100 protein-coding genes, 8 pseudogenes and 1 riboswitch (1 of these 109 cut by a window edge) are annotated in these 115343 nt (G+C 71.7%); of the genes and pseudogenes, 38 read left to right on the forward strand and 70 right to left on the reverse strand.

Translation table 11 applies throughout. The annotated features are described in order from the left end of the window. The 5 genes from KGS77_RS03795 to KGS77_RS03815 form a co-directional block, all read right to left on the reverse strand. On the reverse strand, positions 1-690 hold the 5' portion of the coding sequence (locus KGS77_RS03795; RefSeq protein ID WP_242578674.1) for an NUDIX hydrolase. 345 nt of this gene lie to the left of the window's left edge; 690 of the gene's 1035 nt are visible here — the first part of the coding sequence; it begins with the start codon at positions 688-690; its stop codon lies off the left edge, out of view. Positions 691-797: 107 nt separating this feature from the next. After that, a complete protein-coding gene (locus tag KGS77_RS03800) occupies positions 798-1091 on the reverse strand; it encodes a hypothetical protein (protein WP_242578675.1) in 294 nt (97 codons plus the stop codon). Positions 1092-1241: 150 nt separating this feature from the next. Continuing rightward, a complete protein-coding gene (locus KGS77_RS03805) occupies positions 1242-2165 on the reverse strand; it encodes a carbohydrate ABC transporter permease (RefSeq protein ID WP_242578676.1) in 924 nt (307 codons plus the stop codon). Then, a complete protein-coding gene (locus tag KGS77_RS03810) occupies positions 2162-3076 on the reverse strand; it encodes a sugar ABC transporter permease (RefSeq protein WP_242578677.1) in 915 nt (304 codons plus the stop codon). Before KGS77_RS03810 ends, KGS77_RS03805 begins: the two co-directional genes overlap by 4 nt. A 237-nt stretch (positions 3077-3313) precedes the next feature. Continuing rightward, positions 3314-4471, reverse strand: a complete 1158-nt coding sequence (locus tag KGS77_RS03815) for an ABC transporter substrate-binding protein (RefSeq protein WP_242578678.1) — start codon at positions 4469-4471, stop codon at positions 3314-3316. 283 nt (positions 4472-4754) lie between these two features. On the opposite strand from KGS77_RS03815, the gene KGS77_RS03820 reads away from it, so the two are divergent. Beyond that, positions 4755-6839, forward strand: coding sequence for an NPCBM/NEW2 domain-containing protein (locus KGS77_RS03820; RefSeq protein WP_242578679.1), 2085 nt, complete (start codon positions 4755-4757; stop codon positions 6837-6839). Positions 6840-7007: 168 nt separating this feature from the next. Here the strand turns inward: KGS77_RS03820 and KGS77_RS03825 are convergent, their stop codons facing one another. From KGS77_RS03825 to KGS77_RS03845, 5 genes are all read right to left on the reverse strand, one after another. Next, a complete protein-coding gene (locus KGS77_RS03825) occupies positions 7008-7823 on the reverse strand; it encodes an alpha/beta hydrolase (protein WP_242578680.1) in 816 nt (271 codons plus the stop codon). 112 nt (positions 7824-7935) lie between these two features. Next, positions 7936-8364 carry a hypothetical protein gene (locus KGS77_RS03830; RefSeq protein WP_242578681.1) on the reverse strand — a complete coding sequence of 143 codons (429 nt, stop codon included), beginning with the start codon at positions 8362-8364 and terminating at the stop codon, positions 7936-7938. 23 nt (positions 8365-8387) lie between these two features. Next, a complete protein-coding gene (locus KGS77_RS03835; protein WP_242578682.1) occupies positions 8388-8648 on the reverse strand; it encodes a hypothetical protein in 261 nt (86 codons plus the stop codon). After that, positions 8645-9049 (reverse strand): DUF2089 family protein, encoded by a 405-nt coding sequence (locus KGS77_RS03840; protein WP_242578683.1) that lies wholly within the window; start codon positions 9047-9049, stop codon positions 8645-8647. The genes KGS77_RS03835 and KGS77_RS03840 overlap by 4 nt, the downstream gene beginning before the upstream one ends. 390 nt (positions 9050-9439) lie before the next feature. Beyond that, positions 9440-10393, reverse strand: a complete 954-nt coding sequence (locus KGS77_RS03845; RefSeq protein WP_242578684.1) for an ROK family protein — start codon at positions 10391-10393, stop codon at positions 9440-9442. 372 nt (positions 10394-10765) lie between these two features. Between KGS77_RS03845 and KGS77_RS03850 the strand changes: the two genes are divergently transcribed. Next, positions 10766-11806: a LacI family DNA-binding transcriptional regulator gene (locus KGS77_RS03850; protein ID WP_242578685.1), complete on the forward strand. Its 1041-nt coding sequence runs from the start codon at positions 10766-10768 to the stop codon at positions 11804-11806. Between the two features lie 337 nt (positions 11807-12143). On the opposite strand, the gene KGS77_RS03855 is transcribed toward KGS77_RS03850, so the two are convergent. From KGS77_RS03855 to KGS77_RS03875, 5 genes are all read right to left on the reverse strand, one after another. After that, entirely contained in the window at positions 12144-13439 is a 1296-nt protein-coding gene (locus KGS77_RS03855) for an HpcH/HpaI aldolase/citrate lyase family protein (RefSeq protein ID WP_242578686.1), read from the reverse strand. Between the two features lie 321 nt (positions 13440-13760). Continuing rightward, positions 13761-14723: an electron transfer flavoprotein subunit alpha/FixB family protein gene (locus KGS77_RS03860; protein ID WP_242578687.1), complete on the reverse strand. Its 963-nt coding sequence runs from the start codon at positions 14721-14723 to the stop codon at positions 13761-13763. A 66-nt stretch (positions 14724-14789) separates the two neighbouring features. After that, a complete protein-coding gene (locus KGS77_RS03865) occupies positions 14790-15575 on the reverse strand; it encodes an electron transfer flavoprotein subunit beta/FixA family protein (protein WP_242578688.1) in 786 nt (261 codons plus the stop codon). A 212-nt stretch (positions 15576-15787) separates the two neighbouring features. Then, positions 15788-16243 (reverse strand): flavin reductase family protein, encoded by a 456-nt coding sequence (locus KGS77_RS03870; RefSeq protein ID WP_242587279.1) that lies wholly within the window; start codon positions 16241-16243, stop codon positions 15788-15790. A 433-nt stretch (positions 16244-16676) separates the two neighbouring features. After that, positions 16677-17000, reverse strand: coding sequence for a thioredoxin family protein (locus KGS77_RS03875; protein WP_347404577.1), 324 nt, complete (start codon positions 16998-17000; stop codon positions 16677-16679). 428 nt (positions 17001-17428) lie between these two features. Here KGS77_RS03875 and KGS77_RS03880 point away from each other — a divergent pair, with 428 nt between their 5' ends. The 6 genes from KGS77_RS03880 to KGS77_RS03905 all read left to right on the forward strand — a co-directional run bounded on the left by KGS77_RS03880 (position 17429) and on the right by KGS77_RS03905 (position 23159). Continuing rightward, positions 17429-18142: a lysophospholipid acyltransferase family protein gene (locus tag KGS77_RS03880; RefSeq protein ID WP_242578690.1), complete on the forward strand. Its 714-nt coding sequence runs from the start codon at positions 17429-17431 to the stop codon at positions 18140-18142. A gap of 269 nt (positions 18143-18411) precedes the next feature. Continuing rightward, positions 18412-18783 (forward strand): YciI family protein, encoded by a 372-nt coding sequence (locus tag KGS77_RS03885; RefSeq protein ID WP_242578691.1) that lies wholly within the window; start codon positions 18412-18414, stop codon positions 18781-18783. Further along, positions 18780-20000, forward strand: a complete 1221-nt coding sequence (locus tag KGS77_RS03890) for a DUF6596 domain-containing protein (protein ID WP_242578692.1) — start codon at positions 18780-18782, stop codon at positions 19998-20000. The genes KGS77_RS03885 and KGS77_RS03890 overlap by 4 nt, the downstream gene beginning before the upstream one ends. A gap of 762 nt (positions 20001-20762) precedes the next feature. Continuing rightward, complete coding sequence (locus KGS77_RS03895; protein WP_242578693.1) at positions 20763-21092, forward strand: hypothetical protein; 330 nt, start codon at positions 20763-20765, stop codon at positions 21090-21092. A 190-nt stretch (positions 21093-21282) separates the two neighbouring features. Continuing rightward, positions 21283-22056 (forward strand): squalene/phytoene synthase family protein, encoded by a 774-nt coding sequence (locus KGS77_RS03900; protein WP_242578694.1) that lies wholly within the window; start codon positions 21283-21285, stop codon positions 22054-22056. Beyond that, positions 22053-23159, forward strand: coding sequence for a hypothetical protein (locus KGS77_RS03905; protein WP_242578695.1), 1107 nt, complete (start codon positions 22053-22055; stop codon positions 23157-23159). Before KGS77_RS03900 ends, KGS77_RS03905 begins: the two co-directional genes overlap by 4 nt. Here KGS77_RS03905 and KGS77_RS03910 read toward each other — a convergent pair. The 4 genes from KGS77_RS03910 to KGS77_RS03925 form a co-directional block, all read right to left on the reverse strand. Then, complete coding sequence (locus KGS77_RS03910) at positions 23153-23857, reverse strand: phenylalanine--tRNA ligase beta subunit-related protein (RefSeq protein WP_242578696.1); 705 nt, start codon at positions 23855-23857, stop codon at positions 23153-23155. The genes KGS77_RS03905 and KGS77_RS03910 overlap by 7 nt on opposite strands. Positions 23858-24008: 151 nt before the next feature. Then, complete coding sequence (locus tag KGS77_RS03915) at positions 24009-25097, reverse strand: low specificity L-threonine aldolase (protein ID WP_242578697.1); 1089 nt, start codon at positions 25095-25097, stop codon at positions 24009-24011. Next, a complete protein-coding gene (locus tag KGS77_RS03920; RefSeq protein ID WP_242578698.1) occupies positions 25076-25840 on the reverse strand; it encodes an SDR family NAD(P)-dependent oxidoreductase in 765 nt (254 codons plus the stop codon). Before KGS77_RS03920 ends, KGS77_RS03915 begins: the two co-directional genes overlap by 22 nt. A gap of 137 nt (positions 25841-25977) precedes the next feature. Continuing rightward, a complete protein-coding gene (locus KGS77_RS03925) occupies positions 25978-27375 on the reverse strand; it encodes a DUF6421 family protein (protein WP_242578699.1) in 1398 nt (465 codons plus the stop codon). Between the two features lie 414 nt (positions 27376-27789). Here KGS77_RS03925 and KGS77_RS03930 point away from each other — a divergent pair, with 414 nt between their 5' ends. Then, complete coding sequence (locus KGS77_RS03930; protein WP_242578700.1) at positions 27790-28473, forward strand: glycerophosphodiester phosphodiesterase family protein; 684 nt, start codon at positions 27790-27792, stop codon at positions 28471-28473. A gap of 4 nt (positions 28474-28477) precedes the next feature. On the opposite strand, the gene KGS77_RS03935 is transcribed toward KGS77_RS03930, so the two are convergent. Then, positions 28478-29008 carry a GNAT family N-acetyltransferase gene (locus KGS77_RS03935; RefSeq protein ID WP_242578701.1) on the reverse strand — a complete coding sequence of 177 codons (531 nt, stop codon included), beginning with the start codon at positions 29006-29008 and terminating at the stop codon, positions 28478-28480. Between the two features lie 251 nt (positions 29009-29259). Here KGS77_RS03935 and KGS77_RS03940 point away from each other — a divergent pair, with 251 nt between their 5' ends. The 5 genes from KGS77_RS03940 (at position 29260) to KGS77_RS03960 (ending at position 33354) form a co-directional block, all read left to right on the forward strand. Beyond that, on the forward strand, positions 29260-29652 hold the full coding sequence (locus KGS77_RS03940) for a VOC family protein (RefSeq protein WP_242578702.1): 393 nt from the start codon (positions 29260-29262) through the stop codon (positions 29650-29652). A 230-nt stretch (positions 29653-29882) separates the two neighbouring features. Beyond that, positions 29883-30539, forward strand: a complete 657-nt coding sequence (locus KGS77_RS03945; protein ID WP_242578703.1) for a DUF5134 domain-containing protein — start codon at positions 29883-29885, stop codon at positions 30537-30539. Between the two features lie 178 nt (positions 30540-30717). Beyond that, positions 30718-31653, forward strand: coding sequence for a M56 family metallopeptidase (locus KGS77_RS03950; protein WP_242578704.1), 936 nt, complete (start codon positions 30718-30720; stop codon positions 31651-31653). Positions 31654-31745: 92 nt separating this feature from the next. After that, positions 31746-32642, forward strand: coding sequence for a phosphatase PAP2 family protein (locus tag KGS77_RS03955; protein WP_347404432.1), 897 nt, complete (start codon positions 31746-31748; stop codon positions 32640-32642). A 16-nt stretch (positions 32643-32658) separates the two neighbouring features. Beyond that, positions 32659-33354 carry an HAD family hydrolase gene (locus KGS77_RS03960; RefSeq protein WP_242578705.1) on the forward strand — a complete coding sequence of 232 codons (696 nt, stop codon included), beginning with the start codon at positions 32659-32661 and terminating at the stop codon, positions 33352-33354. 55 nt (positions 33355-33409) lie between these two features. Here the strand turns inward: KGS77_RS03960 and KGS77_RS03965 are convergent, their stop codons facing one another. The 6 genes from KGS77_RS03965 to KGS77_RS03990 form a co-directional block, all read right to left on the reverse strand. Continuing rightward, positions 33410-33823, reverse strand: coding sequence for a DUF2795 domain-containing protein (locus tag KGS77_RS03965; RefSeq protein WP_242578706.1), 414 nt, complete (start codon positions 33821-33823; stop codon positions 33410-33412). Between the two features lie 221 nt (positions 33824-34044). Further along, entirely contained in the window at positions 34045-35544 is a 1500-nt protein-coding gene (locus tag KGS77_RS03970; RefSeq protein WP_242578707.1) for a glutamine synthetase family protein, read from the reverse strand. After that, positions 35544-37049, reverse strand: coding sequence for an amino acid permease (locus KGS77_RS03975; protein WP_242578708.1), 1506 nt, complete (start codon positions 37047-37049; stop codon positions 35544-35546). Before KGS77_RS03975 ends, KGS77_RS03970 begins: the two co-directional genes overlap by 1 nt. Before the next feature lie 110 nt (positions 37050-37159). Further along, entirely contained in the window at positions 37160-38200 is a 1041-nt protein-coding gene (locus KGS77_RS03980; protein WP_242578709.1) for a hypothetical protein, read from the reverse strand. 505 nt (positions 38201-38705) lie between these two features. Further along, positions 38706-39119, reverse strand: coding sequence for a nuclear transport factor 2 family protein (locus tag KGS77_RS03985; RefSeq protein WP_242578710.1), 414 nt, complete (start codon positions 39117-39119; stop codon positions 38706-38708). A 169-nt stretch (positions 39120-39288) separates the two neighbouring features. Further along, positions 39289-40695, reverse strand: coding sequence for a peptidase C39 family protein (locus tag KGS77_RS03990; RefSeq protein WP_242578711.1), 1407 nt, complete (start codon positions 40693-40695; stop codon positions 39289-39291). 306 nt (positions 40696-41001) lie between these two features. Between KGS77_RS03990 and KGS77_RS03995 the strand changes: the two genes are divergently transcribed. Then, on the forward strand, positions 41002-41574 hold the full coding sequence (locus KGS77_RS03995) for a hypothetical protein (RefSeq protein ID WP_242587281.1): 573 nt from the start codon (positions 41002-41004) through the stop codon (positions 41572-41574). Between the two features lie 462 nt (positions 41575-42036). Continuing rightward, positions 42037-43962 carry an AAA family ATPase gene (locus tag KGS77_RS04000; RefSeq protein ID WP_242578712.1) on the forward strand — a complete coding sequence of 642 codons (1926 nt, stop codon included), beginning with the start codon at positions 42037-42039 and terminating at the stop codon, positions 43960-43962. A gap of 267 nt (positions 43963-44229) precedes the next feature. Here the strand turns inward: KGS77_RS04000 and KGS77_RS04005 are convergent. The 10 genes and pseudogenes from KGS77_RS04005 to ribD all read right to left on the reverse strand — a co-directional run bounded on the left by KGS77_RS04005 (position 44230) and on the right by ribD (position 53356). Continuing rightward, positions 44230-45365: pseudogene (locus KGS77_RS04005) on the reverse strand (hemolysin family protein). Beyond that, a complete protein-coding gene (locus tag KGS77_RS04010; RefSeq protein ID WP_242578713.1) occupies positions 45362-46756 on the reverse strand; it encodes a hemolysin family protein in 1395 nt (464 codons plus the stop codon). Before KGS77_RS04010 ends, KGS77_RS04005 begins: the two are co-directional and overlap by 4 nt. Before the next feature lie 286 nt (positions 46757-47042). After that, the gene (locus KGS77_RS04015) at positions 47043-47513 is read right to left on the reverse strand and encodes a PH domain-containing protein (RefSeq protein ID WP_242578714.1); all 471 of its coding nucleotides are present in this window, start codon (positions 47511-47513) and stop codon (positions 47043-47045) included. A gap of 56 nt (positions 47514-47569) precedes the next feature. After that, a complete protein-coding gene (gene hisG / locus KGS77_RS04020) occupies positions 47570-48418 on the reverse strand; it encodes an ATP phosphoribosyltransferase (protein WP_242578715.1) in 849 nt (282 codons plus the stop codon). Between the two features lie 131 nt (positions 48419-48549). Continuing rightward, positions 48550-48822 carry a phosphoribosyl-ATP diphosphatase gene (locus tag KGS77_RS04025; RefSeq protein ID WP_242578716.1) on the reverse strand — a complete coding sequence of 91 codons (273 nt, stop codon included), beginning with the start codon at positions 48820-48822 and terminating at the stop codon, positions 48550-48552. A 136-nt stretch (positions 48823-48958) separates the two neighbouring features. After that, complete coding sequence (gene ribH, locus KGS77_RS04030; RefSeq protein ID WP_242578717.1) at positions 48959-49444, reverse strand: 6,7-dimethyl-8-ribityllumazine synthase; 486 nt, start codon at positions 49442-49444, stop codon at positions 48959-48961. A gap of 148 nt (positions 49445-49592) precedes the next feature. Further along, positions 49593-50900 carry a bifunctional 3,4-dihydroxy-2-butanone-4-phosphate synthase/GTP cyclohydrolase II gene (locus tag KGS77_RS04035; protein ID WP_242578718.1) on the reverse strand — a complete coding sequence of 436 codons (1308 nt, stop codon included), beginning with the start codon at positions 50898-50900 and terminating at the stop codon, positions 49593-49595. Then, positions 50897-51553, reverse strand: a complete 657-nt coding sequence (locus KGS77_RS04040; RefSeq protein WP_242578719.1) for a nicotinamide mononucleotide transporter family protein — start codon at positions 51551-51553, stop codon at positions 50897-50899. Before KGS77_RS04040 ends, KGS77_RS04035 begins: the two co-directional genes overlap by 4 nt. Then, positions 51550-52227 carry a riboflavin synthase gene (locus KGS77_RS04045; RefSeq protein ID WP_242578720.1) on the reverse strand — a complete coding sequence of 226 codons (678 nt, stop codon included), beginning with the start codon at positions 52225-52227 and terminating at the stop codon, positions 51550-51552. Before KGS77_RS04045 ends, KGS77_RS04040 begins: the two co-directional genes overlap by 4 nt. A 1-nt stretch (position 52228) precedes the next feature. Continuing rightward, positions 52229-53356 (reverse strand): bifunctional diaminohydroxyphosphoribosylaminopyrimidine deaminase/5-amino-6-(5-phosphoribosylamino)uracil reductase RibD, encoded by a 1128-nt coding sequence (gene ribD, locus KGS77_RS04050; protein ID WP_242578721.1) that lies wholly within the window; start codon positions 53354-53356, stop codon positions 52229-52231. 153 nt (positions 53357-53509) lie between these two features. Further along, positions 53510-53640: riboswitch (FMN riboswitch) on the reverse strand. 157 nt (positions 53641-53797) lie between these two features. Between ribD and KGS77_RS04055 the strand changes: the two genes are divergently transcribed. After that, positions 53798-54664 (forward strand): NAD(P)H-binding protein, encoded by an 867-nt coding sequence (locus KGS77_RS04055; RefSeq protein ID WP_242578722.1) that lies wholly within the window; start codon positions 53798-53800, stop codon positions 54662-54664. A 43-nt stretch (positions 54665-54707) separates the two neighbouring features. On the opposite strand, the gene KGS77_RS04060 is transcribed toward KGS77_RS04055, so the two are convergent. Then, positions 54708-56000 (reverse strand): ROK family transcriptional regulator, encoded by a 1293-nt coding sequence (locus tag KGS77_RS04060; protein WP_242578723.1) that lies wholly within the window; start codon positions 55998-56000, stop codon positions 54708-54710. Positions 56001-56146: 146 nt separating this feature from the next. Here KGS77_RS04060 and KGS77_RS04065 point away from each other — a divergent pair, with 146 nt between their 5' ends. Further along, positions 56147-57409, forward strand: coding sequence for an MFS transporter (locus KGS77_RS04065; RefSeq protein ID WP_242578724.1), 1263 nt, complete (start codon positions 56147-56149; stop codon positions 57407-57409). Between the two features lie 55 nt (positions 57410-57464). On the opposite strand, the gene KGS77_RS04070 is transcribed toward KGS77_RS04065, so the two are convergent. From KGS77_RS04070 to KGS77_RS04080, 3 genes and pseudogenes are all read right to left on the reverse strand, one after another. After that, entirely contained in the window at positions 57465-57953 is a 489-nt protein-coding gene (locus tag KGS77_RS04070) for an acyl-CoA thioesterase (protein WP_242578725.1), read from the reverse strand. Between the two features lie 210 nt (positions 57954-58163). Continuing rightward, positions 58164-59547 (reverse strand): annotated as a pseudogene (locus KGS77_RS04075) (solute carrier family 23 protein). 304 nt (positions 59548-59851) lie between these two features. Continuing rightward, on the reverse strand, positions 59852-60304 hold the full coding sequence (locus tag KGS77_RS04080) for a phospholipase (protein ID WP_242578726.1): 453 nt from the start codon (positions 60302-60304) through the stop codon (positions 59852-59854). A 210-nt stretch (positions 60305-60514) separates the two neighbouring features. Here KGS77_RS04080 and KGS77_RS04085 point away from each other — a divergent pair, with 210 nt between their 5' ends. Then, positions 60515-61324 (forward strand): DUF5995 family protein, encoded by an 810-nt coding sequence (locus KGS77_RS04085; RefSeq protein WP_277994181.1) that lies wholly within the window; start codon positions 60515-60517, stop codon positions 61322-61324. 69 nt (positions 61325-61393) lie between these two features. On the opposite strand, the pseudogene KGS77_RS04090 reads toward KGS77_RS04085, so the two are convergent. Beyond that, a pseudogene (locus tag KGS77_RS04090) lies at positions 61394-63099 on the reverse strand (NAD(P)/FAD-dependent oxidoreductase). A 351-nt stretch (positions 63100-63450) separates the two neighbouring features. Beyond that, positions 63451-64281: a carbon-nitrogen hydrolase family protein gene (locus KGS77_RS04095; RefSeq protein WP_242578727.1), complete on the reverse strand. Its 831-nt coding sequence runs from the start codon at positions 64279-64281 to the stop codon at positions 63451-63453. Positions 64282-64701: 420 nt separating this feature from the next. Here KGS77_RS04095 and KGS77_RS04100 point away from each other — a divergent pair, with 420 nt between their 5' ends. Continuing rightward, on the forward strand, positions 64702-65265 hold the full coding sequence (locus tag KGS77_RS04100) for a hypothetical protein (protein ID WP_347404433.1): 564 nt from the start codon (positions 64702-64704) through the stop codon (positions 65263-65265). On the opposite strand, the gene KGS77_RS34870 is transcribed toward KGS77_RS04100, so the two are convergent. Continuing rightward, the gene (locus KGS77_RS34870) at positions 65234-65935 is read right to left on the reverse strand and encodes a LysR substrate-binding domain-containing protein (RefSeq protein ID WP_347404434.1); all 702 of its coding nucleotides are present in this window, start codon (positions 65933-65935) and stop codon (positions 65234-65236) included. The two genes, KGS77_RS04100 and KGS77_RS34870, sit on opposite strands and share 32 nt — an antisense overlap. A gap of 35 nt (positions 65936-65970) precedes the next feature. Continuing rightward, positions 65971-66261, reverse strand: a complete 291-nt coding sequence (locus KGS77_RS34875) for a LysR family transcriptional regulator (protein WP_347404435.1) — start codon at positions 66259-66261, stop codon at positions 65971-65973. A 54-nt stretch (positions 66262-66315) separates the two neighbouring features. Between KGS77_RS34875 and KGS77_RS04110 the strand changes: the two genes are divergently transcribed. Further along, complete coding sequence (locus KGS77_RS04110; RefSeq protein WP_242578728.1) at positions 66316-67782, forward strand: MFS transporter; 1467 nt, start codon at positions 66316-66318, stop codon at positions 67780-67782. A 33-nt stretch (positions 67783-67815) separates the two neighbouring features. Here the strand turns inward: KGS77_RS04110 and KGS77_RS04115 are convergent, their stop codons facing one another. Together KGS77_RS04115 and KGS77_RS04120 are read right to left on the reverse strand one after the other, a co-directional pair. After that, positions 67816-68274: an Lrp/AsnC family transcriptional regulator gene (locus KGS77_RS04115; protein WP_242578729.1), complete on the reverse strand. Its 459-nt coding sequence runs from the start codon at positions 68272-68274 to the stop codon at positions 67816-67818. Between the two features lie 287 nt (positions 68275-68561). Continuing rightward, positions 68562-69959: an amino acid permease gene (locus tag KGS77_RS04120; RefSeq protein WP_242587284.1), complete on the reverse strand. Its 1398-nt coding sequence runs from the start codon at positions 69957-69959 to the stop codon at positions 68562-68564. 553 nt (positions 69960-70512) lie between these two features. Between KGS77_RS04120 and KGS77_RS04125 the strand changes: the two genes are divergently transcribed. After that, positions 70513-71586 carry a GDSL-type esterase/lipase family protein gene (locus KGS77_RS04125; protein ID WP_242578730.1) on the forward strand — a complete coding sequence of 358 codons (1074 nt, stop codon included), beginning with the start codon at positions 70513-70515 and terminating at the stop codon, positions 71584-71586. Between the two features lie 141 nt (positions 71587-71727). Here KGS77_RS04125 and KGS77_RS04130 read toward each other — a convergent pair whose 3' ends face one another. Next, entirely contained in the window at positions 71728-73167 is a 1440-nt protein-coding gene (locus KGS77_RS04130; protein WP_242578731.1) for a GuaB1 family IMP dehydrogenase-related protein, read from the reverse strand. A 1019-nt stretch (positions 73168-74186) separates the two neighbouring features. Between KGS77_RS04130 and KGS77_RS04135 the strand changes: the two genes are divergently transcribed. Then, the gene (locus tag KGS77_RS04135) at positions 74187-74861 is read left to right on the forward strand and encodes a PP2C family protein-serine/threonine phosphatase (RefSeq protein WP_242578732.1); all 675 of its coding nucleotides are present in this window, start codon (positions 74187-74189) and stop codon (positions 74859-74861) included. Here the strand turns inward: KGS77_RS04135 and KGS77_RS04140 are convergent. After that, a complete protein-coding gene (locus KGS77_RS04140) occupies positions 74848-75225 on the reverse strand; it encodes a VOC family protein (protein ID WP_242578733.1) in 378 nt (125 codons plus the stop codon). The genes KGS77_RS04135 and KGS77_RS04140 overlap by 14 nt on opposite strands. A gap of 201 nt (positions 75226-75426) precedes the next feature. Next, positions 75427-76907, reverse strand: a pseudogene (locus KGS77_RS04145) (ornithine decarboxylase). A 466-nt stretch (positions 76908-77373) separates the two neighbouring features. On the opposite strand from KGS77_RS04145, the pseudogene KGS77_RS04150 reads away from it, so the two are divergent. The 6 genes and pseudogenes from KGS77_RS04150 to KGS77_RS04175 all read left to right on the forward strand — a co-directional run. Beyond that, positions 77374-77934 (forward strand): annotated as a pseudogene (locus tag KGS77_RS04150) (diguanylate cyclase); the annotation flags it as partial. A gap of 97 nt (positions 77935-78031) precedes the next feature. Then, positions 78032-79192 carry an SMP-30/gluconolactonase/LRE family protein gene (locus KGS77_RS04155; RefSeq protein WP_347404436.1) on the forward strand — a complete coding sequence of 387 codons (1161 nt, stop codon included), beginning with the start codon at positions 78032-78034 and terminating at the stop codon, positions 79190-79192. A gap of 186 nt (positions 79193-79378) precedes the next feature. Next, positions 79379-80961 (forward strand): annotated as a pseudogene (locus KGS77_RS04160) (FMN-binding glutamate synthase family protein). A 217-nt stretch (positions 80962-81178) separates the two neighbouring features. Beyond that, positions 81179-82188, forward strand: a pseudogene (locus KGS77_RS04165) (PHP domain-containing protein); the annotation flags it as partial. Positions 82189-82487: 299 nt separating this feature from the next. After that, positions 82488-83444, forward strand: a complete 957-nt coding sequence (locus KGS77_RS04170) for a TIGR03557 family F420-dependent LLM class oxidoreductase (protein ID WP_242578734.1) — start codon at positions 82488-82490, stop codon at positions 83442-83444. A gap of 245 nt (positions 83445-83689) precedes the next feature. Further along, a pseudogene (locus tag KGS77_RS04175) lies at positions 83690-84858 on the forward strand (Vms1/Ankzf1 family peptidyl-tRNA hydrolase). 136 nt (positions 84859-84994) lie between these two features. Here KGS77_RS04175 and KGS77_RS04180 read toward each other — a convergent pair. From KGS77_RS04180 to fmt, 7 genes are all read right to left on the reverse strand, one after another. After that, on the reverse strand, positions 84995-85444 hold the full coding sequence (locus KGS77_RS04180) for a barstar family protein (RefSeq protein WP_242578735.1): 450 nt from the start codon (positions 85442-85444) through the stop codon (positions 84995-84997). After that, on the reverse strand, positions 85441-85887 hold the full coding sequence (locus tag KGS77_RS04185; RefSeq protein ID WP_242578736.1) for a ribonuclease domain-containing protein: 447 nt from the start codon (positions 85885-85887) through the stop codon (positions 85441-85443). Before KGS77_RS04185 ends, KGS77_RS04180 begins: the two co-directional genes overlap by 4 nt. Before the next feature lie 214 nt (positions 85888-86101). Then, a complete protein-coding gene (locus KGS77_RS04190; RefSeq protein WP_242587286.1) occupies positions 86102-87196 on the reverse strand; it encodes a sugar-binding domain-containing protein in 1095 nt (364 codons plus the stop codon). A gap of 265 nt (positions 87197-87461) precedes the next feature. Next, positions 87462-88145, reverse strand: a complete 684-nt coding sequence (gene rpe, locus KGS77_RS04195) for a ribulose-phosphate 3-epimerase (RefSeq protein WP_242578737.1) — start codon at positions 88143-88145, stop codon at positions 87462-87464. A 106-nt stretch (positions 88146-88251) separates the two neighbouring features. Beyond that, on the reverse strand, positions 88252-88815 hold the full coding sequence (locus KGS77_RS04200; protein WP_242578738.1) for a hypothetical protein: 564 nt from the start codon (positions 88813-88815) through the stop codon (positions 88252-88254). A 74-nt stretch (positions 88816-88889) separates the two neighbouring features. Continuing rightward, positions 88890-90323, reverse strand: a complete 1434-nt coding sequence (locus KGS77_RS04205; RefSeq protein ID WP_242578739.1) for a transcription antitermination factor NusB — start codon at positions 90321-90323, stop codon at positions 88890-88892. A 191-nt stretch (positions 90324-90514) separates the two neighbouring features. Beyond that, complete coding sequence (gene fmt / locus KGS77_RS04210) at positions 90515-91447, reverse strand: methionyl-tRNA formyltransferase (protein ID WP_242578740.1); 933 nt, start codon at positions 91445-91447, stop codon at positions 90515-90517. Between the two features lie 244 nt (positions 91448-91691). On the opposite strand from fmt, the gene KGS77_RS04215 reads away from it, so the two are divergent. Further along, complete coding sequence (locus KGS77_RS04215) at positions 91692-92231, forward strand: hypothetical protein (RefSeq protein WP_242578741.1); 540 nt, start codon at positions 91692-91694, stop codon at positions 92229-92231. 181 nt (positions 92232-92412) lie between these two features. Here the strand turns inward: KGS77_RS04215 and KGS77_RS04220 are convergent, their stop codons facing one another. Further along, entirely contained in the window at positions 92413-92988 is a 576-nt protein-coding gene (locus tag KGS77_RS04220) for a TetR/AcrR family transcriptional regulator (RefSeq protein ID WP_242578742.1), read from the reverse strand. A 71-nt stretch (positions 92989-93059) separates the two neighbouring features. On the opposite strand from KGS77_RS04220, the gene KGS77_RS04225 reads away from it, so the two are divergent. After that, a complete protein-coding gene (locus KGS77_RS04225; RefSeq protein ID WP_242578743.1) occupies positions 93060-93650 on the forward strand; it encodes a dihydrofolate reductase family protein in 591 nt (196 codons plus the stop codon). 115 nt (positions 93651-93765) lie between these two features. Here KGS77_RS04225 and KGS77_RS04230 read toward each other — a convergent pair whose 3' ends face one another. Further along, complete coding sequence (locus KGS77_RS04230; protein WP_242578744.1) at positions 93766-95898, reverse strand: primosomal protein N'; 2133 nt, start codon at positions 95896-95898, stop codon at positions 93766-93768. Positions 95899-96217: 319 nt separating this feature from the next. On the opposite strand from KGS77_RS04230, the gene KGS77_RS04235 reads away from it, so the two are divergent. From KGS77_RS04235 to KGS77_RS04255, 5 genes are read left to right on the forward strand one after another with little or no spacing between them, the layout of a single operon-like run. Next, on the forward strand, positions 96218-97084 hold the full coding sequence (locus tag KGS77_RS04235) for a site-specific integrase (RefSeq protein WP_242578745.1): 867 nt from the start codon (positions 96218-96220) through the stop codon (positions 97082-97084). A gap of 9 nt (positions 97085-97093) precedes the next feature. Then, entirely contained in the window at positions 97094-97297 is a 204-nt protein-coding gene (locus tag KGS77_RS34545) for a tyrosine-type recombinase/integrase (protein ID WP_277994182.1), read from the forward strand. Further along, positions 97294-97626, forward strand: coding sequence for a helix-turn-helix transcriptional regulator (locus tag KGS77_RS04245; RefSeq protein ID WP_069816392.1), 333 nt, complete (start codon positions 97294-97296; stop codon positions 97624-97626). Before KGS77_RS34545 ends, KGS77_RS04245 begins: the two co-directional genes overlap by 4 nt. Positions 97627-97630: 4 nt before the next feature. Next, positions 97631-99223: a hypothetical protein gene (locus KGS77_RS04250; RefSeq protein ID WP_242578746.1), complete on the forward strand. Its 1593-nt coding sequence runs from the start codon at positions 97631-97633 to the stop codon at positions 99221-99223. A 42-nt stretch (positions 99224-99265) separates the two neighbouring features. Beyond that, the gene (locus KGS77_RS04255; protein WP_242578747.1) at positions 99266-99817 is read left to right on the forward strand and encodes a YciI family protein; all 552 of its coding nucleotides are present in this window, start codon (positions 99266-99268) and stop codon (positions 99815-99817) included. Between the two features lie 305 nt (positions 99818-100122). Here the strand turns inward: KGS77_RS04255 and KGS77_RS04260 are convergent, their stop codons facing one another. Then, the gene (locus tag KGS77_RS04260; protein WP_242578748.1) at positions 100123-100635 is read right to left on the reverse strand and encodes an SgcJ/EcaC family oxidoreductase; all 513 of its coding nucleotides are present in this window, start codon (positions 100633-100635) and stop codon (positions 100123-100125) included. A 330-nt stretch (positions 100636-100965) separates the two neighbouring features. After that, a complete protein-coding gene (locus KGS77_RS04265; protein ID WP_242578749.1) occupies positions 100966-101355 on the reverse strand; it encodes a hypothetical protein in 390 nt (129 codons plus the stop codon). 470 nt (positions 101356-101825) lie between these two features. On the opposite strand from KGS77_RS04265, the gene KGS77_RS04270 reads away from it, so the two are divergent. Together KGS77_RS04270 and KGS77_RS04275 are read left to right on the forward strand one after the other, a co-directional pair. Beyond that, on the forward strand, positions 101826-102233 hold the full coding sequence (locus KGS77_RS04270) for a YciI family protein (RefSeq protein WP_242578750.1): 408 nt from the start codon (positions 101826-101828) through the stop codon (positions 102231-102233). An 8-nt stretch (positions 102234-102241) separates the two neighbouring features. After that, positions 102242-103378, forward strand: coding sequence for a DUF6596 domain-containing protein (locus KGS77_RS04275; protein ID WP_242587287.1), 1137 nt, complete (start codon positions 102242-102244; stop codon positions 103376-103378). Positions 103379-103691: 313 nt separating this feature from the next. Here the strand turns inward: KGS77_RS04275 and metK are convergent, their stop codons facing one another. The 10 genes from metK to KGS77_RS04325 all read right to left on the reverse strand — a co-directional run bounded on the left by metK (position 103692) and on the right by KGS77_RS04325 (position 115323). Next, a complete protein-coding gene (gene metK, locus KGS77_RS04280) occupies positions 103692-104915 on the reverse strand; it encodes a methionine adenosyltransferase (RefSeq protein WP_242578751.1) in 1224 nt (407 codons plus the stop codon). Between the two features lie 176 nt (positions 104916-105091). After that, positions 105092-106327 (reverse strand): bifunctional phosphopantothenoylcysteine decarboxylase/phosphopantothenate--cysteine ligase CoaBC, encoded by a 1236-nt coding sequence (gene coaBC, locus KGS77_RS04285; protein ID WP_242587288.1) that lies wholly within the window; start codon positions 106325-106327, stop codon positions 105092-105094. A 214-nt stretch (positions 106328-106541) separates the two neighbouring features. Continuing rightward, entirely contained in the window at positions 106542-106814 is a 273-nt protein-coding gene (rpoZ, locus tag KGS77_RS04290; RefSeq protein ID WP_003982715.1) for a DNA-directed RNA polymerase subunit omega, read from the reverse strand. A 59-nt stretch (positions 106815-106873) separates the two neighbouring features. Then, positions 106874-107503, reverse strand: a complete 630-nt coding sequence (gene gmk / locus KGS77_RS04295; protein WP_242578752.1) for a guanylate kinase — start codon at positions 107501-107503, stop codon at positions 106874-106876. A gap of 38 nt (positions 107504-107541) precedes the next feature. Continuing rightward, on the reverse strand, positions 107542-107865 hold the full coding sequence (locus KGS77_RS04300; RefSeq protein WP_242578753.1) for an integration host factor, actinobacterial type: 324 nt from the start codon (positions 107863-107865) through the stop codon (positions 107542-107544). Between the two features lie 192 nt (positions 107866-108057). Further along, entirely contained in the window at positions 108058-108951 is an 894-nt protein-coding gene (pyrF, locus tag KGS77_RS04305) for an orotidine-5'-phosphate decarboxylase (RefSeq protein ID WP_242578754.1), read from the reverse strand. Continuing rightward, the gene (locus tag KGS77_RS04310; RefSeq protein WP_242578755.1) at positions 108948-110093 is read right to left on the reverse strand and encodes a quinone-dependent dihydroorotate dehydrogenase; all 1146 of its coding nucleotides are present in this window, start codon (positions 110091-110093) and stop codon (positions 108948-108950) included. Before KGS77_RS04310 ends, pyrF begins: the two co-directional genes overlap by 4 nt. Positions 110094-110196: 103 nt before the next feature. Continuing rightward, a complete protein-coding gene (gene carB / locus KGS77_RS04315) occupies positions 110197-113508 on the reverse strand; it encodes a carbamoyl-phosphate synthase large subunit (RefSeq protein ID WP_242578756.1) in 3312 nt (1103 codons plus the stop codon). Beyond that, positions 113501-114667 carry a glutamine-hydrolyzing carbamoyl-phosphate synthase small subunit gene (carA, locus tag KGS77_RS04320; protein ID WP_242587289.1) on the reverse strand — a complete coding sequence of 389 codons (1167 nt, stop codon included), beginning with the start codon at positions 114665-114667 and terminating at the stop codon, positions 113501-113503. Before carA ends, carB begins: the two co-directional genes overlap by 8 nt. Next, positions 114667-115323, reverse strand: a complete 657-nt coding sequence (locus tag KGS77_RS04325; RefSeq protein WP_242578757.1) for a hypothetical protein — start codon at positions 115321-115323, stop codon at positions 114667-114669. The genes carA and KGS77_RS04325 overlap by 1 nt, the downstream gene beginning before the upstream one ends. Positions 115324-115343: the final 20 nt, after the last annotated feature.

Here is a 115343-nt window from a genome sequence, read left to right on the forward strand (position 1 = left end):
GATGCCGCCCGGGAACTCCCAGCCCGGCTTGTACGTCGGATCGACCAGGAGCACCCGGTCCTCCTCGTCGAAGAGCAGCACCCCGGCGGCCAGCGTCTCGGCGGTCGGCTCCGGGGTCTGGACGATGTCGCAGGCCCCGGCCCCGTTCCGGACGGCCTCGGCGACCCGCTCGGCGGCCTGACGGGGCGTCAGCCGTGTGGTGTCGATGATGTACGCGTCCTGTTTGATCCAGTCCAGCGCGCTCTGGTACGGCCCGAGCTGCTCCAGGCACCACGAGCGCACCGACTCGCTGCCCTCCACGTCCCCGGGGATCTCCTCGCGTCCGGCTATGCGCTCCCGGAGGATCGTTTCCTCCGTGTGCAGCACCATATGGCGTACGGGGATACGGCGAGCCGCGAGGCCGCCGAAGATCTCGTCGCGGTACTCCTGCCGCAGCAGCGTCATCGGCGTGATCAGCGGGCCCGGCACCTCGGTCAGCAGGGCCAGGGCGGTGTCCACCACGAGCCGGCGCCAGGACGGCAGGTCCTGGTAGTCCTCGACCTCCCCCAGGCGCCTGGCGGGCAGCATGTGCCGCAGTCCGCCGCCGAGCAGTCCGGGGTCGTAGAGCGTACTGCCGGGAAGCAGGTCCAGCAGTTGCCGGGCCGTAGTGGTCTTGCCCGCACCGAACGCGCCGTTCAGCCAGACGATCACGTTTCCCCCTCGTCCCTAGACCCCAGTGAGTTGCCCGCAACACCCTGCCACGGAAACGCCCGGGGCCGGGGCCGGGGATTCCGGAACGGCCGGTACTGGGGGAGCGCCTAGCCGCGCGGGGCCGGGGACGTCGCCTTTTCCACCTTCGGCGCGATCCCGGAAGGTTTGAAAACGCCTTTGTACGCGCTGATGGCGGCGACGGCCGCCACGAGGATGCCGGTCACCACATCCTTACCCGCGAAATCCCCGGCGAAGTAGGCGCTCCCCAGCCCCACCAGCACCGAAATCACCACCTGCACACCGGTTCTCACCGCCCGGCTCCACTGTGGCTGATTGACGATGGCGATGAGCATCGGCGAGGCGAAGCCCAGGATCAGCGCCCACATCTGTGCGTTCGTCACGGGAACTCCCTTCCCCGTAGGGCCCGTAGGAGATGTATCCGGAGAGTGGCCCCGTGCGGGTCCGCCGACAAGCCCGCGCGCACGCAATTCCTCGTGCGCCGGAAAGGTGAGCCGCCGAACGCGGAAGATGCGCACTTCCCCGGCCGTGCCTCAGCCCTTGCCGGCGCCCAGCGTCAGACCGGCGATGAAGTGCCGTTGCAGGAGCAGGAACACCAGGATGGTGGGGAGGGCGACCAGGACCGAGCCGGCCGCCAGCAGGTTGTAGTCGGTGAAGAACTGGCCCCGCAGATTGTTCAGCGCGGAGGTGACCGGGAGTTTGTCACCGTCGGAGATGAAGACCAGGCCCCACAGGAAATCGTTGTACATCCAGGTGAATTGCAAGGTGCCCAGAGCGGCGAGGGCCGGCCGGCACAGCGGCAGGGTGACGCGCCAGTACTGGGTCCATACGCCCGCGCCGTCGACGATGGCTGCTTCGAGGATTTCCCTCGGGAGGGTGCGCATGAAGTTCGCCAGGACGAAGACGCAGAATCCGAGCTGGAAGGCGATCTGTACGGCGATGACGGCCCACAGGGAGTCGTAGAGCGTCATGGAGTCGGACATCCAGTACGGCAGCGGGACCTTGTTGAACAGCACGTACAGCGGGGTGACGATGACCTGCTGGGGCAGCAGGTTCCCCGCCGTGAAGACCATGAGCAGGACCATCGCACCGCGCAGCCGCAGCCGGGCGACGGCGAAAGCCACGAACGACGCCAGGAAGAGCGTGACGAGCACGCCGGGGACGGCGATGAGGAGCGAGTTCAGGAAGTACCTGCTCATCCCGGAATCGAGGAGAGCCTGTTTGTAGTAGGCGAAGGAGAGGTGGCGCGGGAGGGAGAAATAGCCGTATTCGGAGGTCTCCTGGTACGGGCGCAGCGAGGCGTACACCGCGAGCAGGAGGGGCGCGAGGAAGGCCAGCGAGACGACGAGCAGGAACGCCTGTGTGCCGAACCGGCCGCGGCGGCGGGCCCCGACGGGCCGTACGGGGCGCTCCCGCCGCTGCGCGGGGGGCAGGACGATACCGGCGGGCAGGGTCATCGTTTCTCTTCCCCTCTGAGTTCCTGGACGAGGTAGGTCACGATGAAGCCCAGGGAGACCAGGAGCAGTACGACGGCGATGGCCGATCCGAAGCCGATGCGGGCCGCTTCACCGATGATGTTGTCGGTCACCAGGACGGACAGCAGTTCGAGACCGTTGCGGCCCTTGTTGATGGCGTAGACGATGTCGAAGGCGCGCAGCGATTCGATGACGGTGATGACGCCGACGATGATGTTCACCGGGCGCAGGGTCGGCAGCACCACGCGGAAGAAGGTCTGCCGCTCGTTCGCGCCGTCGATGGCCGCGGCTTCTTTGAGGGTGGGATCGACGGATTTCAGGCCGGCCAGGTAAAGAATCATCACATAGCCGGTGTGGCGCCAGCAGGCGGCCAGCAGAACCATCCATATATTGAGGTCCGGATCACCGAGCCAGTCGGTGGGATTCCGCTTGTCCGCCAGTACGGCATTGAGCGCGCCCTGGTCCCGGGAAAGGATGAGCTGGGCGATGAAGCCGACGACGGCGAGGGAGAGCACCACCGGCATGTACAGCGTGGACTGATAGAAACGGCTGAAGCGGACGCCCCGGTCGATGAGAACGGCGAGCAGCAGCCCGAAAGGAGTGGCGATCAGTCCGAGGAAGGCCAGCCACAGCAGGTTGTGCCGGACCGCCGGCCAGAATTGCGGATAGTTCGTGAAGAGGTTCTCGTAATTCTTTCCCCCGGCCCATTGGATGTCGCCGATGCCGTCCCAGGTGGTGAAGGACAGGCCGATGGAGGCGAGTGTCGGCCCCCAGATCAGGGCCAGGTCGAGCAGGATCGGTATGCCCAGCAGTACGCCGAGGACGGCCAGATCGCGGCGGGTGTGGCGCCGCGGGCCGCGCCGCCGGGCACGCCGCGCGAGGGGTGTGGGCACTGCGGTTCTGCCAACTGCGGTCTTCGGTACTGCGGTGTTCGGCACTGCTTCCGGCTCCCCGTGGGTCACGTCGGGCGGGCCGGGAGCGTCGGTCTCCCCGGCCACCTTCGAGCGCGTCGGTCTGGTCCGCTCCCGTGCTTCACTCCGTGGCGAAGATCTGTTTCTTCTGCCGCTCGATGTCGTTCACCAGGCCGTCGATGTCGTCCGGTTTGGTGATGAACTGCTGAATCGCCTGGATCATGACCGTGGAGGCGAAGTCCGGCCGGGTGTCACGGTCCATGAACTGCGATATCTGTTTGGCGCCCGAGACGAGCCGTGCGGCTTTCTTCTGGAGCACGTTGTAGGAGGTGGTGTCGGCGCCGGAGTTGACGGCGACGTTGTTGGGGTCGCTCTTGAGGTAGATCTCCTCCGCCCGGGGGTGGCCAGAAACTTCAACAGGTCCTTGGCGCCACCGACGTCCTTGGCCTTCTTCGACATCAGGAACCCGTCGATGGGCGCCTCGACCGCGTCCTGACCGTGGGCGGGATCGATTTCGGGGAAGGGGAAGAAGTCCAGATCCTCCCGGTCCGCGGCGCTGAACTGCTGGCCCGGGTGGGGCAGCCCGAGAACCGTCATGCCGGCCCGCTTCCTCTGGAGGGTCTGCGCGGCCTCCTGCCACGTACGGCCGTTGGCGCCCTTTTGGTGGTACGGCATCAGCCCGCGCCACAGATCGAAGACCTGCCTGACCTGCGGACTGGTCCAGGATTTCTGACCGCGCATCAGCGCGATGTGGAAGTCGTAGCCGTTGGCCCGCAGATCGAGGTAGTCGAAGGTCCCCATCGCGGGCCAGCCGTCCTTGTCCCCGAACGCGAAGGGCACCAGGCCGTCCTTCTGCATGCGCTTGGCCAGTGCCCGGTATTGATCGAAGGTCTTCGGGACTTCATAGCCCTTGTCTTTAAAGACACTCTTCCGGTGGAAGACTGCCCACGGGTAGTAGTAATAGGGAACGAAGTACTGCTTGCCGTCCTTGCCGGTGGACTGCTTCTTCAGTGCTTCGGAGAACCCCTCGAAGCCCCGCCACAGATCACTGATCTCGGTGAGCAGACCCTTCTGCGCGAAGTACTGCATGCGGTAACCGGCGAACCACATGAAGACGTCGTCCGGGGTGCCCTGGAGGTAACGGTTGATGTTCTCCTGGAAGTTCTCGTGGTTGACGGTGTTGACCTTGACCGTTTTCTTCGACTCCTTCTCGTACGCCTTGAAGGCTTCGGCGAAGGCTTTCTTCGGTACGGCGTCCGAGGCGTTGGAGCCCAGCGTGACACCGCTCGGGCCGCCGCCGCAGGCGGCCAGCAGGGACGGCAGGGCCAGGACCCCGGCGCCGGTCGCCGCACCGCGCAGCAGCGTACGCCGGGACATCCCCCCGGACGTCCGAGGTCCTCTCGGGCCGCCATACGCCGCAGATCCACTGAACGTCGGCTGGACCATGTCCCCTCCTCGTCAGGGATGGAACCAAACAGAAACGAACGCGAGTGGGGGGATCTCACTCCCAATAACCAGCCACGTCAAGGGTTTTGACGGGGAGCCCGCCAACCGTTACCGCTACTCTTCCAACAGACTCCAACAAGCCCTACCGTAAACACTCGCCAGTGACCGGTCCATGACTCCACTGCACCTCTTGTGAGGACGGAGGACGCGACGCATGCGCCCACACACCCCCAGGACCATCCGGCACGGTCGCCGAAGAATCGTCGGAGCGCTGTCCGCGGCGGTCCTGTGTACGGCGGGGCTGACGGCCCTGCCGGCCACGGCCCGCGCGGCCGGCCCGGCGGGTGCCGCGAGCACCGCCGCCGACGCCGACGACGACACCTCTGGAACAGCCGTGGCACCCCGGCTCCCCGACGGACTCGCCAAGACGCCCCCGATGGGTTTCAACAACTGGAACTCCACGTACTGCCGGGCCGAATTCAACGAGGCGATGATCAAAGGCATCGCCGATCTCTTCGTGGAGAAGGGCCTGAAAGCGGCGGGCTATCAGTACGTCAACATCGACGACTGCTGGGCCAGGCCCACCCGTGACGCCCAGGGCAAACTCGTCCCGCACCCCACCCGTTTCCCCAACGGCATCAAGGCCGTCGCGGACTACATCCACTCCAAGGGCCTGAAGTTCGGCCTCTACACCAGTGCGGGCACCAGGACGTGCGATCCGGTCGGCATGCCCGGCGCCCTGGGCCATGAGGCATCCGACGCCCGGCAGTTCGCCGAGTGGGGCGTGGACTACCTCAAATACGACAACTGCAACAACCAGGGTCTGGACGCCAAGAAGCGATACATCACCATGCGCGACGCCCTGAAGGCGACGGGGCGTCCCATCGTCTACAGCATTTGCGAGTGGGGGGAGAACAAGCCCTGGCTGTGGGCGGCGGACGTCGGCCATCTGTGGCGTACGACCGGCGACATCAAGGACAACTGGGCGAGCATGGTCTCGATCCTGAAGAAGAACCTGCCGCTGGCGCCGTACGCGGGCCCCGGGCACTGGAACGACCCGGACATGCTGGAGGTCGGCAACGGCGGCATGAGCGGCACGGAGTACCGCAGCCACTTCTCGATGTGGTCGATGATGGCCGCACCCCTGCTGATCGGCACCGACCTGCGCAAGGCGACGCCCGAGACCTTCGAGATCCTCAACAACCGCGAGGTCATCGCGCTGGACCAGGACCCGCTGGGCAAGCAGGGCACCGTCGTGAAGTCCGAGAACGGCCGCTGGACCGTGGCCAAGCAACTGGCCGGCGGCGACCGGGCGGTGGCGCTGTTCAACGAGACCGACCAGCCGCAGCGCATCACCACGACCGCCAAGGCCGTGGGCCTGCCCAAGGCGCCCGGCTACCGGCTGCGCGACCTGTGGAAGCACCAGGACTTCCACACCACCGGCACGATCTCTGCGACCGTTCCGGCGCACGGCACGGTCGTCTTCCGCGCGTCCGTGGACAAGCGCTGGGCCATGTACCCGCCGGCGGTCGAGGCCGGCACGGACCGTACGCCCATGATCGAGGCGGGCCACACCGCCGGACTGCGCACCTCCGTGGCCAACTTGGGCCGTGCCCCCGCCCGGGACGTCGAGGTCGGGCTCACCGGCCCGCAGGGCTGGCGGATCAAGGCCCTCTCGCCGACCCGCGCCGATGCCCTCCCCGGCGGAAAGAACCTGGTCACCTCGTGGCAAATCGTTCCGCCCGACCATGCGAAGGCCGGCGCGTACGAGCTGACGCTGACCGCCGGCTACCGCTCGCCGGGCGGGCAGCGCATCACCTCCACACCGGCCGCGATGGCGTACGTGGTGATGCCGCCACCCCGCGGGACCCCGTACGCCAGTGACCTGCCCTGGCTGGACGCGACCAACGGCTGGGGCCCGGTGGAGAAGGACACCAGCGTCGGCGAGAAGAACGCCGCTGACGGCAAACCGATCGCCATCGGCGGCGTCCGGTACGCCAAGGGACTCGGGACGCACGCGCCGAGCGCGGTGACGTTCTACACCGGCGGGCGCTGCACGGCCTTCCGTGCACAGGCCGGGATCGACGACGAGTCGGGCGACAACGGCTCGGTCACCTATGAGGTGTGGGCGGACGGGAAACGGGTCGCCGCGACCGGGATCCTGACCGGCAAGGACCCGGCCAAGACGGTCAGCGCCGATGTCTCCAAAGCGCATATGGTCAAGATCGTGGTGACGGACGCCGGGAACGGCATGACGTACGACCACGCCGACTGGGCCGATGCGAAGTTCACCTGCTGAACCGGCGTGCCACCGGGCCGGTGACCCGCTGAGCCGGTGACCCGCTGAGCGCCACCGGGGCCGGGTCCCCGAAACGCCGCTGAACCGCTGGGCGGACCCACTACGGGTCCGCCCAGCGGTCATCGGGGCCGTCGGTCATCGAGGCCATCGGTCCGCCGGCCGTGTTCTTCAGCGCTCACCGCGGTCGATGGCGGCGACCTCACGTACGGCCTCGGCGACGGCGCGGAAGTCCTTGCGCAGGATCGCACCGTGGTTGCTGGGGACCTTCGCGTGGATGCGGATGTTCGGGTTGCGTTCGGTCACCGCGGGGAGGCTGGTGCGTATCTGCTCGTGCCCGCCCTGGCTGCCGAAGGACTCCCCCGAAGCAACCACGTACCGCGTCGGGACGGTGATGCCGTCAAGAACGGGGCCCAGCTCCTGCGCGCAGGCGAGTTGGCCCAGCTCGATGTTGCTGTCCGCCATCTGGTCGGCGGTCATCCGCGGGGTCAGCCCCGTCGGGCGCAGCAGCGGCATGACCCAGCGCCATCGCCGGAACGCCTTCCGGATCCCCTGTTCCAACTCCTCGGTGAGCCAGTCGTACGGCTGCGCGCCCTCGACCAGGACCGCGCCCACGCTGCGGCCGGGGTTCCGGCCGGCCCAGTGGGCCGCGACGAACGCTCCGTAGGACCAGCCCACCACCAGCACCCGGTCCACGCCCCGGGCCGCGAGCACGGCATCGACATCCCGGACGGCGGCCTCGAAGGAGTAGTCCGCCGAACGCCGCGACTTCCGGCCGCGGGCCCGCTCGTCGTAGGTGATGTGCCGCCACTGCGTACCCAGGTCGGCGATGACCCGCCGCCAGTACCCCTGCGTGGCGAACTGGCCGTTGAGGTAGATCACGGGGGTGCCGGTACCGCCGGTGTCGGTGACGGCCAGGGCCGTATCGTCGACCGGCACCATGCCGGTCCAGCTCGTCTCGGTTAAGAAAGTGCTGCCGTTAGTCATATGTCCCGCCTGAGGGGTCAAGTGCGCGTTGTTCGACTTCTCCGTGCCGTGCACATGGATCACCCGGACCGGACCGGACGCCCGTCTGCCCGCGCTCCCGTGCCGGGCGGTATCACTCGCAGTAGACCCGCATCTTGGAGCTGGGGTCGTCGAGGTCGACGATGACGTCGTCGAGGTGCTCGATGAGGTCATCGAGGTGCTGCGGCTTGAGCTCGGCGAGGTCGATCGGTACGCCGGCCTTGGCCAGCTCCGCGTTGACCTTGGTGATGGCCGCCGGCGGGAGCAGGGTGGTGAGCCGGACGCCGGCGCGCAGCAACTGCAGCGGGACACGGACGTTGAGCCGGGTGGGGCCGCCGCCGGTCTCGTCCTCGGCGTCCATGACCACGCGCAGGTACTTGGGCCGGGCCTTCGGGCGGTACGTCGACTCCGGCGGCGTCCCGGGCTGTTGGCGCTGGAGCGCTTCGATCAGCCGCTCCGCCTCGTCCGCGGTGATCTTTCCTTCGGCCAGCATCTCCAGGATCTGGCGGCGCTGCTCGTTCATATGTGTGCTCCTGTTTCTCCGAGTCATCTGACGCCGACCAGCACGGCTGTCCGGCCCTGCGCCATCTCGAACCGGGTGCCGGGCAACGCCCACAGGACCTGTCCGGCACCGCGCAGCGCACCTCCCGGGCCGATCCGGAAGATGAGACATGCGACCACTGCGCCCAGTACGGCGAGCAGCAGCAGCGGCGACAGCACCAGCACCGCCGGCACGACGGGGATGTACAGCCGCACCCGCCGGCCGTTGGAACGGTGTACGCGCACCGTCACCAACTGCGGGATCACCGGTTCCGCTCCAGTTCGGCCAGGGCGTCCTCGGTGTCGATCTCTCCCCGGCGCAGTCGGTCGATGACGTCGGCTGCGCTGGTGGGTGCCGGATCGACATCGACGAAGTCGAGCTGTTCGGCGATCCGCTTCAGCCGGGACTTGACCGTCGGGTAGCTCACCCCGAAAACCCGCTCCATCTCCTTGATGGATCCGTGCGCCCGGACGAACGCGGCGACGAAGACCTGGTCGTCGCTGTCGAGTTGGGCCAGTTGCGGCGGCTCGAACCGCCCCTCGACCGCGACGCCGTTGTCGAGGAGACGGACCCGCTCGACCGCGAACGGCCGACCGCGCGTCAGGTCCGTCAGGTCCTGCCAGTCCATCCTCGGCTCCCTACTCTCGGCGACCTGTTCACGCTCCATGTCTATCTTGATATTTTCAATGCGTCAACGCACGGGCTTTCAGTTTCTTAAGTTCGACTTTGATTATTCGACTTCTCGGCGAACCGACCACCCGGATCAGCAGTCGGCAGTCGGCAGTCGGCAGTCGGCGTTGCGCCGGTATCGGGGCAGCGTCCAGTCCGCGAGTACAGGAGCAGCCCCGCCAGGGTGTATCCGATGAGGAACCCCGCGAGCCCCGCGCCAGGCTCCGGTCGGACGGTGCCAGGGGCAGGCTGACGAGCGTGGACACGGCGGAGCGCCCCCGGAGCGGGAGGCGCGCACGTCGGGGTCGGGAGATGAGGGCATACCGCCGCCCTGCCCCGTGCGGGCCCGGACGATGATGCCCCTTGCTCGGCCGCGTGGAGGTCTACATCAGGCGGTGGGAGCGAAGGTGGGGAGGTGGGTCTGCTGGGCGGCAGCCGCGGCGCCGATCAGGCCGGCGTCGGTGCCCGTACGGGCCGGCAGGACCGTCAGGTCCCGGACGTAGGACAGGGTGGCGTACTCACGCAGGGCCCGGCGCAGCGGTGTGAACAGGATGTCTCCGGCACCCGCCACTCCCCCGCCGATGACGGCGATCTCGATCTCGACCAGGGCGGCGGTGGCCGCGATGCCCGCGGCCAGGGCCTGGGCGGCACGCGCGAAGGAGCGGACGGCGACGGGGTCGTGGGCGCGGGCCGCGGCGGCGACGGCCGCGGCACTGGTGTCCCCGTCGGGGCCCGGACGCCAGCCGTCCGCCAGGGCGCGGCGGGCGATGTTGGGTCCGCTGGCGATGCGCTCGACGCAGCCCCGGGCGCCGCAGGGGCAGACGTCGCCGTCCAGATCCACACTGATGTGGCCGATGTGACCGGCGTTTCCGGTGGGGCCGGGGTGCAGTCGGCCGTTGAGGACGAGACCGCCGCCCACGCCCGTGGAGACCACCATGCACAGGGCGTTGGCGCGACCGCGTGCGGCGCCCTGCCAGTGTTCGGCCGCGGCCATCGCCACCCCGTCGCCCACCAGCACCACCGGGCGCCGACCGGCCAGCGACCGCACCTCCCGGACGAGCGGGAAGTCCCGCCAGCCGGGGATGTTGACCGGGCTGACCGTACCGGCCTTGGCGTCCACCGGGCCGGCACTGCCGATGCCGACCGCCGCCACCCGGGACCAGTCCGGCCCCGCGGCCAGCTCGCCGAGCACCTCCGCCACCGCCCGCATGACCGTCGTGCCGTCCTCGCCGGCCGGGGTGGGGCGGGCGGCCCGTAGGAGCAGCCTGCCGTGGCCGTCCACCAGGGCACCGGCAATCTTCGTGCCGCCGATGTCCAGCGCTGCGCTCAGGTCCGTGTGCATCGGTGTGGATTCTCCTGGTGGACGGGCGGGCGCTCCGGAGGCGGACCCGGAGGGGGATCACCAGTCTCGCCGCAGTTGACAACGTTGTCTAGAGGATATGCTCGCTGCCACACGTCCGCACACACCCGCACGCCCGCAAAGCACCCGAGGGGTTACCTCAAGCATCACCTCCCCACCATGCGACGGGCCCGACTGCCAACAGAACCGCCTCTGCCGGTATCGACTCGGAAGCAATTCAGACCCCCTCCTGACGAGACCGCCCCGGGCCCGGAACCGCCCCTGCCCGACCGGGCTTCCACGAATCCGGCCGGTCCCCACCAGCCCACTCCGACAACCCCGCCGGACCATCCCACAGAAACAGGACCGCGTACCGTGACCGACACCGCCCGGGGCACGACCCGCCGCTACGGAACCCGGCCCACGATGAAGGACGTGGCGGCACGCGCCGGCGTCGGGCTCAAGACGGTCTCCCGTGTGGTCAACGGCGAGCCGGGCGTCACCGCGGACACCGAACGGCGCGTCCAGGAAGCCATCACCGCGCTGGGCTTCCGCCGCAACGACTCCGCCCGCATCCTGCGCAAGGGCCGTACCGCCAGCATCGGCCTGGTCCTGGAGGACCTGGCCGACCCCTTCTACGGCCCGCTCAACCGTGCCGTCGAGGAGGTCGCCCGGGACCACGGCGCCCTGCTGATCAACGGTTCCAGCGCCGAGGACCCGGCGCGCGAACAGGAGTTGGTGCTCGCGCTGTGTGCCCGGCGCGTGGACGGCCTGGTCATCATCCCGGCGGCCGACGACCACCGGTATCTGGAGCCGGAGATCGCGGCGGGCGTGGCCACCGTCTTCGTCGACCGCCCCGCCGGGCGCATCGACGCCGATGTCGTGCTCTCGGACAGCTTCGGCGGCGCGCGGGAGGCGGTGGCCCATCTGATCGCGCACGGCCACCGCCGCATCGGCTTCATCGGCGACCAGCCCCGTATCCACACCGCCACGGAGCGGCTGCGCGGCTATCGCGCGGCGATGGCCGACGCGGGTCTGCCCGTCGACGAGTCCTGGGTCTCGCTGGGCTCCACCGCCGCCGAGCGCGTACGGTTCGCGGCCACCGCCATGCTGGACGGCCCGCACCCGGTCACGGCGCTGTTCGCGGGCAACAACCGGGTCACCGTCCGAGTCGTCCGCGTCCTGGCCGAGCGCCCCCGCCCCGTCGCGCTCGTCGGCTTCGACGACTTCGAGCTCGCGGACCTCGTCACCCCCGCCATCACGGTCGTCGCCCAGGACGCGGCACGTCTGGGCCATACCGCCGCGAACCTCCTCTTCCGCCGACTGGACGGAGCCGCCGAGGCGCCGCGCCGGCTGGAGATCCCCACCCGGCTCATCCCGCGCGGCTCCGGCGAACTCCCCCCTGTCTCGGCCTGAACCGCGTCCTGGCGCCCCTCCCCGGCGCACGCTTTGCACCAGCCGTCGCCACCACCGCGCGACATCCGCCTTCCACCCCGCGCCCATCGCCCCCACCCCCGTCGCCCCGCACCGACGGACCGCGCAACGCGGGCCCGCGCGTACGCCCCGGCCACGTACACCGATGTCGCGGACGTGGATGTCGCGTACGAACGTCATGCTCGCACGAGGCACTGACAACGGCCCGGCCGCGCGACCGCGGGACACCGGGGCGACGCACCAGGGGCACCAGGCGAACCAGGGGCACCAAGGGGTGCCTGGGACGCCACGGCGGCGGATCAGCGCGCCGGGACGGCCGTCAGTGCGGCCGGCCGCCCGCCCGCCCGGCCAGCCCGTCGAGGTCGGCTCGCGTCAGCCCGGTCAGCCGGGACACCTCGGCGCTGTCCAAAGCGCCGCAGTCCAGCCCGCGCAGCAGGTACCCGCTGAGTGCCTTGGCGGTGGCCAGCTCGTCCATGACGTCCGAGCCCGCCTTGGCCACGTACGCCGTCAGCCGGTCGGCGGCCTGCTCAAGTCCCTCGCGGTAGAAGGCGTACACGGCGGCGTAGCGGGTGGGCAGATGGGCCGGGTGCATGTCCCAGCCCTGGTAGTACGCGCGGGCCAACGACCGCCGTACGAGGCCGTGATGGAGGCGCCAGGCGTCGTGCACCCGTGAAGTCGGGCCGACGGGAAGGACGTTGGTAGAGCCGTCCGACAGCCGCACGCCGGTGCCCGCGGCGGCCACCTGCATGACGGCCTTGGCGTGATCGGCCACCGGGTGGTCCAGGGACTGGTGGGCGGCGCCGACCCCGCAGGAGGCGCTGTAGTCGAACGTGCCGTAGTGCAAGGAGGTGGCACGGCCTTCGGCGGCCTCGATCATGCGGGCGACGGTGGCGCGGCCGTCGGGTCCGAGGATCGCCTGGGTGGTCTCGATCTGGATCTCGAACCCGATGCGACCGGGCGCCAGGCCCCGGGCCTTCTCGAAGGCGTCGAGCAGCCGGACCATCGCGGTGACCTGTTCGGCGTAGGTCACCTTCGGGAGGGTCAGCAGGAGTCCGTCCGGCAGGCCGCCCGCCTCCATGAGGCCGGTGAGGAAGATGTCCAGGGTGCGGATGCCGCGGTCGCGGACGGCGGCCTCCATGCACTTCATGCGGATGCCCATGTACGGCGCGGTGTCCGCAGGGGTGCCGTCCCGGTACGCGGCGGCGACCAGCTCCGCCGCACGGGCGGCGGCCTCGTCCTCCTCGGCGTCGGGGCGCGGCCCGTACCCGTCCTCGAAGTCCACCCGCAGGTCCTCGACCGGCTCGCGCTCCAGCTTGGCCCGCACCCGTTCGTACACCGGCCGGGCCAGTGCGTCGGAGAGCCCCAGTACGGAGGCGAGCGCGGCGGCGTCGGGGGCGTGCGCGTCGAGGGCGGCGAGGGCCGCGTCCCCCCAGGAGCGGACGGTGCCGGCGGTGAAGGCGTCGGCGGGCACATAGACCGTGTGGACGGGCTGGCGGGTCCCGGGGTCTCCGGGGTAGCGGCGCGCGAGCTGGGTGTCGACCTCGGCGAGGTAGGCGCCTATGTCTTTCCTTACAGCGGGCGCGAGGCTGGTCGCCACGGTCCGGTGCTGCCCCATTCGGCTCTCGCCGTCCTTCCGGTGCTCGCGCCCGCGTCCACGTCCGGGCCCGTCGCCGCGCGGGCGCGCCGACCCTGCCGACCGGACAATGCTTCCGCTGTACGGAATCAATAATCCGCACACCGAAGCTATCCACGCCCGGCGCCAAGGTCAACACCCCTCCAGGGGAACCGTCGCCCCGCCCGCCGCCCCCAGCCGTCGCCCGCCCGTCCCCTGCCCGCCTCCCCCGCAGCCGTGAGGCCCCGTACGCACACGGCGTACGGGGCCTCACGGACGGCGGTCCGCGGAACCGGAGTTGTCCCGGTTCCGGATCCGACAGGGTCAGCCCTTACGGGACTTGACCTCCTCGGTGAGCGCCGGGACGACGTCGAACAGGTCACCGACCACGCCGTAGTCCACCAGGTCGAAGATCGGCGCCTCGGCGTCCTTGTTGATGGCGACGATGGTCTTCGAGGTCTGCATGCCGGCCCGGTGCTGGATCGCGCCGGAGATGCCCGCCGCGATGTAGAGCTGCGGCGAGACGGACTTGCCGGTCTGGCCCACCTGGTTGGTGTGCGGGTACCAGCCGGCGTCCACGGCGGCGCGCGAGGCGCCGACGGCCGCGCCGAGCGAGTCGGCCAGCGCCTCGATGAGCGGGAAGTTCTCGGCGCCGTTGACGCCACGGCCGCCGGAGACCACGATCGCGGCCTCGGTCAGCTCCGGGCGGCCGGTCGACTCGCGCGGCGTACGCGAGACGATCTTGGTGCCCTTGGAGGAGTCGGCGACGGTCACCGCGAGCTGCTCGACCGTACCGGCGGCCGGAGCGGCCTCGGGGGCGGCGGAGTTGGGCTTGACGGTGATGACCGGAGTGCCCTTGGAGACACGGGACTTGGTGGTGAAGGACGCGGCGAACACGGACTGGGTGGCCACCGGGCCCTCGTCGCCGGCCTCCAGGTCGACGGCGTCGGTGATGATGCCGGAGCCGATACGGACCGCGAGGCGGGCCGCGATCTCCTTGCCCTCCACGGAGGACGGCAGCAGCACGGCGGCCGGGGACACGGCCTCGTACGCGGCCTGGAGCGCGTCGACCTTCGGCGCGACCAGGTACTCGGTGAACTCCGGGGCATCGGCGGTCAGGACCTTGACCGCGCCGTGCTCGGCGAGCACGGGGGCGGCGGTGTCCGCGCCGGCGCCGAGGTGCACGGCCACGGGCTCGCCGATGCGGCGGGCGAGGGTGAGCAGTTCGAGGGTGGGCTTGCGGACGGCGCCGTCCACGTGGTCGACGTAGACAAGGACTTCAGCCATGGGATTGCTCTCCTGCGGGAAAAATACGGGCGGTTGGGGTGCTCGTACGCGTACGCGTCGGCGGGCTCAGATGAACTTCTGGCCCGCGAGGTACTCGGCGAGCTGCTTGCCGCCCTCGCCCTCGTCCTTGACGACCGTGCCCGCCGTACGGGCCGGGCGCTCGGCCGCGTCCTCGACCTTGGTCCAGGCGCCTTCGAGGCCGACCTCGTCCGCCTCGATCTCCAGGTCTTCCAGGTCCAGGGTCTCCACCGGCTTCTTCTTGGCGGCCATGATGCCCTTGAAGGAGGGGTAGCGGGCCTCGCCGGACTGGTCGGTCACCGACACGACGGCCGGCAGCGACGCCTCAAGCTGCTCGCTGGCGGTGTCGCCGTCGCGACGGCCCTTGACCACGCCGTTCTCGACGGAGACCGCGGAGAGCTGGGTCACCTGCGGTACGTTCAGGCGCTCGGCGAGCAGCGCGGGCAGCACACCCATGGAGCCGTCGGTGGAGGCCATGCCGCAGACGACCAGGTCGTAGCCGGTCTTCTCGATGGCCTTGGCGAGCACGAGAGAGGTGCCCAGCGCGTCGGTGCCGTGCAGGTCGTCGTCCTCGACGTGGACACCCTTGTCGGCGCCCATGGACAGCGCCTTGCGCAGCGCGTCGCTAGCGTCCTCGGGACCGACGGTCAGGACCGTGATCTCCGCGTCGTCGGCCGCCTCCTTGATCTGCAGGGCCTGCTCGACCGCGTACTCGTCGAGCTCCGAGAGCAGGCCGTCCACGTCGTCGCGGTCGACGGTCAGGTCCTCGGCGAAGTGCCGGTCGCCGGTGGCGTCGGGCACGTACTTCACACAGACAACGATCCTCAGGCTCACGCCGGCTCTCCTACCTGCTTCGACTCTTCCGAACTGCCTTGTGGTGGCAGCATAGGCGCCTGTTGGGGCGGCTTCCGGCCGGATACGTTCCCCGCGCCGACCGAAATATTACTCGCCAGTACACCCACCCCATTCCCCGGAAGCAAGGCCGTTGAACTGTGACCTTGCCAACGGCCTTCTTCCGGGTGGCAGCGGGCGGCGCGCGGAACCTCTCAGTCGCGCAGCGCGTTGAAGCGCCCCTGGTGGTACAGGAGCGGACGGCCGCCGCCCGTCGGGTCGCCGGCGACGGCCTGGGCGAGCACGATCCGGTGGTCACCGGCCGGGACCCGGGCCAGGACCTTGCACACCAGCCAGGCCAGTACGCCGTCCAGGACCGGTACGCCTTCGGGGCCGCGGCGCCAGGAAGTGGGCGCCGCGAAACGGTCGGCGCCGCTGCGCGCGAAGGTGACCGCCAGCTCCTCCTGGTGCTCGCCGAGTATGTGGACGCCGATGTGCTCGGCCTCGGAGACGGCGGGCCAACTGGAGGAACCCGTACTGATGCCGAAGGAGATCAGCGGAGGTTCGGCGGCGACGGAGGTCAGGGAGGTGGCGGTGAAGCCGACGGGGCGCGAGCCGTGGGCGGTGATCACCGCGACACCCGCCGCGTGCCGCCGGAAGACGGAGCGCAGAAGATCGGGGGTGTGGGGAACGCGCGGGGCGTGCGGGTCACGTGAGGCATCGGGGGCATCGGGAACGCCCGAGGCCCCGGAGACCTCAGGGACATCCGGGGCATCGCCGACACCGGCGGCCGTACGGGCAGGGCCGGCACAGGCCGCGGCGGGAGAGGGCGTGCCGGGATCGGGCGAGGCCGTCATGGAGCTGCTGTCCTTCTGCTGGGGTGTACGGGCCGGGGCCGAGCCACCGGCAGGGGTGCCGCCCGCGGCTGCGGGGCCGGAGCCGGCGGCACGGCTGCCGCGGGCCGGGCGATCGCCGCTCACACGCCCGGACGGCGCGCGCTCGCAGTAGGCACGAGATCCGCGTGAGCGCGCCGGTGGAGAAGGAAGCCCGGCCGCATCACGTCGGACTGACGACGCGCGCCGCGCACCGTCAAGGTCGGCCCCGTCAACTGGGAGATCCATCACGGACCGCGGCGCCGAGGGCCGCGATGACGTCGGCCCGGCGCGGCTGACCGGCCGCGCGGCGTACGACCGTGCCGTCCGCGTCCAGGACCAGCACGGTCGGGGTGCGCGCCACCTCCAGCGCACGGACGAGTTCCAGCCGTGCCTCGGCGTCGATCTCGACGTGCGCGACACCGGGCACCATGTCCGCCACGTCGGCCAGGGTGCGCCGGGTGGCCCGGCAGGGCTGGCAGAAGGCACTGGAGAACTGCACCAGCGTCGCCCGTGCCCCCAGCTCCGCGCCGATCTCCTCGGCCCCCAGCCGCATCACACCCCGCTCCTCTTCCTTCCGTCCGTCCTGTCCCGGCACCCTCAACTCTCCCATCCCCCGCGCCCCGGCCGGCTCCGTTCGTCCTTCTCTCCGGGAGTACAGCGCCCGACACGCCCCACGGATTCCCGCCCCCTATGTCATATCCTCCCCCTCCTCCATCTTGCTTATGGCGGCTCGATGACGACCACAGCACCGCTATCAAAGGCCACGCCCCCGTTACCTCTCGGGACGCGAGGTGTACCTTCTGCTGCGGAGGCAATGCACCGGTGTGCCGCATACGTGACGAGAATCTCCCGGCCGCAGCAGCCCCCGCAGTGGCCCGCGGGCCCGCGATCGGGCACGATCTCCCGAAAGCCGCATACCTACGGCCGCGTAACTTTTTGCCGGGAGAACCCTCCCCAGGCATACAGAAGGGGTCCCCCGACATGGCAGAGCTGGTCTACCCGCCCGTCATCGCCGCCGCCCGCACTGCCTTCAAGGCGCTCGACCTGAAGTTCGACATAGCGGGGTCCGACCACATCCCGCGGCGGGGCGGCGCGGTGCTGGTGAGCAACCACATCGGCTACCTGGACTTCGTCTTCTGCGGCCTGGCGGCCCGGCCCGCCAAGCGCCTGGTGCGCTTCATGGCGAAGGAGTCGGTGTTCCGGCACAAGGTGTCGGGGCCGCTGATGCGCGCGATGAAGCACATCCCGGTGGACCGGGCGCAGGGCATGCACGCCTACAAGCACGCCCTGTCCGCACTGCGCTCGGGCGAGATCATCGGAGTCTTCCCCGAAGCGACGATCTCCGAATCCTTCACCCTGAAGAACTTCAAGTCGGGCGCGGCACGGCTGGCCCAGGAGGCCGGCGTACCGCTGCTGCCGATGGCGCTGTGGGGCACGCAGCGGCTGTGGACCAAGGGCCACAAGCGCGACCTGGGCCGCAACCACTACCCGATCACGATCCGGGTGGGCGAGCCGATGGAAGCCCCGCAGGACGAACAGGCGGAGAAGATCACCGACCGGCTGCGGGCCCGCGTCCAGGACCTCCTGGAAGCCGCCCAGCGCGCCTACCCCGTACGCCCCAAGGGCCCGGACGACACCTGGTGGATCCCCGCCCACCTCGGCGGCACCGCCCCCGCCCCGGGCACGGCGGGCTGAGCACGCCACCGCTCGGTGGATCACGGCCCGGCCCCGGCGGGGTGCTGTGAGGAAGTCGCCTCCTGGCCCGGGAACGCGGACGTTGCTGGACGTGCTCTTTGACATCACTGCGGACGGGACCGGTACGGACGGGCGTCCCGCGCATCCGTCACGGGCGCCGGCGCAAGCCCCTGCGAAAGTTCTGGCGGGCGATGTCAAGACGGCGGCAGCGGCTCCGACCAACAGGTCGAAGGGCCCGGCCGGGGCCCGCGGAACACGAGGAGTACGCGATGAAGTTCCTGATCAGCATGCACATCAACCCGGATGTCCTGGACGCGCTGACCGACGAGGAGAAGGCGGCGATCGGTGACGGCCACGGCGCGTTCATCGAGGCGCTCAAGAGCAGCGGCGAGCTGATCACCACACAGGCGCTGGTCGACCCGTCCCAGGCCGCCGTGGTGTCCGTACGAGGCGGCCGGCCGGTGGTGACCGACGGTCCTTTCCTGGAGTCCAAGGAGTACCTGGGCGGCTTCTACCTGATCGATTGTGAGAACAAGGAGCGGGCCATCGAGTTGGCGACGCGGATCCCGGACACCGCGATCGAGGGTCTGGGGGTCGAGGTGCGGCAGGTGATGTTCGCTGACGGACAGTTGGAGGCATGACAGCAGCACCAGCCGTCGAGGACCTGCTGCGTGCGCTGACGCCGCAGGTCCTGAGCACGTTGGTACGCCGGCACGGCCAGTTCGAAGGGTGTGAGGACGCCGTACAGGAGGCCGCCCTGGCCGCCACCGTGCAGTGGCCGGCGCAGGGAGTCCCGGACAACCCGCGCGGCTGGCTGACGACGGTCGCCTCCCGGCGGCTCATCGACCAGATGCGCAGCGACCACGCGCGCCGCGAGCGGGAGGCGACCACGGCCACCGAAGTGGTGCCCGAGGAGGTGCCGGACACCGACGACACGCTCGTCCTGCTGTTCCTGTGCTGCCATCCGACGCTGACCGCGGCCTCCCAGATCGCTCTGACGCTGCGGGCGGTCGGCGGCCTGACCACGGCCGAGATCGCCCGCGCGTTCCTGGTGCCGCAGGCCACGATGGCGGCCCGGATCAGCCGGGCCAAGCAGCGCATCAAGGCCGCCGGCAGCTCCTTCGCCCTGCCGGACGGCGCGGAGCACGAGGAGCGGCTACGGGCCGTCCTGCACGTGCTCTATCTGATCTTCAACGAGGGCTACACCGCTTCCTCGGGCAGCGCGTTGCACCGCGCCGACCTCGCACGCGAGGCGATCCGGCTGGCCAGGATGGTGCATGCGCAACTGCCCGAGGACGGCGAGGTGACCGGGCTGCTCGCGCTGATGCTGCTGACCCACGCCCGCCGCACGGCACGTACGACGGCGGCCGGTGACCTGGTGCCGCTGGACGAGCAGGACCGTACGCGATGGGACCGCGAGCTGATCGACGAGGGGCTGGAACTGGTCAAGGTGTCGCTGGCCGGCCCGGCACTGGGTCCTTACCAACTCCAGGCCGCCATCGCCGCCACGCACGCCGACGCGGCCACGGCCCAGGAGACCAACTGGCCGCAGGTACACGCCCTTTACCTGATCCTGGAACGGATCGCGCCGAACCCGATGGTCACCCTGAACCGGGCGATCGCACTCGCCGAGATCCAGGGCCCGTCGGCCGGGCTGGCCCTGCTGTCCGTACTGGACAGCGACGAGCGGATGGCCGGGCATCACCGGCTGCTGTCCGTACGGGCGCATCTGCTGGAGAAAGCCGGCGACGCGGCCGGGGCGTACGAACTCTACCGGCGCGCCGCGAAGTCGACCGCCAGCCTCGCCGAACAGCGCTATCTGCAGTCCCGGGCCGGCCGCGTGCGGCCGACGGCCTGACGTCCAAGCTTCCGCTGGGGCAGCTCGCGGAACGCTGTCCCTCGCTGCTGCCTGCGGAGTGGGTTCCGTTTGCTTCAGGGAGGCTGACAGCGCGGCGACCGGCGGCGCCAAGGGCGCATCGGTACGCATGGAAGGGTGACGGTCGTCAGGGGCGCGCGGTGCAGCGCGGTCGGAAATCCGGTCGGGCTGCCGGCCGTCGGCCGTGGACCGTGGGGCATTCGTGCTGCGTGGGTGTGCAGATGGAGGTCGACGTCCGGGGCCCGGTGGCGTGATGACCTGCCGCGTTGGCGAACGTACCGGGCGCACAAGACGCCGGCCGGTGGCAGGGGTGGGGTGGTGCGCGGGGCCGGGTGGCGGCGGCGGATGCGCTCTGCGGGGTGGACCGCGTGTGCGCGGCGGGAGTGCTGGGGGGCGTTACTCCGTGCGCCGCCGGAACGGGGTTGCCAGGGGCCGGGCTTTGCGGTGCTCTCGAATGGGCCTGTTCGAGTGCGCTGCCGGCCGGGGAACCACCGGGGCCACCGCGGCGCGGGCCTGGCGGGGGAAGCCACATCGTGCGTCGGTGCCGGGGCTTCCCCTGCCGGAAAACGCGGGGAGCCTCCTGCGTCAGATACCCGCCTACCCGTCCTCGGCGCTCTCAGGGGGACCCTCGCCCTTTGTCCGCGGCGCCGCTGAGCCCGCTGCGTTTCCGGCCCGCGTACCGGAGCCGGATACCAGCACCGTGACCACCCGCCCCGGCTGACACCCAGCGCGAAGGAGACGAGCATGACCCGACGTACCGGCATCACCCGGTCCCTGACGAACATCGTCGATGACATCAAAGACCTGCTCGACGACGCCCTCGACAGTGTCGGCGACCTCGAACACGACACCCGCGACTCGCTGAGCAGGACCCTGTGCCCGGAGCGCGGCCGGCGCTCACAGCGCCGCCACGGTCCGGACCCCGATGACGCCGTCGGACAGGTCGAGTTGACCGCGCTGTGGACCAGGCTGGGCCAGATCGAGGAACTGCTGCGCCAGCAGCAGACCGCCGCCGCCCCGGACAGCGCCAAGGCGGCGGGCGCCTCGGGGCGGGCTCCGAAGACCTCCTCGTGACACCAGCAGGCGGCCCGCCCAACAGGTGCGCACATTCGCACCCGACCGCACCGGGGAGGCACCGCTGTTCCGAGGTCAGTGAGGTGAACGAACGCGGGAGGAGGCGGACGCCCGGTCGGGGCGCCTGGAGCCCGAGCTTTCCCCTTCCGAGTGATCAGAGCGAACCAGTCCAGAAAGGAACGGACCCGCCATGACTGTCCTGGACGAGGCGCACACCGTTGTCCGCGCCTACAGCACCACCTGGTACGACCCGGTGGTCAGCATGCCACCCGGGCTGAACGAAGCCACCACAGCCGCGTACCTATGTATGCGCGGCATCGACGAGATCGAGGACCACCCCGCTCTGGAAGGCACCGTCAAAGCCACCCTGCTGCGGGACATATCCGCGCTGTGGCAATCCCGCTCCACGGAGGACGACTTCACCACGCTGCTGTCTCCGCACCACCAACTGCCCGAGGTGACCCGCCGCCTGGGTCAATGGTCGGACCTGGCCCCGTCCGACATCGCCCCACGCGTACTGGAGACCTTCGCCACCATGGCCGACCGCATGGCCGACTGGGCCGAGGCCGACTTCGCCATCCACACCGAACAGGACTTCAACCGCTACACCTACGCCGTCGCCGGCACCCTCGTCCTGATGCTGTCCGATCTGTGGGCCTGGCACGACGGCACCCGCACCGACCGCACCCACGGCATCGCCTACGGCCGTGCCCTCCAGGCCGTCAACATCCTCATCGACCGCGACACCGACATCACTCGTGATGTCGACTTCTGGCCCGATCACTGGCAGCGCTCCCACCTGGCCGCCTACTGCCGTACGGAACTCGCCCAGGCCGACCTGTACGTGGCCGCGCTGTCCCCCGGCCCCGCCCGGGCCTTCTGCCAACAGCCGCTCGCCCGTGCTCACCGCGCACTGGACAGCGCCTGCTGCACCACCCCCTCACGCAATGGCGGCCCCGTATGAGCGACGCCAACAGCAGGGACGCCGACACCAGGGACGCCAACAGCGACGCCAACGGCAGAGCGGAACCGCCGGTCGAAGACCCCGGCTCCCTGGTCGTGCCGGCCCTCTCGTTTCCGTTCCCCGCCCGCCTGCACCCGGACGCCGACGCGCTGGAACAACGTCTGCTCGACTGGATGCGCACCCATCATCTGGACCGGTCGGGCGCCGAGGTGACCGCCCGTGGACAGCAGATGGTCGGCCGGGCCGGCGCCTGGCTGTGTCCGACCGGGCCCATCGACCGGGTCACCCTGGCGTGCTACACGGTCCTGTGGATGGCCACGCTCGACGACCGGCTCAGCGAACCCGCTGCCCGCACGGGCGAGCTGACCGCACTCGCCCATCACTGGCTCGCCTTCGACCGCATCTTGATGAGGGACCCCCACCACCGAACCCGAAGCGCACTGGAGAGTGCCTTGCACGACCTGTGGCAGCGTCTGTCCACTGTGGCCGGCCCCGGACAACTCGCCCGCCTGCACCAGGCCATCCTTCTCCTCGGCCACGGCTTCACCGCCGAAGCCGTCCACGCCACTGCTCGCAAGCCGCCCACGCTCGCCGAGTACCGGCACATCCGCCACGCCACCAGCGGCCTGGGCATCTACACCGTTGTCCTGGAGATCGCAGGCGGCTTCGAACTGCCCCTTTCCGTCGTGCAGGAACCCGAGGTCCAGACGCTGACCACTTTGGCGATCGAGATCGTCACCACCACCAACGAGATCGTTACCTGCCCCAGCGACGTCGGTCTTGGTGACGACCTCAATCTCGCTGTCCTCCTTGCCCGCGAACACGGCACCACTGTCCAAGAAGGCATGGAAGAAGCCGCGACCGAACTGCGCCGGCTGACCGACCGCTTCCTCCACCTGTGCGAGCACCTGGGCGCCCGGAACCCGGAAGCCATCGAGCCGTACACCGCCGCCCTCAAGGACTTCATCGCCGGACACCTCGCCTGGCTCGCCGAAACCGACAGATACGCGGCCTCGAACCGGGCTTGTGCCCGATCGCGAAGCCTGCTTCGCCGCGAAGGCGATGAAGGCGAGCGCCGCCGCGGCGCTTCAGTTGGTCAGTAGTCGCGAAGCTGCGGCCGTCCGACCTCGATGCGGGCGTCGGGGCACATCTTCTGGAGGGACTCGGCGAGTTCGGCGGCGGCCGTTTGGAGTTCGCCGGCCGTCATCGGGGCCATGCGTTCCAGGAGGAACAGGGCGTTCACCGAGGTGTCGGTCAGGCGGGTGCGGGTGCCCTGGCGCCAGTTCCAGCGGCGGCAGGTGACGCCCTTCTCGTCGCACCACACGACCTCGCCCGGCTCGGGGTGTTCGATGACGTGCTCGCCGCCCGCCGCGGTCACGAAGGGTTCCTCGCCGGTGGCGCGCAGGAGGCGCATCGAGCCCTGGATGTGGTCCAGGTCCTCGCCGCCGACGGGGATGAGGTGGGCGACGCTGATGGCGTTGTAGAGGTCGACCAGGCGGTTGATGCGGGGCAGGCTGCCGTCGGCGAGGGCGCGCCTGGCCAGTGCCTCGGCGGAGTTGCGGGTGCGGGAGGGCTTGCTGCCGAAGGCGGCGTAGGCGGCGCGCCAGGCGGCGATGTGCGGGTCGTCCTGGGGCGCGCGGCCGGCCAGGCGTTCGGTGAGGCGGCGGGTGGCCTCGTCCAGGAGGGCCGAGCTGTGGTCGTCGCTCGGGCCGTTGGTCAGGCCGTGTGCTTCCACGGCCAGGTATCCGAAGCCGGGCGCCAGGGTACGTACGTCGTCCGAGACGTGGAGGGTGAGGAGCATGGTGGGGTGCCTCGCGGGTCGGTGGGAGCGTCTGCCGGTGGCGAGGCCGTGGAGGGGCCTCGCCGGGCGCATTGGAGCACGAAAGGGTACGGTTCAGCAAACCGTACCCTTTGGTGCACTACAGTGGACCCGGCGAGTGGCCCGTGCGGGCTTAGCGGCCCATTTCTTCCCGGAGGGCGGTGAGGAAGCCGTCGACGTCCTCTTCGGCGGTGTCGAAGGAGCACATCCAGCGGACGACGCCCGCCGCCTCGTCCCAGAAGTAGAAGCGGTAGCGCTTCTGCAGCCGTTCGCTGACGTCGTGCGGGAGGCGCGCGAAGACGGCGTTGGCCTGGACCGGGTAGAGGATCTCCACTCCGTCGACCTCGCGGACGCCGGCCGCGAGCCGCTGCGCCATGGTGTTGGCGTGCCGGGCGTTGCGCAGCCACAGGTCGCGGGCGAGCAGTGCCTCGAACTGCACCGAGACGAAGCGCATCTTGGACGCGAGCTGCATCGAGAGCTTGCGCAGGTGCTTCATCGCCCGTACGGCGTCCGGGTTGAGGACCACCACGGCCTCGCCGAACATCGCGCCGTTCTTGGTGGCGCCGAGGGAGAGGATGTCCACCCCCACGGCGTAGGTGAACGCCCGCATCGGTACGTCCAGCGACGCCGCCGCGTTGGCTATGCGGGCACCGTCCAGGTGGACCAGCATGCCGCGCTCGTGGGCGTGCTCGCAGATGGCCCGCACCTCGTCGGGGGTGTAGACCGTGCCCAGTTCGGTGTTCTGGGTGATCGAGACGACCTGCGGCATGGCGCGGTGCTCGTCCTCCCAGCCGTACGCCTGCCGGTCGATCAGCTCGGGGGTGAGCTTGCCGTCCTCGGTCGGTACGGTCAGCAGCTTCAGCCCGCCGACGCGCTCGGGGGCACCGCCCTCGTCGACGTGGATGTGCGCCGTCTCGGCGGCGATCACCGCTCCCCAGCGGTCGGTCACCGCCTGGAGGGCGACGACGTTCGCGCCGGTCCCGTTGAAGACCGGGAACGCCTCGGCGCTCGGGCCGAAGTGGCTGCGGATCACCCGCTGGAGGTGCTCGGTGTACTGGTCCTCGCCGTAGGCGACCTGGTGGCCGCCGTTGGCCAGGGCCAGCGCCTCCAGGACCTCCGGGTGGACACCCGCGTAATTGTCACTGGCGAAGCCGCGCAGCTCGGTGTCGTGGCGACGCTTGGCGTCGGTCTTGCGGTCGGTCACGGCTCGGGGGTCAGCCACAGGCGCTGTCCATTCATTTCCCGGGCGGGCCGCTCCCAGACGCCCGTGATGGCCTCGGCCAGGTCCTTGACGTCCGTGAAGCCCGCGAACTTTGCGTTCGGTCGCTCGGCGCGCATCTGGTCGTTGACGAGCGCCTTGACGATCAGGATGGCAGCAGCGGCCTTCGGCCCGTCCTCGCCCCCCGCCTTGCGGAAGGCGTCCCCCAGCGCCAGCGTCCACGCCTCGGCGGCGGCCTTGGCTGCGGCGTACGCGGCGTTGCCGGCCGTCGGCTTGCTCGCGCCGGCCGCGCTGATCAGCAGGAAACGCCCGTCGCCGGCCCGCTCCAGGGGCCCCTGGAAGGCCAGGGAGGTGTGCTGCACCGTACGGATCAGGAGCTTTTCCAGCAGGTCCCAGTCGGCGAGGTCGGTCTCGGCGAAGGTCGCCGAACCGCGCCAGCCGCCCACCAGGTGCACCAGGCCGTCGATCCGGCCGAACTCCTTTTCCGTACGGTCCGCCCAGGCGCGGGTGGCGTCCAGGTCGAGCAGGTCGACCGTGTCGCCGGTGACGGTCGCGCCGCCGTGGGCGTACCGGGCCGCGTCGACGGCCTCGGCCAGCCGCGCGGGGTCGGCGTCCGCGGCGACGACCACCGCGCCGGCCTCCGCCAGCCGCAGCAGGGCGGCGCGCCCGGCCGGGCCGCCCGCCCCGGCCACCGCCACGACCGCGCCCTCCAGCGGCCCCTGTCCGCCGCCCTTCGAAGTAGTCATCTCCGTCGCCTCCTCGATTCCCTGATGCTCTTGGTGGGCCCTGGCCGTAAGGCCCCTGTCGGTTCGGGGCCCGGGTGTCGCGGGTGCCTGTGGCGGGCCCCAGGCACCCGGCCGGCGCCTGACGCCTACGGCGTCGCTCACACCATCGCCGGTTCGGCGCGCTCGGCCGTGATGCCCTTGGTCGAGGCGATCACCCGGCGGAGCTTCTTGGCAAGCGCTTCGTAGAACATGCTCAGCGGGAACTCGTCCGGCAGTACCTCGTCCACGAGTTTGCGCGGCGGCTGGTCCAGGTCCAAGGCGTCCGGGCCCTTGGCCCAGACCGAGCCGGGGTGCGGGGCGAGGTAGGTGGAGACGAGGTCGTAGGCGGCGAACCAGTGGACCAGTTTGGGCCGGTCGATGCCGTCGCGGTAGAGCTTCTCGATCTCGCCGCAGAGCTGGTTGGTGACCTGCGGGGCCCGCTCCCAGTCGATGTGCAGTGTGTTGTCCGTCCAGCGTACGACGTCGTGCCGGTGCAGGTACGCGAACAGGAGCTGACCGCCCAGGCCGTCGTAGTTGCGCACCCGGTCGCCGGTGACGGGGAAGCGGAACATCCGGTCGAAGATCACGGCGTACTGGATGTCGCGGGCCTGCGGAAGGCCCTCCGCCTCCAGCTTGACGGCTTCCTTGAAAGCGGTGAGGTCGCAGCGCAGCTCCTCCAGGCCGTACATCCAGAACGGCTGGCGCTGCTTGATCATGAACGGGTCGAACGGCAGGTCACCGTGGCTGTGCGTACGGTCATGGATCATGTCCCACAGGACGAACGCCTGCTGGCAGCGGTCCTGGTCGGCGAGCATGTCGCGGATGTCCTCGGGCAGTTCGATGCCCAGGGTCTGCACGGCGGCCTCGCTGACCCGCCGGAAGCGGGCGGCCTCGCGGTCGCAGAAGATGGCGCCCCAGGTGAAGCGCTCGGGGGCCTGGCGCACCGCGATGGTCTCCGGGAAGAGGACCGCGGAGTTGGTGTCGTACCCGGCCGTGAAGTCCTCGAAGGTGATGCCGCAGAACAGCGGGTTGTCGTAGCGCGTGCGCTCCAGTTCGGCCAGCCAGTCGGGCCACACCATGCGCAGCACGACCGCCTCGAAGTTGCGGTCCGGGTTGCCGTTCTGGGTGTACATCGGGAAGACGACCAGGTGCTGAAGGCCGTCGACCCGCTGCTCGGCGGGCTGGAAGGCGAGCAGCGAGTCCAGGAAGTCCGGTACGGCGAAGCCGCCGTCGGCCCAGCGGCGCAGGTCGGCGACGAGCGCGCGGTGGTAGGCCGCGTCGTGCGGCAGGAGCGGGGAGAGTTCCTCGACGGCCGCGACGGCGCGCTCGACCTCGGCGCGGACGGCGTCGGCGCCGGGCGCGCCCTCGGCCTCCAGGTCGATCGAGCCGTCCTTGGACTGCCAGGGGCGGATGGTCTCGACAGCGTTCTTGAGCACGGGCCAGGCGGGGTGCGCGACCACACGGTCTGCGGTCGCGGTGCCCGTCGGAGCATCCACAGGCGAAAGAATTTCCGTCATGACTACCCTCCGGCAGGAGATCGTGTGGTGCGGCCCACCGTAACCAGCCAGTGATTGACGCTCAAGGGCTCAGGAGAAAATTTTTCTGTCTCCGCCCCATGGTCACGGCTGTTTTTCCCGCCCATCGCCGCCGAAGCGTCACTTTCTGGCCTGCCGTCCCGGGTGTTTCGCCGCTTCCTCCTGTCCCGGCCTGCTCCGTCGGCGGCCTCGGGGCCGTACGGGAGGACGGGAAGGGGGCGGGAAGGGGGCGGGACACGCATCGGGAGCGTCCGAGGTTCACCCCACCGTCGCCCCGGCCCGTTAGGCTGTGCGCCGTTTCGAGCATCCGCTGCGACAGACGCCGATCACTCGCCGATCACTCGCCGATCAGACGCCAATCACACGCCGACAGACGCCGACAGAAACGAGGCAGCCTTGTCCTTCCTCACCATCGGTCACCGCGGACTCATGGGCGTGGAGCCCGAGAACACCCTGCGCTCCTTCGTCCGCGCCGAACACGAAGGTGTCGATGTCATCGAGCTGGACCTGCATCTGAGCAAGGACGGCGCGCTCGTGGTCATGCACGACGCGCACGTGGACCGCACGACCGACGGCTGCGGCCCCATCGCCGACCGCACCCTGGCCGAGCTGCGCGAACTGGACGCCGGGCAGGGCGAGCGGATCCCCGTCTTCGAGGAGGTCGTGGACGCCGTACGGGCACCGCTGCAGGCCGAGATCAAGGACGTGGCGGCGGCTCGGGTGCTGGCCGAGGTGGTGCGGACCCGTGACCTCGTCGGCCGGGTCGACATCATCTCCTTCCACGACGAGGCGCTGGCCGCGATCCGCGAGCTGCTGCCGGGCGTGCCGACCGCGCTGGTCGCCGATTTCTACGGAGCCGACGTCGTGGAGCGGGCGCGGGCCGTGGGAGCGTCCACGCTCTCCTTGAACATCCGCCGGCTCACGCTCGAACTGGTCGAGCAGGCCCACGCCGCGGACCTGAAGGTCCTGGGATGGACGGTCAACACCCACGATCACCTGCGGCTGGCACGGGGGCTGGGGCTGGACGGCGCAGTGACGGACCACCCGGAGATCCGGCGGGCGGTGCGGTTCACGGCGTAGGGCCTCAGAGGGCCTTGGTCAGCAGCTCGAATTCCAGGTCGTCGCGCTGCGGGATGCCGAACCGCTCGTCCCCGTACGGGAAGGGGCTCATCCGGCCGGTGCGCCGGTAGCCCCGGCGTTCGTAGTAGGCGATAAGTTCCGCCCGCTGCTTGATGACGGTCATGTGCATTTCACGGGCGTCCCACCGCGTCCGCGCCGTCCGCTCCGCCTCGGCCATGATCACCTTGCCCAGGCCGCCGCCCTGGAGGTCGGGGCGGACCGCGAACATCCCGAAGTAGACGTGCTCCCCGCGGTGTTCGAGCTGGCAGCAGGCGACGAGCACGCCGTCGCGCTCGGCGATCAGCAGCAGGCTGTGGGGGTCGCGCACGACGGCCGCCACACCCTCCGGGTCGGTCCGCTGGCCGTCCAGCAGGTCCGCCTCCGTCGTCCAGCCCGCCCGGCTCGCCTCGCCGCGGTACGCCGACTCGATCAGCTCGACGAGCCCGGGCACATCGGCCTCGGTGGCGGCGCGGAAGGTCAGCTCGATGGTGGGCATGGTGCGCGGGGTCCTCTCCGGGGCGGACGGGTGCGGTACGGGACAGGAGGCTAACAAGCCGGCCGGCGGCGGTCCCGGGGAGACCGGGATACGGGACGCGCGCCATCACCCGGTACGGATACCGTCGCCCGTCGTCACCTGCCGCCGCTTCCCGGCCCCTGCCCCCTCTCCTGTCCGCTCCTTCTCGCTCCCTTCTCGCTCCCTTCGTCCGCCTCCCCCGTCCGCGCCGCGCGTCGGCGTAGGGTCCTGGCATGGTGCATGTACTGAGCAGCAGGGTGCTGGTGCGGCCGGCCGATCCGGAGCGGTCGCGGGCGTTCTACGGACAGGTGCTGGGCCTGGAGATCTTCCGCGAGTTCGGTACGGGGCCCGAGCGCGGCACGGTGTACTTCCTCGGCGGCGGCTTCCTGGAGGTCTCCGGGCGCTCGCAGGAAGCGCCGGGCGGCAGACTCCAGTTGTGGATGCAGGTCGCGGACGTGCGGGCCGCCCACGAGGAACTGGTGGCCCGCGGCGTGGAGGTGCTGCGCCCTCCGGTTCGCGAGCCGTGGGGGCTGATCGAGATGTGGATCGCCGACCCGGACGGCCACCGGATCGTCCTGACGCAGGTCCCCGCCGACCACCCGCTGCGCTACCGCCCCGGAATCTGAGGCTCCGGCCGCCGCGCAAGTGGCCGCCCGGCCCTCCGCCTGGCCCTCCGCCCGGCCCGTCGCCGGTCGCAGGGCCCCATGTGCACCCCTGTGTGCGTCCGTGCGCTCGGGTTCGCACCGGGTTCACAGGACCGCGTTCGGGCATCCTGCCGACGTACGCGCGTTGACGGCGTACGGGCGTTGATGGCGTTCGGGCGTCGCAGGCGTACGGGCTCTTGGGGAGGTGCCCCGTGCACGGACCGCCGTGGCTCGGCTGGCCGCTGGTGCTGCTGTGTGCCGCCGCGGGCGCGTACTGCCTGTCCCGGGCGCGTACGGGCACCCCGGAACAGCGCCGGGAGGCCCGCGGCGAGGCGCTTATGGGGCTGGGCATGGCGGCGATGGCACTGCCCGCCTCCGCCGTGACCCTGCCGGCGTGGTCGCCCTGGGCTTTCACGGTGGTCTTCGGCGCGGCGGGCCTGTGGTCGGTGCTGCGCCGGCACCCCCACCATCTGGTGGGTGCCTCGGCGATGGTCTACATGGCACTGGCCATGGGCACCGGACCGGCCGCCGGCGGCGCCGGGCACACGGGACACCCGGTGGCGCACGTGTCCTCGTCCGCGGCACCGGGCACTCCGGGCGGACTCCCCGTACTGACCGGGCTGCTCCTCGCCTATTACGCCGTGTTCGCCGTCGCCGCCGGCCTGCGTCTGACGCCGGCCGGGGCGGAGACGGTCCTGGATACGGGAGCGGGAGCCCGTACGGCAGCGGGAGCGTGTACGGAGGCGGGTGCCCGTGGAGGAAGGGGCGGCGCCGTCGTGTGCGGGGTGCGGACCGCCCGGCCGGAAGTGATCGGCGCGTGCCGGGTCGCCATGGGCATCGGCATGTTCGCCATGCTCCTGACGCTGTGAGACGGCGGCCGTGGCGCCGACCGTCACGGTGGTCGCCACAGCGGTCACCGCGGCGGTCGCAAGAGCCGCCGCAACGGCGGTCGCGGGCACGGGTTCCACGGCCGTAACGGTGGTGGTATACGTCACTTCCGGCGCGGGGGCGTACCTATGGGTAGCGGCGCGCTCATAGGCTGACGCCATGATGGTCACTCTCGCGCTGATGACGCTCGGCGCGCTGGCCGCGGCGATGGCGCCGCGCCTGATGGCCCGTGCCGACTGGCCCGACCGTGAGCCGGTGCTCGCCCTGTGGGTGTGGCAGTGCGTGGTCGCGGCCGTACTGCTGTGCTGTGTGCTGGCGATGGCCCTGAGTGCCGCCGCCGCGTGGGAGTCCGTGCGCAGCCCCGTCTTCGGACCCGCGCCCAGTGCCGTCGTCGACGCCTACGCACTCAAGACGTACGAGCCGTGGGCCGGGCCGCTGGCCGTCCTGCTGGCCTGCGGCGGGGCGTGGACGGCCGCGATGCTCACCCGTGAGGTGCGCCGTACGCGGGCCAGGCGGCGGCAGCGGCGCGCGGATCTGCTGTTGCGCTCGCCCCGGCTGCCGGGTGAGGAGCGCGGCGGTGAGCGTCTGGTCGTACTGGAGGGCGACCGCCCGCAGGCGTGGTGGCTGCCCGGTGCCGCTCCTCAACTGGCCATCACCACCGCCGCGTTGCGCCGCCTGAAAGGGCGTCAGCTCGACGCGCTGATCGCGCACGAGCAGGGACACGCCCGGGCCCGGCACGACCTCCTCCTGTACTGCGCCTCGGCGCTGGCCGTCGGCTTCCCGCAGGTGCCGGTCTTCGCGGCCTTCCGCGACCAGGTGCACCGGCTGGTGGAGCTGGCGGCCGACGACATGGCCTCGCGCCGCTTCGGGCGGCTGGCGATCGCCCTGGCGCTGGTCGAACTCAACGAGGACCGTGGGGTGTTCGGGCCCTGCCCCGCCCAGTGCGCGGAAGTCCCGCAGCGGGTGCACCGTCTGCTGGAGCCGGCGCCCCGGCTCACCCGGGGCCGGCGGCTGCGGATGACCGCGATCGCGGCCCTGGTACCGGCGGTTCCGCTCCTCGTCACCTTCATCCCGGGGCTCAGCGCGCTGGCGTGAGGCCCGGCGTGGCCGGCGGCCGGCGACCGGTGGTCGCCGGCCTGCGGCGCACCGACGTGGCCGTGGCTCATCCGATCGGCGACGATCGGTACATGGCACCGATGTCGCGCTCCCGTCCGCGCTCCGATCCACGTACGTCGCGCATGTCCGGCTCCCGCGCCTTCCCGGGAACCGCGACCCGTACCTCCCACCGTGACCCCGGTGGCCGCAACCACCCCGGCGGCCTCAACACCCCTGGCAGGAACACCACCCCCAACAGCCCCGGCGGTCCCGACAGATCCGACGGCCGGCTCATCCCCTCGTACGCCGCCTGCCTGTGGGCCGCCGCCGGGCTCGCGGCGCTCGTCGCGCTGCTGCTCGTACTCGTGGTCCTGCGCTGGGCTCCCCTGATGGCCCTGGACACGGCCGTCGCGGACGGACTGCACCGCACGGCGGTCGCCGGTCCCGGCTGGACGCGGACCGCGCGGGTGCTCTCGGACTGGTTCTGGGATCCGTGGACGATGCGTGCCGTACTGGCGCTGATGTTCCTGTTCCTCCTGCGGCGCCGGGAGCATACGGTGGCGGCCTGGGTGGCGGTGTCGGGAGTGATGAGCGCGGCGCTGCAGCAGACGGTCAAGGCGGTGGTGGGCCGGGAGCGCCCGGTGTGGCCGGACCCGGTCGCCACGGCCCACTACGCCGCCTTCCCCTCCGGTCACGCCATGACGGCGGCGGTCGCGGGCGCGACGGCCGTGTGGCTGCTGCGGCTCTACGGGGCGCCGCGCCCGTGGCGGCGGGGCGTGGCGGCGGTCGCCGCCGTGTCGGTGGCCGGAGTCGGCTTCACACGGGTGTACTTGGGCGTGCACTGGCTGACGGACGTGGTGGCCGGCTGGCTGTTGGGCATGGCCCTGGTGGCACTGGTGGCGGGCCTGCACGCGCGCCGCCCGCACCCCCACCGCCCGCACCCGCGCGCCGGCGCACGCGGCAACAGAAGGACGGACGAAGAACCCTGATGACAGGATGGCCCGCATGGCTGTAAAGGGAGTGCTCTTCGACTTCTCCGGAACGCTGCTGCGTATCGAGTCGGCCGAGTCCTGGCTGCGCGCGGCCCTCGCCGAGACCGGTACGGACATGGAGGAGGCCGATGTCCTGCGCAGCGCTGCGGAACTGGAACGGGCGGGGGCGCTGCCGGGCGGCTCCTCGCCCGTACGGATACCGCCCGAGCTGGCCGGGCTGTGGGAGATCCGCGACCGTACGGGCGATCACCACCGCGAGCTGTACACCTCTCTGGCGCGCCAGGTCCCGCTGCCCCGCGCGGAGTTGTACGACGTGCTCTACGACCGCCACAAGTCGCCGTCGGCCTGGTCCCCGTACCCGGACGCCGCCGAGGTCCTGGACGCGCTGTGGCGGCGCGGGGTCCGTATCGGCGTGGTGAGCAACATCGGCTGGGACCTGCGCCCGGTCCTGCGCGCGCACGGCCTCGACCGCTTCGTCGGCGCGTACGCCCTCTCCTTCGAACACGGCGTCCAGAAGCCGGATCCCCGGCTCTTCGGCATCGCGTGCCAGGAACTGGGGACGGCACCGCAGGACGTCGTCATGGTCGGTGACGACCGGCGCGCAGACGGCGGCGCGACGGCCCTGGGCTGCGCGTTCCTGCCGGTGGACCATCTGCCGGTCCACGAGCGCCCGGACGGCCTGCGTCCGGTGCTCGCCCTCGCCGGCTGACGGCTCCGCGTACGGCTATGTACAACTACGTACGACTATGTACGGCGTGTCTCCGTTATGTACGGCGTGTCTCCGTGCCGTGGCCGAGCGCCCGGGTGATCTCCTGGACGTTGGCGAACTGCCGGCCCTCGGGGAGGCCGCCGGCCAGGTCCACCAGGCGGTCCGGCGCGTTGTTCCCGCGCAGTGCGGCGATCACCGCGGCGCGGTCGGCCGGGTAGACCGCACGACCCAGGTGGCGCGCCAGTTCGGTGCGCAGTTCGACGTCCTCGGGCGTCATGCCGGGCGGGGTGCCGCCGGTCAGGGGGGTGTCCGGGGCGCGGTCGGTCTGCGGCTGGTCCTCGCCCGGGGGTTCGGGCTCGCGGTCCTCTTCCGCCCGGATCGCCCGGTTGGCCTTCAGCTCCCCCTGGAGCTCGTGTTTCATCTCGTCGTCGCGCAGCGGGCCCGTCTTGTTCCGCCCTTGGGTGGTCATGTCTTCCTCCAGCCATTCCGGCGTCGCGGCTTCGCGGCCGGGTGGCGATCACGGGGTCCCCGCCTGGGTACCCCGATGGGACCGGTCAAACCCGGTCCCATCAGGAGCCCCGTGGTACGGACGGACGGGCGTCACAGCCGGTCGCCCGCTGTCCGGCACTCGGCAGCCCGCACCCGGTGTCCGGCGCTCGACCTCACGCCCCCCGCGTCCGGCGCCCGGCGTCAGGCGCGGGAGAACCACCGTTCGCGCTCGGCGGTGGTGACCGTACGCCGCTGCGTGTCCAGTTCGATCTTGCCGAGGTGGGCGTAGTGGTCCACCACCTCCGGGCCGAACGCCTGGCGGGCCAGCGCGCTGCGGCGGAAGGCGTCCAGCGCGTGGTCGAGCGTGACGGGGATCTGCGGCGCGTCCTCGGCCCGGTAGGCGTTGTCCGTGTACGGGTCCGGGGGCGGGGTACGGCGGTCCAGGCCGTGGGTGATCGCGGCGAGGGCGGCGGCGAGCGCCAGGTAGGGGTTGGCGTCCGCGCCGGGCACCCGTACCTCCAGGTGCAGCCCGTCCCCGTGGCCGACCACCCGTACCGCGCACGTCCGGTTGTCCATCCCCCAGGTGAGCCGGGTGGGGGCGAAGGAGTCGGGCACGAAGCGCTTGTAGGAGTTGGTGGTGGGGGCGTAGAGCGGGGTGAGCTGCGGCAGCCCGTCCAGGAGTCCGGCGATCGCGTACCGGGCCGTGGCGGAGGGGTTTCCCTGCTCGTCGGCGAGGACCGGGCGGTCGTCCCGCCAGAGGGAGACATGCAGGTGGAAGCCGTTGGCCAGGCCCGTTTCCGGGGCGGCCATGAAGGTCGGGGCCAGCCCCGCCCGGGCGCCCACGGTGCGTGCCGCGTGCTTGAAGAGCGGATGGCCGTCGCAGGCCGCCAGCGCGTCGCCGTACGGGAAGGTCACCTCGATCTGGCCGGGCGCCGACTCGGTCTTGACCGCCTCGACCGGCAGTCCGGCGCCGGCCAGCGCGACGGCGAGCCGGCGCATGTACGCGTCCTGGCACGGGTCGTGGTCCAGGGCGTAGTCGAGGTTCTCCTCGGTCACCGCGCGCAGACCGTGGTAGCCGGCCTGCGCCGCGTCGGCGTAGCTGCCCTTGTACAGCACGAACTCGGTCTCCAGGCCCGCCTTGACGCTCAGGCCCCGCTCGGCGAGACGGGCCAGGGCACCGCGGAGCATCTGCCGGGGCGCCACCGCCACCGGCCGGCCGTCGGGTCCGACGGCGTCCGCGTGGACCAGGGCGGTGCCCGGCTGCCACGGCAGCAGCCGCACGGTGGACAGGTCGGGCTGCACCCGCAGGTCCTGGTAGCCGGTCGCCCAGGAGGTGAGCGCGAAGCCGTCCAGGGGGCGCATGTCCACATCGGTCGCCAGGATGTACGCGCACATGTCGGTGCCGTCGCCCGCGACCTGGTCCAGGAAGTGCCGGGCGTCGTACAGCTTGCCCTTCAGACGGCCCTGGGCGTCGGTGACGGCGACGCGTACGGTGTCGACCCGGCCGGCCGCGACCTCCTGCCGCAGCCCTTCCAGGCCCAGCGGCCCGCCGGGCCGTGCCGTGCGCGAACCGCCGTGGGGAAGCTCCGTGAAGACCCCCGGACCCGCCACCGCGCCGTTCTCCGTACCCCGCGCACCGTTCTCCGTACCCCGTGCGCGGCTCTCCGTACCCCGCGCACCGTTGTCCGGCCCGCCGCTCATCAGACGATCTCCTGTTCCAGTTTCGCCAGCTCGGGATCGTCGGCCGGCGTCGGGATCTCGTACGCCCGGCGTCCGGCGACCACCCACCAGATGCTGGCCAGTGCGAGGACCGCGACCAGGGCCACGGGCGCGTAGTTGAAGGAATCCAGGGATATCGGGCTGCTCTGCGGCAGGCAGAACAGCAGCGTCACGAAGGCGACCCACACCACGGCGATCCAGCCGACCGGCACGCCCCAGCGGCCGAGGTTCCAGGGGCCGGGCCGGAAGCGGTCGCCGGCCTTGAGCCGCAGGAAGATCGGGATGGCGTAGGCGGGGGTGATGCCGATGACGTTGATCGAGGTCACGGCGGAGTACGCGGTCGGGGAGTACAGGGAGGGGACGGCGAGCACGGCGGCGACCACGACGGCCAGGACGACCGCGCGGGTGGGCGTGCCCGTACGGCTGGAGACCCGGCGCCACAGCCGGGAGCCGGGCAGCGCGCCGTCCCGGCTGAAGGCGAACACCATCCGCGAGGCGGCGGCGACCCCGGCGTTGCCGCAGAAGAGCTGGGCGACGATGACGATCAGCAGCAGCGCCTTGGCGCCGCCGACACCCAGCGCGTCGAGGAAGATCTGCGCGGGCGGCACGTTGGTGGCGGTGCCCTGGGTGCCGGCGTAGTTCTGGATGGCGAAGGTGAGGCCGGTGAGCAGTACGAAGCCGGCGGCCCAGGACCAGACGATGGCGCGCATGATGCCGCGGGCGGCGCTGGTCTGGGCCTGGGTGGTCTCCTCCGAGAGGTGCGCGGAGGCGTCGTACCCGCAGAAGGTGTACTGCGCCAGCAGCAGGCCGATCATGACGACGTAGAGCGAGCTGGTCCAGCCGGTGTCGTTGACGAACTTGCCGAAGACGAAAGAGGCGGACTGGTGGTGGGAGGGGACCAGCCACAGCACGCCGACGATGACGGCGACGCCCGCCACGTGCCACCACACGCTGATGGAGTTCAGGATGCTGACCAGGCGGACGCCGAAGAGGTTCAGCGTCGCGTGCAGGCACAGGATGACCAGGTAGATCACCATGGTCGCGCCCGGGGTGGGTTCGAAGCCCCACTGGAGGTTGCAGAACGCGCCGACGAACTGGGCCGCGCCGTAGTCGACGCTGGCGATGGCGCCGAGCAGGCCCAGCAGGTTGAGCCAGCCGGTGTACCAGCCCCAGCGCCGGCCGCCGAGCTGGTCCGCCATGTAGTACAGCGCGCCGGAGGTCGGGTAGGCGCTGGTGACCTCGGCCAGTCCGGCGCCGACGAACAGCACCATGAAGCCGACGGCGAGCCAGCCCCAGATCATCACGGCGGGGCCGCCGGTGTTCAGGCCGAAGCCGTAGAGCGTCATGCATCCGGACAGGACCGAGATGACGCTGAAACTGATGGCGAAGTTGCCGAACGGTCCCATGCGGCGGGTGAGCACCGGTTTGTAGCCGAGTTCGCGCAGGAACTCGTCGTCGGACTTCAGACCGTGGGCGTGCTGGGACACACGTCCGGATCGTGTCGCACGGGACACCAGGGAACCTCCGATTGCGCAAACACCTAGAGGGGCGGGCGAGGGGGAGCGAGGGGAACAAGGGGGCGCTCGGCGCGCGGGCCTCACGGTCCGGCGCGGGGTGCGCCGCCGGAGTACGCCGTCAGGCACTGGGTACGGGCCCGCAGGAACACCTCGGTCGCCGCCTCCGGGTCACCCGGACCCGGGCCCTCGGTCATGTAGGCCCAGGGCAGGCGGGTGACGTACGGCCCGAGCGCGGTGAACACGCGCGCGGCGTCGGCGAAACGTTCCCCCGCCCACAGCGCGTGTGCCAGGTGGTTCAGGTCCAGGACCGACTGCCCGCCCGGTTCCGTATGGGCGAACCAGCTCAGCGCCCGGTCGATGTCGTGGATGACCGGCTCCCGCGCCCACTGCCGGCCCAGCAGCGGGTCGATGCCTCCTTGCGTGCGCCGGCGGTGGTAGTACTCCGCGCAGGCGTACAGGGGCAGCACGCGCAGCGGTGACTGCTCGGGGGCCCAGGAGACCACCCAGCGGGAGAAGTCGATGGCCGAGGCGTGCGAGGTGCCCAGGAGCGCGTGGAAGAACTGCAGCATGCGGTGGTACGCCTCGCGGTTGTACCGGTCGCGTACGTAGATCTCGTACAGCAGCCCCCAGGGGCCGGCCGGCAGCATCGGCTCCCACGGGCGCTGCTGGTGCTCGGGCCGTTCCCGGCGCACGTCGAGCTGGGCCAGGGTGAGCAGACACAGCCACGGCACCGGGTCGTCGGGGGCGCGCTGGGTGGCGATCCGGCTGACGTGCCGCGCCTCCTGGGCCATCCGGGCGGCGCTCTCGTGCCGCTGGCCGTGGGCCTGGACCGCCCGCGACACCGCGACCCGGGCCCGCATCATCTGCGCGTCGGCGCTGTCCGGCTCCTCCGCCAGCCAGGTCTGCACCACCTGCGACTTGGCGGCGGCAGCCGCCAGCACCTGCGAGCGGGAGGTGCGCAGCGGCCAGTGCGTGCTCGTACGGGCCAGCAGGTCGCGGGTGGACATCCAGCGCCCCACCCGCAGGTCCTCCAAAGCCATGCGCAGTTCGGTGTCGAACCCGGCCGGGTGGAAGACCGGCCGGAACTCCTCGCCGCCGGCGGGCGTCCGTCTGCCCCGCATCACATCGCTCCGCCGCGCGGCACCGCCACCGCTGCCCGTACCGCCGCCCGTACCGCCGTCCGCGCCGGTGACGCCGTCCGTGGGCGGTCACGGGCCGTGCCGCGTACGGCGCCGGGGTGCGGGCAGGCCGCCGCGTACGGTCGGACACGTGCGCCGGGAGGGAGACACGCGGGCAGTGCCTCCGAGCTGAACGTCATCGGAATCCTCGGTCGGGACAGGCTTGCGGTCGGCGGCCACCGCGCGGCCCACCGCGTTGCCACGGTGGTGAAGGCTGTACCGGTAGGTGGTGTGAGGGCTGCACCGGTAAGGAATACGCGACGCGGGGGCGGTTGGTCTAGTTCTTGATTTTTTTCGGCCAACGGGCGTAGCTTTACCCCGACTTGACAGACGCTCCCGATGTCCGCCAACCCCGCACGCCTACCGGGAGGTTGATGGAGAAACTTTCACCTCTCCCCCAACTCCCGGTGAACTCCGGACAATCCACCGCATCCCACGACACACAGCCTCACTTCAGCCGTTCGTAGCAGTCGTAGTTCCGCTGGGCGATGATCTTTCCGTCGCGGAATTCGAGGAAGGCCGCGATGTGGGCGCGCAGCACGTGACCCGCGGGAAGGCCGCCCAACGGGACTGCGAGCGTCCCCGTCCAGGTGACCTCCAAGGCGACCTGATCGCCCGCCGCCACCGCGTTGACCACCTCGAAGTGCTGTTCACTCAGGCTTCGCCTGCCCTGCTCCGACGCCTTGAGGATGTCGGGCAGGCCGCGGACGGCGCCGTCCGGGAAAAGGGCGTTGGGCAGCTCGCGGTGGACCGCGTCACGGTGGAAGAACCGGGCGAGCTCGTCGCCGGTGGCTCCCCGGGCGACGGCCCGGTGGTAGCGGACGGCGATGTCGACGTTCGGATGCCGTGGTGAATTCGCCATGGGGGCAACCGTAGTTGCGCGCCTGCCGGGGCACAGCCCACCGGCGGTGAGCTGTGCGGTACGTCCGAGTGGCGCGTCGGGGCGGCGCGTCAGGGTGGTACGTCGGGCAGGGCGTCAAGGCGGTACGTCGGGCAGGGCATCAGGGCGGTACGTCGGGCAGGGCAGTGCGTCAGGAGATGCCGACCGCGGCCAGGGCGGTGCGCTGGGCGGCGGTGACGGCGGCGGGGAAGTACAGGTAGCAGATGCCGCCGGTGCCGCTGACGACCTTGCCCTCGGCGTTCTTGCGCTTGGTGCGCAGCCAGATGTTCTCCCACTGCCGGCGCTTGTAGACGCGCCGGACGGCGGCGTTGCTCGGCGAGGCCGGGTCGTTGGCGATGATGTCGCCGCTCTTGGTGAAGCCGATGACGGTCATCAGGTGCCCGGCCGTCCCGTAGCCGGCACCGTCCAGCTCGGTCTTCAGGAACGACTGGGAGGTGATGACGGGGATGCCCGCCTGGATGAGCCGTTCGACCTCCGACAGGCTCCGCAGCCGGGTGATGACGCCCTGCATGTCCCGGTAGGTGGCCGCGTAGGCGGCGTTGAAGGGCCAGTTGCCGCAGCCCTGGTACTGGTAGTCGTAGGTGAAGCGGGCGGCGTGGCAGACCTGCGGGTCGGCGTAGGACGGATTGACCCAGGCCAGGTCCTCGCGGGTCGGCTTGCGGCCCCAGTACTCGATGATCATCTGGGAGGAGGTGGGGCTGCACCACGCCTCTCCCCCGTTGTCGTACTCCGGGTACTGGCCCTTGTGGATCTCCTGCGAATAGCGCGGTACGGCCAGTTCGCGGCCGGCCCCGGCGCCGGGCTTGGAGGCGGGCACCTCGAAGCGGTCGGGCACGTCCGAGCCCATGGCGCCCACCCGCCAGACCGTGGGGGTGAGCGTGCTGCCCGGCTTGCGGTAGAGGGTCAGCCGCAGCTCGTAGGAGGCCAGCCGCAGTCCGCCCGCGGGGCTGTCGATCGCGAAGGTGTCGGTGGAGATGCTGCTCTTGCCGTCCTTCTGGCCGTCCACGGACGTACGGCGGATGTCGCCGTCCCCCGCCGCCCACCGGCCCATGACGTACCACGGGGTCTGGGTCCCGTCGCTGTAGGTGCCGCGCAGTTCCACGGCGATCCAGGTGCCGGCCGGCGTCCGGGCGTTCCAGGAGACGACGGCCTCGGTCGCGGGCACCTTCAGCTTGTGGACCGGCCCCGTCCAGGTGGCGTACTCCCAGGAGGCGGTACGGCCGGTGTGCGGGTCGCGGTACTCCTGCGTGCCGGCGGGCCGGTCGATGACGATACCGGGGCGCACCCCGCCTTCGGCGCGGGTGCCCTGCGCGGTGCCCTGTTTCCATTCGGCGAGGGTGGTCCAGCCGTGGTACTCGACGGTTTCCTTCGGCGCGCGGGCGGCGGAGGGGCCCTCGGCTGCGGCCTGGGCGGGAGTAGCGGCGCCGGGCGTGTCCCTGCGGGGGCCGGGCGAGGCGTGTGCCAGAGGGGCGGCCACCCCCGCGGCGGCGGCGAGGGCGGCGGCCAGGACGGTACGCCGGGGCGCGGATCTGGTCATGGCGGAGATCCCCCAGTCGGGTGCGATCACTCGGGTACGGGCATGGAGAACTGAAGTTCGGGGCCGGCGTTCGGTACATCGGTCGGCGCGCGTGTCGGCAGTGGCACAACTATCTCCGCTCGGCACGGGCTTCGGCCAGCGGTCGGGCGCGCGTCGCGCCAGGAATATTGGTGTGGACCACTGTCGTACGCTGACGCCGTGCCCAACGAACCCGCTCCGACCGGCCCGGACGCCCCGACCGGCCCGGACGCCCCGACCGGCCCGGACGCCCCGACCGGCCGGCCCGCTCCGGCCGGCCCCACCGGCCTGGCCCGCCTCGCCGCCCGCCTGCGCGCCCTGCCGCCCTCCTGCGGCCCGGTGCGCCTGGTCGCCGTCGACGGGCACGCGGGCTCGGGCAAGAGCACCTTCGCCCGGCACCTGGCCACGGCCCTCGGCGGCGCACCCGTGGTGCACCTCGACGACATCGCCACCCATGACGAGCTGTTCGCCTGGACGGACCGGCTGCGCGAACAGGTGTTGGAGCCGCTGAGCCGTGGCGAGCACGCGTGCTACGGCGTATACGACTGGGTGCGCCGCGCGTTCACCGCCCACCGGGAGCTGGCGCCCGCGCCCGTCGTCCTCCTGGAAGGCGTCGGTGCCGGCCGCCGGGCCCTGCGCCCGTATCTGACGTGCCTGATGTGGATGGAACTGACCGGCGAACGCTCCTGGGAAAGGGGACGGCTCCGGGACGGCCCGGAGCAGTCCGCGTTCTGGAATGGCTGGATTCCATCGGAACGCCGGCACTTCGCGGCGGATCCGTCCCGTCCGTACGCCGATCTGCTGGTGCTCCAGCGGGAGATGGGATACGAGGTACGGATGGGGCCCGCCGGAAGGGAATGATCTCCCCAGCTCGTCACCGTGCGTGACGGAGCGCGGCCGGTGTACGGGCCGTCCTCGCCCGGCTGCCATCAAGTGCTCCAACTTCGCTTGACCTGGGGGGCGGACAGGACTTACGTTCTCAATGTGCGGTTCTGACGGACCGCCCGCAGACGCGAAGCCCCCGGTTGTTCCCCGTGATCGGGGGCTTCGTTCTGTGCCGGGTGCCGTTGGACCGGTCCCCCGCCGCCGAACCCTCACCCTGGGTCACCGCCCCCTTCGCGCCGCCGCGGCGTTTCTTCCCTCGTGCGCCCCTCTTCGGCCGACACCGCCGCCGCAGGTACGATGCGAGTCCGTGCCACCGAAGAACGTGGACCGTCGGGCCCGGGAGTGCGGGCAACTCCCCTCCCCCTCCCGCCGGTTCGGACACTGCGGCCAGGCACCCGCCCGGCGGCACACCACGGGGGACGTTTTGTGGGGGACGTGATGGATTTCGGCACGCAGGGCACACACGCCCCGGCCGAACTCGCCTGGCTGCGCGCGGTCGACGCCTACACCGTGGGCGCGTACGCGCAGGCGGAGGAGGAGTTCCGGGCCGCCGTACGCATGGATCCGTCGATGGCCGACGCGTGGCTGGGCCTGCACGCGCTGCGCGCGGACACCACCACCGCGCTGCTGAGGATGCATCAGCACCGCGCCCGTTTCGGCGAGCAGCGCAACCGCCACCGCCGCACCCTCAACTCCTGGTACTGGCTGGGCTGGTGGGTCCAGCCCGTGCTGGAGACCGGCCGGGACCTGCTGCTGGCGCACGCCTCCCACTGGCTGGACGGCCGCCACGTGGCAGAGCTGGACCAGGCACTGGCCGGCTGCCCGCCCGTGGACACCGACCCGCAGGTACGTTTCCTGCACGCCTGCCGCGCCTACCTCGTCAAGGACTGGGACCAGCTCGTACGCCACACCGAGCCGCTGCTCGACGACCCGCTGCTGGGCATCGAGTCGGGACTGTTCGGCGGGATGGCCCGGGTACGCCTGGAGATGTACGGGCAGGCCGAGCCGCTGCTGTCGGCGGCCCTGATGCGCTGCCGCAGCGAGCAGCCGCAGCGCAAGGAGCTGCGCTACTGGCTCGCACGCGCCCACGAGGGCACCGGCCGCAGCGCCGCCGCCCTGCCGCTGTACCGCGCCGTGCACCGCGTCGACCCGGCGTTCATGGACACCGCCGCACGCCTGGCGGCCATCGCCGAGGGCGACGGCCTGGAGGAGGGCGCGGACCTCGCCGCCGTCTCCGCCTCGGGCCTGGGCCAGGAGGCGGGCGGCGACCTCGACCCGCTCTCGCCCCTGGACCCCGTGGACGGCCGTGAGCTGCTGGCGACGACGGACCCCGAGGGGCCGCAGCCGGACCTGGCGGGCGGCTCCCCGGCGGACCCCGGCACGGCCGTACGGCGCAAGACCGGCCCGCCCGGCCCTCCCGGCCCGCGCGGCGCCGACCAGCTCCCCTCCGGGCCCGCCGACCCCGTCCTGCTGGCCGCGGCGCTGGCGGAACTGGAGCGGATGGTCGGTCTGGAACCGGTCAAGCGCCAGGTCAGGGCGTTGTCGGCACAGTTGCGGATGGCCCGGCTGCGGGCGGGCCAGGGCCTGCCGGTGCAGCCGCCGAAACGACACTTCGTCTTCTCCGGCCCCTCCGGCACCGGCAAGACCACCGTTGCCCGCATACTCGGCCGGGTCTTCTACGCCCTCGGCCTGCTGGGTGGCGACCACCTCGTCGAGGCCCAGCGCTCGGACCTGGTCGGCGAGTTCCTCGGCCAGACCGCCGTCAAGGCCAACGAGCTGATCGACTCCGCGCTGGGCGGCGTACTGTTCGTCGACGAGGCGTACAGCCTGTCCAACTCCGGCTACAGCAAGGGCGACGCGTACGGCGACGAGGCACTCCAAGTCCTCCTCAAACGCGCCGAGGACAACCGCGACCGGCTGGTGGTCATCCTCGCCGGCTACCCCGAGGGCATGGACCGCCTGCTGGCCGCCAACCCCGGCCTCTCCTCCCGCTTCACCACCCGCGTGGACTTCCCCAGCTACCGCCCCCCGGAGCTGACCGCCATCGGCGAGGTACTGGCCGCCGAGAACGGCGACCACTGGGACGAGGAGTCCCTGGAGGAGCTGCGCAGCATCAGCGGCCACGTCGTCGACCAGGGCTGGATCGACGAACTGGGCAACGGCCGCTTCCTGCGCACCCTGTACGAAAAGAGCTGCGCCTACCGCGACCTGCGGCTGTCCACCTGGCCCGGCACCCCGGCCCGCGATGACCTGGCCACCCTGCGCCTGCCCGACCTGATGCAGGCCTACGGCGAGGTCCTCTCCGGCCGCGGCCCCACCCCCGGCCCGGACAGCCAGGGACCACAGCGCGGCCCGGACCTCTAGGACCTGCCGGCACCACGAGATCTGCCGCGCGCCCCCAGCCACCGCGCAGGGCGTCCCCGGCGCGCCGCTCCACCGGCTACCGCCGGGAGGCGCCCCACGCCGCGTTGCCGGGTCTCCCCGTGCGCCCGGTACGGGGAGAGACGCTCCGCCGTGCGGTCGGCGTCGCAGCGGAGGGGTGGCGCCTTCCGCACGTCGGCGCCTTCCGCACGTCGGCGCCTCCCGCACCTCGGTGTCTTCCGTACGCGCCTGCTCACCCTGGCGTGGCGCTCACCCTGCCAGGGCCCGGTCCGGTGCCGGTACCTCGGGCTCGCCGCGGGGCTCGGTGACGCGGTCGCCGGGGGGCGTGCTCCGGCGCGTGGGGACCACTGTGGCGCTGCGGCGGTGGGCGGGGTCGCGGACCTCGCCGACCAGCATCTCCAGGACGTCCTCCAGGGCGACCAGGCCCAGGACCCGGCCGCCGGCGTCGGCGACGGCCGCCAGGTGGGAGGCGGCCCGGCGCATCGCCGTCAGGGCGTCGTCCAGGGGGAGTTCGGCCCGCAGTGTGGCCATCGGGTGCCAGACCTGCTGCGGCACCGCCCGGTCCCGCTCCTCCAGGTCCAGCACGTCCTTGACGTGCAGATAGCCCATGTACGCGCCGCCGGGCGCGCAGACCGGGAAGCGGGAGTAGCCGGTGCGTACGGTCAGTTCCTCGATCTGGCGCGGGGTGGCCGAGGGCCCGACCGTGACCAGGCCCGCCGGGTCGAGCAGGACGTCCGTGACCGGGCGGCTGCCCAGTTCCAGGGCGTCGGAGAGGCGTTCCTGCTCGGCCGGGGCGAGCAGCCCGGCCTGTCCGGAGTCCTCGACCAGGTGGGTGAGCTGTTCGCTGGTGAAGACCGCCTCGACCTCGTCCTTGGGCTCGACGCGGAACAGCCGCAGGATGCCGCGCGCGCAGGCGCCCAGCAGGGCGGTGACCGGCCGGCACAGCCGGGCGAAGGCGACCAGGCCGGGGCTGAACCACAGCGCGGTCTTCTCGGGGCCGCCATCGCCAGGTTCTTGGGCACCATTTCGCCGATGACCAGGTGGAGGAAGACCACCACGGCCAGCGCGATGACGTACCCCAGGGGGTGGATCAGCGGCTCGGGGAGGTGCACGGCGTGGAAGACCGGCTCCAGGAGGCGGGCCACGGTCGGTTCCGCCACGGCGCCCAGCGTCAGGGAGCAGACGGTGATGCCGAACTGGGCGGCTGCCATCATCCGCGGCAGGTTCTCCAGCCCGTGCAGCACCTTGCGGGCCCGCTTGGACCCTTCGGTGGCCAGCGGTTCGATCTGGCTGCGCCGTACGGACACCAGGGCGAACTCGGCGCCCACGAAGAAGGCGTTGGCCAGGACCAGCAGCGCCGCGAACAGGAGTTGCAACAGGCTCATCGGGTCCCCTCCGTCCCGGCCACGACCGGCACCCCGGCGACGGGGGCCGCGTCGTGCTGCGGGCCCACCGCGCTCGCGCCCGGCGCGCCCGCCATCCGCAGGATCCGTATCCGCTCCGCGCGGTGGTGGGAGACCAGCCGGACCCGCAGTCGCCAGCCGTCGAGCTCGGCGGTGTCTCCGGGCGCGGGGATGCGCCCGAGTATGTGGGCCATCAGGCCCGCCACCGTCTCGTACGGGCCGTCCGGCGCCTCCAGGCCGATCCGCCGCAGCACGTCCACCCGGCAGCCGCCGTCGGCGTCCCAGGCCGGGCGGCCGTCCTCGGGCGGGGCCGGGCCCAGTTCCGGCAGGTCCACGCGGTCGTGTTCGTCGCGGACCTCGCCGACCAGTTCCTCGACGATGTCCTCCAGGGTGACCACGCCGGCCGTGCCGCCGTACTCGTCCACCACGACCGCGATCGGCTGCTCGTCGCGCAGCCGCTCCAGCAGCGGCTGTACGGGCAGCGTCTCGGGGACCAGCAGCGGTGCGACGGCGATCCGCGCGACGGCGGTGCGCAGCCGCTCGTGTGCCGGTACGGCCAGCGCGTCCTTGAGGTGGACCATGCCCACGACCTCGTCGATCCGTGAGTGGTAGACGGGGAAGCGGGACAGGCCGGTGGCCCGGGTGAGGTTGACGACGTCCTCGGCGGTGGCCGTGGCCTGGAGGGCGCTGACCCGTACCCGCGGGGTCATCACGTGCTGCGCGGTCAGTCCGCCGAGGGAGAGGGTCCGTACGAACAGGTCGGCGGTGTCCTGTTCGATGGCGCCGGCCCGGGCGGAGTGCCGGGCGAGGGAGACCAGCTCCCCGGGCGTACGGGCCGAGGCCAGCTCGTCGGTCGGTTCCACGCCCAGCGCCCGTACGAGACGGTTGGCGACGGTGTTCAGCAGCGTGATGACCGGCCGGAAGAAGCGGGAGAAGGCGTTTTGCGGGGCGGCGACGAAGCGCGCCACCTGGAGCGGTCTGGAGACCGCCCAGTTCTTGGGCACCAGCTCGCCGACGACCATCTGGACGGCGGAGGCCGCCAGCATGCCGATGACGACGGCGACACCGGGTACGGCGCCGGCGGGCAGGCCGGTGGCCGTCAGCGGCCCGGCCAGCACATGGGCCAGCGCGGGCTCGGCGAGCATGCCGACCACCAGGGAGGTGATGGTGATGCCGAGCTGGGTGCCGGAGAGCTGGAAGGAGAGCTCGCGCAGGGCGGAGACGACGGAACCGGCGCGCCGGTCGCCCTCGGCCGCGGCCCGCTCGGCCTCGGGCTTCTCCACCGTCACCAGTCCGAATTCCGCGGCCACGAAGAAACCGTTGGCCAGGATCAGGACGAATGCCGCCGCGAGCAGCAGCAGGCTGACTGTCATACCGCCGCCTCCGTCGGGTGCGCGGAGTCCGTCGGGGCCGACGGCTCCTGCGGAGGGGCGGCGCAGGTACTACCGGACGATCCGTCCATTGCTGGAAGGAGTCACTCCTTCAAATCGCAGTGGTCCCCTGACGGGGCGGGGCGCTCGGTGCGCCCCGCTCACCAGAGTAATCAGCCGAACCGTGCCGGTGGCAGGGTCATCGGTCCGTGTGGTAGCCGGTGCCGGGTCATCGGAACGTGTCGTTACCGGTACGGGGTCATCGGTGCGTGGCGGTGGCGGTACGCGGTCATCGGTCCGCACCGGTGCCGTGCGCCTCGACGAGCGCGCGCAGCGCGCGGGCGTCCCGCAGGGCGTGGCTCCTGGCGATACCGGGCTGGATGCCCATGGCGGGCAGGCTGGTGCCGTCGGCGAGGTCGAGGTGGACCCAGGCGTCACCGACCCGCAGATTGACCCGCAGCACCTGCGCCCAGGCCAGCTCCCGCTTGGTGGTCAGGTTGACGACCGTGACGCCGTCCGGCCGGGCGACCACCTTGGGGCGGGCGAGCAGCAGCAGGACGGCGAGCACGAGCAGGCCGGTGAGGACGAAGCTCAGGCGCTCGCCCCCGCCCAGGCCCGGCAGCAGCAGCGCCACCGCGGTCATGGCGGCGAGCTGGGCGAGGCCGACGCCGTACAGGACGGCCCGGGTGCGGGTCGGCCGGAAGGTCACCGGCAGGCCGGGCAGCTCGGGCGGCTCGGGCAGGGGCTCGGGAGCGGACACGTCTGGTCTTCCGTGATCTTCCGTTGTCGTCCGTGGTCTTCCGTCGTGCGCGGCGCTCAGAGGCGGCAGGCGTGGATGCCGGTGGTCAGGATCGCGCGGGCACCGAGTTCGTACAGTTCGTCCATGATGCGCTGGGCGTCCTTGGAGGGGACCATGGAGCGGACCGCGACCCAGCCCTCGTGGTGCAGCGGGGAGACGGTCGGGGACTCCAGGCCCGGGGTGAGCGCGACGGCCTTCTCGACGTGCTCCACGCGGATGTCGTAGTCCATCATCACGTAGCGGCGGGCCACCAGGACGCCCTGCATACGGCGCAGGAACTGGCGCACCTTCGGGTCGTCGTCCGGTGCGCCGGTGCGGCGGATGACCACCGCCTCCGACTTCAGGATCGGCTCGCCGATGATCTCCAGGCCCGCGTTGCGCAGCGTCGTACCGGTCTCCACGACATCCGCGATGATCTCGGCGACGCCGAGCTGGATGGCGGTCTCCACGGCCCCGTCGAGGTGGACGACCGAGGCGTCCACGCCGTGCTCGGCGAGGTGCCGGGTGACCAGCCCGGAGAAGGAGGTGGCCACGGTCATGCCGCCGAACTCGGTGACGTCCTTGGCCGTGCCCGGGCGGGTGGCGTAGCGGAAGGTGGAGCCGGCGAAGCCGAGCTGCATGATCTCCTCGGCCTGCGAGCCGGAGTCCAGCAGCAGGTCGCGGCCGGTGATGCCGATGTCCAGCCTGCCGGAGCCGACGTAGACCGCGATGTCGCGCGGGCGCAGGAAGAAGAACTCGACCTCGTTGTCCGCGTCGACCAGGACCAGTTCCCTGCGGTCCTTGCGCTGTCGGTAGCCGGCCTCATGGAGCATCGCCGACGCAGGCTCGGACAGTGAACCCTTGTTCGGGACGGCGATGCGCAGCATGAGGGCGACTTCCTTCGTACGGAGGGGTGTTGAGGTGGTGGTGGGGGAGGTACCCGGGGTACCGGTGGACCGCGGGCCCGGGCTCAGGCGGGCCCGGGCTCAGGCGGGCCCGGGCTCAGGCGGGCCCGGGTCTACAGATGGGCGTAGACGTCGTCCAGGGAGATCCCCTTGGCGACCATCATCACCTGAAGGTGGTACAGGAGCTGGGAGATCTCCTCGGCGGTGGCCGCGTCGGACTCGTACTCCGCGGCCATCCAGACCTCGGCGGCCTCCTCGACGACCTTCTTGCCGATCGCATGGACGCCGGAGGCAACCAGCTCTGCGGTACGGGAGGTGGCGGGGTCGCCGGTGGCGGCCTTCTGCTGGAGCTCGGCGAAGAGCTCCTCGAACGTCTTCTTGGACATGGTGCTGCCTACCCTACGCGGTACGGCGGGAGCGACGTGCGGCGCCTCCGCCCACCGGCGCGTACGCCCGCAGACGCGCCGGCGCACACCCCGGCAGGCACATGGGCGCGTACGCCGGCGGGCGCCTGCGCCGGTCTCACCGCCAGGGCTCGGAGACCGAGCGCAGGGTCGCGGCGGTGGACACGGCCGCGGTGACCGCTTCGTGCCCCTTGTCCTCCCTGGAGCCCACGAGCCCGGCGCGGTCGATCGCCTGCTCCTCGTCGTCGCAGGTCAGCACCCCGAAGCCGATCGGCACACCGGTGTCCACCGAGACCTGGGTCAGGCCCTGGGTGACGCCCTGGCAGACGTATTCGAAGTGCGGGGTGCCGCCGCGGATGACGACGCCGAGGGCCACGATGGCGTCGTAGCCGCGGCCGGCCAGGACCTTGGCGACGACCGGCAGCTCGAAGCTGCCGGGCACGCGCAGCAGCGTCGGCTCGTCGATGCCCAGCTCGGACAGGGCGCGCAGGGCGCCGTCGACCAGGCCGTCCATGATCTTCTCGTGCCACTGGGCCGCGACGACCGCCACGCGCAGGTCGCCACAGTTCTTCACGGACAGTTCGGGTGCGCCCTTGCCGCTCACGGTTCTCCTAGTGCTGTGTTGGTGCGGTGTACTCGCTCATGTACGGGTGACTGAAGGTGCCTGGTGGTGACTGGTGTGACTGAAAAGGTAATTAAAGTGACAAAAGGTGACTAAGGAGTGGCTGGACCGACCGGACAGGCCGACCCGGCTACTGGTTGCCGCAGGCCGAGGCGCGGTCCGCGTCCAGCCAGGGCAGGTCGTGCCCCATGCGGTCCCGCTTGGTGCGCAGATACCGCAGGTTGTGCTCGCCCGCCTGTACGGGCATCGGTTCGCGGCCCAGGACGTCGAGCCCGTACCGGGTCAGCGCGGCGATCTTCTCGGGGTTGTTGGTCATCAGGCGCAGCGAGCGCACGCCGAGGTCGGCCAGGACCTGCGCGCCGGCGCCGTAGTCCCGGGCGTCGGCGGGCAGCCCGAGTTCGAGGTTGGCGTCCAGGGTGTCCCGGCCGCGCTCCTGGAGCTCGTACGCGCGCAGCTTGGACAGCAGGCCGATGCCGCGCCCTTCGTGGCCGCGCAGATAGATGACCACGCCGCGGCCGGCCTCGCTGATCCGCTTGAGCGACGCCTCCAACTGGGGGCCGCAGTCGCAGCGCAGCGAGTGGAAGATGTCACCGGTCAGGCACTCGGAGTGGACCCGGACCAGGACGTCCCGGCCGTCCCCGAGGTCGCCCGCGACCAGGGCGATGTGCTCCACGCCGTCGACGGTGGAGCGGTATCCGTACGCGGTGAACTCGCCGTACGCGGTGGGCAGCCGGGTCTCGGCCTCCCGCCGTACCGTGGGCTCGGCGCTCCGGCGGTAGGCGATCAGGTCCTCGATGGAGATGATCGACAGGCCGTGCTTACGGGCGAAGGGGACCAGCTCGGGCAGCCGCAGCATCGTGCCGTCCTCACCGGCGATCTCGACGATGGCGGCGGCGGGCCGCAGACCGGCGAGCTTGGCGAGGTCCACACCCGCCTCGGTGTGGCCGGCCCGGACCAGTACGCCGCCGGGGCGGGCACGCAGCGGGAAGATGTGTCCCGGGCGGACGAAGTCGCCGGCTTCGGCGCTGCCGGAGGCCAGCAGCCGCAAGGTGGTGGCGCGGTCGGCGGCGGAGATGCCCGTGGAGATGCCGTGCGCGGCGCTCGCGTCGACGGAGACGGTGAAGGCGGTCCGCATCGACTCGGTGTTGTGCTCGACCATCTGCGGCAGGTCCAGGCGGTCGAGTTCGGCGCCTTCCATGGGGGCGCAGATCAGGCCGCGGCACTCGCTCATCATGAAGGCGAGGATCTCGGGAGTGGCCATCTCGGCGGCGACGACGAGGTCGCCCTCGTTCTCCCGGCTCTCGTCGTCGACGACCACGACGGGGCGGCCGGCGGCGATGTCGGCGACGGCCCGCTCGACGGGATCCAGGGCCAGGGCCGCGTGCCCGCCGAAGTCTTCGGGGACGGGGGTGTCGTACCAGTTCGGCAGTGCGGTCATGCCGCCGCTCCTTCCAGGACGGGCTGCTGCGCGGTCGTACGGGAACGCGACCACCAGTCGCGCATGCCCCACAGGACGAGGGCGAGGTAGACGACGTAGACCAGGCCGGAGAAGGCCAGGCCGCTGCTGAAGGCGAGGGGGACGCCCACCAGGTCCACCAGCAGCCAGGCGAACCAGAACTCGACCAGGCCGCGGGCCTGGGCGACCATCGCCGCCAGGGTGCCGACGAAGATGTACGCGTCGGGCCACGGGTTCCAGGAGAGCTGCGGGACCAGGGTGAACAGGGAGCCGACGGCCGCGGTGCCCAGGGCCGTACCGCCCAGCAGCAGTCCGCGTTCGCGCCAGGTGGCGAAGCGGACGGCGATGGTGCCGTCCTGTGCCTGGCGCCGGCCGCGCTGCCACTGCCGCCAGCCCCACAAGGCCACCGCGATGACCAGGAGTTGCTTGCCGACGCCGCCGCTGAGGTGGGCGAAGGCGTACGCGCTGACGAGGATGACGCCGGAGAGGAACTGGGCGGGCCAGGTCCATATCGAGCGGCGCCAGCCGAGCGCCAGGGCGGCCAGGCCGATGGTGTTGCCGACCATGTCGGACCAGATGACGTGCTGCCCGAAGGCCGTGAAGACCTCGCCGTTCAGCCAGTTCAGCGTGCTCATTCCGCGGCCTCCTGAAGGCCCTGAAGGCTCTGAGGGGCCCGCGGATCGCGGGCCGTGCTGCCGAGGAGGCGCTCGACGTACTTCGCGAGCACGTCGACCTCCAGGTTGACCGGGTCACCGGTCTTCTTGATCCCCAGGGTGGTCATCGCCAGGGTGGTGGGGATGAGGCTGATGGTGAAGTAGTCCTCGGCGGCCTCCACGACCGTGAGGCTGACGCCGTCCACGGTGACGGAGCCTTTCTCCACGACATAACGGGCCAGTTCCCGGGGCAGGGAGACCTTGACGACCTCCCAGTTCTCGCCGGGGACGCGTTCGAGGACGGTGCCGGTGCCGTCGACGTGGCCCTGGACGAGGTGGCCGCCGAGGCGTCCGCCCAGCGCCACGGGCCGTTCGAGGTTGACGCGTGATCCGGGGACCAGGGCGCCCAGGCTGGAGCGGTCCAGGGTCTCGGCCATCACATCGGCGGTGAACTCGCCGTCCGCGCTCTCCACGACGGTCAGGCACACACCGTTGACGGCGATCGAGTCGCCGTGCCTGGCGCCCTCGGTGACCAGGGGCCCGCGCAGCCGGAAGCGGGCGTGACGGCCGGCGGCGGGCCCGTCGGCCGGCGGCCCGTCGCCGAGGATCTCCACGGCGACGACCTCACCCAGTTCTTCGACGATTCCGGTGAACACTTCAGATCTCCTCGTGGAGCGCGTGGAGGGCAGGGGTCGCGGTGATGCGCAGGTCGGGCCCGAGCCGCGCGATGTCGGTGACGTCCAGGCGCAACGCCTGGTCGAGAGTGGTGATTCCGGCGTCGCCGAGGGCGGCGGGGCCGGCGCCGAGCAGGACGGGCGCCAGGTAGCCGACGACCTTGTCGACGGCGCCCGCGGCGAGGAAGGCCCCGGCCAGGGTCGGGCCGCCTTCGAGGAGGACGGAGCGTACGTCCCGTTCGTACAGGGCCTTGAGCAGGGCGGGGATGTGCAGTCCGGTGCCGTCCGCGGCGCGTGGCAGCCGCAGGATCGGCGCGAGTCCTTGCAGGTGGGTGGCGTCGGCGTGCTCGTCGACCGCGATCAGGGTGGGGGCGGTGCCGTCCAGGACGCGGGCGCCGGGCTTGACGGCGGTGGCCCGGGTGTCGATGACCACCCGCAGCGGCTGGGTGACCTCGGCGTCGGTCACTCCGGCGACCCTGGCCCCGAGCTGCGGGTCGTCGGTACGGGCCGTGCCGGAGCCGACGATCACCGCGTCGGCGCGGGCCCGCAGCCGGTGGACGTCCGCGCGGGACTCCCGGGAGGTGATCCAGCGGCTGGTGCCGTCGGCGGCGGCGATCCGGCCGTCGAGGGTGGCGGCGTACTTCCACAGCACGAAGGGGCGGCGGCGCAGTACGGCGGTCAGCCACGCCTCGTTCCCGGCGGCGGCCTCGTCGGCGAGCAGGCCGCCCTCTACGTCGACGCCGGCGGCGGCCAGGGTCGCGGCGCCGCCCGTGGCGGTGGGGTCGGGGTCGGCGACGGCGTAGCGGACGCGGGCGATCCCGGCGTCGATCAGGGCCTGGGCACAGGGGCCGGTGCGCCCGGTGTGGTTGCAGGGCTCCAATGTGACCAGTGCGGTGCCGCCGCGGGCCCGCTCGCCTGCCGCGCGCAGGGCGTGGACCTCGGCGTGCGGGCCGCCGGCGCGCTGGTGCCAGCCCTCGCCGACGGTACGGCCGGCGGCGTCCAGGACGACACAGCCGACGACGGGGTTGGGGCTGGTGTGCCCGAGACCGCGCGCGGCGAGTTCAATGGCTCGGCGCATCGCCGCGGTCTCGGCGGGGGCTGCGGTGGCCACCGGGTCCTCCTGCCTCTTCGGGCACGGACTCCGGGGCTGTCGGAACGACAGATGAAGCGGGTAGGAGACACCGGATACACCGGGGCCGGGAATACGGGCCGCCCGTTGACGAACGGAGCGACCGCCGACGGCGGTGTACCGGGAACTCACCCGCCGCGCACTGCCTCCCATCCGGACTTTCACCGTCGGTGCAGGAATTCCACCTGCTCAACCGGCCGCTGGCTGCGGACGGGTCGCGGACTGTAACCGCCGGTTCGGACTTTCACCGACCCCGGAGTGCGCTGCGTATCGTCAGTACGGCTCCATACTGCCACGTCTGATCGCCGCCCACGCGGACCGCACCCTGTGTGCTGACTCACAGCCGCCGCCAACTCCCGGCCCGGCGGCGGCTGTCCGGGGAGCGGGACAATGAAGCTCTCTTGACGAGGGGGTTGCATCGCGATGGCGACGGTTCTTGTGACAGGCGGCACCGGAACGCTGGGGCGAGCGGTGACCGCACGGCTGGCGGCCACGGGACACGAGGTGCGCTCACTGAGCCGCCGGGCGCCGGTGAGCGCGCCGGAGGCGGGTTCACGCTCCGTCTCGTCCGGCTCGCACCCCGGCGCGCGTCCGCGCTCGTACGCCGTCGATCTGCGGGACGGCGTGGGGCTGGACGAGGCGGTCCGGGGCGCCGACGCGATCGTGCACTGCGCCACCATGACCGCGGGCGGTGACGTACAGGCGGCCGGACAGCTCATCGAGGCGGCCCGGCGGGCCCGCGTACCGCACCTCCTCTACATCTCCATCGTCGGCATCGACCGCGTTCCGCTCCGCTACTACCGCGACAAGCTCCAGGTCGAACGGCTGCTGGCGGAGTCCGGGGCGGGCTGGACGGTGCTGCGTACGACCCAGTTCCACGACCTGGTGCTGCGGCTGGTCAAGGCGGGCGCCCGCGCCCCGGTGATCCCGGTGCCGGCCGGCATCCGGGTGCAGCCCATCGACGTACGGGACGTCGCCGGGCGGCTGGCAAGGCTGGCGACGGCGCCGCCCGCGGGCCGGGTCGCGGACATGGGCGGCCCGGAGGTCCGTGACCTGGGCGAACTGGTACGCCTCACCCTGTTGGTCGGGGGCCGGCGGCGCCTGCTGGTGCCCCTGTGGTTCCCGGGCGCGGTGGCCGCGGCCTTCCGCTCGGGCCACCACCTCGCCCCGGAGCACGCCACCGGCACGGTCACGTACGAGGAGTTCCTCGCGAAGCGGTCCGGGGGACGGGCGGAGGACGGGCTGGTCATGGGGGTACGTCCCCGCAGGGGCTCAAGACGGTGGGGGTGATCCGGGTGAGCATGTGTGAGCCCGGGGGCCTGGGAGCCCGGGATCACCCGGGCGCCGCTGCCGGCTTCCGGTCCGCCGGGACGAACAGGTCCCGCTGGGCGGCGTCCGTCGCGGCGAGCACCGCGCCGCACAGCACGGCCCGGCCGCCGACCGTCCCGGCACGGACCTCCGTACGCAGCGGGGAGATCCGCGCGAGGTGCCCGGCGACCCGCGTCGCCAGCACGTCACCGCCCGCGCGGCCGGTCTCGCCGCCCAGTACGACACAGCCGGGATCCAGCACGGCGCTGACGGCCGCCACACCGACGGCGATACGGGCGGCGAGCTCGTCGAGGAAGCCCGCGGCGGCGGGGCCCGCGGCCAGCGCGGCCCGGACGGCCGCCTCGGCGGGATGCGCGGGCGCCGCGTCTCCCCCTTCGCCCCCGGCGCCGTACTCCTCCGCGGCACCGGGACCTGCCACGGCATCAGGATCTGCCGCGATGCCGTGTTCCGCCGCGAGGCCGAGGATCGCGGCGGAGCCCGCGAGGGAGTGGAAGCCGCCGTCGCAGCTACTCGCCGTGGGCAGCGCGCCGGTGCCGGGCACGGGCAGGAAGCCGATCTCACCGGTGCCGCCGGAGGCCCCGCGGCGCAGCCTGCCGTCCAGGACGACGGCGGCGCCGGTGCCGTGCCCGAGCCAGAGCAGGACGAAGGTGTCGCGGTCACGGGCGGCTCCGGCCCGCTGTTCGGCGAGCGCGGCGAGGTTGACCTCGTTCTCCACCAGCACGGAGGTGTCACGGAACCCGCCGACCGCGCCGATCAGCGCGGTGTGCCAGGCCGGGACCCAGTCGGTGCCGCCGAGCCGTCCGGTGGCGGGGTCGATGAGACCGGGCGCGCCCACGGCGACGGTGTGCGGCCGGTCGGCGTCCGCCCGGACCAGGCACTTCTCCAACGCGGCGAGTCCGGCCTCGGCCGCCTGCGCCGGTTCGGTGCCCGGCGGGACGGGAACGGTCTGCTCGGCGAGCACCCGGCCCAGGAGGTCGGCGACCGCCACGGTGGCGCTGTGGGGCCGCAGGTCCAGGGCGGCCGTATGGGCCCGGTTGGCGACGATGCCGTACAGCCGGGCGTTGGGCCCGCGCCGCTGCGCGCCGCTCTCGCCGACCACTGCGAGCAGACCCGCCTCCTGGAGGCGTTCGACGAGGTCGGCGACGGTCGGCCGGGAGAGTCCCGTCAGAGCCTTGAGCTGCCCGGCCGTCAGGGGTCCCTCGGATACCAACAGGCGTAGAGCGAGGCGGTCGTTGATGGCCCGCGCGGTGCTCGGCGAGGCGGTACGGCCGACGGCGGGCCCACGCGTGCGATTCATGAGCGAATCCTTTCAGAGCGCTTGACCGGGCTGCTCGGCCTCCGGATCGCCGGCGGCGGGCCGGCGCTCCCTCGTCCCGGCCTCCCGCTTCACCGGCCATATCGGCGATCTTATTATCAGGCAGGTTCCCTGATAATTTACGTACCATGACCGACTCCGGTACCGCGAACGCCGCCCCGCTCCCCCGGAACCGCCTGCGCCGCGCACGCCGGGCCGTCGCCCTGGTCTTCCTCGTCCACGGTTCGGTCACCGGCAACTTCGCCACCCGCATCCCCTGGATCCAGGACCACAGCGGCATCAGCGCAGGTCAGCTCGGCCTCGCCCTGGCCTTCCCCGCAATCGGCGCGTCGCTGGCCATGCCGCTCGCGGGCCGGATCAGCCACCGCCTCGGGGCCCGTACGGCGCTGCGCGTCCTGCTCGCCCTGTGGACGCTGTCCCTGGTGCTGCCCGCCCTCTCCCCCGATCTGTACGTCCTGTGCGCCGCGCTGCTCGTGTACGGCGCGTCCTCGGGCATGGCGGACGTGACGATGAACGCGCTGGGCGTGGAGACCGAGGACCGCCTCGGGAAACCGATCATGTCGGGGCTGCACGGGATGTGGAGCCTGGGCGCGCTGCTCGGCTCGGCGGCCGGTACGGTCGCGGCGCACGCCGGCACCGACGCCCGGCTGCACCTGGCCGCCGCCGCGGCCGTACTGACCCTGCTCGGCGCGCTGGTCTGCCACGGCACGCTGGACCTGCGCAGCACGCCCGAGGAGCACCCGCCGCCCCGCTTCGCGCTGCCGCCCAGGTCCGCGCTGGTCATCGGCGCGGTCGGCTTCTGCGCGGTCTTCGCCGAGGGCGCGAGCCTGGACTGGTCGGCGGTTTACCTACGGGACGAGCTGAGCACCGACGCCGGCCTGGCGGCGGCCTCGACCACCGCCCTGTCCTGCACCATGACACTCGCCCGGCTGGCGGGCGACCGGGTGGTGGCCCGCTTCGGGCCGGTCCGTACCGTACGGGCGGGCGGGGTGCTGGCCACGGCGGGCGGTGCGCTGATCGTCCTCGCCCGCCACCCGGCGCCGGCCATGGCCGGCTTCGCCCTGATCGGGCTGGGTATCGCGGTCGTGGTCCCGCTCGCCTTCGCCGCCGCCGGACGCCGCGGCCCGGCACCGAGCCAGGCCATAGCGGGGGTCGCCACGATCACCTACACCTCCGGGCTGATCGCGCCGTCCGCGGTCGGCTCGATCGCCCAGGCCGCCTCGCTCACCGCGTCCTTCGCCCTGATCACCGCGCTGGCCTTCGGTCTCGTCCTCGGCGCGGGCGTACTGCGGCCCCGCGGGCGCGGCGTCACCGGCGCGTCCACGGCCCCGGCCGATGATCCGGCGCCGGCCGATGACCCGGCGCCGGCGCCCGGCCGGAAGCACTCCTGACCGGGCCCCTTGAGGGAAACCCTGACGGCTCGCAAGCTCTCAGGTCACTCCCCGGTCACGCCGCCTCGGCTGCCTCGGCGATCGTCTGCGGACCGAGCAGTTCGTTCGCTATCGCGCGGGCGCGCTCGGACCATGGGGTGGGGCGCAGCGTCCGCGCGTCGATCCGGACCAGGACGCGGTGCCCGTGGGCGTGGGTCGCCGTACCGTCGGCGGAGCAGACGCGGAACCCGTAGGTCAGGCTCGTACGGCCGATCTTGTGGACCCACAGGTGCACGGCGTACGCGCCGGGCCGGGCGATCGGCATCTCGTAGCTGACCCGCATCTCCTTGATGACGTTGCTCAGGTCGCCGGCCTTCTCCCAGTCGCCTTCGAAGCCGAAGCCGCGCTCCTGCCAGTACGCGGCCCAGGCGCGCTCGACCAGCAGGGGGTAGCGCGAGTTGTGCAGCATGCCGAGCGCGTCGAGGTCGTCGAAGTGCACGGTGACCGGAACCAGTTGCCCGTACGGAACGGCTCCGGTGGGGACCTGGGGGGCTTCGACAGTCACGACGGGTTCTCCTGATGCTTCTGTTACTGCTGAGACTTCTGGGACAAGCCTCGCCATACTAAGCGCCCGCTTAAGCCGCTCCGCCGCCGGGCCCGTTCGTCGGCGGAACCACCGCCACGGGCGCACATCGCGGGCATCCGCGATGACGGCCTTACCGGGCGGCCCGTCCTTATCGGGCGGTCCGTCCTTATCGGGCAGTCCGTGCGGGCGTCAGCGAGATTCGTCGGCGGACTGGTCGTATTCGCTGGTGCCGCCGTCCAGGAGTGGTTGTTCGCGGCGTTTCGCGGCGGCGGAAAGCCAGCGCAGTGCGTGGTAGCCGGTCAGGACGATCAAGGTGCCGAGCGCGATGCCGCTCAGCTCGAAGTTGCCACCGATCTTCAGGCTGACGCCGCCGATGCCAATGATGACGCCCGCGGCGACCGGTACCAGGTTCAGCGGCTGGGCGAAGTCCACCTTGTTCCGTACCCAGATCTGCGCGCCGAGCAGGCCGATCATGCCGTACAGGATGACGGTGATGCCGCCCAGCACGCCGCCGGGGATCGCGGCGACGACCGCGCCGAACTTCGGGCACAGGCCGAAGAGCAGCGCGAAACCGGCCGCCGCCCAGTAGGCCGCGGTGGAGTAGATACGGGTTGCCGCCATGACGCCGATGTTTTCCGCGTAAGTGGTGGTGGCCGGCCCGCCCACCGCGGTGGACAGCATGGTCGCGGTTCCGTCCGCGACGATGGCCGTACCCAGCTTGTCGTCCAGGGAGTCGCCGGTCATCTCCCCGACGGCCTTCACGTGCCCCGCGTTCTCCGCGACCAGGGCCACCAGGACCGGCAGCGCGACGAGGATCGCCGAAGCCGAGAAATTGGGGGCGTGCAGGCTGGGCAGGCCGAGCCAGTCCGCCTTGGCGACGCCCGAGAAGTCGATGCGCCAGTGATCGACGACCTGACCGGCCCCGTTCGCCGAATGGATCTTTCCCGTCGTCCGGTCCAGGACCCAGGACAGCGCATAGCCGAAGACCAGCCCGAGGAAGATCGCGATGCGCGACCAGAAGCCCCGCAGCACCACCAGCGCCAATCCGGTGAACAGCATGGTGGCCAGTGCGCTCCACTGGTCCTGCGGCCAGTACGTCCCGCTGCCACCGGGGCGAGGTTGAAGCCGATGAGCATGACCACGGCGCCGGTCACCACCGGTGGAAGCACCGCGTGGATCACCCGGGCCCCGAGGATGTGGATGATGACGCCGCAGACGGCCAGTGCGGCGCCGACGACGAGGAGGGCGCCTGTCAGCGTGCCGGCATCCCCGCCCTGGCCGGCGATGACCGCGGAAACTCCCACGAAGGAGAGGGACGATCCGAGATAGCTCGGAATCCGCCTCTGGTCATCAGAAGGAACAAAACGGTCGCCACGCCGGATGCCATGAGGGCGAGGTTCGGATCCAGGCCCATGAGTACCGGGGCCACGAAGCACGCGCCGATCATCGAGACGACGTGCTGTGCCCCGAGACCGATCGTGCGCCCCCAGTTCAGCCGTTCGTCCGGCTTGACCACCTCGCCAGGCTCCAGGCGCTTGCCGTCCCCGTGTAGCGTCCACCCGAAGCCAGGCATGATCACTCTCCAGATGTTCCATGCCCCGCACGTCACGGGGCCGAAGTGATGAGTAGTCCAACACTTCGGCGGGGGCAAATCGAACGAGCCCGGCCGTGGCTGCCCTGAGCGAGTGAACCGGTCGTTCGCAGGGCGGTGGAGGACGGCGAGAGGCGCTCGGGGCGGTGGAGAGCGCTGGGGGCGCTGGGGCGCGAGCGAGCCGGGGTACGGGGTGGGGCCCGCGCCCCGGCTCACGCTCGGCGTGTGGCGTACGGCGCGCGCCGGGCGTACAGCGGACCCTGTGCGCCCGGCGGACGGCCGCGGCTCAGCCGAGGTTCTTGACCGCCTGGTAGTAGGTCCAGGCCAGAGTGTCGCAGGAGACCTTCTTGGCACCGCTGTACGCCGAGCAGACCCGCTTGAGGTCCTCGTACAGGGCGTTGTCCAGGCGCGGCTTGTTGGCCGGGAAGGTGCCGGCCTTCTTGTAGTTGCGGTAGCCGAAGTCGTGGCGGGCGCAGGAGGTCTCGAAGGGGAAGCCCAGCGGGTTGTCGGGCGACTTGGAGCAGTAGTCGGTGGACCAGTCGAACCCGTACGCGGCCCACTTCGCCTGGTTGTTACGAGCCGCCAGCCACGCGTTGTAGCTGCTCGCGCTCGTCTGCGTCCAGGAGGAGAGCACCTGGGCCTTGTCGGCCGGCGCGGCCTGGGCGGGCGCGGTCGCCGCGACCAGGGCGGTGACGGTCATGGCCGAGGCGGACAGCGCGGTGGCGAGTCTTCGGGACATTGCGGCAACCTCCGTCGGGGGGCGCCCCGTTGGGGCCGGGGCGCTGTGTCGGAGGCAGAAACTAGCGATCACACAGAAGTGGCCACAGTGGTTTAAGGCGTGACTTAAAAACGCACGGGCAACAAGCAGGCACGCCGGGGGTTACCTCGTTCCGGTCATACGCTCGCGCATCACGCATGTGCTGCGTATCACCGGTGTCACGCTGAGCGGATGACGACGACTCGGCGGCCCGGTACGGCTGCGCCCGGCGGGCGGTACGGGCAGGGCGACGCGGTGGGCCCGGTCACGGCCGGCCCGGTCCTGGCGGTTCCCGACGCGGCGGACCCGGCCGGGGCCCCGTACCCCGCTCCACGGGCGGCGACGGCCGTGGAGGAGGTGCTGGCGCGGATGCGGACGCTGCGCGCCGCACTGCCGCCCACGGACGGTGTGGCCGTCTTCAACCAGGTCTACCTGACGGTCACCGAAGAGGTGGCGCTGCGGATCGGTGCGGGCGCCTTCCAGGACCCGGTGGCGGCCGGCGAGCTGGACGCGCTGTTCGCACGGCGCTTCTTCGGCGCGGTGGACGCCGCGTCCGCGGGTCTGCGGCCACCGGCCTGCTGGCGTCCGCTGTTCCAGATGCGGCGCCACCCGGGCGTGTCACCGCTGCAGTTCGCGCTGGCCGGGATCAACGCCCACATCGGGCACGACCTGGCGCTGGCCGTCGTGGACGCCTGCCGCGTCCTGGGGTGCGGTCCGGCGGCCCTGGAGGGCGACTTCGACCGGATCGGCGGGGTCCTGGCCGGTATGGAGGAGCGGATCAGGGAGAGCCTGATGCCCGGCCCGGACGTACTGGACATCGCCGACCCGCTCACCCACCTCGCCGGCTGCTGGAGCCTGGACCGGGCCCGGGACGGCGCCTGGGCCGCCGCCCGCGTCCTGTGGGGCCTGCGCGGACTCCCCGAGGTCGCCGAGGAGTTCGCCGAGCGGCTGGATGCGGGCGTGGGGCTGGTCGGACGGTGTCTGCTCACCCCGCTCGCATGAGCGTGCGGGGTGAGGGGGAAGGGGTGAGCGGGCGGTGCCCGGCGTTCGCTCCTTGAACGGCCCTCGGATTCAGTCCTCGGGGAGTTCGACCGGCGCGATGGCGTCGTACAGGTCCCCGGGACCCGGGTTGGTCGGGTCGGTGGCGCCGCCGAAGTGGGTCATCACGCCCCACACCGCGTTCAGCGCGGTCTGTACGGCGCCTTCGGCCCAGCCCGCCGTCCAGGAGATGTCGTCCCCCGCGAGGAAGATGCCGCGCTTGTCCTCGGGGAGGCGGTCCTGCATGAAGTGGGTGAACAGCCGCCGCTGGTAGCGGTAGTGGCCGGGCAGGTTGGCCTTGAAGGCGCCCATGAAGTACGGCTCGTTCTCCCACGAGACGGTCACCGGGTTTCCGATGATGTGCTTGCGGATGTCGACGTCCGGGTAGATCTCCGAGAGCGACTTGAGCATGACCTCCATGCGCTCGTTGGCGTTCAGCGGCAGCCACTTGAGGCTGTCGTCGCACCAGGTGTACGAGAGGCAGATGACGGCCGGCCGGTCCGGGCCGTCGTCCAGCAGGTAGGTGCCACGGGTCATCCGGTCGGTGAGCGTCATGCTCATCACGTCCCGGCCGGTCTCGTTGCCCTGGCCGTCCACCGCCTTGTCCAGCCAGAACGGGCGGTCCACCGGCACGAACAGCTTCGAGGACTCCATGTAGTGGGTGCGCTCCATCGCCGTCCAGTGGTCGATGGGGAAGAGGGACTCATCGCAGTCGATCTTGGAGAGCAGCATCCAGGACTGCGCGGTGAAGACGGCCGCCTCGTACGTACGGATGTCCCCGCTCGCGTCCGTGACGGTGACGCGGTTGCCCGCGGTACGGTGCAGCCGGGTCACCGCCGGGCGCGGGGAGCCGCCGTGCAGCGACGCCAGCGACGTGCCCGGCGCCCAGTGCAGGATCTTCCCCGGCTCGCGCTCCCACAGGCGCAGCGGGAGCTGCTGGCTGCCGCCGACGATGCCGCGGTGGTGGTCGTCGGCCTCGGTGTAGACCACCCGCAGGATCTCCAGGATGGAGTTGGGGAAGTCGGTGTCCCAGCCGCCGGTGCCGAAGCCGACCTGGCCGAAGATCTCCCGGTGCCGGAAGGACTTGAAGGCGGTGGAGTCGCAGAGGTAGCCGTAGAACGTCTGGTTGTCCAGTTTCTCCACCAGCCGCGCCCAGATCTCCCGGATGCGCGGCACGTCGCGCTCGCGGATCGCGCGGTTCATCGCGGAGAAGTCCGCGCCCTCCTCCAGGCAGGCGTTCCAGGCGTCCATGACCTGGCGGTAGACCTCGGGGAGGTCCTCGATCGTACGGGCGTAGTGCGTCTCGCCCTTGAGGTCGATGACGGTGGAGGGGTGCCGGGGGCCAGCGGGTTGGGGAACGGCCTGGTCTCAAGGCCCACCAGGTCGATGTAGTGCTGGAGCGCGGTGGAGCTGGGCGGGAAGCGCATCGCACCCATCTCGGCGGTGAGCGAGGGGTCGCACCCCTCGAAGCCGACGGTACGCAGCCGGCCGCCGATCCGGTCCGCCTCGTAGACGACGGGCTTGAGGCCCATCTTCATCAGCTCGTAGGCGGTGATGATGCCGGAGAGGCCGCCGCCGATGACCGCGACCTCCTTGCCGTGCTCGGTCGCCGGTATCTGGCCCAGGCCCGCCGGGTGCGCGAGGAAGTCGTCGTACGCGTAGGGGAAGTCCGGCCCGAACATGGTGATGGGCGGCTGGTCATCCGCGTGGTGGGCGGCTGTGGGCACCGTGGACGTCATCGGTACGGACTCCTTGCGGACGTGCGGCGCGCGCGACGGGCGCGATGCGCGGGCGGTTCCAGGGGCGCGCGGTGGCTTGGAGGGACGCGCGGTGGGGGGTGTGCGGAGGTATGTGCGGGATGGGACAGGGTGGGATGAGGCGGGGTGGGGCAAGGCGGGGCGGGATGAGGCGGGGCAAGAGCGGTGATCTGGTATCGGGTCACTGCTCTTGTTTCAGATCAGTGCTCTCGTTCTGCATCGGTGCTCTGGTCTGAGGTCAGTGATCTGTAGTCGGGTCAGTGATCCGGACTCAGATCAGTGATTCCGTTCCAGAGCGGTGATCTGGAACGAGATCGGCGATCTGATACGAGATCAGTGATCCGGTGTCAGAGCGGTGATCTGCGGCCGGACCAGTGATCCGTACAGGCCGGGGAGCCGGTCGTGCAGGTACGGGTTGTCCGCGCGTGAGCGTTTGAGGAACTCGGCGTCCGCCTCGGCGTACACGAGCTGCTCGCCACGGCCCGCGCGGGCACGTACGACACCGTCCGGGCCCGCCAGACAGCTCAGTCCGACGAACTCCAACTCGCCCTCCTGGCCGACCCTGTTGACGTACGCGATGTACATCTGGCTCTCGAAGGCCCGGACCGGGACGAGGGACTCGGCGACGAACTGGAAGGGGTGCATCTGCGCGGTGGGCACGAGCAGCAGGTCGGTGCCGGCCAGCGCGTGCGCCCGGACGAGTTCCGGGAACTCCACCTCGTAACAGATCATGACGCCGATCCGCAGCCCGCCCAGCTCGGCCTGGGTGACCGGGACCTCGCCGGGTGTGAACCACTCGTGCTCGAAGCAGCCGAACAGATGCGTCTTGCGGTGGTTCGCCGGCCGGGTGCCGTCCGGGCCGATGAGCTGCGCCGAGTTGTGGACCAGCGCGCCGGCGCGCTCCGGGTAGCCGTACAGGATCGCGATGCCGTACTCGGCGGCGATCCGGGCCACCTCGCGCGCGCTGTCGCCGTCGGCGGGCTCGGCGAGCCGGTGGAGGTCACCGCCGATCGCGTAGCCCGTCAGGAACAGTTCGGGGCAGACCAGCAGCCCGGCCCCGGCCGAGGCCGCCTCGCGCGCGGTGTCCCGCAGCGTACACAGGTTGGCCGCGACGTCGCCGGGTCGTCCCGAACTCTGGAGCAGGGCGGTACGCAGCGACGACATGGGACCCCTCGGCATGGACGAACGGGCGATCGGACGGACGTGCGATCGGTCGGGACGCATAGACGGTACGGTCCGCCGATCGGCCCGTACAAGGCGCCTCCGTTGCGTGCGAGGGGATGATCCGTTGCGCGTTGGGCGGATTTCGCGGCGATTCGTTGCGCGGTGGCGGGTGCCGGGCCCGGCGAGGGGCCGGCGAGGCGGGTCGCGGGCTGCGCCGACGGCTGCGCCGACGCGGGTGCGGGCAGGTGGTGCGGGTGCCACCGGGACCATCGCCGTACGGGCGGCGCGTCCCCTCCGCCGTGCGGGGGACGGCGGGTTACCGCCGCGGTGTGACGCGCCGCGGTGATGCGGACGGCACCGTATGAGACGTCCGGAACCGCCGGTCGAACGATCTCCTACCAGCCCCGGAAAGGGCCTGTCGTGAGCCGTTTCTGCACGTCCCGTACGCACCACCGCCCGCCCCGGACCCGCCTTGCCGCCGTGGCGGCGGCGATGCTGATCACCGCCGCCGCCACCGGCTCGGCGGTCGCTTCCGGGACCGTCCCCAAGCCCGTCACCGAAGACCCGCGGTTGACCGGCTCCGCCAAGCTCCACCGGTCGGACGGCGATGACGTCCGCTTCGCTTTCGACGCCCGGTTCCGCAAGGACCAGCGGCCCGACCAGGCACGGGGCACCTTCAGCGTCCGGCATGTCTCCTCCGCTGGCAGCGGCGCCTTCACGGGCCGGATCGACTGCCTGGTCACGGGTGGCAAGGTGGCGGTGGCCAGCGGCATCGTCACCGAGACCGACGTTCCGAGGCTCAAGGGCAAGCGGGTCGGGTTCACCGTCCACGACCAGGGCGGACACGACCGGGTCGGTTACAGCTGGGCCGCCACGAACGACCCCGCTGCCACCAAGGACCTTCCGAAGTGCGTGAGTTCGGCCCCGTTCGAGACCGTGGAGCGCGGCGACTTCACGGTCGTTCCGTGGGAGCCGGATCACTGACGGAGGCCGATGCACCGGTCTCCTGTGCACCGGAGGCCGGTGCGGCGGCGCGGGCGGCAACGGAAGCGGGAGCGGCCGAATCAGGTCCGACCGTCTCGGCCACCACCCGGCGGACGAATCCGCGCAGCCACACATGGCCGGCGTCCGCATCGTGCCGCGGATGCCAGGCCATGCCCACCGGCATGGCGGGCAGGTCCAGCGGGATGGGAAACGTACGTACTCCCAGCCGGGCAAGGACCGCGGCCCCCGTGCGCTCGGGTGCCACCCCCACCGCGTCGGTCTGGAGGACCATCGTCATCATCGCCACGAACGTGGGCACCACGGTCATCACCCTGCGGCGCAGCCCGAGTTCGGCCAGGGCGGTGTCGATGGGACCGGTCAGCCGGCCGCGGCGCGAGTAGTTGATGTGCGGCGCCCCGGCGAAGCGCCGGGCGGTCACCGTGCCCTGCGTCAGCGGGTGTCCGGCGCGTACGCCCGCCGTGCCGCGGTCGGTGTAGAGCTCCTCGATGCGGATCTCCGGTTCCGTGCTGTCGATGACGCCGAGTTCCAGGTCGGCGGCGCCTTCCCGCAGGATGGGCAGGTCCACGTGGGTCTCGCCGAGGAAGCGCAGCACCACCCGCGGCGCCTCCCGGGCCGCGCCCGCGACCAGGGCGGGTCCGAAGGCCGTCACGAACAGGTCGTTGGCGTTGATGGTGAACGTACGCGTCAGCTCAGCCGGGTCGGCGGGGTGGCCGGCGCGAGGATGCCGCGGGCCGCCCCCAGCACCGCGCGGACCTCGGCGCGGATTTCCAGGGCGCGCGGGGTGGGCACCATCCGCCGCCCGGCGCGTACGAGGACGGGGTCGCCTGTCGTGCGGCGGATGCGGCCCAGGGCGCGGCTCATCGCCGGGCCGGACAGCCCCAGCCGGTCGGCCGCCGCGGTGACGCTCTCCTCCTCCAGCAGTGCGTCCAGGGCCGTCAGCAGGTTCAGATCGATGTTTGCGTTTCGCGCAATCATGGAGTGCACACCTTGCATTTGAAGTCAATTCGCAGTGACTTTAACGTCCGGGGCATGACTTCGACCGTCTCCTTCTCTCCTTCCGCCCCGCCTTCCGCGCCGGGCACGCGGGGCGCACCCCGGCGGCGTTCCGTCACGGCGGCGATGTGCGTGTGCGTACTGGTCGCCCAGTCGCTCGTTGCCGCGATGAACCTGGCGATACCCAAGATCGCCGCCAGTGGGATGCACCCGTCCCCGGCCCAGTTGCTGTGGATCGTGGACACTTATGTGATCGTCTTCGCCGGGCTGCTGATCCCGGCCGGCGCGCTGGGAGACCGTTTCGGCCGCAAGGGTGTCCTGATGAGCGGTCTGGGCATCTTCGCTGCGGGCGCCCTGTTGAGCGCCCTGGCGCCCACCATCCCGCTTCTCCTCGCGGGCCGGGCCCTGTCCGGCGCCGGGGCGGCCCTGCTCGTACCGGCCACCATGTCGGTGCTGCTGTACGCCACGCCGCCGGAGCGCAAGTCCGGGGCGGTCGCCGCCTGGAGCGCCGCGATGGGCGTGGGCGGCATGGTGGGCAACGCCGGCGGTGCGCTGATCCTTCAGTTCCTGCCCTGGCAGGGCCTGTTCTGGGCGTACGTACCGCTGGGTCTGGCGCTGCTGGTATGGGTGGCCCGCTCCGCGCCGCGGGTGCCGCGGCAGACCGCGGCGCTGGACCTGCCCGGCTCGGCGCTGCTGATCGCCGGTGCCGCGGCGCTGCTGTTCGGGATCATCGAGGGGCCGGGGCTGGGCTGGGGCTCGGCCCAGGTGCTGGGTTCCTTCGCGCTGGCGCTGGTGATCTTCGCGGTGTTCGTCCGCCACGGGCTGCGCAGCCCGCATCCGGTGCTGGACCCGCGGCTGTTCCGGGTGCCGCGGCTGCGGGCGGGCACGGTCGGCATCGCGGTGGCCTTCTTCGGGATGTTCGCGCTGTTCTTCGTCAACGCGCAGTTCCTCCAGTACGTCAAGGGCTACTCGCCGCTCCAGACGGGTCTGGCGATCGTGCCGCTGGCCCTGGGGATGACGGCGGTGACGAAGTACGGGGTGCGCTGGGCCCAGCGGGCCGGCGAGGCCGGTACGACCGGCTGCGGCCTGGCGCTGATCGCGGCCGGACTGCTGCTGCTGTCCACCGCCGGCGCCGGCACCCCGTACCTGCTGTACCTGATCCCGCTGCTGCTCATGTCGACGGGCGCGGGCCTGGCGATGCCGCCCCTCTCGCACGCGATCGTCACGTCCGTGCCCGCGGACCGCTCCGGCATGGGCTCCGGACTCCAGGGCGCCGCGCGGGAGCTGGGGGCCGCGCTGGGCATCGCGGTGGTCGGCACGGTCCTGTCCGTACGGCTGTCCGCGGACGGCGGCCCGGCGGCCGGAACCCCGGGCACGTCCCTGCCCGATCCCACGGCCTTCGCCGACGCCGCCGCCTTCGGCTACCGCATCGCCGCCGCCGTCCTGCTGCTGGTCGGCACGGTGGTCGTCGCGGGGCTGCGCAAGCGACGCGCGAAGTCCTAGGCGCAGGCGCCAGGGAGCCGTATCCCGTTCGGTTCAGCCCGGCGAGCCCGAGCTGAAGCGGCGCAGCAGCGGGGAGAGCACCAGCACCGATTTCGTACGCTCCACGAACGGCTCCCCCGCGATGCGCTCCAGCACCCGCTCGAAGTGACGCATGTCGGAGGCGAAGACCTGGACGATGGCATCCGCCTCGCCGGTGACGGTGGAGGCGGACGCCACTTCCGGGTAGCGGGACAGGCCGCGGTGGATGGACTCGGGCGAGGTGTTGCGGCAGCAGAAGATCTCGATGTACCCCTCGGTCTCCCAGCCGAGGGCCGCCGGATCGACCCGTACGGTGAACCCGGTGATGGCGCCCTCGGCGCGCAGCCGGTCCACCCGCCGCTTGACGGCCGGCGCGGACAGACCGACCTCCTGGCCGATGTCGGCGTAGCTGCGCCGGGCGTCCTCGGCCAGCGCGTGGACGATGCGCTCGTCCAGATCGCTCAGTCTGTTCACGACCCACCCTGTCCGCGGGCCGCCGGGCACTGCCGGTTGAGATCGTTCACTGTCATCCACACTAGCTCTGGTTCCGGTAAATCGGGCGAAATCCCGCTGAGCAGGGGCTATCCCCTCACTCCTCCCGTCGGACAGCAGCGTAACCGCCGGAAACACCGGTCCCGCTGGTGTGCGGCGCGCGAGACAGGAGGCAGTACGCGGAATGCGCGTCGCCTCCTCCCCGGTGTCCGCCCCGGTCCGCCCAGGGCCGGGCCGACGCGTACGGACGGACGCGAAGGACTGACGCGTCAGTCCTTCCGGCCGGCGTCGGCCAGCCGGGAGCGCCGCATGCCGTAGCCGAAGTAGACGGCCAGGCCCACGGCCATCCACCCGCCGAAGACGACCCAGGTGACCGCGCCGAGCCGGAGCATCATGCCGACGCACAGCAGGAAGCCGATCACGGGGAAGAGCGGGGACAGCGGCGTACGGAAGCTGCGCGGCATGTCGGGGCGGGTGCGGCGCAGGACGACCACCGCGACGTTGACCAGGGCGAAGGCGAAGAGCGTGCCGATGCTGGTGGCGTCGGCCAGTTCGTTGAGCGGGACGGCGGCGGCCAGCAGACCGCAGAACAGGGAGACGATCACCGTGTTGGCGCGCGGCACGCCCGTCCTGCCGTGGACCTTGGCGAACACCTTCGGCACGAGCCCGTCGCGGGACATCGCGAACAGGATGCGGGTCTGCCCGTACAGCACGGTCAGTACGACACTGGCGATGGCGATGACCGCGCCCGCCGCCAGCAGCACGGCCCAGAAGTCCTGGCCCGTCACGTCCTTCATGATCCCGGCGAGCGCGGCCTCGGAGCCCTCGAACTTCGTCCAGGGCATGGCGCCCACGGCCACCGCGGCGACCAGGCAGTACAGCGCGGTGACGATCAGCAGCGACAGCATGATCGCGCGGGGCAGGTCGCGCTGCGGGTTCCGGGCCTCCTCGCCCGCCGTGGAGGCGGCGTCGAAGCCGATGTAGGAGAAGAAGAGGGTCGCGCCGGCCGCGCTGACGCCCGCGGTGCCCAGCGGCATGAAGTCGCGGTAGTTGCCGGACTTGATGCCCTGGAAGGCGACCGCGCAGAACAGGAGCAGTGCCACGATCTTCACCGTGACCATGACCGTGTTGACCCGGGCGCTCTCCTTGGCGCCGCCCAGCAGGAAGACCATCGCGAGCAGCACCACGAGCAGGGCCGGCAGGTTGAAGACGCCGCCGTCACCGGGCGGGGCGGAGATCGCCTCCGGGAGGGTCACCCCGATGGTTCCGGACAGCAGCTCGTTGAGGTACTGGCCCCAGCCGACGGCGACCGCCGCGACCGAGACCCCGTACTCCAGGATCAGACACCAGCCGCAGACCCAGGCCACCAGCTCACCCAGGGTCGCGTAGGCGTAGGAGTACGACGAGCCGGAGACCGGGATCGAGCCGGCCAGTTCAGCGTAGGACAGCGCGGAGAACAGGGCGGTCAGGCCGGCCAGGACGAAGGCGATGATGACGGCGGGGCCCGCCTTGGGCACGGCCTGGCCCAGGACGACGAAGATGCCGGTGCCCAGCGTCGCACCGATGCTGATCATGGTCAGTTGCCACATGCCCAGCGAGCGGCGGAGCGAGCCGCCCTCGCCCCGGCCGCCCTCGGCGACCAGCCGTTCGACCGGTTTGCGCCGCATGAGCCGGGTGCCGAGGCCACCGGTGGAAGGGGGGCGGGGGACACTGCCCGCCGGAAGCTGGCCTACGCCGTGCTCCGTCACTGGGGGCTCCTTATCTGCCGGTCGGATGACGGCGCAACCGGCAGCGGTTCGCACGCGGGCACGACGAAAAGCCTCGCAGCAGGGACCGCCGAGCTGACGGTCGCCGCCACTCCACGTACAGCGCATGACCTTACGGCCCGTGCCTGACCTGCCGTAATGCAGGATCCTTGCGCAATGGCGACCGATCGTTGCGCGAGCGCGCGGCACGCGGACGTTCGTTGCGCGTTTCATCCGGCCGGACGAGCACGCGGGGGTGGTGCCCGGTGGGGGCGGGGGTGGTGCCCGGTGCCGGAAGCGGCGGTGTCCGGTACGGGACAGGACGGTGCCCGGTACGGAGAGAGGCCATGCCGGGTACCCGAGCGTGCGGGGTGCGGGGATCGCAGGTGACGCGGGTGCGCCCCGGGGTAAGAGATCCCGTGAGCCACGGTCGGAGCGTGCGGGACGGACACGGCCGGGCGGATCGGAGGGGCATGTGAGTACGGGAGGGAGCCGTGGCCCGGCCGGCGCCGTGTCGCCGGAGCCGCCCACCCCGGACTGGCTGGCCCCCGGACCGTTCCTGCGCGGGGTCGCCTGGCACGACCGGGCGAAGGACCGGCTCGTACGGGCCGACCCGGCCGACGGCGACCGGCTGCCGTGGGAGACCTGGAGCCGGGCGACCGTACCCGTCGGCGTACGCCTGGAGGGTCTGGCGCCCGGCGCCGACACCCTGCACATCCGCTACCGGGCCTTCCCTCCGCGCCCCGCCGACGAGCTGCTCTCGGCCGGGGCCGTCTTCGAGCTGTGGCAGGACGGCGAGCCCGTGTGCGAGGCGCCCGCCCGCCCCGGCGAGGACCGCACCGTCCGGCTCCGGCTGCCCGCCTCCGACGGGCCCTTCACCGTCCATCTGCCCGTACCGCTGCGCCCGCGCGTCCTGGGGCTGCGCGCCACCGGCCCCGCCCGGTCGGCCGCCGCGCCGGCCCCGGCCGAGCCGCTGCCCCGCTGGGCGGTCTACGGCGACTCCATCTGCGAGGGGTGGATCGCCTCCCGTCCCTCGCGGGCCTGGCCCGCCGTGGCGGGCCGCGCGCTGGGGCTGGACCCGGTCAACCTCGGCTACGCCGGCTCCGGCCGCGGTGAGATCGCCTCGGCGCAGCAGCTCGCCGCGCTCCCCTGCGACCTGATCACCCTTGCCTTCGGCACCAACTGCTGGTCCGGCAGCCCGTATTCGGCGCCGCTGCTGCGGGAGACGACCAGCGCGTTCATGGCGCTCGTGCGCCGGGGCCACCCGGACACGCCCCTGCTGGTCCTCAGCCCGCTGCTGCGCCCGGACGCGGAGGACACCCCCAACGCGCTCGGCGCGACCCTGTCCGAGCTGCGCCGGGCCCAGGAGGCGGCGGTCGCCGACCGGATCGCGGCGGGCGACCGGGGGCTGGCGCTGTTGTCCGGGGCGCCGCTGCTGGAGGCCGCCGATCTCGCGGACGGTCTGCATCCCGGTGACGGCGGCCACGCCCGGCTGGCCGGGGCCGTCGCCGCCGCGCTGCGTGCAGCGGGCTTCGTCCCGCTTCCGTGAGCCGACGACGACACACGATGCGCGCGGAAAAGGGGAACGGGCCGGACGCGTCACCGCGCCGGCCCGTCCGCCCTGCTCAGCCTTCGGTCAGCCCCCGGTCAGCCGTCGGCCGAGTACCGTGCTCGGCCGAACAGCGAGCCATCAGCTCCAACTGTGGTGCAGCGGCTTGCCCTCCGCGTAACCGGCCGCGCTCTGCACACCGATCACGGCCTTGTCCGCGAACTCCTCCAGGGTGGCCGCGCCCGCGTACGTGCAGGAGCTGCGCACACCCGCGATGATCGAGTCGATCAGGTCCTCGACGCCGGGCCGGGCCGGGTCGATGAACATCTTCGAGGTGGAGATGCCCTCCTCGAAGACGGCCTTGCGCGCCCGGTCGTACGCCGACTCCTCGCTCGTACGGTTGCGGACCGCACGCGCGGAGGCCATGCCGAAGCTCTCCTTGTACGGCCGGCCGTCGGCGGTGTGCTGGAGGTCGCCGGGGGACTCGTACGTACCGGCGAACCAGGAGCCGATCATGACGTTGGACGCGCCGGCGGCCAGCGCCATGGCGACATCGCGCGGGTGCCGCACGCCGCCGTCGGCCCACACGTGCTTGCCGTACTTCTTGGCCTCGGCCGCGCACTCCAGCACCGCGGAGAACTGCGGCCGGCCGACGCCGGTCATCATGCGGGTGGTGCACATCGCGCCGGGGCCCACGCCGACCTTGATGATGTCCGCGCCGGCCTCGATCAGGTCGCGCACGCCCTCGGCGGCGACGATGTTGCCCGCCACGACCGGCACCTGCGGGTCCAGGGCCCGTACGGCCTTGACCGCGCTGATCATCGACTCCTGGTGGCCGTGCGCGGTGTCCACGACGAGCGTGTCCACCCCGGCCTCCAGCAGCGCCTTGGCCTTGCCGGCCACATCGCCGTTGATGCCGACGGCGGCGGCGATGCGCAGCCTGCCCTCGGCGTCGGTGGCGGGGGTGTAGAGGGTGGCGCGCAGCGCGCCCTTGCGGGTCAGGATGCCGGCCAGCATGCCGTTCCTGTCCACCGCGGGGGCGAGCTTGCGGTTGGCGGCGTCGAGCTGGTTGAACGCCTCGCGCGGGTCCATGTCGGCGTCCAGGACCACCAGGTCCTTGGACATGACCTCGGAGAGCTGGGTGAAGCGGTCCACGCCCGTCAGGTCGTGCTCGGTGACGATGCCGACCGGGCGGCCGTCCTCGACGACGATCCCGGCGCCGTGCGCCCGCTTGGGCAGCAGCGACAGGGCGTCGCCGACGGTGGCGGTCGGGGAGAGCACGATCGGGGTGTCCAGCACCAGGTGACGGCTCTTGACCCAGCTCACGACGTCGGCGACGACGTCGATCGGGATGTCCTGCGGGATGACGACCAGGCCGCCGCGGCGGGCGACGGTCTCGGCCATCCGGCGTCCGGCGATCGCGGTCATGTTCGCCACGACGAGCGGAATGGTGGTGCCGGTCCCGTCCGGAGCCGTGAGGTCCACACCCTGACGCGAACCCACCGCCGAGCGGCTGGGCACCATGAACACGTCGTCGTACGTCAGGTCGTACGGCGGCTTCGTATCGTTCAGAAATTTCATGCTGGCTCTCTCACCTGCGGTTTTACTACTCGGGCGGGTGGGGAGTCAGCACCGGACCGACGCCGGTCAGGCAGCGGCTCCTAGGACATCATCCCTGATGACCGCCGTTTCGGGCGAACCGGTGTTCCGAGGGTCACGCTTCAGGGTGAACTTGGATCGCAGCGCCGGCCCCGTTGCACCCCTTCCCGTAGCCCTTGCCACGGCCGGGCGGACGGGGGCGCAGGGCGGCCATGCGGAGCCCGTCCCGTGGCTACGTACAGTAACTATCGAGCGGGCGTACGCATCCCTGCGTGCCACGGTCGCCATCCGCCGCCTCCCGTTCGACCACGGTCATACGATCAGATGTTCTTGCTGGACAGCCTTTGGGTAGACCGTTGACAGGCCGTCCAACACGCCGAGCCCCGAAAGGGGCGTGCGCCGGTGAGGGCCTCGGCGAACACACCGACGCCGCACACGCACAGTCACCGCCGCCCGGAGGTGTCCTGTCATCCCTTCTTCCCTGGGGAGCAGACCCCGTCCGCCCGTGCGGGAAAGGGGAGGGTCATGTCCGAGAAGGGTACGAGCGGGTGGCTGCTGCTCACGGCCGCGGTGGGAACCGCGATAGCGACGCTGGACCTGGCGCTGGGCGTGGCGACCAACCTGTCCGGTCTGCTGCTCGTCTGTCCCTTGCTGGCCGCCACCCGGCTGGACGGCCCGCGCACGGCGGCCGTGTCCGCCTTCAGCATCGCGCTCGCGGTGGCCGTGTCGGTCTGCGAGCACATCCTGGGCCTGCCCGACCAGCTCCTGCGGCTGGGCGTGCTGGCGGCGGCCTCGGTGTACGCCACGTGGGCGGCCGAGCACCACACCGCCCACCACCACCAACTGGCCGATGTCGCCTCGACCGCCCAGCGGGCGATCCTGCGCCCCACGTCCTTCCGCATCGACGGCCTGTACGTCTGCGCCCGCTACCGCTCCGCGACCCCGCAGGCGGAGATCGGCGGCGACCTGTACGCCTTCGCCGACACCCCAGCGGCCTGCGGATGCTCCTGGGCGACGTGCGCGGCAAGGGCCTGGAGGCCGTACGGCTGTCCGCCGCCGCCATCGGGCACTTCCGGGACTGCGCCTACACCCACGCCTCCCTCGCCGAGGCGGTCAGCGAGACGGACCGGCGGCTGGCCGGTGACCTGGGCGAGGAGGACTTCATCACGGCGGTGACGGCCGAGTTCGCACCCGGCCGGGTGCGACTGGTCAACTGCGGCCATCACCCGCCGCTCCTGCTGCCCGCCGAGGGCCCGCCGACCTTGGTGCAGCCGGCCGAGGCGGCCACCACACCCCTCGGCCTGTGCCCCGTCCCCCGCGTCCAGCAGGTGCGGCTGTCGCCCGGGGACCGGATGCTCTTCTACACCGACGGGCTCGCCGAGGCCCGCGACCCGTCCGGGACCATGCTCGACCTGGCCGGGCTCGTCTCCGCGTGTACCCTGCCCGACCTCAACGACGCGATCGACACGGTCCTGACGAGAATGACCCGGCACACCCACGGGGCGCGCGATGACGACGTCGCCCTGGTCATGGTCGAGCTCGGCGTGCCCGTGCCCCGCCGGGCCCCGAGGCGCTTCAGGTCCGCACCCCGTACGGAGCAGGTCACCGAGGCGCTCCGCACCGGACCGAACCGGACGGGGCCGAGCCGGTCCTCGGGGGCGTTCAGGTCCGGATGAGGCAGAACGGGTGCCCCGCGGGATCGGCGTAGACCCTGAAGTCCCGCTTCCCGCCCTCGTCGTCGAGGTCCAGCGGTCGCGCCCCCAGCGCCAGCACCTGCTCCTGGCCCTTTTCCATGTCCGGCACGTCCAGGTCGAGGTGGATCTGCTGCGAGTGGTCCGCGCGCGGCCACTGCGGCGGTACGAACCCGGGGGCGCGCTGGAAGGAGAGCCGCAGTGAACCGTCCACGAACAGGTCGACCCAGTTCTCCTCGGGGTCCGATCCGTTCTTGATCCGACCGCCCAGCACCTGTGCGTAGAAGCCGGCGAGCGCGTGGGGGTCGGGGCAGTCCAGAACGGTGGTACGGAGCTTGGCGATCGGCACGTCTGCCTCCTTGTGCGACGGTTTCCTGTGGACGTGTCCTGTGCGACAGATCTTCTGCGGCAGGTCACGACGAGTGCCCGCCGACGGCGGACCGAATCATGCTTTTCGGGCCGCGCGTCAGTACTTCCGGCGCGTCAGTACTTCCGGCGCGTCAGTGTCTGCGGCACGTCAGTGCTTCGGAGCATCCGTGCCTCCGGCGCGTCAGTCCTCCGCGCCCTCGACGAGCACCCGGACCGTGGACAGCGAGGGGTCGGCGGTGTCCGGGACGTTCATCCCCGCCTCGACCCCCGTACGCAGGTACTCCAGCACCGGTTCGGTCAGGCGCTCACCGGGCAGCGCGGCGGGAATCCCGGGCGGGTACGGGGTCATCATCTCGGCGGCGATCCGGCCCGCCGCCCGTTCCAGGGGCACGTCCTCGACGGACCCGAAGTAGGCGTCACGCGGCAGGTGCACCTGCTCCATGCGCAGGTCCTCCGGCGAGGGGACGGCCACTTGGGAGCCGTCGGTCAGTTCCTCGGCGTGTTCGGCCAGGGAGTGCAGCGCGGTCAGCAGGTGCTCGGTGGTCTCGCGGGAGTCGGCGTGGGTGAGCTGGGCGCTGATCCGCCGGTGGTCGCACAGGTGCAGGTCGATGTGGTGCCGCTCGCGCAGCCAGTCGCCCGCGCGAAAGCCGGTGGGCCCCAGTTCGGTGATGTCGATGACGATCGGCAGCGGATCCAGGTCCGCGGCCAGCCCCGGGGCGACGAAGTCCGCACGGTCGTTGACGTGCATGCCCGGGATCTTCTCGATCTCCGCCCGCACCTGGTCCGCCAGGTGCAGCGCGTCGTCCAGGAGGTCGTGGCCGTGCAGGGCCATCTGCCGCCGCCAGCCGTCGAGTCCGGCGTAGATCAGGACCGAGGGGCTGGTCGTGCCCAGCAGGTCGGCCCGTGACTTCAGGACGGCCGGGTCGATCAGGTCGCCGCGCAGGTGGAACACCGAGCCCTGTTCGAGGCCGCTGCCCATCTTGTGGATGCTGGTCACGCAGACGTCGGCGCCGGCGTCCATCGCCCAGGACGGCAGCCGGGGGTGGAACGGCAGATGGGCGCCCCAGGCCTCGTCGACGATCAGCGGGCGCGACCTGGCGTGGCAGACCTCGGCGATGTCCCCGAGCGCCGCGCAGGTTCCGTACGGGGTGGGGCTGGTGACCAGCGCGCCGCGCGCGTCCGGATGCCGCTCGAACGCCTCCTCGAACGCACGGGCGCCCGGCGGGTGGGCCAGCCGCCGCTCGCGGTCCCAGTTCGGCTCGACCCAGATCGGCTCGATGCCGGAGAGGATCAGGCCGGAGACCACCGATTTGTGCGCGTCCCGGCCGATCAGCAGCTTCTCGTGCGGGCCCGCCACGGACAGCATCGCGGCCTTGACCGACAGGGAGCTGCCGCAGGTGGAGAAGAAGGTGTGCTCGGCGTGCACGGCGTCGGCCAGCAGTTCCTCGGCACGCTGGAGCACCTTGCCCGTACTGCGCCGGTCGTCCAGCCCGCCGGACGCCAGCACGTCCGAGAGGAACACCGCGTCACCCAGCACTTCCCGTACGCGGGGTCGGCACCGCGCGCCTGTTTGTGGCCGGGCGGGCTGAAGCCCAGCTCACCGCGGCGGTGGTAGTGCTCCAGTGCTTCCAGAACGGGGGCTTGTGTGTGGTCCGTGTCCATGAACCCATGAGTGCCTCGTGGGGCGGCCTTCCATTCCCCCTTCCGCCAGTACGGCCGGTGGGGCGACGTACCGCGGGAAGACCGGCGTCCGTACCGGCCGGAAGGCTCCCACCAGCGTCTTCCGCCCGTTGTCGGGGCTTTTCGTACGGGCCGCTCGTACGGCACCCGTACGGGGCGGGGGTACGGAACCCGTCCGGGAGACGCCGGGGGCGCATCGGGAGACCACACCGGCGCGCGCTGTGCCGTGCGCCCCAGCCAGCCGCCGGCGCACGGCTCTTCCCCCTGCCTCCCCACGCCTCCCCGTGCCTTCCCATGCCCTACCGCACGCGGGCGCGGACCGCCACCCGGCCCCCGCCCGGCGCATTCACCGGTTTGCGACCCGCCTTCCGTGGAGACCCGGATGCTCATGCGGATTCCCCTACGTTCCTGGCGGCGCTGGCGACAGCGGCCGACCCTGCATACCTCCATGAGTGCCGAGGACGTCGAGAGTGCCAGCAGGCGCTTCCTGCTCTACGGAGTGCTCCCCCTGTGGTTCGTGCCCAGCGTCGCGGACTGGGTGATGCACCGCAAAACCCGTATCCAGGACACCAGCGGCACCAAAGAATCGGCGATCCACGCGCTGATGATGACCGAGGCCGGCATTCCCGTGGTGGCCGGGCTCCTGGCGCGCATCAACCCGCTGGTCCTGTCCCTGATGGGCGGCGCGGCACTGGCGCACGGCGCGACCGCCCTGTGGGACGTCAAGGTCGCCACCGAGGAGCGCGAGGTGCGCCCGGTCGAGCAGCACATCCACAGCTTCCTGGAGGTGCTGCCGCTCTCGGCCGCCGCCTTCACCGCCGTACTGCACTGGGACAAGGTCCGCGCCACCGTGCGCGGCGGCGGCAGTCCCGACGACTGGAAGCTGCTGCCCAAGGAGCGCCCGCTGCCCGCCTCCTACCTGGCCGGCATCGCCGCCGCCGTGGCAGCGTTCGTCGCGCTGCCGTACGGCGAGGAGATGATCCGGTGCATCCGCGCGGAGCGGGCGCGGGCCACCGCCGAGCGCGAGCGCCTGCCGTTCACGGTCCTGGACGGGGCGAGGACGACCCCCGGGCGCAGGATTACGGCGACGGCCTGGCCGGGCGGAGGTGAGGGCGCAGGAGCGCCGCGGCGGGCTGTGGCGGCGGGTGACGGCGGCGGTGCCCGCACCCCGCCGCCCCGGGCCGCGCACTGCTGCCCCCGCCGCGCCCCGGCCGGTCTTCCACACCGCGCCACGGCCCGCCCTGCGGCCGGTCGTATGGCAGCCACCACCCCGCCCGCCACGGGCGAAAGACCAGGTCAGCCGGGTTCCGCTGCCACCACTGACCCTGTACCCGCTCGGCGGGCGAGGGCCCGAGCACGTGACGCTGGACGCGGCGGGCCGGGTGCTGACCGGCGTGGCCGACGGCCGCATCCTGCGCCTGGACCCCGACAGCGGCCGGGTGGAGACGGTGGTGCGGACCGGCGGCCGGCCGCTGGGACTCCAGCCGCTGCCGGACGGCCGGCTGCTGGTCTGCGACGCGGACCGCGGGCTGCTGCGGGCCGACCCCGCCGACGGCAGCGTCGAAACGGTGCTGCGGACGGCGGCCGGCGCACCGCTGCGGCTGTGCAGCAACGCCGTCACCGCCTCCGACGGCACCGTCTACGTCAGCGACTCCAGCGGGCGCTTCGGCCTGCGCGACTGGAAGGGCGACCTGCTGGAACACTCCGGTACGGGACGGCTGATCCGGTACGAGCCCGGTGGCGGCGCCGAAGTGGTCCTGAAGGGCCTGCAGTTCGCCAACGGCGTCGCGCTCGCGCCGGACGAGTCCTGCGTGATCGTCGCGGAGTCGGGCGCCTACCGGCTGACCCGGCTGTGGCTCACCGGCAGCAGGGCCGGGCACAGTGACGTACTCGCCGGTGACCTGCCCGGCTTCCCCGACAACCTCTCCACCGGCCCGGACGGGCTGGTGTGGGTGGCGCTGGCCGGTGCCAGGGACCCGCTGGTGGACGCCCTGCACCGCAGCGCGCCGCCGCTGCGCCGGGCCGCGTGGTCGCTGGCGATGCCGCTGCTGCCCCAGCGGCTGACCGACCCGCGCCGTACCGCGTGGGTCGTCGCGGTGGACGGCTCCGGGCGCGTGGTGCACGACCTGCAACGCCGTACCAAGGACTACCGCATGGTCACCAGCGTCTGCACGGACGGCCGCACGCTCTATCTGGGAAGCCTGACCGAAGGCGCGGTGGCGCGGGCGGAACTGCCCGCGGCGCCCACCGCACGCGCCGGTCCGTAGCACCGGCCGCACGCCCCCTCCCCGCTCCCGCGCCGGCCGCCGCGCGGGCGCCTGCCGTTTCCGGGCGCCCTGGGCCGTACCCGTTCGAGTTGTCCACCGGTCCGTACCCGTACCGGCCGCCGTCCCGTCCTCCCCGCTCGGCTCCCCTGTCCACTCCCGTCACCGGCCCCCACGGAACCCGCCACCATGAAACGCCTGTCCGTCCTGCCCCTGCTCCTCCTGGCCGCCGCCGCGTCGGCAGCGGCGGCACTGCTGGTCTCGCCGTGGTGGTGGGTGCCCGCCGCGGCCCTGCTGCCGCCGGCCGCGATGGCGGTGTGGGACGTGACGCAGCGCCGCCATTCGGTGCTGCGCAACTACCCGCTGCTCGGCCACATGCGGTACCTCCTGGAGGCCGTACGCCCGGAGATCCAGCAGTACTTCGTCGAGCGCAACTACGACGGCCGCCCTACGACCGCGACGTCCGCAGCATCGTCTACCAACGGGCCAAGGGCACCGAGGCCGAGGAGCCCTTCGGCACCGAACGGGACGTCTACGCCGAGGGGTATGAGTTCCTGGTGCCGTCCATGGCCCCGCGGCCCGTGCCCGAGGAACCGCCCACCGTACGGATCGGCGGCCCGCACTGCGCCAAGCCGTACGACATGGCCCTGCTGAACGTCTCGGCGATGAGTTTCGGCTCACTGTCGGCCAACGCGATCGAGGCGCTGAACCGCGGCGCGGCGCTGGGCGGTTTCGCCCACGACACCGGGGAGGGCGGGCTGTCGGAGTACCACCTGCGGCACGGCGGCGACCTGGTGTGGGAGATCGGCACCGGCTACTTCGGCTGCCGGACCCGCGACGGCGGCTTCGACCCGCGCGAGTTCGCCGACAAAGCCGCCCACGACCAGGTCAAATGCGTGTCGCTGAAGCTGTCCCAGGGCGCGAAGCCGGGCATCGGCGGAGTGCTGCCGGGCGGCAAGGTCAACGCGGAGATCGCCCGGGTCCGCGAGGTCCCCGAAGGACGTACGGTCATCTCCCCGCCGTACCACCGCGCGTTCTCCACCCCGCGCGAACTGATCCGCTTCCTGGCCCGGATGCGGGAGCTGGCCGGCGGCAAACCCGTGGGGTTCAAGCTCTGTGTCGGCTCCCGCCGCCAGTTCCTGGCGGTGTGCAAGGCGATGCTGGCGGAGGGCACCGGCCCCGACTTCGTCATCGTGGACGGCGCGGAGGGCGGCACCGGGGCCGCCCCGCTGGAATTCGCCGACCACCTCGGGGCCCCGCTGACCGAAGGACTGATCACGGTGCACAACGCGCTGGTGGGCGCCGGACTGCGGGAACACGTACGGATCGGCGCCAGCGGAAAGGTGGCCACCGGCACCGACATCGTCAAGCGCCTCCTCCAGGGCGCGGACTACACCAACGCGGCACGCACGATGATGTTCGCCGTGGGCTGCATCCAGGCGCAGCGCTGCCACACCAACACCTGCCCGGTCGGGGTGACCACCCAGGACCCACGGCGCGCGCGGGCCCTGCACGTCGGCGACAAGTCCCGGCGCGTCCACCGCTACCAGGAGGCCACGGTCCACAGCGCCCTGCAGATCATGGCCGCCATGGGCGTACAGCACCCGCGCGAGCTGCGTCCGCACATGCTGCACCGGCGGCTGGACCCGCGCACGGTCGCCTCGTACGGGGAGCTGTACGAGTGGCTGGAGCCGGGGCAGCTCCTGGACGGGCCGCCGGCCACATGGGCGGCGGACTGGGCCGCCGCGGACCCGGACCGCTTCGCCGTGTGACGGCTGTGCGGGGGTCCGGTGGCCGTTCAGGGCCTGTGTCCCGTGTCATGCGGAGACCGGCCGGGATGCAGGCGGACGGTTGGGGAGTGACAGTGGGGAACACGTTCGACATGACTTCACCCGACCCCGCTTGATCCCACCGGCCCGACCGGCCCGGCCCCCCTTGATCCCAACGACCCGACCCGTCCGGACCCACCCGAACCGGGGAGGCAGCACCGTGGACCCCGTGGCGGCGCTGGACCGGATCGCCTTCCTGCTGGAGCGGTCCGGGGCGCAGACCTACCGCGTACAGGCGTTCCGTAACGCCGCCGCCGTCGTGGCGGACCTGCCGGCCGGCGAAGCGGAGCGCCGGGCCGCCTCGGGGACGCTCGCGGCTCTGAAGGGGCTGGGTCCCAAGACCGCGGCGGTGGTGGCCCAGGCGCTGGCCGGAGGCGTACCCGGCTACCTGGCCCACCTGGAGGAGGAGGCTGCCCGGCCGCTGGCCGAAGGCGGCGAGCGGCTGCGCGCGGCGCTGCGCGGGGACTGCCATCTGCACTCCGACTGGTCCGACGGCGGCAGCCCGATCGAGGCGATGGCCCGGGGCGCGCGGGCGGTGGGGCACGAGTGGGCGGTGCTGACCGACCACTCCCCCGGCTGAAGATCGCCCGCGGGCTCTCCGCCGACCGGCTGCGCGAGCAGTTGGAGGTCGTCGAGCGGGTCAACGACCTGCTCGGGGACGGTTTCCGGCTGCTGACCGGCATCGAGTGCGACATCCTGGACGACGGGACGCTGGACCAGGAACCGGAGCTGCTGGACCGGCTCGACGTGGTGGTGGCCTCGGTCCACTCCAAGCTGCGGATGGACGGGGAGGCGATGACCCGCCGCATGGTGGTGGCCGCCGCCGATCCGCTCGTGGACGTCCTGGGGCACTGCACGGGCCGGCTCGTCACCGGGCGGGGCCGCCCGGAGTCCTCCTTCGATGCGGACATGGTCTTCGCGGCCTGTGCGCGCTTCGGTACGGCCGTGGAGATCAACAGCCGGCCCGACCGGCTGGACCCGCCCCGGCGGCTGATCCGGCGGGCCCTGGACGCCGGGACCCTGTTCGCCATCGATTCCGACGCCCACGCTCCGGGACAACTGGACTGGCAGATCTTCGGCTGTGCCCGCGCGGAGGAGTGCGGTGTACCGGCCGGGAGGATCATCAACACCTTCACGGCGGAGCAGCTCGCCACCTGGACGCGTACCCGGGAGACACCGGAGGCGACGCCGGGTGCGACAGCGAAGGGCGGACCGGACGGGACGCCGGGTGCGACAGCGAAGGGCGGACCGGACGGGACGCCGGGCGCGGCACCCGGCGCACCGGCCCGCCGGGCACCTCGTACGCGTCGTACGCGTACGGCATCCGGCACGCGCGAGGAAGCCGGTCCGCGTGAGGAAGCCGGCCGGCGCAAGGCGGCGGACGGGGACTGAGACCGGCCGCGGGCCGGAGGTTTTCACCGCGCCACCGTCGGTTACCCGCGCCAGGACACCCGTCCGAGGAGGTCCCCATGACCGAATACGGCTATTTCCTGTCCAGCGAGGAGCACCGCCCCGCCGATCTGGTCGAGCAGGCGCGGATGGCGGAACAGGCGGGATTCACCTCGCTGTGGATCTCCGACCACTTCCATCCGTGGAACGCCGCCCAGGGGCAGGCCCCCTTCGTCTGGTCGGTGATCGGAGCGCTGGCGGAGGCCACCTCACTGCCCGTCCAGACCGCCGTGACCTGCCCGATCATGCGTATGCACCCGGTCGTCACCGCGCAGGCCGCGGCCACCAGCGCGGTCCTGCTTGAGGGCCGCTTCCGGCTCGGCGTGGGCTCCGGCGAGGCGCTCAACGAGCACATCCTCGGCGATCACTGGCCGCAGGCGCCGGTGCGTCTGGAGATGCTGGAGGAGGCGATCCAGCTCATGCGGCTGCTCTTCGAGGGCGGCGAGGTCAGCCACCGCGGCAAGCACTACACGGTGGAGAACGCCCGGCTCTACACCGTCCCCGACCGGCCGATCCCCATCGACGTGTCGGCCTTCGGTCCGGCGGCCACCGAGCTGGCCGGGCGGCTCGGCGACGGGTTCGTCACCAACACCCCGGACGCGGACGGGGTCGAACGGTTCCGGCGCAGCGGCGGCGGCACCAAGCCCGCGTTCGGCGGGGTGAAGGTCTGCTGGGGCCCGGACCGCGAGGAGGCCGTACGGACCGCGCACCGGCTGTGGGCCGTCGAACAGCTCCCCGGCGAGCTCGCGCAGGTCCTGCCCACCCCGGCCCATTTCGAGCAGGCATGCGAACTGGTGCCGCCCGAGCGGGTCGCCGCGAACGTCACCTGCGGTAACGATGTCGAGGCCCATGTGAAGACGCTGGACGCCTACGCCAAGGCCGGCTTCGACACCGTACACGTCAGTCAGATCGGCCCTGACCAGCGCGGATTCTTCGACTTCTACCGTACGAAGGTGCTGCCGCAACTGGCCGGCTGAGGGGCCCGCGGGGGCTCCGGCGCGGCAGGCGGGAGGCGACCGGAGGTCGGCCGGGAAGGGTCCGGAAGCGGTCGGGAAGGGGTCCGAAAGCGGTCGGAACGCAGCCGCGAGGCCATTGCGAGGCAATCGGAGGAATCGCTTCCGTGTGGGCCCTGGTCCGCCGGGTACCCGGTGGGCGACCAACCGCCGCGGGCCGGCGCCATGGACGGACCCATGGGGCAGCGCCACGGATTCTGGAGGGAGTTATGCAACTCGGATTCCTCACGCCGGTGTTTCACCGCCCCGGCCCTTGGGCCAGCGTGTATTTCGGTACGGCTCAGCACACCGAGTCCACACCGGAGATGCGGGCGGTCGAAGCACGTAACGTGAGCCGCTATCTGGCCGCCCAGGGAGCCGAACAGGCCACCTGCGAGGCGGTCCACGACAAGCTCACATCTCTGGAACACTCCTCGGACCCCGCCGGGCGGGCCTTGTTCGCCTCGGGCGGCGAGGTCGTCCTGGACACCCCGCTGAGCGCTTCCCCGCCGCGCGGCGTCCAGGTCTCCTGGTCGACGCTGCCGCACGTCAGCCCGCTGGTCGAGCTGACCGGTGACGACCCGGTCTGTCTGATCGCCCGCATCGACCGGATGGGCGCGAACTTCTCGCTGCGCGGTGGGCGGGGCACCCGTTCGCTGGGGCAGGTGGACGGCCAGGACTGGCCCGTACACCGTACGTCGACCGCCGACTGGTCCGAGCGGCACTTCCAGACCGCGGTGGAGAACACCTGGGAGCACAACGCCGAGGAGATCGCCGGGGCACTGGCCGAATGCCAGCGGGACTCCGGGGCCGATCTGGTCATCCTGCTCGGCGATCCACGCGAGCGGCGTGCGGTGCACGACCGGCTGCCGCAGCATCTGCGGGCCGTGACGGTCGAGTCCGACCGCGGCGGCCGGGCCGCCGGGGCGCAGAGCGCCGCCCTGGAGGAGGAGCTGGAAGGTATCCGCACCGCGTTCGCGCGGCGGCACACCGAGGAGGAACTGCAGCGGTTCCAGGCCGCCCGCGGCCCCGCCGAGGGCCGGGTGGACGCCGTGGAGGGCGTACCGGCGCTGGTGGAGGCCGCACGCGAGCACCGCATCGCCGAGCTGATCCTCCAGCCCGACGGCGCCGATGTGCACCGTGAGGTGTGGGTGGGCCCCGAGCCGGACCAACTGGCGCTGCGCCGCTCCGAGAGCCAGTACCTGGGCGCGCCGGATCCGGTGTCCGCCCGCGCCGACGACGCGCTGCTGCGGTCGGCCGTGATGGCCGACTCGGAGGTGCTGGCCGTCCCCCGGGAGCCGGACACCCCAAGTCGCCGGGTCCGCCGGTCGGCGGTCTGGGCGCGCTGCTGCGCTGGCCCCAGCAGGAAGACGTGGCGGACGGGGCACATCTGGCGTGAGGGAGCGTGGGGAGGCGCGGAGGCGCGGAGGGCGTTGAAAGAGAGGGGCCGGAGGGCTTGCGGGTCTCTCCGGTCTCCGGCTGTCGGGCCCAGCCTTCCGGCTTCCGGCTTCGTACGGGACCGTACGGCCGTACGCCTAAACCTGCCCCCCGCCCTGCCCTCGCCCCCGCGTCATCAGGACCGTCAGCCCGGTGTCCGTGTCGCGCCAGTACGCCACCGCGTCGGCGACGACGCCCTCCGCGACGCCCCACTCGTCGGGCTCCGCCGCGGCGTACCCCTGCCAGTCGCTCATCACCAGCAGCCTGCCACGGGCCGCCGGGCACCAGGACAGATCGGTCAGACAGTCGGCGAGCGCGTCCCAGTTCCGGCCGAACCAGGCCGGCAGCCGCAGCGACCGGGCGCAGCGGTCCATGAACTCCGCCTTGTCCGCGACTCCTTCGAGGTCGAGTACGGCGGTGCTCCAGCCCGCCGTCCGCGCGGCGGACAGCGCCTGCTCCAGGGGCCGGTCGGCGGGCCAGGACAGCACCCCCGCGGGCGTACTGCCGTCGAGTACCGAGGCCAGCGACCGGGGCAGGGAGGGCGTCATCGCAGCACCGCCTTGAACGTCCGGTAGTGGTCCTCGGAGTAGAACGTCTCCCGGCCGTCGCCGGTGACCAGGCGCCGGGCGCCGCGGTCCTTGGAGCCCGGGGTGGGCACCGTGTACTCGTGGTAGTAGCCGCGCCGGTGCGCGGGCAGCCGGCGTTCGCGGTTGCCGAACACCACGCCGTCCTTCGGGTACGGGAACGGGCCGCCGGCATCGATGAGGCGCAGGGTCTCGCGCGCCTGCGCGGGGAGCCGGCCGGCCGGGACGGTCGGCATGCCGCGCGTCCAGTCGGGCGCCCCGGCCGCCTGCTTCCCGGACGTGCCCCCGGTCCGCGTCCCGCCGGTGCCGCCTCCGCTGTGGGAACAGCCGGTGAGCAGGACGAGAAGGCAGCTCAGCAGTGCGGCCAGGACACCGGGGAGCACCCGCCGGGCGGGAGGGATCGTCATGCGCCGATGCTGTCACAGCGCCGCGCCCGCCGCCCGCCCACGGGCCGCGGGTGCCCGGCGGGTGCCCGGCGGGTCCTGTACGGGTTCCCGGTGAGCGCCCGGGCCGTGCCGTTACGCCCCGCCCGGATTCGTACGCGCCGTGCCCTTACGCGCCGTCCCAGTCCGTACAGGCCCGTGCCCTTACGCCCCGTCCGGGTCCGTACGAGCCCTGCGCCTACGCCCCGTCCGGGTCCGTACGGTCCAGCGCGGGCCGCGGCCCCGGACCTGTCTCCAGCAGCAGGTGGTCGGCGGCGGCCGTGTCCGTCACCAGGCTCGTCACCAGCCCCGAGCGCAGCACCGCGCCGATCGCCGCGGCCTTGCGCCGGCCGCCCGCGATGGCGATGACCTCGGGGATCCGGCGCAGCCGGTCCGCCTCGACCGTGATGCAGCGCTCGCCCAGGTCGCGTCCGATACGGCGGCCCTCGGCGTCGAAGAGGTGGGCCGACATCTCGGCGGCGGCGCCGAGCGAGGCGTAGTGCTCGCGCTCTTCCTCCGAGAGCATGTCGTAGACCGTCGAGATGCCCGGCGCCCAGGAGCCGATGGACACGCAGGCGACGGTGACCTTGTCGAAGTATTCGAACGCGCGGGCGATGCCGGTCTGGCCGCGCAGTGCGGCGGCGGTCGCCGAGTCGGGCAGCAGCATCGGCGCGTAGATCGGGTGCGCCTCGCCGCCGGAGACGTCGGCCGCACGGCGCACCGCCTCCACCGAGCCGCGGTCGGCGGTGCCCGCGTCGTACACGCCCGTCAACTGCACGACCGTGCAGGGAGGGAGCCGGTTCAGGGCGGCTGCCATGTGGATGGTGGAGCGGCCCCAGGCCAGGCCGAGCACATCGCCCTCGGTGACCAGTTCCCCGAGGAGGTCGGCCGCCACCTCGCCGAGGTTCTCCGGGTCGGAGGAGTCGTCACCCGGCGCTCCGGCACCGGCGACACCCTGACCGCCGTGGGCCGCGTGGAGGCCGGCGGTACCGGCCGTCCCACCGCTCGCGCCGCTCGCGGGGACACCGGCGGTGGCGGCGTCGGCAGGCGACTCGACGACGACGGCGTGCCGCAGGCCGTACCGGGCCCGCAGGGCGTCCGAACGTTCGGCGTCCAGCTCCGCCGGGACACGGATCTCGATCCGTACGAGATCACGTTCCAGCGCCGTCTCCAGCACCCGTGCCACCTTGAAGCGGCTGACGCCGAACTCCTCGGCGATCTGGATCTTGGATTTGCCTTCCAGATAGAAGCGGCGGGCCATGGCCGCGGCCTGCACCAGCTCGGCGGGGCCCATTCCGGACAGCGGGCGGCTGGCAACCACGAGATTCTCCCCTTGTGCGCACCTGATCGAGTCTTTGCTCATCCTTGCAGAAACCCGAGGTGGTCGGGGACCACGTCGGCCCCCGGCCTTCGTGAACGCTCGGTTGCGGCCCGGACAACCGGACGTACGAGTGACCGCCGCGACCCATGAGCCTGGAGTTGCGGACGAACCGCCGCCCGGCCGGCCGACCACCCGGCCGCCTGGCTGCCCGACTCCCCGCCTCTCCGGCTCCCCGGCGTCAGTGCGCGCAGCCCCAGCCCGCCGCCGCCGTGGCGCTCTCGGCCTTGAGCCTCAAATCACGTACGGCCTTGGCCGGGTCGTCCGCGCCGTACACCGCCGAACCGGCCACGAACACATCTGCCCCCGCCTCCGCACAGCGCTCGATCGTGGATTCCGAGACCCCGCCGTCCACCTGGAGCCACAGCTCCAGACCGTGCTTGGAGATCAGCTCACGGGTGCGGCGGATCTTGGGAAGCATGATGTCCAGGAACGCCTGACCGCCGAACCCGGGCTCCACGGTCATGATCAGCAGCATGTCCAGCTCGGGCAGCAGATCCTCGTACGGCTCGATCGGCGTGGCCGGCTTGAGTGCCATCGAAGCCCGCGCGCCCTTGGCCCGGATCTCCCGCGCCAGCCGTACGGGCGCCGCCGCGGCCTCCACGTGGAAGGTCACCGAACCGGCTCCGGCCTCCACGTACTGCGGCGCCCAGCGGTCCGGGTCCTCGATCATCAGATGCAGGTCGAGGGGGGTGTCCGTCGCCTTGCGCAGCGACTCCACGACCGGGACGCCGAGCGTGAGGTTCGGGACGAAGTGGTTGTCCATGACGTCCACGTGGAGCCAGTCGGCGCCTTCGACGGCCTTCGCCTCCTCGGCGAGGCGGGCGAAGTCTGCGGACAGGATGCTGGGGTTGATCAAGGCCATACCTCCAGTATGTCCTGCCGCCTGTGGGAGGCCGAAGCGGGTGGGCGGGGGCTTGGGGTGCGGCACTTACGGCAGGGCGCCGGGCGACAGCGCGTACGGCGGTGGTTCAGCTCGCGGCCAGCCGGCGGGCCGCCGCGAGCAGGCGGTCCCGCTGCTCCCTGCTCACACGAACGGGATCGCCCTCCCGGTCCCACAGCTCCCGCAGGACCTCCCCGAAGCGGGCCAGCTCCTCGGGATGCCCCAGTTCGCACGCGGCCTCTTCCCAGATCAGGCGGGCACCGTCCACCGCGTCCAGGTCCCCGCGGACCATCCGGCCGGCCCACCACCGCGCCATCTCCCAGCGGGCCGCCGCCAGGTTCTCCGGGGTCGGCGGGACCAGCCCCAGCTCCACCAGCACGGCGTCGAACAGCTCGGCGACGTCATCGAGTTCGTTGCGCCCGAGCCCGGCCAGGTGCGCGAGGGACGGCGATACGCCGCCCGCGAGAAGGGCGTCCAGCGCCGCCTGGACGATCGCGGCCCGGTCGGCTCCGTACCAGCCGCCGAAGGAGCTGTCGCGGCAACGCCGGTCGGCCGCCAGACACCGGAGCGCGCTCAGGGCGACACCCACCGTCATCCGCGGCTCGCCGTCCGCGCACGCTCCCACGGCCGGGTCCGCTCCGCCCGTCCCCATCCGGTCGCCCGCTCCCCTCCGGTCCCCGTCCCCCATCGGGTCGCCCGTCCCCACCCGGCCCCGTCCTCGTCCGCTTAAGCCGTCCGTCGCAGCAGCGCCAGGTACATGGCGTCCGTACCGTGCAGGTGCGGCCAGAGCTGGATGTCCGGGCCGTCGCCCAGGGCCGGAACGCCCGGCAGCAGCGGGCGGGCGTCGATCCATTCGGTTTCCACGGCCGCCGCGCCGCCCCGACCCTTGAGGACGTCCTCGACCACGGCGCGCGTCTCGGCCAGGTGCGGCGAGCAGGTCGCGTAGCCGACGACGCCGCCGACACGGACGGAGGCGAGCGCCTGGCGGAGCAGTTCGCGCTGGAGCGGCGCGAAGCCGTCCAGGTCCTCGGGGCGGCGGCGCCAGCGTGCCTCGGGGCGGCGGCGCAGGGCGCCCAGGCCCGTACAGGGGACGTCCACCAGGACCCGGTCGAAGGAGCCGGGCCGCCACGCCGGGCGGGTGCCGTCGGCCGCGATGACCTCGTACGGACCGGGGTTGCCCGTCAGCGCACGGGCCACCAGGCGGGCCCGGTGCGGCTGCTTCTCGGAGGCCAGGAGGCGGGCGCCGCGCTGTGCCGCCAGGGCGGCCAGCAGCGCGGCCTTGCCGCCGGGGCCCGCACAGCCGTCCAGCCACAGGCCGTCGCTGCCTTCTACGGGTGCGTTGGCCAGCGCGAGTGCGACGAGCTGGCTGCCCTCGTCCTGTACGCCCGCGCGGCCTTCACGCACCGCGTCCAGCGCGCCGGGCTCTCCGCCTTCGGCGAGCCGTACCGCGTACGGGGACCAGCGCCCCGGCAGGGCGCCGCCCTCGCCCACGGCCCGCGTCAGCTCCTCGGCGGTGGACCGTCCGGGGCGTGCCACGAGCGTCACCTCGGGCCGCTCGTTGTCGGCCTCCAGCAGGTCCTCGATGCCGGCCCGGCCGCCGCCCAGCGCGTCCCACAGCGCGGAGACGACCCAGCGCGGGTGGGCGTGGACGATGCCCAGGTGCTCTTCGGGGTCCTCGTCGTAGTCCGGCGCGACCTGCTCCAGCCAGGCGTCCAGGTCATGGGCGGCGATCTTGCGCAGCACCGCGTTGACGAACTTCGCCCGGCCGTCGCCCAGGACGACCCGGGCCAGTTCCACGCTCGCGCTCACGGCGGCGTGCGTGGGGATGCGGGTGCCGAGCAACTGGTGCGCGCCCAGGCTCAGCACGTCCAGGACCGGCGGGTCGACCTCGCGCAGCGGCCGGTCCACGCAGCGCGCGATGATCGCGTCGTACGTGCCCTGCCGGCGCAGCGTCCCGTAGACCAGCTCGGTCGCCAGCGCCGCGTCCCGGCCGTCGAAGCCGCCGCTCTCGCGGGCCTTGCGCAGCAGCGGCGGCAGGACGAGGTTGGCGTAGGCGTCGCGCTCGTCGACGGCCCGCAGCGCCTCGAACGCGAGGATGCGTACCGGGTCCTTCTTCGGCCTGCGATAGGGCTTGCTGGGACGACGCGACTGACCGCTCACGAGAAATGTGCTCCGGGTGGGTGAGGAAATTCCACCCCAGCCTACGTCGGCCGGTCCGCGGGCACTCACCGGCGGGGTCGCCCGGGGCTCCGCGGCTCTTCCCCAGGGTTTCCCCGGAGATCCCCGGAGATTCCCCGGATTCCGGACCTCGGGGCTTCCCGGCTTCCGGGCTTTCCGGCCGTCCTCCGGTGCTACCCGTCCAGCCGCTCCCCCGCCGCGATCCGTACGCCGCGCGCCCAGTCGGCGCCCCGCATCGGCTTCTTGCCCTGCGGCTGCACCCACAGCAGCTCCACCGCGTGGCTGCCGGTGCCCACGTACACCGCCTTCTTGGTGACGGCGAGTTCGCCGGGCGCCAGGTCCGTACGGTCGGCGACCAGACCCACCGACATCAGCTTGAGCCGCTCACCGCGGAAGACCGTCCACGCGCCGGGCGCGGGGGCGCAGCCGCGTACCACCCGGTCCACGCGCAGCGCGGGCGCCGTCCAGTCCACCTTGGCGTCCTCGACCTCGATCTTCGGCGCGAGCGTGATGCCCTCGGAGGGCTGCGGCACGGCCTTGAGCGTGCCGTCCTCGATGCCGTCCATGGTGGCCGTCAGCAGCCCCGCCCCGGCCAGCGCCAGCCGCGTCAGCAGGTCGCCGCTGGTGTCGGTGGGCCGTACCTCCTCGGTCAGTACGCCGAACACCGGGCCGGAGTCGAGCCCTTCCTCGATGAGGAAGGTCGAGGCGCCGGTCACCTCGTCGCCGGCCAGCACCGCGTGCTGGACGGGGGCCGCGCCGCGCCACGCGGGCAGCAGCGAGAAGTGCAGATTGACCCAGCCCTTGGCGGGGATCTCCAGGGCCTTCTTCGGCAGCAGCGCGCCGTAGGCGACCACCGGGCAGCAGTCGGGGGCGATCTCCCGCAGCCGGGCGAGGAAGTCCTCATCCCGGGGCCTGGCGGGCTTGAGCACCTCGATTCCCGCCTCCTCGGCGCGCTCGGCCACCGGGCTGGCCACCAGCCTGCGTCCACGGCCGGCGGGGGCGTCGGGCCTGGTCACGACGGCGACGACATCATGCCGGTCCGAGGCGATCAGGGCATCCAGGGCGGGTACGGCGACCTCGGGGGTACCGGCGAAGACGAGCCTCATGGGTGGCGCACTACCTCTCACACGCTGCGGAAGGACGCACCAGTGTAGGGCGCCGGTCCACAGGGGGGCGTACGAATAGACGCGCGCCCCGTGGAGAAGCTCGTGCGCCCCCATACCGTGACCACAGCCGCTGCTGCCGCGTTGGTCAAACAGTATTGACCGTCGGGCCGCTCTGACGGCCCGCTCGTTTTCAGCTTTTTGTCATCTTCCTTTTCACCTCAACGCCGGTTCGAGAGGCTTGTTCATGGCCGACCACGCAACCCACGACGCCCAGGCGCGCGCCAGCCTGCATCTACTGGTCCGGGACATCGAGCGGGTCCGCCGGCAGGTGGACGCGCTGCGCACCCTGACCGCTCAGCTCGGCAACGTCTACCGCCCGCGACGCACCGGCCCGTCCGCGGGCTTCGTCGTCTACGGGCGCGCGCCGGCGCCGACCGTACGTCTCGCCCAGGAACTGCGGGACAGCGTCGAGACGCTCGTGACGGCGGCGGTGGACTTCGACCGCTCGCTGGGCTTCTCGTGGGACGCCGTGGGTTCGGCGCTCGGGGTCACCAAACAGGCGGTGCACCGGCGTTACGGTGCGCGCCGGGCCTCGGCCCAGCCCACCGCCGAGGGCGTGGAGGGGGTCCGTACGGCCGAGGTGCCGGCGGCCCGCGCCATGTCGGTGAGCCAGGGGCTGCCGGCCGCACCGTCCGTACCCGCCGCGCGCACCTTGCCGGGACATCCGGGCGTCCCCAGGGAGGAGGCCCGCCCCGGAGCCTTCCCCGGCCCCCGCAACGGCTGACGCACCGCCCGGCCGACACACCACCCGGCCGACGGTCGGCATACGGCCGGCATACGGCTGACGCCGCCCTCGCCGACGGCTGACGCGACGGCCGTGTCCACCCCCAGCCCCCCGGGGACTTCCTCACCGCTCCCTACAGTCCCCGGGGTACCCCCTCCCCCAAGCACGCCCGCACGATCGGCTACGGCTGCACGATGCGCTCGACCGCGGCCGTGACGAGCCGTTCGCGCTCCTCCTCCGAGAGCACCTCCGGCAGGGTGAGCTGTTCGACGATGAGCCAGTTGAACGCCAGATAGAGCAGTTTGACGGCAGTCGCGTCGCCGGGCAGGCCGGACTCCTCGTGATAGGCCATGTTGGCCTCGATGTCGGCGCGGACGCGCTCGGTCAGCACCGCGCGCAGCTTCGGGCGCCGGGTCGCCTCCAGACGCAGTTCGAGCAGCGCCAGATAGCCGGTTCGGAACGCGCTGACCCGGCCGACCACTTCACGCATCAGCACCGCGTAGGTCTCGCGGTCCGGGGTGCTCGCCCGTTGCCGCGCGATCGTCTCCTCGTCGGGCTGGAGCCGCTCGTAGACCCGGGCGCCGGCCTGGGTGAGCAGGTCGTCGCGGTTGGCGAAGTAGTTCGAGGCCGTACCCGGGGGCACCGCCGCCTCGATGTCCACGGCCCGGAAGGTCAGGCCCCGGGCACCCTCCTTGGCCAGGACCTCGATGGCCGCGTCGACGAGAGCCGCCCTCCGCTCCGGATTCCTGCGCACCATTGACACCACTCCATGTGTAGTACTACGTTTCAGACCACTACACGGATAGTACTGCACTAGGAGTTGTTTGCATGCGCAAGCTCGTCTACTACATAGGAACCTCTCTCGACGGCCGCATCGCGGGCCCGCGCGGCGAAGTGGATTTCTTCCCCACGGGTGACGAGGAACAGACCCGCGCGTACGCCACATGGATCAACGCGCGCCACCCCGAGACCGTCCCCACCGCCCTGCGCGCCCGGGTGGGCCTCGCCGACGCGCCCAACCTCCGCTTCGACACGGTCCTGATGGGCCACGGCACCTACCGCGCGGCACTCGACCACGGCACGCCGAGCCCGTACGCGCATCTACGCCAGTACGTGGTCTCCCGCACCCTGGGCACGGCGCCCGACCCGGCCGTGACCGTGGTCGACGGCGATCCGCTCGCGCTGGTCCGCGGCCTCAAGCGTGAGGAGGGCCGGGACATCTGGCTGTGCGGCGGCGGCCGGCTCGCGGGCGCACTGCTGCCAGGGATCGATGAACTGATCATCAAGAGCTACCCCGTGGTCGCGGGCTCCGGAACCCCGGTGTTCGACGGGGAGTTCGACCCCGCCCGCTTCGCCGTGACCGACCGCCACACCTTTCCCAACGACGTCACGGTCACCTGGTTCACGGCCCGACGGTGATCAGCGGTGCCCGGCAGCGCCGGGCACACGACAAGGCCACCCCGATCCCCGTAACGGAACAGGCCGGACCGGCCCCACCACACCGCACCACACCCCAGATGGCCCCTATCACCCCTCACCCCACATCAGGCGGATCGATCCGCACCCGAACCGGCTCCCCCTCCCTCTTGACCAGCCGGGCCGCACGCGCCGCCTTGAGCGCCGCGGCCAGGGCCGCGCCCTGCCCCGGCCGTACCCGCACCAACGCGCGCTCCCATGTCTCACCGGGCGGCGGATCACCCGGACGCCGCGGCCGGCCCGGGTCCACGGGCGGCATCGGTACAGGCCCCAGCACCTGGGCGCCCTCAGGAAGCTCCGCCGCCGCTATCAGCTCCCCGACGTCCTGCGCCCGGCCGCTCACCGATGCCATCCGCGACACCGGCGGGAACCCCAGCTCGGCCCGCTCCGCCAGTTCCCGTACGGCGTGCCCGACCGGATCCCAGCGGACCAGCGCCTGCACCGGCCGTACGGTCGCCTCCGCGATCACCGCGACCGTGCCGCCGTCCGCCTGCCCGCGCACCAGCGCTGCGGCGCCCAGCCAGCGCCGCAGCGCCTCTTCCCCCGCCCGCAGGTCCGGCCGCCCGAGCAGCGCCCAGCCGTCCAGCAGCAGTGCCGCCGCGTAACCGCCCTCCGCCACCGGCTCCGCGCCCGGCGTGCTCACCACCAGCGCGGGAGTACCCGGCACCGACTCCAGCACATGGTCACGTCCGGACGTCCGCACCGGCACCGCCGGGAACGCCCGCCCCAGCTCCTCCGCCGTACGCCGCGCGCCCACGATCTGCGCCCGCAGCCGCCGGCCCCCGCACTCCGTACAGTGCCAGGCGCTCTCCTCCCGGCCGCACCAGCCGCAGACCAGTTCGCCCGCGCCCCGTGCCTCCAGCGGGCCGGCGCAGGCCCGGCAGCGGGCGGGCTCGCGGCAGCGCTCGCACGCCAGCCTCGGTACGTACCCCCGGCGCGGCACCTGCACCAGCACCGGCCCGCTCTTGAGCCCCTCCCGCACGACCTGCCACGCCAGAGTCGGCAGCCGGGCGGCCCGCGCCGCCGCGTCCCGCGCCTCGTCGTCGTCCCCGACCGTACGGATCAGCGGCGCCGCGGCCCGTACCCGTTCACGGTCGGCGGCCAGCGGGCGCGCCCATCCGGTCTCGACCAGTTGCGCCGCCTCGACCGTGCAGCTCAGCCCGCCCAGCAGGAAGCCCGCCCGCTCGGTCACCGACCGCTGGAGCAGCACCTCGCGGGCGTGCGGCTGCGGGGCGTGCGGATCGCTGTGGCTGGAGTCGCCGTCGTCCCAGATCGCCACCAGCCCCAGGTCCCGTACGGGCGCGAACATCGCCGCCCGCGTCCCTATGACGGCCCGCACCGAGCCCCGGCTGACCGCCAGCCAGCGCCGGTACCGCTCCTCGGGGCCGGCGTCGGCGGTCAGCAGCACATGCCGGCCGGTGCCGATCAGCCGCGTCAGCTCCGCATCCACCCGCGCCGCCGCCCGCCCGTCCGGTACGACCAGCAGAGCGCCACGGCCGGACGCCAGCGCCGCGGCCATCGCCCGCGCCAGCTCGGCAGGCCAGTGCGGCCCCGGCAACGCCGTCCACACAGCCCGCGGCGTCCCCCCACGCGCCAGCGCCTCCAAGAACCCGGGGCCCGCCGCATACCGCCCCCAACTCCCTTCCTCCGGCGGGGCGTTCGGCGGCAACGGCGCGGGCGACTCCTTCGCCTCCACCCGCGCCCGGCGCGGCGGCACGGCGAGCTGGACGACATCGGCGAGCGTGCCGGCGTACCGGTCCGCGACGGCCCGGCACAGCGCGAGCAGCTCCGGCGTGAGCACCCGCTCGGGCGAGAGCACCTGCGCCACCGGGGCCAGCACCCCGCGGAAGTCGCTCTCGGCGACCCGCTCGACGATGAACCCGCTGACGAGCTTGCCCCCCTCGCGCCGCCCGCCCTTCTCTCCGGCCCCGAACCGCACCCGCACCCGCACCCCGGGCTGGGCCTGCTCATCCATGGCGGCCGGCACCGCGTAATCAAACAACCGGTCGAGATGCACCAGCCCCTTGTCCACCAGCACCCGCGCCACCGGCAGCTCCGCCGCCAGCTCCGCCCCCCGCCACGTACGCGGCCGGGCCCGCGAAGCCTTCACCTCCCGCACCGTCTCCCGAATCAGCGCAAGCTGCTCCCCCGGCCGCCCTCCGACCCCCTGCCCCTCATCCGCGCTGCTCACAGCACCAGTCCTACCAGAGCCCACTGACAGCGCCCGTCACCAGCCACGATGACCGGATGACCTCCGGCACGGCAAAGCACCGACGAAAGGGGCAGAAAAACTGCGGAAACACCATCTACGGTCCCGCCCCGGGCGCCTGAGACCGACTGTGCGACATCCCGTGAGTTCCTCTGAGCTCTGCTGACTCCCTGGGCCCCTGGCCAGGGGGTTCTTCCTCCTTCGTGTGCTTTGGTGGCCTGTGACGTAACTTCGGGATTCTTGAAGCGTTCTCATCTCGTCCGACCGATTCGCAGTCGGGTTGAAGATGAGGAGGCTCGGGTTGGCGGCGCTGGCAGTCGTACGGGACCTGCGTGAGCACTGGGCGCCCGCGTCGGCTGAGGAGCTGGAGCGGTTCGAGACCGATGTGCTGTCCGGGTTCGTCCTCGCGCGGGCCTCGGCAGGTCTGGCGGACGGCACGATCCGGGGGGACGTCGGGCACCTGGAGCAGATCAGGACCTGGTTCGGCCGGCCCTTGTGGGACATGGAGCCCGCCGATGCGGACGTGTACTTCGGGAAGGTGCTGCGGCACTCGCCCAGCGGTACTCGGCTGGGCCGGTCGCAGGCGCTGAGCACGTACTTCATGTTCTTGGAGCTGCGGCACAAGGTCGAGATCCACCGGATGACCGGCCGGGTGGTCGAGTGCCCGATCGACGAGATGAACCGGCCGCGCGGGGCCAAGGACGCCCAGCTGCGGATCCCGCCGAGTGAGCCGGAGATCGGGACGTTGTTCACCGGCTGGGGCGGCGAGCTGGCCACCTGCCGGAAGTTCGCCCCCACCGCCCGGAACTACACCGCCTCGAAGCTGATGTCCCAGCTCGGCCTGCGGGTGAGCGAGGCATGCGGGCTCGACCTGGACGACATCAAGTGGGACCTGGGCCGCTTCGGCAAACTCCACGTCCGCCACGGCAAGGGGGCCCGTGGCTCGGGGCCGCGCGAGCGGATGGTGCCGCTGATCAACGGTGCCGACCGGACACTGCGGTGGTTCATCGAAGACGTGTGGGGCCAGTTCGACGACGATCACACTCGCCCTGGTGCCCCGCTGTTCCCCTCCGAGCGCAAGAACACCGACGGCTCCGCCCGCCGGGTCGGCGACGACGCCCTGCGCAACGGGCTCGACAACGCGGTCCAGGCTCATCTGGCGAGTTGAACGGACAGGTTGACACCGCACGTCCTGCGGCATTTCTGCGCGTCCCAACTCTACCGAAACGGGCTGGACTTGCTCGCGATCCAGGAGGTCTTAGGACATTCCTGGATCGCTACGACCATGCGGTATATCCACGTGCAGCAGACCCGGGTCGAGGACGCCTGGGTCGCCGGGATGGAACGGGCCGCGAAGCGGCTGGAAGGACTGGCCCGATGAGGTGGAACCTGCGGCTGACCGCCGCGAACAAGGGTATCTGGAAGGCGTCCGAACTCCAGAGGAGCCTGGCCGAGCACGGCCTGGTGATCTCGGCCGGCAAGATGTCCGGGCTGTGGTCCGGGCAGCCGGTCTCGCTCAAGCTGGAGGACCTGGACGTCATCTGCGTGGTCCTCGGCTGCGAGATCGGAGACCTGCTGATCCCCGAACCGGAGAAGGTCCGCCGCCCTGGCCAGGCAGAGGAGACCGAACGGGCCGCGGTCGGTGCGGGAACCGCCGCACCGAAGGTGATCCCCAAGCGCCGGGACGGCCGGTCGCTGCCGCCGGAGTGAGCCGATGGCACGGTTCCCGAAGGGCTACGTCAAGCCCACCGACTCCTGCGACAATTGCCTGGCCTGGGGAAACTTCAGCGGCCGCCTCTGCCCCACCTGCTACATGTTCGGCCGCAGCCACAATGTGGCCGCATGCACCGGCTGCCGCCGCGTCCAGCCGCTGAAGTGGAACTACTGCCGCCTGTGCTGGTGCCAGGCCCGCCTCGGTGCGAAGGCCGTCGGCGGCCGGCCCACGGACGAGACGGACGTGCGGGACCGGCTCGCCGCCGTCCGGCATCACCAACTGTTCTTCGTCGGGATGCACTACCGCAGGAAACCGACCCCCGCGGCTCGGACGCGAGGAGGACGGCGGGGAGCCCCGCGCAAGCCGCCTCCTGCACCGGCCTGGCGCCCGGATCCCGGCTGGCGGCAGCTACCGCTGTTCGCCCAGATTCCCCGTGACTACAGCCGGCTCGCCCTGGCCGACGTTGACCTGGCCAGCCCGTGGCTGGCCTGGGCGAAGTACTTCGCCCACCGGCTCGCCGAGGCCCGCGGCTGGGGACGCAACATCCGCTTCGCGGTCAACCGCGGCCTGGCCCTCGTCCTCACCGGCCACGTCGAGGGCGACGTCATCCGGCACACGGAGATCTTCGCCCCGCTGCGGGCCCTGGACCTGCCGGTCGGCCACACCGTCACGGTCCTGGACGGGATGGGGATCTTCGAGGACGACAGCGAACCCTCCTTCGAGCGCTGGCTCGCCCAGAGGCTGGAGGATCTCGCGCCCGGTATCCGCTCGGAGGCCGAGCGCTGGACCCGCGTCCTGCGCGACGGCGGCCCCCGCAGCCTCCCGCGACGGGAAGGCACGGTCTGGCTCTACCTCAGCCGGGTCCGCCCGGCCCTGCTGGAATGGTCAAGCCCCTACGACCACCTGCGCGAAGTGACCCGCGACGACGTCCTCACCTACATCAAGACCCTGCACGGCCACCAGCGCCACGACCAACTCGTCGCCCTGCGCTCGCTGTTCACGTGGGCCAAGCGGAGCGGACTGATCTTCCGCGACCCCACCAGCCGGATCAGGGTCGGGCAATACGAGTACGCCGTGCTGCAACCGCTCGTCCCCGAGCAGGTCGACCGCTCCGTCGCGGCGGCCACCACCCCGGCGACGCGGCTCATCCTCGCCCTCGCAGCGGTCCACGCCGCCCGGGGCGCCCAGATCGCCACCCTCATGCTCGACGACGTCGACCTCGGCAACCGTCGGCTGACCATCGCCGGACGTGTCCGCCCGCTGGACGACCTCACCATGCAGCTGCTGCTGGACTGGCTGGAGCACCGGCACCGACGATGGCCGAACACCGCGAACCTCCACCTACTGATCAACAACCAGACCGCCAACACCACCAGCCGGGCCAGCAACCACTGGATCAGCGCTGCGATGCGCGGGCAGGACGCGACCCTGGAGAGACTCCGCGTCGACCGGCAGCTCGAAGAAGCCCTGGTCAAAGGCCCCGACCCACTCCACCTCGCGGAAGTCTTCGGACTCGACGAGAAGACCGCGATGCGCTACGCGGAATCCGCACGTGCCCTGCTGGAGCAGGCCGCCGAGCAGCAATCGCCGTGAAACCCGCTCGACCTGGTCACCTCCTTGAAGAGATCTTTGGGCATGGAGTTTTTCTGCTACCACCGCGACCGGCCCGCCTCCCTGCCACTGCGCTACGAGCTGGGGGAAGAGCATTGGTCCTACATGGACCAGTACGCGAAGGAGATGATCGCCAGGGGCCCGACTCTCGCCGACGACGGCGACACACCCACCGGCAGCGTGCACATCCTCGACCTGCCCGATCCCGCTGCTGCCCGCACATTCGCGTTCGACGAGCCGAACTACCAGGCCGGCGTCTACCGGGACGTGCTGCTACGACGGTGGAGCAACATGCTGGGGCGCACGATGTGGGACTTCCCCGGCGGCCGGACCGGTGGCAACCGGTATCTGGTGATCGGCCTCGGCACGGGACAGGCCGCCGACCTCGAAGTGCCGCCCGACCGGAATGAACTGATCGCCTACGGACCGCTGCTGTCCGACAACGGCGCCACCTGGCTGGGCACCGCGGCGGTGGTCCGAGCGCCGGACCCGGACACGGCACGCGCCATCCTGACCCCGGACCGGTACGCCGACATCGAGGTGCACAACTGGCAGTTCGGCGGGCGACCGTCATAGCCGAGGACCTCCGGCCGACGCCATCGCCGAAACCCTTCGGATCGCCCAGCAACCTCGTGTTTCCCCGAACCCACGGATGCACCGGCCTGACGCACACCGGTGAACCCGTGGGTTCGCGCTGAAGAACCTTCAGTTTCCGCGAACTCGCGGGACTCAGCGGGTGTGAGTAGCTGCGGTACAGAAAGTACCGTCGAGATTGACCATGGTTGGCCAGCACACGGGATGATCTGCACCGCCCGCTACATCGGCCGGTTCCGCGAGGGCCGGTGCGAGGGCGTGGCCGATGCCCTCGGTGGCACCGGTGATCAAGGCGCGGATCGCTTCTCCGCCTTCGGGGCGGTGTCGGGGGCCCAGAGGAAGGAGAAGCGCTCCATGACGTTGCTGCGCTCCGTGTTGTGGAAGGCTGCGATCCGCCAGGTGTCGTCGGTGTCGCGGACCAGGGTGAAGGTCGTCACCTTCGCGAGTTCGTCCGCGCCGGGCTTGTCACCGGTGTAGTCGGCGCCGCGGCTGGTGGGGACGGCGACGTCCTTGGTCAGGAAGCGCATGTCGAGGTACCTGGCGGCGAGCTTGCTGTCCTTGAGGAAGCCCTTGAAGAGCGCGCGGTGGCTAGCGGTGATGTCGGCGCGGCCCTCGTAGTGGCTGCCGATGTAGGTGGTGTACGTGCCGTTCTCGGTGAACTGGCGGCCGTACGCCTCCACGTCACCGCGCTCCCAGGCGCCGGCGAGGGCGTCGAGGGTGGCGCAGACGGCCTTGCCGTCGCGGCGGTCGGCGTCGGCCGGGATCACCTCGCCGCAGGTTTCGGCACCGGTGCGCTGCACGTCGGAGGTGGCGTCGAGATAGACATAGGTGCCGGCCCCGCCGAGGGCCAGGACGAGAGTGGAGACGAGAGCGATACATCCAGTTCCGTCAGCGCCTGCCCTATGCCGGCAGCAGGAGCTCGCAGTGGCTCTTCCCTGGCCGTCAGCCCGGACAGCCCATGAATCCGGTCAGCCTCCAGGTTCATCTGCCAGCTCGTCCTCCGGGCCCCAGCTCCCGTCAGCGCGAAGGCGCTCGGTTACCACGACAAGACAGCCACTCGCTTGGTCACCGAAGCCGGAGGACATGGAGCCGATACGCCCCAGGCGTCCACCAGCGATGAAGCGCGGTACTCATGCTGGGTCCGCTGAGCCTCGTTTGTCCTCAACATGGACGACGTGAAGTTCGGTGCCGTCCCGATGGCGCTTGGAACGCCCCAACAGTCCGACAGCGATCTGTGACTGATCCTGAGGCTCATCGGGGCCGACATAGGTAAGGACGTCATTGTGATGCCCGGTGACGACCCATCCCTCGACGTCCTTGAGGTCGATCATCCCAAAGTCTCCTGCCGAGGATCCGGCATGCGCCGGGCCGAACTTCCTCAGGAGGTCGGTGGCCTGTTCAGCAAGCTCCCCTTCCGGAGCCGTCAGCACGACACAAGTGCCATGCTCGAACAGCACCCACGACTTGCGAGGGTCGGTGAGAAGCCGCTGCCAGACGTCTACCAGTATCTCGGTGTTCACGCTGGCATCATGCCGCAGAGCACCGACACAGGGTGACGATCGGCCGACGGCTACGACGAATACGCGACTCTTGAACATGCGGGCCTACCAGGCTCACACCCGGAAGCCGCCGTCGGCCCGCCGCACGAGGTGGGTGGTGGTTCCGGTGGCCTCCCGGATTCCGGGCGGGGAGGTGCCGGCCGCGGGAGTCCTGGTCGGCCGCCGTCGCCGACAGCGGCAGGCGGCCTGATGCTGCGGGAAGTCGTACGGGTCGTACGGGAGCAGCCGCCAGGCGCGGTCGGCGCGCAGACGGTGGCCCTGGCCGCCCCGCGCCGGGTGGGGAGTTCGCCGGGCTTCGGGGAGCGGCTCGCCGGGGCTTGTTCGCGCGAGTTTTGGAAAAGTCGGACGGTGATGTCGAGATCCTGTGAGCGGCTCCGTCCCTGGGGAGAACGCGGCCACAATGGGCCGCACCCGTACCGAGGAGAGACACGATGGCCAAGTACCTGCTGCTCAAGCACTACCGCGGCGCGCCGGCTCCGGTCAACGACGTGCCGATGGAGAGGTGGACGCCGGAGGAGATCTCGGCGCACATGCAGTACATGCAGGATTTCGCGGACCGGCTGGAGAAGACCGGCGAGTTCGTCGACGGGCAGGCGCTCGCCCCCGAGGGGGCGTGGGTCCGCTACGACGGTGAGGGGCGCCCGCCGGTCACCGACGGTCCGTTCGCCGAGACCAAGGACCTCATCGCCGGCTGGATGGTGATCGACGTCGACAGTTACGAGCGCGCCGTCGAACTGGCCGGGGAGCTGTCGGCCGCCCCGGGGGCGGGCGGCAAGCCGATTCACGAGTGGCTGGAGGTGCGCCCGTTCCTGGCCGCGCCGCCCACCATCACGGAATGATCCCGTCCATGGACGAGGCCCTGCTCAGGAGCCTCACCCCGAGTGTGCTCGCCGTCCTCGTCCGCCGCGGAGCCGACTTCGCGGCGGCCGAGGACGCCGTGCAGGACGCGCTCATCGAGGCGCTCCGCGTCTGGCCGGCCGGCTCTCCGCGGGATGCGAAGGGCTGGCTGGTCACGGTGGCGTGGCGCAAGTTCCTCGACGCGATGCGGGCGGACACCGCCCGCCGGCGACGGGAAGAGCTTTTCGACGAGGAGCCGCCGCCGGGGCCCGCGCCGACGGTGGACGACACCCTCCAGCTCTACCTCCTGTGCGCCCACCCGTCGCTGACCCCGGCGTCCGCCGTCGCGCTCACCCTGCGCGCCGTCGGCGGGCTGACCACCCGCCAGATCGCCCAGGCTTATCTGGTGCCCGAGGCGACCATGGCGCAGAGGATCAGCCGGGCCAAGCGCACCGTCGCCGGTGTGCGGTTCGACCGGCCCGGCGACGTCGCCACCGTGCTGCGCGTGCTGTACCTGGTCTTCAACGAGGGCTATTCCGGCGCTGTCGATCTCGCCGCCGAGGCCATCCGGCTCACCCGGCAGCTCGCGGCGGCGATCGACCACCCCGAGGTGGCCGGGCTGCTCGCCCTCATGCTGCTCCACCACGCCCGGCGCGCCGCCCGGACCGCGCCCGACGGCAGCCTGGTGCCGCTCGCCGAGCAGGACCGCGGCCGGTGGGACACCGGCTTGATCGCCGAGGGTGTCGGAATCCTGCAGGGGGCGCTCGCGCGTGACCGGCTGGGCGAGTTCCAGGCCCAGGCCGCCGTCGCCGCCCTGCACGCCGACGCGCCCACCGCCGAGGAGACCGACTGGGTGCAGATCGTCGAGTGGTACGACGAGCTCACGCGTCTGACCGACAGCCCGGTCGTCCGGCTCAACCGCGCGGTCGCCGTCGGTGAGGCCGACGGACCGCGGGCCGGCCTGGCGGCGCTCGCGGCGCTGGACGCCGCACTGCCCCGTTATGCCGCGGTGGCGGCGTACCTCCACGAGCGCGACGGCGACCTGGCGACGGCGGCACGGCTGTACGCCGAGGCCGCCCACAAGGCACCCGACCTCGCCGAGCGCGACCACCTGACCCGTCAGGCCGCCCGTCTCAACGCCCGGTGATGCCGCTGAGAGGCCCGGTTGGTGTGCCTGTGGGTGCGTGGCGCCGACGCTGAACGGTACGGCGCTGCCGCCGGAGCGGTGACGGGGCGCCTTCGGGGTGGCCCGTTCGACGAGAAGCGGCGCTGCGCGGGTGCGCCTGGGCGGCCGGGTACGGGACGGGACGTACAGCCCGGGACGTACGGCCCGGAACGTCACCTGGTGATACTCGCCACCTGACCGTGGCCGTACAAGAACGGGGCCTATGCCGGCGGCCCCGGCCGTCCGGTGGGACGGGCGGGGCCGCTCGGGGTGGTGCGCGTGCGCGGGAAGGGGTTTACAGGCCGGCGGCCTTGCGGAGGGCGTCGACGCGGTCGGTGCGCTCCCAGGTGAAGTCCTCCAGCTCGCGGCCGAAGTGGCCGTACGCCGCCGTCTGGGCGTAGATCGGGCGGAGCAGGTCCAGGTCGCGGATGATGGCGGCCGGGCGGAGGTCGAAGACCTCGGTGATGGCGTTCTCGATCTTCTCGGCGTCGATCGTGGCGGTGCCGAAGGTCTCGACGAAGAGGCCGACGGGCTCGGCCTTGCCGATGGCGTAGGCGACCTGGACCTCGCAGCGGGAGGCCAGCCCGGCCGCCACGACGTTCTTGGCGACCCAGCGCATCGCGTACGCGGCCGAGCGGTCGACCTTGGAGGGGTCCTTGCCGGAGAAGGCGCCGCCGCCGTGGCGGGCCATGCCGCCGTACGTGTCGATGATGATCTTGCGGCCGGTCAGACCGGCGTCGCCCATGGGGCCGCCGATCTCGAAGCGGCCGGTGGGGTTGACCAGCAGGCGGTAGCCGTCGGTGTCCAGCTTGATGCCGTCCTCGACGAGCTGCGCGAGGACGTGCTCGACGACGAACTCGCGGATGTCGGGCGCGAGGAGGGAGTCGAGGTCGATGTCGCTGGCGTGCTGCGAGGAGACCACGACCGTGTCGAGGCGGACGGCCTTGTTGCCGTCGTACTCGATGGTGACCTGGGTCTTGCCGTCGGGGCGCAGGTAGGGGATGGTGCCGTTCTTGCGGACCTCGGACAGGCGGCGGGAGAGCCGGTGCGCGAGGTGGATCGGGAGCGGCATCAGCTCCGGGGTCTCGTCGCAGGCGTAGCCGAACATCAGGCCCTGGTCGCCGGCGCCCTGCTTGTCCAGCTCGTCCCCTTCTTCACCGGAGGCGGCACCCTCGACCCGCTTCTCGTACGCGGTGTCGACACCCTGCGCGATGTCCGGCGACTGGGCGCCGATGGAGACCGACACACCGCAGGAAGCGCCGTCGAAGCCCTTCTTGGACGAGTCGTAGCCGATCTCCAGGACCTTGTTGCGCACGAGGGTGGGGATGTCGGCGTAGGCCTTCGTCGTCACCTCGCCGGCCACATGCACCAGGCCGGTGGTGATCAACGTCTCCACGGCGACCCGGGAGGCCGGGTCCTCCTTCAGGAGCGCGTCGAGGATCGTGTCGCTGATCTGGTCAGCGATCTTGTCGGGGTGGCCCTCGGTGACGGATTCCGAGGTGAACAGGCGGCGGGACACATCGCTCCCTGGGGTTGCAGCGGCTGCTGGCTGATCATGGGCGGAAAGGCTTGAGAGCTGCGCTCAGCGCGATCCACGGCCAGTTTATCGGTCGCGCGTGGCGTTCGGGTACAGAGTCTCGTTTTATGGCAAGGCCGTGACCTGGGACACCGTGGTCGCAAGGGGCGGAAATGGCCTCAGGAAGGGTCGGGAAGGCCGGCCGAGACCAGGTCCCAGACCCGGTCGGCCAGCGTTTCCTTGGGGCCGTACGGGACGGGGGTCTCGGTGCCGTCGGCGGCCAGGATCACCGCTTCGTTCTCCGCCGAGCCGAAGGTCTTGTGCTCGCCGACCTCGTTGACGACCAGCAGGTCACAGCCCTTGCGGGCGAGCTTGGCGCGGCCGTTGGCCAGGACGTCGTCGGTCTCCGCGGCGAAGCCGACGATCAGTTGTCCGGGGCGGGCGCGGTCGGCCGAGAGCTCGGCCAGGATGTCCGGATTACGCACCAGAGCGACTGGTTCCGGGTCCTGTCCGTCCTTCTTCTTGATCTTCCCGGTGGCGTAGGTGGCGGGCCGGAAGTCGGCGACGGCGGCGGCCATGACCACCGCGTCGGCGTCCGCCGCGGCCTTCCGTACGGCCTCCCGGAGCTGTACGGCGGTGCCGACGCGCACGACGTCCGCCCCGGCCGGGTCGGACAGCTCGGTGTGGCCGGCGACCAGGGTGACGCGGGCGCCGCGGGCCACGGCCGTACGGGCGAGCGCGTAGCCCTGCTTGCCGGAGGACCGGTTGCCCAGGTAGCGCACCGGGTCCAGCGGCTCGCGGGTGCCGCCGGCGCTGATGACGACATGGCGGCCCGCCAGGTCGGTGGTGTGCCCTTGCGGGCCGCGGGCCAGGACGCGGCGGCAGATCTCGTAGATCTCCACGGGGTCGGGGAAGCGCCCCTTGCCGGTGTCCACGCCGGTCAGCCGTCCGACCGCGGGTTCGATGACCACGGCGCCGCGGCGGCGGAGGGTGGCGACGTTCTCCTGGGTGGCGGGGTGCTCCCACATCTCGGTGTGCATCGCGGGCGCGAAGACCACCGGGCAGCGGGCGGTCAGCAGGGTGTTGGTCAGCAGGTCGTCGGCGAGGCCGTGAGCGGCCTTGGCGAGCAGGTCGGTGCTGGCGGGGGCGACGACGACGAGGTCGGCACTCTGGCCGATGCGTACGTGCGGGACCTCGTGGACGGTCTCCCAGACCTCGGTGGCGGCGGGATGGCCGGAAAGCGCCGCCCAGGTGGCCTCCCCGACGAAGTGCAGCGCCGCCGCGGTCGGCACGACCCGTACGTCGTGCCCGGACTCCGTCAGCCGGCGCAGCAGCTCGCACGCCTTGTAGGCGGCGATCCCGCCGCTGACCCCCAGGACGACCCTGGGCCGCCGCGGCCCGTCCAGCTTGTCCATCGCTTCGCTTCTCCCCACGCCGTGCCGTGTACGCGTGTGTGCTGCGTACGCGGGTGTGCTGCGTACGGTTGCGTTCGCGTACGCCCGATGCGTACGCCTGCGTACGTACCCATGACACACCAAGGGCCCGGCGGGCACTCCCCCGGCTCCACGCCGCAGGTGCCTCGGTCCGGGCCCTCGGTGAACGAAAACGCCGATTACGACAGAACGCCGCTTACTGAGCCGGGCCCTCGACGGCCTCGGAGGTCAGCAGACCCGCGTTGATCTCGCGCAGCGCGATTGACAGGGGCTTCTCGTGGACGTGGGTGTCCACGAGCGGGCCGACGTACTCCAGCAGGCCCTCGCCGAGCTGCGAGTAGTACGCGTTGATCTGGCGCGCGCGCTTGGCGGCGTAGATCACGAGGCTGTACTTCGAGTCGGTGGCCTCGAGAAGCTCATCAATCGGCGGGTTGATGATGCCCTCGGGCGCGGTGATGGAAGAGGACACTCGCTGCCTTCCGAAGGGGGGTGAAATCTGGTGTGAAGATCAATTCGGGGGTCTGGGGGTCATCCCTCAGATTGCCGCATCATCAAGGCTAGCAGTTCACGGCTGACGTCCTCGACGGAGGTGTTGACCAGCGTCACGTCGAACTCGGTCTCGGCGGCCAGCTCGACCTTCGCCGCCGCCAGCCTGCGCTCGATGACCTCCGGCGGTTCGGTGCCCCGCCCGGTGAGCCGGCGGACCAGCTCCTCCCAGCTCGGCGGGGCCAGGAAGACGAGCCGGGACTCCGGCAGGGACTCCCGGACCTGCCGGGCGCCCTGGAGGTCGATCTCCAGGAGGACGGGTTCCCCCGCCGCCAGGCGGTCCAGGACCGCCTGGCGCGGGGTGCCGTAGCGGTTGCCCGCGAACTCCGCCCACTCCAGCAGATCGCCGTTGGCGACGAGCTTGTCGAACTCCTCGTCGTCGACGAAGAAGTACTGGACGCCGTGCTGTTCCCCGGGCCGTGGTGTACGGGTGGTGGCCGAAACCGAGAGCCACACCTCGGGGTGAGCCTTGCGCAGGTGGGCGACGACCGTGCTCTTGCCGACCCCGGAGGGGCCGGAGAGCACGGTCAGCCGCGGACGGTCGTCCGGGGGCACCGGGGTTCCCCCCAGTGAAGCGAGGGGGAGGGTCGTCCCCCGGGGTGTTGCAGCCATGCGGTGATTATTCCAGCTTCCCGGGAGTGCCCGGAAATCTAGGACCCGTTGCTGCCGAACTCGCGCTCCAACGCAGCGATCTGGTTGGTGCCGAGCCCTCGTACGCGGCGGCTCTCGGAAATGCCGAGCCGCTCCATGATCTGCTTGGCGCGGACCTTGCCCACGCCGGGCAGGGACTCAAGGAGAGCGGAAACCTTCATCTTGCCGATGACGTCGTTTTCCTGGCCCTGCTTGATGACCTCGTGGAGGGAGGCGCCGGAATGCTTGAGCCGATTCTTGACCTCGGCGCGCTCCCGGCGAGCCGCGGCGGCCTTCTCGAGCGCGGCTGCGCGCTGTTCAGGGGTAAGGGGCGGAAGAGCCACGCCTACGTCACCTCGGATGTCGAACTGTCGGATACGGACCGGTGTGGAACCTAGTCGCCCCGCACCTGCGGAGCAACGAACAACGCGCTTACGTGCGGTGCTCTCGACGGAGACTAGCGGCCGAGGGCGCCGGAGTCAGCGAGAACAGACGAAAAGTCCTGGTCAGACTCTGCTGACCAGGACATTTCAGGACTATTCTCCCCGCTTCTGGGCCGCCGTCCTCACTTCGTCGGCGAATCGGGCCGCCGCCTCGCGCAGCGCGGTGACGTCCGGACCGTGCTTGAGGACCCCCCGGCTGACGTTCGGGACGACGTCGCGCACCGCGGCACCGAAGACCCGCGGCAGGTCCGCGGGGGTCGCGCCCTGCGCGCCGATGCCGGGTGCCAGCAGCGGCCCGCCGATCGCCAGGTCGTAGGAGGGCAGCTCGCCCAGCGTCGCGCCGACGACCGCTCCGAACGAGCCGAGGGGCAGTCCCCGGGAGATCTCCCCGGCGTTCTCGTCCTTGAGGTGGCCCAGTACGGTGGCGGCCACCGTACGGCCGTCGGCCCGTACCGCGTGCTGGACCTCCTGGCCCTCCGGGTTGGAGGTCAGCGCCAGGACGAACAGCCCGCAGCCGCTCTCACGGGCCAGGTCCACCGCCGGGCGCAGCGAGCCGAAGCCCAGGTAGGGGCTGACCGTGACCGCGTCGCTGAACAGCGGCGAGGCGGGGTCGAGGTAGGTGGCGGCGTAGGCGGCCATCGTGGAGCCGATGTCCCCGCGCTTGGCGTCCATCAGGACCAGGGCGCCGGCGGAGCGGGCCTCGGCGACCGCCTTCTCCAGGACGGCGGTGCCGCGCGAGCCGAAGCGCTCGAAGAAGGCGGACTGCGGCTTGAGGACGGCGACGCGGTCGGCCAGCGCCTCGACGGTGGTGCGGGCGAAGCGCTCCAGGCCCGCGATGTCCTCGCCCAGGCCCCAGTCGGCCAGCAGCGAGGCGTGCGGGTCGATGCCGACGCACAGCGGGCCGCGCTCGTCCATGGCACGCCGCAGACGGGCCCCGAAAGGAGTCACGGAGGGCTGCGGTGCCCCGGAGGGCTGCTGGGAGGTCATGCGGTCGCCTTCTTCTCGTCGGCCCGGGGGCCGGATCGGGAGCCGGAGCGGTGGTCGGCGCCCACGGCTTCGGCCAGGGTCGTGTACGGGCTGTTGCGCAGCCGGGCCGCCAGGCCCTTGTGGAGGGCGCGGCACCAGAAGGGGCCCTGGTAGATGAAGGCGCTGTAGCCCTGGACGAGCGTGGCGCCGGCCAGGATGCGCTCCCAGGCGTCCTCGGCGTTCTCGATGCCGCCGACGCCGATGAGGGTGACGCGGTCGCCGACGCGGGCGTACAGGCGGCGCAGGACCTCCAGGGAGCGCGCCTTGAGCGGGGCACCGGAAAGTCCGCCGGTCTCGGCCACCAGGGACGCGGGAGCGGTCAGCCCCAGGCCCTCGCGGGCGATGGTGGTGTTGGTGGCGATGATGCCGTCCAGGCCCAGTTCCACGGCGAGGTCGGCGACGGCGTCCACGTCCTCGTCGGCCAGGTCGGGGGCGATCTTGACCAGCAGCGGGACGCGGCGGCCGGGGACCGTGCGGTCGGCCGCCTCGCGCACCGCGGTCAGCAGCGGGCGCAGGTGGTCCACGGCCTGGAGGTCGCGCAGTCCCGGGGTGTTCGGGGAGGAGACGTTGACGACGAGGTAGTCGGCGTGCGCGGCCAGCCGTTCGGTGGAGGTGACGTAGTCGGCCACGGCCTCGTCCTCGGGGACGACCTTGGTCTTGCCGATGTTGACGCCGACCGTGGTCCTGAAGACCGGGTTACGGGCCGCCAGGCGGGCCGCCACGGCCGCCGAGCCGTCGTTGTTGAACCCCATGCGGTTGATGAGCGCGCGGTCCGCCACGAGGCGGAACAGGCGCTTCTGGGGGTTGCCGGGCTGCGGCTGCGCGGTGACGGTGCCGATCTCGACGTGGTCGAAGCCGAGCATCGTCATGCCGTCGATGGCCACGGCGTTCTTGTCGAAGCCGGCGGCAAGACCGAAGGGGCCGTGCATCCGGCGGCCCAGGGCCTCGGTGCGCAGCTCCTTGTAGCGGGGCGCGAGGGCGGCGGCGAGGAAGGTGCGCAGCACCGGGACGCGGGCGGCCAGCCTGATCCAGGCGAAGGCGAGGTGGTGGGCCTTCTCGGGGTCCAGCCGCTTGAAGAAGAGCTTGAAGAAGAGGTCGTACATGGCGTGCCTTCCACGCGGGAGGTCAGGTCGGGGCGAGGCCCTTGAACGGGCCCCAGGGGCTCATGAAGAGGGGGACACCGCTTCGGTGTCCCCCTCCTGGGCCCTACTCCTCGCGGGCGGCGGTCAGATGCGCCGCGTGCTCCTGGAGCGACCGGACCCCGACGTCGCCCCGGGAGACGGCCTCGATGCCCTGGACGGCGGCGGCGAGCGCCTGGACGGTGGTCAGGCACGGCACGGACCGGGCGACCGCGGCCGTACGGATCTCGTAGCCGTCCAGCCGGCCGCCGGTGCCGTAGGGGGTGTTGACGATCAGGTCGACCTCGCCGTCGTGGATGAGCTGGACGACGGTCTTCTCGCCGTTGGGGCCCTCGCCCTCGCTGAGCTTGCGTACGACGGTGGCGTTGATGCCGTTGCGGCGCAGCACCTCGGCCGTGCCGGAGGTGGCCAGCAGCTCGAAGCCGTGGGCGACCAGCTCCCGGGCCGGGAAGATCATCGAGCGCTTGTCGCGGTTGGCGACGGAGACGAACGCGCGGCCCTTGGTGGGCAGCGCCCCGTACGCGCCGGCCTGCGACTTGGCGTAGGCGGTGCCGAAGACGCCGTCGATGCCCATGACCTCGCCGGTGGAGCGCATCTCGGGGCCGAGGATGGTGTCCACGCCGCGGCCGGAGGCGTCGCGGAAGCGCGACCAGGGCATGACGGCTTCCTTGACGGAGATCGGCGCGTCCAGCGGCAGGGTGCCGCCGTCACCGTTCTTGGGCAGCATGCCTTCGGCGCGCAGTTCGGCGATGGTGGCGCCGAGCGAGATGCGGGCGGCGGCCTTGGCCAGCGGTACCGCGGTGGCCTTGGAGGTGAAGGGCACCGTACGGGAGGCGCGCGGGTTGGCCTCCAGGACGTAGAGGATGTCCCCGGCCATCGCGAACTGGATGTTGATCAGGCCGCGGACGCCGACGCCCTTGGCGATGGCCTCGGTGGAGGCCCGCAGCCGCTTGATGTCGTGGCCGCCCAGGGTGATGGGGGGCAGGGCGCAGGCGGAGTCGCCGGAGTGGATGCCGGCTTCCTCGATGTGCTCCATGACGCCGCCGAGGTAGAGCTCGTGGCCGTCGTAGAGCGCGTCGACGTCGATCTCGATGGCGTCGTCCAGGAAGCGGTCGATGAGGACCGGGTGCTGGTCGATCAGGCCGGCGTGCCGGGTCAGGTACGCGCCCAGCGACGGCTCGTCGTACACGATCTCCATGCCGCGCCCGCCCAGCACGTAGGAGGGGCGGACCATGACCGGGTAGCCGATCTCGGCGGCGATCTCCTTGGCCTGGTCGAAGGAGAAGGCGGTGCCGTACTTGGGGGCGGGCAGGCCGGCCTCGGTGAGCACCCGGCCGAAGGCGCCGCGCTCCTCGGCGAGGTCGATGGCCTCGGGCGAGGTGCCCACGACCGGGACGCCGTTGTCCTTCAGGGCCTGGGCCAGGCCCAGCGGCGTCTGTCCACCGAGCTGGACGACGACGCCGGCCACCGGCCCGGCCTGGGTCTCGGCGTGCACGATCTCCAGGACGTCCTCCAGGGTGAGCGGCTCGAAGTAGAGCCGGTCGGAGGTGTCGTAGTCGGTGGAGACGGTCTCGGGGTTGCAGTTGACCATCACGGTCTCGTAGCCGGCCTCGCTGAGCGCGAAGGAGGCGTGGACGCAGGAGTAGTCGAACTCGATGCCCTGGCCGATGCGGTTGGGGCCGGAGCCCAGGATGATCACGGCGGGCTTCTCGCGCGGCGCGACCTCGCTCTCCTCGTCGTAGGAGGAGTAGAAGTACGGGGTGCGGGCGGCGAACTCGGCGGCGCAGGTGTCGACCGTCTTGTAGACGGGGCGTACGCCCAGGGCCTGGCGGACCTCGCGGACGACCTCTTCGCTCACGCCGCGCAGGTCCGCGATCTGGGCGTCGGAGAAGCCGTGCCGCTTTGCTTCCGTGAGCACTTCGGGGTCGAGGTTCTCGGCGGCTGCGACCTCGTCCGCGATCTCCTTGACCAGGAAGAGCTGGTCGACGAACCACGGGTCGATCTTCGTTGCGTCGAAGACCTCCTGCTGTGTGGCGCCGGCCCGGATGGCCCGCATGACGGTGTTGATCCGGCCGTCCGTGGGGACCTTGGCCTGCTCCAGCAGTTCGGTCTTGTCGCCGGGGTCGCCGGTGAAGCGGAACTGGCTGCCCTTCTTCTCCAGCGAGCGCAGGGCCTTGTTCAGCGCCTCGGGGAAGTTGCGGCCGATGGCCATGGCCTCGCCGACCGACTTCATGGTGGTGGTCAAGGTGGCGTCGGCGGCCGGGAACTTCTCGAACGCGAAGCGCGGAACCTTCACCACGACGTAGTCGAGGGTGGGCTCGAAGGAGGCCGGGGTCTGCTCGGTGATGTCGTTGGGGATCTCGTCCAGCGTGTACCCGACGGCGAGCCGGGCGGCGATCTTGGCGATGGGGAAGCCGGTCGCCTTGGAGGCCAGCGCGGAGGAGCGGGAGACCCGGGGGTTCATCTCGATGACGATGACCCGGCCGTCCTCGGGGTTGACGGCGAACTGGATGTTGCAGCCGCCGGTGTCCACCCCGACCTCGCGGATGATCGCGATGCCGACGTCCCGCAGGATCTGGTACTCGCGGTCGGTCAGGGTCATGGCGGGGGCGACGGTGATCGAGTCGCCGGTGTGCACGCCCATGGGGTCGAAGTTCTCGATGGAGCAGACGACCACGACGTTGTCGTTCTTGTCGCGCATCAGCTCCAGCTCGTACTCCTTCCAGCCCAGGATGGACTCCTCCAGGAGCACCTCGGTGGTCGGGGAGAGCGTCAGGCCCTGGCCCGCGATGCGGCGCAGTTCCTCCTCGTCGTGGGCGAAGCCGGAGCCGGCGCCGCCCATGGTGAAGGAGGGGCGCACCACGACCGGGTAGCCGCCGAGCTCCTCCACCCCGGCGAGCACCTCGTCCATGGAGTGGCAGATCACCGAGCGGGCGGACTCGCCGTGCCCGATCTTGGCGCGGACGGCCTCGACGACCTCCTTGAACCGGTCGCGGTCCTCGCCCTTGTGGATCGCCTCGACGTTGGCGCCGATCAGCTCGACGCCGTACTCCTCCAGCGTGCCGGACTCGTGCAGCGAGATGGCGGTGTTCAGCGCGGTCTGGCCGCCGAGGGTGGGCAGCAGCGCGTCGGGGCGCTCCTTGGCGATGATCTTCTCGACGAACTCCGGGGTGATCGGCTCGACGTACGTGGCGTCGGCGATCTCCGGGTCGGTCATGATCGTGGCCGGGTTGGAGTTGACCAGGATGACGCGCAGGCCCTCGGACTTCAGGACCCGGCACGCCTGGGTGCCGGAGTAGTCGAACTCGGCGGCCTGGCCGATGACGATCGGGCCGGAGCCGATGACCAGGACGGACTGGATATCGGTGCGCTTAGGCACGCTGGGCTCCCTGTTCTGCCATGAGCTTGACGAAGCGGTCGAAGAGGTAGGCGGCATCGTGCGGGCCGGCCGCCGCTTCGGGGTGGTACTGGACGCTGAAGGCCGGCCGGTCCAGGAGGTTCAGGCCCTCCACCACGTTGTCGTTCAGGCAGACGTGGGAGACCTCGGCGCGGCCGAAGGGGGTCTGGGAGATCTCATCGAGCGGGGCGTCGACGGCGAAGCCGTGGTTGTGCGCGGTGACCTCGACCTTGCCGGTCGAGCGGTCCTGCACCGGCTGGTTGATGCCGCGGTGGCCGTACTTGAGCTTGTACGTGCCAAAGCCCAGCGCCCGGCCCAGGATCTGGTTGCCGAAGCAGATGCCGAACAGCGGGGTGCCGCGCTCCAGGACGCCGCGCATGACGGAGACCGGGTGGTCGGCGGTGGCCGGGTCGCCCGGCCCGTTGGAGAAGAACACGCCGTCCGGCTCGACCGCGTACACGTCCTCGACCGTAGCGGTGGCGGGCAGTACGTGCACCTCGATGCCGCGCTCGGCCATGCGGTGCGGGGTCATGCCCTTGATGCCCAGGTCGATCGCGGCGACGGTGAACTTCTTGGTGCCGATGGCGGGGACGACGTACGGCTCCTTGGTCGCCACCTCCGCGGAGAGGTCGGCGCCCTTCATCTGGGGGGCGGCCTGCACCTTGGCGAGCAGGGCGGCCTCGTCGGCCAGGCTGTCGCCGGAGAAGATGCCCACCCGCATGGCGCCGCGCTCGCGCAGGTGGCGGGTCAGGGCGCGGGTGTCGATGCCGCTGATGCCGACGACGCCCTGGGCGGTCAGCTCCTCGTCCAAGGTGCGCACCGAGCGCCAGTTGGAGGGCACGCGGGCGGGGTCGCGGACGACGTACCCGGCGACCCAGATGCGCCGGGACTCGGGGTCCTCGTCGTTGACGCCGGTGTTGCCGATGTGCGGGGCGGTCATGACGACGACCTGGCGGTGGTAGGAGGGGTCGGTGAGGGTCTCCTGGTAACCGGTCATGCCGGTGGAGAAGACCGCCTCGCCGAAGGTCTCCCCCACGGCCCCGTAGGCACGGCCGCGGAAGCTGCGGCCGTCCTCCAGGACGAGTACGGCGGGAGCCGTCTGCCTCCTCTTCGAGGCGTTCCCCTGGGTGGAGGTCGTCATCATGCGCCTTCCGTTGCGGTGGTGGTGCTGTTCTTGCCGGTCTCGCCGCTGCCGGTGCTGTTCCCGGTGCTGCTGCCGGTATTGCTGCCGGTATTGCTGTCGGTAGTGCTGTTGTTCTTGGCGGCCAGGTCGTTCAGGGCGCTCACCCAGGCGGAGTGCTCCTCGGCCCGGTCGGAGCGGAAACCGGAGTCGATCTCCTTGCCGCCGTGTGCCCAGGTGAGCACCAGCAGTCCGCCCTCGGGCAGGACCTTGCCGGCGATGCCCTTGTCCGGGCGGGCGCCGCGCAGTGCGGCGGCCGGTACGAAGAAGTCCTGTGCCCCGGGCCGTACGACTTCCACGCCCTGGTCCGTCAGGGTCAGCTCGGCCCGGCTGCGGGTGCCCAGGCCGCGGGCGACGATGCGGTCCAGCCACTGTCCGGCGGTGGTGGAGCCGTGGTAGCGCCCGGTCATGGTCAGCCGCGGCTCGCCGGGCTCCTCGGGGGCGGCCGGCAGTTCGGGCAGGTCGTTCTGGAGGGTGCCGCGCCACTTCCAGCCCTGGCGCATCAGCCAGTAGACGAAGACCACGAAGACCAGGAGTCCCACGACCCAGCCGACCCGCGCGGCCCAGTCGGTGACCTCCGCGGATTTGCGTTCGCCGGCCAGTTGCGTCAGTTGCATCAGTGAAGGTGTTACGCGTG

The sequence above is a fragment of the Streptomyces sp. MST-110588 genome (genome assembly GCF_022695595.1).
Taxonomy (GTDB): domain Bacteria; phylum Actinomycetota; class Actinomycetes; order Streptomycetales; family Streptomycetaceae; genus Streptomyces.

Bases quoted from the DNA above. Each gene is read 5' to 3' on its own strand.
- KGS77_RS04180 (WP_242578735.1), bottom strand. From the start codon at position 85,444: ATGACGCCCTCCCTGCCCCGGTCGCTGGCCTCGGTACTCGACGGCAGT.
- KGS77_RS03990 (WP_242578711.1), bottom strand. From the start codon at position 40,695: ATGACCAGATCCGCGCCCCGGCGTACCGTCCTGGCCGCCGCCCTCGCC.
- KGS77_RS03920 (WP_242578698.1), bottom strand. From the start codon at position 25,840: ATGACTACTTCGAAGGGCGGCGGACAGGGGCCGCTGGAGGGCGCGGTC.
- KGS77_RS04060 (WP_242578723.1), bottom strand. From the start codon at position 56,000: ATGAATCGCACGCGTGGGCCCGCCGTCGGCCGTACCGCCTCGCCGAGC.
- KGS77_RS34875 (WP_347404435.1), bottom strand. From the start codon at position 66,261: ATGATTGCGCGAAACGCAAACATCGATCTGAACCTGCTGACGGCCCTG.
- coaBC (WP_242587288.1), bottom strand. From the start codon at position 106,327: ATGGACAAGCTGGACGGGCCGCGGCGGCCCAGGGTCGTCCTGGGGGTC.
- KGS77_RS03965 (WP_242578706.1), bottom strand. From the start codon at position 33,823: ATGACCACCCAAGGGCGGAACAAGACGGGCCCGCTGCGCGACGACGAG.
- KGS77_RS03840 (WP_242578683.1), bottom strand. From the start codon at position 9,049: ATGGAGCGTGAACAGGTCGCCGAGAGTAGGGAGCCGAGGATGGACTGG.
- KGS77_RS04135 (WP_242578732.1), top strand. From the start codon at position 74,187: ATGCTCCTGGGCGACGTGCGCGGCAAGGGCCTGGAGGCCGTACGGCTG.
- KGS77_RS04245 (WP_069816392.1), top strand. From the start codon at position 97,294: ATGAGGTGGAACCTGCGGCTGACCGCCGCGAACAAGGGTATCTGGAAG.
- KGS77_RS04310 (WP_242578755.1), bottom strand. From the start codon at position 110,093: ATGTACGACCTCTTCTTCAAGCTCTTCTTCAAGCGGCTGGACCCCGAG.
- KGS77_RS03885 (WP_242578691.1), top strand. From the start codon at position 18,412: ATGAAGTTCCTGATCAGCATGCACATCAACCCGGATGTCCTGGACGCG.
- KGS77_RS03900 (WP_242578694.1), top strand. From the start codon at position 21,283: ATGACTGTCCTGGACGAGGCGCACACCGTTGTCCGCGCCTACAGCACC.
- KGS77_RS04110 (WP_242578728.1), top strand. From the start codon at position 66,316: ATGACTTCGACCGTCTCCTTCTCTCCTTCCGCCCCGCCTTCCGCGCCG.
- KGS77_RS04080 (WP_242578726.1), bottom strand. From the start codon at position 60,304: ATGTCCCGAAGACTCGCCACCGCGCTGTCCGCCTCGGCCATGACCGTC.
- KGS77_RS04130 (WP_242578731.1), bottom strand. From the start codon at position 73,167: ATGAAATTTCTGAACGATACGAAGCCGCCGTACGACCTGACGTACGAC.
- KGS77_RS03955 (WP_347404432.1), top strand. From the start codon at position 31,746: ATGGCACCGATGTCGCGCTCCCGTCCGCGCTCCGATCCACGTACGTCG.
- KGS77_RS04225 (WP_242578743.1), top strand. From the start codon at position 93,060: ATGCGCAAGCTCGTCTACTACATAGGAACCTCTCTCGACGGCCGCATC.
- KGS77_RS03830 (WP_242578681.1), bottom strand. From the start codon at position 8,364: ATGAACGAGCAGCGCCGCCAGATCCTGGAGATGCTGGCCGAAGGAAAG.
- KGS77_RS03940 (WP_242578702.1), top strand. From the start codon at position 29,260: ATGGTGCATGTACTGAGCAGCAGGGTGCTGGTGCGGCCGGCCGATCCG.
- KGS77_RS04095 (WP_242578727.1), bottom strand. From the start codon at position 64,281: ATGTCGTCGCTGCGTACCGCCCTGCTCCAGAGTTCGGGACGACCCGGC.
- KGS77_RS03905 (WP_242578695.1), top strand. From the start codon at position 22,053: ATGAGCGACGCCAACAGCAGGGACGCCGACACCAGGGACGCCAACAGC.
- KGS77_RS03860 (WP_242578687.1), bottom strand. From the start codon at position 14,723: ATGGCTGAAGTCCTTGTCTACGTCGACCACGTGGACGGCGCCGTCCGC.
- KGS77_RS04025 (WP_242578716.1), bottom strand. From the start codon at position 48,822: ATGTCCAAGAAGACGTTCGAGGAGCTCTTCGCCGAGCTCCAGCAGAAG.
- KGS77_RS03925 (WP_242578699.1), bottom strand. From the start codon at position 27,375: ATGACGGAAATTCTTTCGCCTGTGGATGCTCCGACGGGCACCGCGACC.
- KGS77_RS04040 (WP_242578719.1), bottom strand. From the start codon at position 51,553: ATGAGCACGCTGAACTGGCTGAACGGCGAGGTCTTCACGGCCTTCGGG.
- KGS77_RS03960 (WP_242578705.1), top strand. From the start codon at position 32,659: ATGGCTGTAAAGGGAGTGCTCTTCGACTTCTCCGGAACGCTGCTGCGT.
- KGS77_RS04220 (WP_242578742.1), bottom strand. From the start codon at position 92,988: ATGGTGCGCAGGAATCCGGAGCGGAGGGCGGCTCTCGTCGACGCGGCC.
- KGS77_RS04085 (WP_277994181.1), top strand. From the start codon at position 60,515: ATGACGACGACTCGGCGGCCCGGTACGGCTGCGCCCGGCGGGCGGTAC.
- KGS77_RS03985 (WP_242578710.1), bottom strand. From the start codon at position 39,119: ATGGCGAATTCACCACGGCATCCGAACGTCGACATCGCCGTCCGCTAC.
- KGS77_RS04325 (WP_242578757.1), bottom strand. From the start codon at position 115,323: ATGCAACTGACGCAACTGGCCGGCGAACGCAAATCCGCGGAGGTCACC.
- KGS77_RS04035 (WP_242578718.1), bottom strand. From the start codon at position 50,900: ATGACCGCACTGCCGAACTGGTACGACACCCCCGTCCCCGAAGACTTC.
- KGS77_RS04120 (WP_242587284.1), bottom strand. From the start codon at position 69,959: ATGCGGCGCAAACCGGTCGAACGGCTGGTCGCCGAGGGCGGCCGGGGC.
- KGS77_RS03980 (WP_242578709.1), bottom strand. From the start codon at position 38,200: ATGCGGGGCAGACGGACGCCCGCCGGCGGCGAGGAGTTCCGGCCGGTC.
- KGS77_RS03880 (WP_242578690.1), top strand. From the start codon at position 17,429: ATGGCAGAGCTGGTCTACCCGCCCGTCATCGCCGCCGCCCGCACTGCC.
- KGS77_RS04275 (WP_242587287.1), top strand. From the start codon at position 102,242: ATGGACGAGGCCCTGCTCAGGAGCCTCACCCCGAGTGTGCTCGCCGTC.
- KGS77_RS04065 (WP_242578724.1), top strand. From the start codon at position 56,147: ATGACCGACTCCGGTACCGCGAACGCCGCCCCGCTCCCCCGGAACCGC.
- KGS77_RS04250 (WP_242578746.1), top strand. From the start codon at position 97,631: ATGGCACGGTTCCCGAAGGGCTACGTCAAGCCCACCGACTCCTGCGAC.
- rpe (WP_242578737.1), bottom strand. From the start codon at position 88,145: ATGGCCTTGATCAACCCCAGCATCCTGTCCGCAGACTTCGCCCGCCTC.
- KGS77_RS03970 (WP_242578707.1), bottom strand. From the start codon at position 35,544: ATGAGCGGCGGGCCGGACAACGGTGCGCGGGGTACGGAGAGCCGCGCA.
- KGS77_RS03875 (WP_347404577.1), bottom strand. From the start codon at position 17,000: ATGCGGCTGGGGGCCGAGGAGATCGGCGCGGAGCTGGGGGCACGGGCG.
- KGS77_RS03815 (WP_242578678.1), bottom strand. From the start codon at position 4,471: ATGTCCCGGCGTACGCTGCTGCGCGGTGCGGCGACCGGCGCCGGGGTC.
- KGS77_RS03950 (WP_242578704.1), top strand. From the start codon at position 30,718: ATGATGGTCACTCTCGCGCTGATGACGCTCGGCGCGCTGGCCGCGGCG.
- KGS77_RS04010 (WP_242578713.1), bottom strand. From the start codon at position 46,756: ATGACAGTCAGCCTGCTGCTGCTCGCGGCGGCATTCGTCCTGATCCTG.
- KGS77_RS04255 (WP_242578747.1), top strand. From the start codon at position 99,266: ATGGAGTTTTTCTGCTACCACCGCGACCGGCCCGCCTCCCTGCCACTG.
- KGS77_RS04170 (WP_242578734.1), top strand. From the start codon at position 82,488: ATGACCGAATACGGCTATTTCCTGTCCAGCGAGGAGCACCGCCCCGCC.
- KGS77_RS03845 (WP_242578684.1), bottom strand. From the start codon at position 10,393: ATGCACACGGACCTGAGCGCAGCGCTGGACATCGGCGGCACGAAGATT.
- KGS77_RS03910 (WP_242578696.1), bottom strand. From the start codon at position 23,857: ATGCTCCTCACCCTCCACGTCTCGGACGACGTACGTACCCTGGCGCCC.
- KGS77_RS03820 (WP_242578679.1), top strand. From the start codon at position 4,755: ATGCGCCCACACACCCCCAGGACCATCCGGCACGGTCGCCGAAGAATC.
- KGS77_RS03805 (WP_242578676.1), bottom strand. From the start codon at position 2,165: ATGACCCTGCCCGCCGGTATCGTCCTGCCCCCCGCGCAGCGGCGGGAG.
- KGS77_RS03895 (WP_242578693.1), top strand. From the start codon at position 20,763: ATGACCCGACGTACCGGCATCACCCGGTCCCTGACGAACATCGTCGAT.
- KGS77_RS03825 (WP_242578680.1), bottom strand. From the start codon at position 7,823: ATGACTAACGGCAGCACTTTCTTAACCGAGACGAGCTGGACCGGCATG.
- carA (WP_242587289.1), bottom strand. From the start codon at position 114,667: ATGACGACCTCCACCCAGGGGAACGCCTCGAAGAGGAGGCAGACGGCT.
- KGS77_RS04190 (WP_242587286.1), bottom strand. From the start codon at position 87,196: ATGGGCCCCGCCGAGCTGGTGCAGGCCGCGGCCATGGCCCGCCGCTTC.
- KGS77_RS03935 (WP_242578701.1), bottom strand. From the start codon at position 29,008: ATGCCCACCATCGAGCTGACCTTCCGCGCCGCCACCGAGGCCGATGTG.
- KGS77_RS04185 (WP_242578736.1), bottom strand. From the start codon at position 85,887: ATGACGATCCCTCCCGCCCGGCGGGTGCTCCCCGGTGTCCTGGCCGCA.
- fmt (WP_242578740.1), bottom strand. From the start codon at position 91,447: ATGAGGCTCGTCTTCGCCGGTACCCCCGAGGTCGCCGTACCCGCCCTG.
- KGS77_RS04055 (WP_242578722.1), top strand. From the start codon at position 53,798: ATGGCGACGGTTCTTGTGACAGGCGGCACCGGAACGCTGGGGCGAGCG.
- KGS77_RS04270 (WP_242578750.1), top strand. From the start codon at position 101,826: ATGGCCAAGTACCTGCTGCTCAAGCACTACCGCGGCGCGCCGGCTCCG.
- KGS77_RS04200 (WP_242578738.1), bottom strand. From the start codon at position 88,815: ATGGGGACGGGCGGAGCGGACCCGGCCGTGGGAGCGTGCGCGGACGGC.
- pyrF (WP_242578754.1), bottom strand. From the start codon at position 108,951: ATGACCTCCCAGCAGCCCTCCGGGGCACCGCAGCCCTCCGTGACTCCT.
- hisG (WP_242578715.1), bottom strand. From the start codon at position 48,418: ATGCTGCGCATCGCCGTCCCGAACAAGGGTTCACTGTCCGAGCCTGCG.
- gmk (WP_242578752.1), bottom strand. From the start codon at position 107,503: ATGGCTGCAACACCCCGGGGGACGACCCTCCCCCTCGCTTCACTGGGG.
- KGS77_RS04215 (WP_242578741.1), top strand. From the start codon at position 91,692: ATGGCCGACCACGCAACCCACGACGCCCAGGCGCGCGCCAGCCTGCAT.
- KGS77_RS03890 (WP_242578692.1), top strand. From the start codon at position 18,780: ATGACAGCAGCACCAGCCGTCGAGGACCTGCTGCGTGCGCTGACGCCG.
- KGS77_RS03855 (WP_242578686.1), bottom strand. From the start codon at position 13,439: ATGGGGCAGCACCGGACCGTGGCGACCAGCCTCGCGCCCGCTGTAAGG.
- KGS77_RS04000 (WP_242578712.1), top strand. From the start codon at position 42,037: ATGGATTTCGGCACGCAGGGCACACACGCCCCGGCCGAACTCGCCTGG.